This window comes from Actinomadura xylanilytica, from assembly GCF_030283145.1.
GTDB lineage: Bacteria > Actinomycetota > Actinomycetes > Streptosporangiales > Streptosporangiaceae > Spirillospora > Spirillospora xylanilytica.
The window spans coordinates 57,672-171,460 of the sequence record NZ_JASNWE010000007.1 but is presented as its reverse complement, the minus strand read 5'-3'; the positions used below and the strand labels follow the sequence as shown (position 1 = coordinate 171,460).

The following is a 113,789-nucleotide window of genomic DNA, read 5'->3' as shown; positions in this document are numbered from 1 at the left end:
CGGAGTCACCGGGCTGACCACCGCCCACCAGCTCGCCAGGCTGGCCCCGGGCGGTTCGGTCGTCGTCCTGGAGGGGGCGGAGCGGGTCGGCGGGATCGTCGGCTCGCGGCACGAGCAGGGCTTCACCGTCGACACGGGCCCGCACGGCTTCGTGGTGTACGGGCCGGGCGGCGTCGGCGACCTCGCCCGCGAGCTGGACCTCGGCGGGGAGCTCATGCTCGCCACTAGTGAGGCCGAGAGGCTCCTCCTGCTCCGGAACGACGAAGACCTGCTGCCGTTTCCGACGACGCCCACCGAGTTCCTGCGCAGCCCCCTGCTGTCGGCGCGCGGGAAGCTGCGGATCGCCCTAGAGCCGTTCATCTCCAAGGACCTGCGGGAGGAGCCCGTCTACGAGTTCACCGCGCGGCGCTTCGGCTGGGAGCTCGCCCGGACGCTGGCCGTCCCGGCGGTGCTGGGCGTCACCGGCGGCGACTCCCGGCGGCTGAGCATCGACGCCAAGTTCCCCTACGTCCGCTATCTGGAGGACAGGTACGGCAGCGTCCTGCTCGGCGCCCTCCGCGTGCAGTTGCGCGGCTCCCAGACGGGCCGCTTCTACGTTCCCCGGCTGCCGAGGTTCGGGGAGTTCGGGATGCGGCTGCACACCTTCCGGGGCCACGGGATGCAGCGCCTGATCGACGCGCTGGAGAAGGCGCTCGCCGGTCAGGTCCGGCTAGGCAGCCGGGCCGTGCGGCTGGAACGCGCGGGCCTCGCCCGGACCGGCGACGAGCAGGCGGGACGCAGGTGGCGCATCGTCTTGGCCGACGGCGCCACGCTGGCCGCCGACCAGGTCGTGCTGGCGCTGCCGGCCTACGCGGCGGCGGAGCTGCTGGCGCCGCACCTGCCCGACGCCGCGGCGGCGCTGGAGGCGATCCCCCATCCCGACGTGCGGGTCATCGCCCTCGCCTACCGGCGCGCGGACGTGAAGAGACCGCCCGAGGGCATCGGCTTCCTGACGATCCCGACCGACCGGACGCGGATCCTCGCCAGCATCCACACCTCGGCCATCTTCCCCGAGCAGGCGCCCGCGGACAGGATCCTCATCCGCACCCTCGCCGGGGGCATGCAGGACCCGGCGTTCTCCTCGCTCTCGCGCGAGGAGGCCGTCCGGAGCGTCCACCAGGACCTGGTGCACATCTTCGGGATCCGCGGCGAGCCGGTGTTCGCCTTCGACCACCTGTGGCGGCGGGCCATCCCGGAGTACCCGGTCGGGCACCGCGGCCGGATCGACGGCGTGCTCGCCCAGGTGGCGGGGCTCGGCGGCCTGCACCTGGCGGGCAACACCTACCACGGCGTGGGCGTCAACGACTGCGTCCGCGACGCCCGGAGGGCCGCCGCCGACGTGGCCTCGCGGCTGCGCGGTTGAGCGGGCGCGACCGGGCCCGCCGCCGGCTGTGCCTGGCCACGCTCAGCGTGGGCGTCTCGCTGATCATGGTGGACGGCACGATCGTCAACGTCGCGCTGCCCACGATCATCGGCGACCTCGGGATCACCGCCACCGACGCCGAGTGGGCCAACGCCGGGTACACCCTGGTCTTCGCCGCCCTGCTGCTCCCGGCCGGGCGGCTCGGCGACGTGCTGGGGCACCGCCGCCTCTTCGCGCTCGGCGTGGTGGCGTTCGTGGTCGCGAGCGCGCTCGCCGGGCAGGCCCGCGGCGGCCCGAGCCTGCTGCTCGGCCGCGCCCTCCAGGGCGCTGGGGCGGCGATGATCCTCCCGGCCACCCTGGCCGTCATCAACACCGCGTTCCGGGGCCGCGACCGCGCGATGGCGTTCGGCGTCTGGGGATCGGTGATCGGCGGGACGGTGGCGATCGGCCCCGTGCTCGGCGGGTGGCTCACCTCGGCGCAGTCCTGGCGGTGGATCTTCACGATCAACGTGCCGCTCGGGGCCGCGGTCCTGGCCGGCATCGCCCTGTGGGTGCCGGAGAGCCGCGATCCGCGGGCGGTGCTGCGCACCGGCGTCGTCGGCACGCTCGCGGCGAGCGCCGGCTTCGCCGCGCTGGTCTTCGCGCTGATCGAGGGCCAGCGGTACGGCTGGTGGACGCCGACCCGCCCGTTCCGCGCGGGGCCGTGGGACTGGCCGTCGTCCGCCGTGTCGCCGATCCCGGCCGCCCTCGGGCTCGGCGCGCTCTGCCTCGGCGTCTTCGCCGCGGCGACGGGGCGGCGGCGGCGACGCGGCAGGCCGGTGCTGCTGGACGTGACGCTGTTCGCCGTCCCGAGCTTCCGCATCGGGAGCATCGCGATCGCCATCGTCGGCCTCGCCGAGTTCGGCCTGGTGTTCGTCCTGCCGCTGTACCTCCAGGCCGCGCTGGGCGCGAGCGCGCTGCGGGCGGGGCTGGTCATCCTCGCGCTCGCGGTCGGCGCGCTGCTGGCGGGGCCGTCCGCCGGGCCCCTCGCCCAGCGGCACGGCGCCCGCACGGTCGTGCTGGCCGGGCTGCTGCTGGAGACGGCCGGGATCGCGGCGGCCGGGGCCGTGATGGCGCCCGCCTCCAGCCCGTGGCGGCTCGTCGGACCGCTGCTGGTCTACGGCGCCGGCGTCGGGCTGGCCAGCGCGCAGCTCTCGAACGTCGTGCTCGCCGACATCCCGGTGGAGCGCTCCGGGCAGGCGTCCGGGGCCCAGAGCACCACCCGGCTGCTGGGATCGGCGCTCGGCATCGCGGTGCTCGGGACCGTGCTGGTCACCACGCTCGGCGCGGGCCTCGACCGGCGCCTCGACACGCTGGACGACATGCCGCCGCGGACCCGGGACGCCGTCTCGGAGGCCGTGCGCGGCAGCCTCGGCGCGGGGATCCCGAGGCTCCTGGACCGGCCGGACACGGCCCCGGCCGCCGCCGAGGCCCGCGAGGCCCTGACCGAGGCGACCCGCAGGGTCGCCTTCCTGACCGCCGCGCTCATGCTCGCCGGCGTCGGCCTGGGGTGGCGGCTCCCCCGCGACGCGGGCGCCCGGCCCGGTGTCGGGCGCCCGCCCCGTCCCGAGGCGCCTGCGGAGAAGGGCCGACCGCTCTGACGGACCGGCGGCTCACGTCCCCCTGGGCCACCCCCGTTCCGGCGCCGCGCGGGAGGACGCCTACCCGGCGCCGCCGGGGGCGTGCCCCGCGTCCGGCGGCGTCCGGTACCACTCGTGCACGGCGGCGATGTCGGCGACCTCGCCCCTCATCACCTCGCCGGGACGCTCCTCCTCGCCCACCGCCAGGACGAACCGCGCGGGGACCGCACCGGAGATCTCCATGGTGTAGGTGCCCTGCTCGGCCGGCAGGCGGCCGACGGCGTAGCTGATGTAGGACGTGTCGGTGTACGGCTCGTCGAACGTCTCGCTCCGGTCGGCGGTGAACACCCGCCGTCCGCCCGACGGCGTCAGCAGCGTGAGGGACGGCAGCTCCGCCGGCGCGATCCCGGTCTCCGGCGGCAGCTTCGGGATCAGCATCTCGACGTACAGGATGTCGTCCTTCTCCAGCTCGGCCCGCACGGTGCGCGTCTCGCCCGGCCGGTCGATCACGCCGTAGAACGCGAACGACACCTTCCCGTCGGGCAGGGCCGGCGCGGTCAGCGCGTTGCTGTTGAGACGGGTGAGCACCACCGGGATGTGCGCCGCAAGCACCCCGGCGCGGAGGTCGCCCGCGGCGGCCAGCAGAGCGCCGAGCCCCGCGACGGCGGCCTGCGCGCGCCAGCCGAGCCTCCGGTGGACGGTCGTCGGATCGAATTTCATGGTCACCTCCAGGTCAGGCCGTGGCGTCCTGTCGCCCCGGCGTCGTGGCACGGCTGTAGCGGAAGACGCAGACCCGCTTGCCCTCGGCCCGGTGGGCGAGGGCGCGGACGTCGAGTTCCGGGAAGGCGCGCCGGGTCGCCTCCAGTTCCAGGCCGCACAGCAGCGGCTCGGCCCGTCCGGCGCCGGCGCCGGCGCCGAGGGCGTCCGCCGCGGTCAGGCAGGTGCAGGTGAAGGCGATCTCCAGCGCGGCGTCCTCGCCGGGGCGCGAGTCGTCCACGATCTCGTGGACGAGCCCGGCCGCCTCCAGCCAGGGCAGGGCGCGTGCCATCCCGCGCGCGAGGCGGTCCTCCTTGAGCGCCGGTCCGAGCCGCGCGGCCTGCTTCTCGGGAAGGCCCTCCAGCATCACCTCGCGGGCGCGTTCGGGCCCGAGCTCCTCGCGCAGGCCGCGGTAGCGGCGGAGCCGCTCCGCCAGGCCGCGCCGCAGGTCCTCGTCGGTGATCTCACGCATGGCGGGTTCCTCCGGGAGTCGGCAGGGCTCGATGATCCGTGCGGGTGCGGTGCGGGTACGTGCGCGGGTGCGGGTGTGGGGGCGAGGTCGTCAGGGAGGGGCGCCGCCGTCCGCCAGAGTGATGCCGGCGTGGGCGAGAAGGGCCAGCGTGATGTAGCGGTACCACGCCTTCCAGAGCCGGACCTCGTAGTGGTCGAGCCCCACTTCCCGGCGCGCCGAGGCGGCGCACCGGGGAGCGAGCTCGGCTTGCCGGGCGACCTCGGCCAGCTCGCGCAGCGGCGTGGACGGCGGCGCCGCGCACACGTACAGGCGCCTCTTCCTGGTGTCGCGGCGGATGAGCAGCCACTGCGCGAGGCCGCCGTCGTCCGCTCGCTTCAGAAGGATCCGGGCGGAATGGCAGGCGCCGTCGCGCCGGACCGGATCGTCGCGGTCGGCGGTGCGCAGCCAGTCGTGCGCCGGGATGGCCGCGATCGCCTCCTCCGGCACGCCCCACAGGACGCGGCCCCCGGTCGAGCGCAGGGGCCGCGGGTCCGTTCGGAGCCCGAGAACGTGCGGGATCCCGCGCTCGCGCAGACGCCGCCGCAGCTCGACGTCGTGCCCGAAGGGGGTCTCGGCGGCGACCCAGGCCGCGGGCGTGCGGGCCTCCACCGCGCGCCGGACCATCTCCCAGCCGAGCCGTCCCGGGCTGCGGAACCGCACGTCCGCGGGCACCCGTGCCCGGACCCGGCGGGCGGGGTCGTGCGCCCACTCCGGAGGGAGGTACAGCTCCCGGTCGATGATGGCCTGCGCGCGCGGCGCCGCGTAGGTGAGGAAGACGGCCACCTGGCAGTTCTCCGTGCCGCCCGCCGACGGGGAGAACTGGGGCTGGACCCCGACGGAGCGGTCGCCCTTCTTGGCGAAGCCCTCCCCGTTCAGCACCAGCACGGCGCGCGGGTCACCGAAATGCTCCACGATGACGTCGCGCAGGTCGTCCCTCAGCTCGTCGGCGTTCCACCGCGCCGTGGTCAGGAGCCGTTGCATCCCGTCGGGCCGGGCCTCGCCCGCGCCGTCGGCGAGCCGCCTGCCGTTCCGGCGCGCGGCCGACAGGGCCATGCCGCGCAGGAAGGCGAACGCACGGTCGCGCGGCTCGGCGCGGGCGAACCGGGGCCCAATCATCCGGTGCAGGCGCCTGAGCACCAGCTCGGTCCGTTCGGCGGAGAGCGGCGATCCCCCCGCGGAGCCGGCGGCGGAGAAGCCCCCCGCCTCTTCCCCGTAGATCTGCGTGCGCATCATTTCGGCCATTCATTGGTGCGGCTTTTCCAATTTCAGGACACCCCGATCAGTGTCACTGTAATCTGGCCGTCGGCCGCCTGTCTTCAACGGGATGTTGGTCTTTGGGAAGGGCGCACCGCAGCCCATGGAATGGATCTTGAACGTGGATGGGAGAAATAATCTCGATCTCATCAACAATGAACGGACACGGGCCGTCGATTCGTCCACCGATGTGCACGGAAAGACCCGCGACAGGCGTCCCTCTATCAGAATGCGACATGGTCGCTTTTGCGACCAGGTCGCAAAAGCAAATAATGTGCGAAGATTTCCCGGCCGATCAGGCCCCGCGCGCCGACTCCTCCACCATGAGGCCCTGCCGGTAGGCGAAGGCGACCACCTGCGTCCGGCCCGACATTCCCAGCTTGGCGGTGACGTGATGCATATGGGAGCGCACGGTCGCCGTCGAAACGTGGAGTTCGGCGGCCACCTCGGCGTCCGACAGGCCGCGGGACACCAGTTCCAGAACGCGCCGCTCGCGCCCGCTGAGCGCCGCCACGACCGAGGCGCGGACCCCGCTCGCGACCGGGACCCGCGCCGCCCAGTCGAGCAGGTGCCCGGTCATCGTGGCGGTCAGCACCGCCCCGCCGGCCGCCACGGCCCGGACGGTGCGGACCAGCTCCGACGGGGGGCTCTCCTTGCCGGCCACGCCCCTGACCCCGGCCCGGAGGGCGTCGAGCAGCGAGCCCTCGTACTTCGGCGCCGCCATCACCACCACGCCCGGGACGGGGGGCCGGCCCGCCTCCAGGACCCGCCTGACCAGTTCCAGCACGTCCAGGTCCGACAGCGGCAGGCCGATGAGGACGACGTCGGGGCCGTGCTCGCGCACCAGGGAGACCAGGTGCCGGGCGCTGCGGGTCTCCCCGGCGATCTCGATGTCGCGCTCGGGCTCGAAGACGGCCCGCACGCCGAGCAGGGTGAAGGTCTGCCGATCGTGGACGATCACCCGCACCGGCATGCGTCCCCCCGCCGGAAAAGCTGATCCGCATTCCCCCGAACCACCATGACACCCCCAGGAACATCCGCTGGAACGTGCTCCGCCCGAACGCCCCCGACTCGGCACGTCCGCCCATTCGACGGGCGACGGCATCTCCATCGGATATCACCGAACGTGACCGGCTGGGGGTCGTCCCAGGATAAGGCCATCGAGAACAAAAACGTTCAGCCGTACGGCCGCACCGTGCAGGCCAAGAACAATCTTCCATAATCGACCTAAGACTTCACCTGGCACCGTAATCACGGCCCTTGCCATCACGACGGCGCACTGCTGCGGGACGGTCCGGGCGATTATCGATGTACCGCGGTGAATTCACCGGGCCGGGCACGCCCTCACCGATCCCGGCGCCGTCAATGGCCGTGAAGGCGTCAATGGTATTACGGTTCCGGGCACCTGGACCTGCCATCGCGGGTCCGGCGCGGTCAGCCCATGCTCCCGGCGCCGTCCAGGGACTCGCGGATGATGCCGGCGTGGCCGGCGTGCTCCCTGTCCGAGCAGTGCGGCCGGATGCGGACTCGGCGGCATCGGCGACGGGACATCCCTTCAATGCCTTTAAGGTCACACATATGCGTTTTGGAGTCCTGGGACCCGTCACCACCTGGACCGATGCCGGTGAGGCCGTCACGGTCCCCGGGCTGAAGGTGCGCGTGCTGCTCGCCGACCTGCTCGCCCACGAGGGACGGGTGGTCTCCACCGACCGCCTCGTCGAGGACCTGTGGGGCGACCGGCCGCCCGCCAATCCGGTCGCCGCCCTCCAGGTCCGGGTGTCGCAGCTGCGCCGCACGTTGCAGGAGGCCGAGCCCGGCGGGAGGGACCTGGTCGTGTCGCGCGCGCCCGGGTACGCGCTGGCCGTCGACCCGGACGTGGTCGACTCCGTCCGCTTCGCGCGGCTGGCCGCGGAGGGCCGGTTCGCCGAAGGGCTGGAGCTGTGGCGGGGCGCCCCGTTCGCCGAGTTCGCCGACGCCGAGTTCCTCCAGCCGGTGATCGCCCGGCTGGAGGAGGCACGGCTGTCGGCTGTGGAGAGCCACGCGGAGGAACGGCTCGACGCGGGAGAGCGGGTCGAGGTGGCCGATCTGCTGGCCGAGCACCCGTTGCGCGAGCGGCTGCGCGCCGTCCACATGCGGTCCCTCTACCGCAAGGGGCTCCAGAGCGAGGCCCTCGCCAGCTACGCCGACCTGCGGGAACGGCTCGCCGACGAGCTCGGGCTCGACCCGTCACCCGAGCTGGCCGCGCTGTACGAGCGGATCCTGCGCCAGGACCCGGAGCTGAGCGGCAGGGGCGGGCGGCCCCGCACGAACGTGCCCGCCGCGGTCGGCGACCTGATCGGCCGCGAGGGCGCGGTCGCGGAGGTCGGCGCGCTGCTCGGGACGGCGCGGCTGGTCACGCTCACCGGTTCGGGCGGGGTGGGCAAGACGAGCCTGGCGCTGGAGGTCGGGCGGCGGCTGCTCGACGCGTACCCCGACGGCGCGTGGATCGTCGAGCTCGCCCCCTACGAGCGGGACGCGACGTCGCTCGCCGAGGCCGTCCTCGCCTCGCTGGACATCCGCGCCGACTCGGCGGGCCCGCTGGAGCGGCTGGTCGAGGCGCTGCGCGACCGGCGGCTGCTGGTGGTGCTCGACAACTGCGAGCACGTGGTCGACCAGGCCGCCGGGCTGGCCGAGCGCCTGCTGGGCCAGGTTCCCGGGCTGCGGATCCTGGCGACCAGCCGCGAACCGCTGAACGTCGCGGGCGAGGCGCTGTGGAGCGTTCCGGCGCTGGCGCTGCCGGACGGGTCCGAGCTGGCCGCGGTGGCCAGGGCCGACGCGGTGCGGCTGTTCCTGGCGCGGGCGACCGCGTCCACCCGCGGGTTCACACTCGACGCCGGCAACGCCGGATCGGTCGCGCAGCTCTGCCGCAGGCTCGATGGCATCCCGCTGGCGCTGGAACTGGCCGCGACCCGGGTCAGGTCGCTCGGCGTCCAGGAGATCGTGGCCCGGCTGGACGACCGGTTCCGGCTGCTGGCGGGCTTCCAGCGCGGCGCCCCGGCCCGGCAGCAGACCCTGACGGCGATGATCGACTGGAGCTGGACGCTGCTCACCGACGCCGAACGGGTCGTCCTGCGGCGCCTGTCGGTGCACACCGACGGCTGCACCCTGGACGCCGCCGAGGCGGTGTGCGGCGAGCCCGGCGTCGACGTGATGGACGTCCTCGTGCGGCTGGTCGACCGCTCCCTCGTGGTCGTCGTTGAGGGCTCATCGGGGACGCGCTACCGGCTGCTGGAGTCGGTGGCGGCCTACTGCCTGCGCCGGCTGGAGGACGCCGAGGACGTCGAGGTCGTCCGGGGGGCGCACACCACCTACTACACGGAATTCGCCATGCGGGCCGAGACGCATCTGCGCGGGGTGGAGCAGACGCACTGGATGCGGCGGCTGGACGCCGAGGCCGCGAACCTGCGGGCCGCCCTCGACGCCGCCCCGGCCGCCGGAGCCCTGCGCCTGGTGAACGCCCTGGCCTGGTACTGGTTCCTTCGCGGCCGGCTCAGCGAGGGGCGGCGCTCGCTGGCCGCCGCGCTGGACGCCGCGGGCGAGGCGCCCGCCGACGAACGGGCCCAGGCGACGGCCTGGCACGCCGGGTTCGCGATGCTGCTCGGCGAGACCGAGGTGATGCCGGCCGAGCCTCAGAAGGCCGCCCTCGGCATCGCCGATCCGGGCGCCCGGGCCAGGGCCCAGTGGTTCTTCGGGCTCTGCCTCGCCGACCTGGCCTTCGCCCGGGAACTGACCGACGCCGCGCTGGCGACGTTCCGCGAGATCGGCGACCGGTGGGGCGAAGCGGCCTCGCTGAGCAGGCACGCCCGCCACGCGTTCACCGTGCGCGACCTGGAGACGCTCGAGCGCGACGGTACCGAGAGCGAGCGGATCTTCCGGGAGCTGGGCGACCGCTGGGGACAGCTCCAGGCCACCGAGTGGCTCGGCGGTCTCGCCGAGACCAGGGGCGACGCCGGAGCGGCCGTCCGGCTGTTCACCGAGGGCCTGCGCTTGGCCGAGGAGATGGGGCTGTGGCCGGACGCGGTGCGCCACCGGTCCTGGCTGGGGTGGATGGCCATGTCCACCGCCGACTACGAGGGGGCCATGGAGCACTGCGGGGAGGCGCTGCGCCTGGCGAACGAGCAGGGCTACCAGGAGGGACGGGTCTTCGCCGCGATGGGCTACGGCTTCTCGGCCCGCCGGGCGGGGCTGCTGGAGATCGCGGAGGAGCACCTGAAGCGCCTGCTCGACGGCGTCGCGCGCGATGGGGACCCGCCCCTGTTCCTGCCCACGACCCTGGTCGAGCTGGGCTACGTCCGGGAGTTGCGCGGTGACGCCGCGAGCGCGCACGTGCTGTTCCTGGAGGCGCTCGCCGCGGCCAGGAAGATCGGCGACCCGCGCACGACGGCGTTCACCGTCGAGGCGCTGGCCGCCACCTCGCCGCCCGGGGACGGCGCCCGGCTGCTGGGCCTGGCCGCCGCGGCCCGCGACGCGCACCGCACCCCGTCCAGCCGGAGCGAAGCGGACGAGGTACGGCGGATCACCGCCGGGATCGTCGCCGCGCTCGGCCGGGACGCGTTCGACGCCGCCTACGCCCGAGGCCGCGAGCTGACCTTCGACGCGGTCCCTCTCGACGGCGCGGTGCCCTGCGACGGCGCGGTGCCCCTCGGGGAGGTGGTCTGAGCGGCCAGGTGCTCGGCGAGGCGGTCGAAGAACTCGATCCAGCCGGCCTTGGCCCCCTCGGCGTGCTCGGGGTCGGTGTCGACGCCGTGGTGGTGGAACCGCATCGTGGTGGTGCCGTCGTGCTCGTCCAGGGTCAGGGTGACCACGGCGGCGGGGCCGTCGACCGGATCGTCGGGGTCGCCGGTCGTGAACACCAGCCGGCCGGGCTCCTCCACCTCGCGGTAGGCGCCGCCCAGGGTGACCTCGAGGCCCTCGTCGCCGACCAGGACGGCCCGCCAGCGCCCACCCGGCCGGACGTCCAGGACGACGCGGTGGACGGGGGTCGTGAAGACGCGGGGGCCGAACCAGCGGGCGAGGCGCTCGGGACGGGTCCAGGCGGCGTACACCCGCCCGCGCGGCACGGCGAAGTCACGGACGATCTCGTACACGGTGGAGTGCGTCATCGTCGGCTGCCTCTCTCTCGAATGTCTCGGTCGCTTCCAGCGACGACGACGATGCCGGACGCCTCTTACGGTCCGTTTCAGGTTCCCTTACCGCGCCCGTCCAGGGGCCGTCCGGGCCGCGCGTCCGGCCGCGGACGCGGCGACGGGGACGGGGGCGCCCGTGCGGGCGGACGCGGAGTCGGAGGCGGGGACGGACGGCGGGCTCGGGATGATGGCGGGGCTGCGGTCGCCCGCGCTGCTCCGCCCGGCCTTCGTCTTCGCGATCAGCGCGACGGGCTGCGGAATCGTCGCCACGTTCCTGCCGGCCGCGGTCCCCGCCGGGAACGTGGCGGCGGCCGGGCTGCTGGTGCAGGCGACGACCGCACCACCGCCCCGGTGCGGACGGGTCATCCCGCGCGCAGCCGGGCTTCGATCCGGTCGACGTCGGCGCGCTCGGCCGGGGGCAGCGGGGCGCCCGCCGACGCGCGGGCCCCGGCCGCCGCCTTCAGCGATCCGGCGGCCTCCTCGTACCGTCCGGCCAGTGCCAGCGCACCCGCCGTCCCCTCCAGGGCGAGCGCGACCGCCCTGGGGTTGCCCGTGGCGCGGGCCGCGTCGAGGCCCTCGCCGTGGAGCCGCAGCGCCTCGGCCGCGTCGCCGCGCAGCTCCGCGATGAAGCCGAGTTCGGCCAGCAGCAGCGCCAGTCCGGGGGTCCCGCCGACCTCCCGCACCCACGGGATCCACCGGCGCAGCGACGACTCGGCGGCGTCGAGGTCGCCCCGCCTGCGGGCGCCGAGCGCCAACCCGACGTCGGCGAACTGCTCCAGGCGCCGGTGGGACTCGCGGACGGCCAGCCGCCGCGCCCGCCGGTGCAGCCGTTCGGAGCGCTCCCCGTCACCGGTCAGCAACGCGATCCTGCCGAGCCTGGACAGCTTGTAGGAGACCTCGGCCCACAACCCGAGCCCCTCCGCCACGCGCAGCCCGTCCCGGTGCAGCTCCTCGGCCCGCCGGTAGTCGCCGGCGACCTCGGCGAGGACGCCGAGGGTCTCGGTGACCTGCGCCCTCCCCCAGCCGTCGCCGATCTCTGCGAACAGGGCGAGACCGCGCCGGCCGTCCCGGTCCACCACGGCCATGTCACCGGCGGTCAGCGCCAGCGTGGCCCGGCCGGTGAGCGCCGCCGCCATGCCCCAGCGGTCGCCGAGTGCGGTGAACCCGGCCAGCGACCGTTCCAGCAGGACGCCGATCGCCCGCTGGTCGCCGAACCCGGCACGGACGAAGCCGAGGAACCACTCGGCCCAGGCCAGGCCCCGCGGATCGTCCGTGTACGCCGCCAGCGCCGCGCGGCTCCGCGCATCGCGCTCGGCTCCATCGCCCTCCAGCATCGTCAGGCCGACCCGCCACGTTCTCGCCCTGACCAGCAGGCGCCTATTGGAGATCCCCGATTCCTCGCCGCTCGCGCTCAAGGCCAGGGCCACGAATCTCCGCGCCTCGCCGTGCCGCCCCCAGAGGAACCAGCACCAGGCCATCGCGTTCGCGAGCCGGAGCGCCAGGTCGGCGTGGCCGTCCTGCACGGCACCTTCAAGGGCGCCGTGCAGGTTCGCGGACTCGGCGCGCATCCTGGCCAGCCAGTGACGCTGTTCCCGTCCGCGCAGCAGCCCGTCGGCGCGCTCGGCGAACGCCGCGTAGTAGCGGTGGTGCCTGCGGCGCACCGCCTCGTACTCCCCCGCCTCCTGAAGCCGCTCGACGCAGTACGCGGCGACCGATTCGAGCAGGCGGTAGCGCGGCCCCTCCGCGAGGACGACCAGTGAACGGTCCACCAGGCCGGCCAGCGTGGCGAGAACGTCCACGCCCTCGTCGGCGCACACCTCCTCGGCCGCCTCCAGGGTGCAGCCGTCGGCGTGCACGGCCAGGCGCCGCAGCACCGTCCGCTCCGTTTCCGACAGGGGCTCCCAGCTCCAGTCGATCATCGCGCGCAGGGTCCGCTGCCGTGCGGGGGCGTCGCGCTTCCCGGTGGCCAGCAGCCGGAACCTGTCGTCCAGCCGTTCGGCCAGCGTGTGCACGCCCATCGCGCGCACGCGCGTAGCGGCCAGCTCCAGGGCGAGCGGGATCCCGTCGAGCCGCCTACAGACCGCCGCGACGGCCTCGGCGTTGTCCGGGTGCAGCTCGAACCCGTGCACGGCGTCCGCCACCCGCTGCACGAACAGCTCCACCGCGCCATAGCGCCGAAGCTCTTCCGGGGCGGTTCCGGCGTCCCGTTCCGGCGAGTCCAGGGGCGGGACGCTCCACAGCCGTTCACCCGAGATCCCCAGCGATTCCTGCGAGGTCACCAGCGCGCTCAGCCCCGGGACGTCCCTCAGCAGCGCCGCGACCAGACGCGCGACCGGCTCGACCACGTGCTCGCAGTTGTCGAGGACCAGCAGCATCCGTTTCCCGCGCAGCACCCCGCCGAGCCGTCCTGCGGACGCCGCGCCTTCCCCTCGGGGCGCGCCCTTCCCGCTGAGCCCGCCCTTCCCGCTATCCGCGCCATCACCGGTGGACGCGGCGTCATCGCGGAGGCCCAGCACCGCGGCCACCAAATCGGCCACGTCCGCCGCAGTCGCTGTGACGCTCAGCGCCGCCAGCTCGACCAGCCAGACGCCGTCCGGATGGTGCTCCACGACGTTCCGGGCCGTTTCTACTGCCAACCGGGTCTTGCCCACACCGCCGGGCCCGTTCAGCGTCACCAGCCGGGAACTCCCCAGGAGGCCCGTCAGCTCGTCCAGGGCGGAGGCTCGTCCCACCAGGTCGGTGACGAAAACGGGCAGGTTCGTACGCGGACGCTCTTCGCCGGACACGTCCAGCGCAGGGTCCTGACGCAGGATCGCCTGCTGGAGCTCAACCAGGCGCGGCCCAGGATCGAGGCCCATCTCGTCCCGCAGGCGCAGGCGGAGGTCGTCGTAGCTCTGGAGGGCCTCACTCGTACGGCCCGCCCGGTAGAGCGCCCGCATGTGCACGTCACGGAGCCGTTCCCGTAGCGGATGGGCCGCCACCGCCCCGCCCAGCTCGGCCGCCAGCAGCGCGTGTTCACCGGCCTCGAGGCGCGCCTCGGCCCGTTCCTCCAACGCGGCGAGCCGCAACTCGCCGAGCCGTGCGCCTTCAGTGACCGCGGACCCGAACTCGGCGAATCCGAACTCGGCGAACGCCTCCCCACGCCACAGCGCCAGGGCGTCCCCCAGCAGGGCGGCCCTCGCCTCAGGCGCGGCCGTCCGCCGCGCCCTCGCCGCCAGAGCCTCGAACCGGCCCGCGTCGACCGCCTCGGCGGCGATCCGCAGCCGGTAGCCCGCCGGACGCGATTCCACCAGCGCCCGGCCGCCCGCCTCGGCGTCCTCCAGCGTCCGCCGCAGCTGCGACACCCTCGCCTGCAACGTCGCCTTCGGGTTGGCAGGAAGCGCGTCCCCCCACAGCCCGTCGATGAGCCGATCCGCCGGGACGATCCGTCCGGGCCGCGCCAGGAGGTGGGCCAGCAGCACGCGCACCTTGAGGTCGGTGACCGGGACCGGCGTGCCGTCCTCGGTCCACACCTCCATCGGCCCGAGCACCCCGAAGCGCATATGCCCACCGTATTGCAGCGAATCCACCCGAAGGATCCCCGAAGTCCCCCGCCGCATGCTGGTGCCGACCACCGACACCAAGGAGCACAGCATGTCCGAGAACCACCCCGCCCCCGTGACGGTCATCGGCCTGGGCCTGATGGGGGCCGCGCTCGCCGAGGCGTTCCTCCGCAACGGGCACCCGACCACCGTGTGGAACCGCTCGGCCGCCAAGGCCGCCCCCCTCGTCGCCAAGGGGGCGGCGAACGCGGCCACGGTCACCGAGGCCGTCACGGCGAACGCGCTCGTCGTCGTCTGCCTGTCGCTGTACGACAACGTGGACGAGGTGCTGGACACCGCGGGCGACGCCCTCGACGGCCGGACGATCGTCAACCTCACCAACGGCACGCCCCGCCAGGCCCGCGCCATGGCCGAGCGTGCGACCGCGCGCGGCGCGCGCTACCTCGACGGCGGCATCATGGCCGTCCCCCCGATGATCGGGCAGCCGGCGGCCTCGATCCTCTACAGCGGCCCCGAGGACGTGTACGAGCCGCACCGCGCGACGCTGGCGGCCCTCGGGACCCCCCGCCTCCTGGGCGCCGACCCCGGCTTGGCGGCCCTCTACGAGATGGCCCTGCTGAGCGCGATGTACGGCATGTTCGGCGGCTTCTACCAGGCGCTCGCGCTGGTCCGCACCGAGGACGTCCCGGCGGCCGAGTTCACCCCGATGGTGGTCACCTGGCTGACCGCGATGATGCACAGCCTCCCCCGGCAGGCACTGGCGATCGACACGGGCGAGTACGCCACCGAGGTCTCCAGCCTCGCCACCAACCAGGCGGCCTTCCCCAACCTGGTCGACGCGAGCCGCGACCAGGGCGTCGGCGTACGGCTGATGGAGCCGATCCACGCCCTCATCGAACGCGCCGTCGCCGAAGGCCACGGCGAGGACGGCCTGGCCCGCCTGGTCGAGTTCGCCGAACGCCCCTGACCCCCACTGCCCGCCCGGACGGCGCGCACCGCGGGCGGGAGGCGGTCAGCCGCGGGACCGTTCGGGGTGTTCGGGACGTTCGGGCGAGGTGGCGGGACGGTCCGACGCGGTGCGGTCCGACACGGTGCGGTCCGACACGGTGCGGTCCGACACGGTGCGGTCCGACACGGTGCGCTCCGGCAGGGGGGAGCGGCGCGGCTCGGCGGCTTCGGCGGACGGGCGGCCGTCGTCGGGCTCCGCCGCCGGGGCTGGGTCCGGGTCGGGCGACCCCAAGGGGGCGTCGGCGGCGTGCCCGCTGCCGGGCCCCTCCTTGAGCAGGCCGGAACTCTCCAGGTACTGGCGGCCTCGGGGGGTGATGTCCCAGGCGTTGACGCGCCACTCCCTGCGGCGCCAGACCACGCCGGCCGACAGCAGCTTGCGGCCCACCCGGCTGATCTCGGTCTCGTCCGTGCCGAGTTCGGCGGCCAGCTCGCGGTTGGACAGGCCCTGCCGCCGCGCCACCACGCTGAGGAACCGGGCGGCGTGGCTGTCGGGCTGGAGCGCGAGCTGGAGCCCGGAGGGCAGCCGCCGCAGCGCCCAGTGGACGACGTCGATGAGGCCGAGGATCCGGCCGCGCTGCTCGCGCTGCTCGCCGTCCAGGGCCTGGACGTCGAGATAGTGGCGGTGCAGCCATTGCAGCCCGTCCTGCACCTCGACGAGCGCGGGTTCGTCGGCCGTCAGCGAGGCGTCGGTGATGATCATGCCGAGCGCGCTGAAGTGCCCGTCGCTGATGACCTTGGCCTGTTCCATGGAATCGAGAAGCCGCCGGACCTCGGTCCGGCGGTCGCGGCCCTGCGAAAGGGTGCGCGGCATCAGCTCGGCTCTCACGTTCACGGCTCACCTCAGGATCGTCGAGTACGCCGGCCCACCCAGGGTGCATCGAGTGCCAAGTGAATGTCAAGCGACACGTTCCGCCACGTCCGCGGTGCGGAGATCGACGGCACCGCGGCCCGATCCGGCAGCACCACCGCTGAAGATCGCGCCATTTTCTGTAGCAGAAGACACTGATGGGGCGAAGTTCCGAGAGTTAGCATCGGGTGACCACGCGTTACGAGCCCTGTCAACCCCCCGGGGGCGTATATGACGGATCAGTTGGCGGCACCTGCCTACCCGGCCGAACCAGCTGATCTCTTCGTTGATCTCTACGACGCCCTGCCCGATCACCTCTTCCGGACCTGGGAGCCGACCGGGTGGTACGACGATCCCGCGGTGAATCGGCAGGCGAACGACATCACCGAGATCGTGCTGGACCGCGGCGAGCTGCCGCCCACGCTGACCGCGCATCTGATCGCCGAGCACGGCGACCTCGGCCGCTTCACGCTCCTGCTCGGCCTCGACGGCGCGCTCGCGCACGCCAACCCGTACGGCCCCTACCACGACACCGGCGCCCTGACCGAGGTGCTGACCAACTGGACGATCGACGGGCGGCTCAACGGTCCGGGCAGCCCCGGCGCGTTACTGCCGCGCTGCGCCTTTCCCGGACGGCCGCGCGGGCTCAGGTCCAAGGCCGAGTTCTTCGGCGTGCACCGGATCCCGCCGGCCGAGTGGGAGAAGATCGACCACATCCGGCTCCCGGCGGTCAACGACCCGCACTTCGCCCGCGAGCGACCCGTGACCGTCGGCTGCGCGCCCATGCTGGAGAGCTTCGACGACGTCGAGATCGAGTTCGAGCGGCGGCACGGGATGACGGTCTACCGGCTGCGTCCGGTTGACTCGGCGGCGCTGCGAGGCCGAATCAAGACGATCATCCGCAGGCTGGACGAGTCCGGCGCCCAGATCGCCGTGATGCCCGAGGTGGCGCTGTCGGAGGCGATGCTCGAGCAGTGGAAGGAGGAGGCGTTCGACACCGCCGGCCGCGACCGCGAGCGCCATCCCCTGCGCTTCCTGATGCTCGGCACCGGACCGCTGGGCGGCGGCGACCCGCCGCCCAACCGCGCCGTCCTGATCGACCGCTGGACCGGCGAGGAGCTGCTGGTCCAGGACAAGCTGTCCGGTTTCACCCTGGACGCCGCGCAGATGCGGCTGTGGCGGCTGCCCGGCGCGCCGCGCACGGGCACTGCCGAGGAGTACGCCGCGCCGGGCTCCACCATCCGGGTGCTCGACTCCAGCCTGGGCCGCCTCGCGGTGCTGATCTGCGAGGACATCAGCCGGACGGTCGGCTGGGAACGCGAGTTGCAGTCCTGCGGGGTGTCGCACCTGCTCGTGCCGATCTTCTCCAAGCCGATCATGGAGTACCGCTGGGAGCAGCAGGCCGCCGAGCGCCAGGTCGGCTCGCTCGGGACCTGGGTCACGGTCGCCAACAGCCTGGCGATCGGCAGGGCCATCCCCGAGTCGGAGCTGCCCGGCCCCCGGTACACCTGCCTGGTCGCCGGCCCGGAGAACCTGGCCCGCACCACCTACAGCATGGAGCTCCAGTTCGGCACCGCCGAGACGGGCGACGGCATCGGCCTGCTCAAGCCCGGTGAGGACCCGCCGACCCTCCCCAGGCTCTACCCCGGCGCGGCCTACGACCTCTGGCACGACCACTGGCGTCCGCCGCCCGCCTGACGCCCGGGACCGCCCCGGCCGCAGCGGCGCAGGCGGCGCGGCCGGCCCGGCTCCGGCGGCGCGCGGACGGTGCCGTGGTCACTGGACGGTGAAGTCCTCGGGGCTCGGGGCGTTGCCGGTGGGGGTGACGACGACGGGACGGCCGCTGGCGGCGCCGCTCGGGACCGTGGTGCGCACCTGGGTGTCGGTCACGTCCGTGGCCGGCGACTCGGCATCGCCGAAGCGCACTCTGGAGGCCGAGCCCAGGCCGGTGCCGCGGAGGGTGACGGTGGTGCCGGCCTCGCCGGAGACGGGGTCGATGCCGTCGACCCTCGGGGGCAACGCCTGGTCCCGGCCGGTCTGGGCCGGGGCGAGCAGGGTGCCGAAGACCGAGCGCAGCTTCTCGGCGGTCTCCTGGGAGAACAGGCCGACCAGTGCGGCGATGGCGGTGATCCCGTACGGGTTGATGTCGGAGGTGCCGCCGGCCGGCGAGGTGAGGCCGCCGCGCAGGACCAGGTAGACGATCAGGCCGAGCAGACCGCCGATGAACGGCAGGAAGAGGTACATCATCAGCCAGCTCCGGCGCAGCGAGCGGTTGCCGACGTACCAGTAGAGCGATCGGAGCGCGTGCACCGTCGCGCCCAGCATCCCGGCCGCGAGGACGATGACGAACAGGCCCGTCTCGCGGCTCAGCCGCGGGGACCAGCCGGGGAGCCGGGCGGTGGTGGCGCTGGGCGGCAGCTCGGGGCGGCCGTCGGGGGCGAGGGAGGGGGCGGGCGGCCAGACCTGGACCAGGATCACGATCAGCACCGCGGCGAGCGCGATGAGCAGGACGGCGACGGCGATGATGTCGCGGGTGCGGGCGTATTCGGTTCCGATGGGCGACTCGTTGGGCACGGGCGTTCACCCCTCTCGGGCACTCCCTGGGGTATCGCCGTCACCGGGCGTGGCGTTTCGGCCGGGGCCGCCGGGGCGGTTCGTCCTCCGGTGGAGGCCGGTCCGCGGGGCCCGCTGTGCCCGGGACGCCGCGCCCCGCCTTTTTGCCCGGCGGCGGGAAGACGACGTGGCGCGGGCGGGTTGGCACTGTTCATGAGCATTCCCTTCTCCGTCCTCGATGTGGCCCCCGTCGCCGGCGGTTCCACGTCCGCGCAGGCCCTGCGGAACACCCTGGAGCTGGCCCGGCACACCGAGGGCCTCGGCTTTCACCGGTACTGGCTGGCCGAGCACCACGCGATGCCCGGGATCGCCAGTTCTGCGACGGCGGTGCTGATCGGGCAGGTCGCGGCGGCCACGTCCCGGCTGCGGGTGGGGTCGGGCGGGATCATGCTGCCCAACCACGCGCCGATGGTGGTGGCCGAGCAGTTCGGGACCCTGGAGGCGCTGTACCCGGGACGGATCGACCTCGGGCTGGGGCGCGCTCCGGGAACCGACGCGGCCACCGCGCGGGCGCTGCGCCGCTCGCCGGACGCGCTGTCGGTGGACGACTTCCCCGAGCAGGTCGTGGAGCTGCGCGAGTACTTCGGCGCGGACAGCAAGGTGACCCCCGCGGCCGGCAACGGGCCGCCGATGTGGCTGCTCGGTTCGAGCGGGTTCAGCGCGCGGCTGGCCGGGCTGCTCGGCCTCCCGTTCGCGTTCGCGCACCACTTCAGCGCGGAGAACACGCTTCCGGCGCTGGCGCTCTACCGCGACTCGTTCCGTCCCTCCGCCGTCCTGGAGGCCCCGTACTCGATGATCGCCGTATCGGTGACGGCCGCGGACACCGACGCGCGGGCGCGCGAGCTGGCGGCCCCGCAGGCGCTGTCGCTCCTGCGGCTCCGCTCCGGGCGTCCCGGCCCGCTGCCGACCCCCGAGGAGACGGCGGCGTACCCGTACACGCCGGTCGACCGGCAGATCATCGACTCACGGCTGGCGGGGCAGGTCCTGGGCAGCCCCGACACGGTCCGGCAGCAGCTCGACGCGCTGCTGGAGCAGACCGCCGTGGACGAGGTGATGGTGACGACGTCGACGTTCGAGCAGGCCGACCGGCTGCGCTCGTACGACCTGGTGGCCGAGCTGTACGGCCTCGCCGACGCCCCGCGCCGGGAGCACCCCTCCCTGGCCCGCGGCTGACGCTTCTCCCGACGGTCCGTCCGGACAGTCTCTCCGGGCGGGCCGTCAGCTCAGTTCGGCCACTACATCGGCGGTATAGGCGCGCACCGCCCGTTTGGTCTCCGCGATCAGGGCCTCGTCGCCTTGGCGGTCCTCGCGGAACGCCAGGGCCAGCAGCGCGTCGGCAATGGCGACCGCCGCCCGCGCCGCGGAACGGGCGGCCGGGGTGTCGGGCAGGCCGTACCAGTGCCCCCACAGCCCGAGGAGGCGTTCGGCCAGGGCCTGGTTGCTCTGCCGGTCGAGTCTGCGCGCGGCGCCGCGCAGGCCCCCGCCGAACCACACGGTGCGGAAACCGTGGCGCTCGCGGAAGTAGGCCACGAAGGCGTCGATGACGCGGTCGGCGGCCTCGCCCGCCGTCGGCGCGGGGCCGTCCGCCGCCACGCCCGCGAGGATCGCCACGAACCCCTCGGTCCACTGCTCGGCCAGCGTCTCGATGATCGCTTCGACGTTGGGGAAGAACTGGTAGATCGAGGCGACGGAGATATCGGCGCGCTCGGCGACCGCGGAGGTGGTCAGCGCGTCATGGCCGCCCTCTTCGAGCAGCTCACCGGACGCTTCGAGGATCTGGCGGACCCGCTCCCTGCTGCGCCGCTGGGTCGGGGTGCGCCGCATCGCCGGATTCTCCTCGGCCGTCTTGCCACTCATGGGTCCGCAGCGTATCGTGACAAACCTGAATCTGAATCAGATTTAGGTTTACTCGATCTCCTCCGAGATCCCTCCTCCTCCAAGGAGTGCGCATGACGGCAGGCGCGCTCAGCAGAAACCTGAGCACCCCGAAGATCGTCTTTCTCGTGGTGGCCGCGGCGGCGCCGCTGGTCGCCATGGCCGGCACGGTGCCGCTGTCGATGGGCGCGGGCAACGGCGCGGGCGTGCCCGGCGCCTACCTCGTCGCCACCGTGACGCTGCTGTGCTTCTCGGTCGGGTACGCGACCATCGCCCGCACCGTGACCGGCGGAGGCGGCTTCTACGCCTACATCGCCCGCGGTCTCGGCCGGCCGGTCGCCGCGGCGGGCGCGGTCTTCGCGCTCATCGCCTACAACGCGCTGGTCGCCGCGCTCGCCGGCGGCATCGGCTACTTCCTCACCAGCGCCGCCGGCGTCCCTGGCCCCTGGTGGGCGTGGAGCGCGGCCGGCGTCGCGGTCATGTCGGCGCTCGGCTTCCGCAGCGCGAACCTGTCGGCCAAGGTGCTGGCGGTGCTGATGACGTGCGAGGTCGGCATCCTGTTCGTCTTCGACGTGGCGGTGATCGCGCAGAAGGGGATGGACGCCTTCGCCGCGGCCTCCTTCGAGCCGTCCACGATCCTGGCCGGGGCGCCCGGGGTGGCGTTCATGTTCGCCTTCGGGTCGTTCGCCGGGTACGAGTCGGCCGCGCTGTACGCCGAGGAGACCCCGAACCCGTCCCGCACGGTCCCCCGCGCCACCTACGCGGCCGTCATCGTGATCGGGCTGTTCTACACGCTGACGAGCTGGATGACGGTCGGCGCGATCGGCGCGGACCAGGCCCAGCGTGCGGCCGAGGAACAGGGCGGCGACCTGTTCCTCAACCTGGCCGGGGACCTGCTCGGCGACGGGATGAAGGCCGTCTTCGGGCTGCTGGTGATCACCAGCGTGTTCGCCTCCCTGCTGTCGGCGCACAACGCGGCCGGGCGGTACGTCTTCACGCTGGCCAGGGACGGGCTGGCGCCGGCGCGGCTCGGCCGGGTGCACCCCCGGCACGGCTCGCCGTACACCGCGAGCCTCGCCCAGGCCGGTTTCACGCTGATCGTGGTCGCCGCGTTCGCGGTCGCCGGGCTGGACCCGTACCGCAACCTCGTCACGATCATGAGCGGGCTGTCCACGCTGGGCATCGTGCTGCTCCAGGCGTTCGCCGCGGTCGCGATCGTCGCGCACTTCCGCCGCAAGGGCGACCGCCGGTACCTGCGGACCCTGGCCGCGCCGCTGATCGGCTGCCTGGGGCTGCTCACCGCCACGGTCCTGCTGCTGATCAACTTCGACACGCTCGCCGACTCCGACGCGCTGTTCATCAACTCCCTCCCGTACGCGGTCATCGTGCTCGCCATCGCCGCCTCCCTGTACGCGCTGCGGCTGCGCGGCACCGATCCCGTGCGGTACGCCCGGATCGGCCACTCCGGCACCGACAGCGACCAGAGCGGCGAGGGTGACGGGCCCGGAGGCCGCACCGCAGGCGCCGCGGGGGCCTCGCCCGCCGGGGCGTCGCCGGCCGCATCGAACATCACCGAAGACGAAGGACAGCGATGACCTACACACTCGCCCAGCTCCCCTCGCTCGCCGGCACGGAGCTGTTCTGCTCCGACTGGCTCACGCTGGACCTCTCCGACGAGCAGGCGTTCGGCAAGGCCACCTTCCTGCGCGAGGACTTCCTGGGACGTCCGCCGTCCAACGGCGACCCCTACGGCGAGCGGCTCGTCTCGGGCTTCCTGCTGCTGTCGATGATCGTGGCGTTCCACAAGCGCGACCTGAAGCTTGAGAACAGCGGAGCGTACGGGCTCAATTACGGCGTGGACAAGGTGCGGTTCCTGCGGCCGGTCCTCACCGGCGAGCGGGTACGGCTGCGCGCCGAGCTGCTCGAAGCCCACGAGAAGGCCCCCGGCCGTACGCGCGTCCTCACGCGTAACGTTCTCGAGGTGGAGGGCGCCGACAGTCCCGCGATGGTCGCTGACTGGATCACGTTCTTCGTGGACGAGTCCGTGGAGGCCGCCGATGCCTGACCTGCCCGCCGCAGCGCCGCTGCCCGGTGAGGGCGTCGTCCCGGCCGCAGACAGGGTGGTGGACTTCCTCGACCACTGGGCGGCCCAGCAGCCCGGTGCGCTGCTCGAAGATTTCGGTGGAGCACGCCGTACCTACGGCGAGGCCGCCGCGGACGTGGCTCGCTGTGCCGCGGCCCTGCGGGCGTCCGGTGTCGGGCCGGGCGACCGGGTCGCGGTGCTGACGACGCCCCGTCCCGAGTTCCTGACGCTCTTCCTCGCCATGTCGCGGATCGGCGCGGTCTGGATCGGCCTCAACCCGCGCTACACGCGGGACGAGCTCCTGCACGTCGTCACCGACAGCGGCCCTGTGCTGCTGGCCTCCCTCGCCGAGCACGCGGGACGGTCCTATGCCGACGACGTCGCGGCACTGCGCACGGCCGCCCCGTCCATCCGGGAAGTGGTCGCGCTCACCGGGGAGCTGCCCGGCGCCGTCCCCTTGAACGACTTCCTCTCCCGCGCGGAGAATTCCGCGGGAGACGGCACTGGAGCCGTGTCCCCGGACGATCCGGCGCTCATCATCTACACCTCCGGGACCACGGGACGGCCGAAGGGCGCCGTCATCAGCCATCGCGCCTTCGCCGAGGGCTGCCGGCTCCAGGGCACCAGGCAGTACCACTCCCTCGCCGTGGCCCTGGCGAACCTCCCGGTCAACCATGTCGGCGGCGTCATGGACGTGGTGTCGGTGCCGCTGGCGATGGGCGGTGCCGTCTGCTTCATGGAGGACTTCGATCCCGCGGGCGTCCTGGCCGCCATCGAACGGGCCGGGATCACGCTCTGGGGGCAGATCCCGACGATGTTCCAGCTCGTCGCGGCGCGGCCCGAGTTCGCCACGGCGGACCTGTCCTCGCTCACCCACATCGGGTGGGGCGGCGCGCCGATGCCGCGCGACATGGTCGCGCGGCTGCGCGCCACGGGCGCGCGGCTCAGCACGGTGTACGGGCTCACCGAGAGCTGCGTTTCGGTCGCCTACAACGATCCGGACGCCGACGACGAGACCCTCGCGTCGACGATCGGCCGGCCCGATCCGCGGCTGGAGCTGCGCCTGGTCGATCCCGCCGGGACGCCCGTCCCGGCGGGCACGCCGGGTGAGATCCAGTTGCGCAACCCGTGCGTGATGAGCGGCTACCTGGGACTGCCGGAGGCGACCGCCGAGGCGTTCACCGAGGACGGCTTCCTGCGGACGGGCGACCTCGCGGTGGTCCGTCCCGACGGCAACATCACCCTGGTCGGACGGCTCAAGGAGATGTTCAAGTCGGGGGGCTACAACGTGTACCCGCGCGAGATCGAGGTCGCGCTGGAGGAGCACCCGGACGTCGCGGCGGTCGCGGTGGTCCCGATGCCCCACCCCGTCTACCACGAGGTGGGCGCCGCGTTCGTCGTGGCGCGTCCCGGCAGCGCGCTCACCCCGGAGGCGCTCACCGAGCACGCCCGCGCGCACCTGGCCAACTACAAGGTGCCCAAGCGGATCGAGATCATCGCCGAGCTCCCTTTGCTGCCCGCCGGGAAGGTCGACAAGTCCGCCCTGCGCGCCCGCGTGCGTTGACACGGGCGCGCAGGGTCTCCACCCCGCCGGCCGTGGCGGGCCGCCGTCCAGCAGCCGGTCGGCCGCCGGCCGTCGGGGGGTGGCGTCAGCAGGGACCGTGGGCCCGGCCGGCCATGGCGTGAACATAGGGCGCCCACCGTCTAGCCTGAAACAGACGGAACGGCGAAAAACATCCGCTGGACCGGACGAAGTGCACAATGCGCCGCCGAGCCCTGGGGAGCCTGATGCCGCCCACCCTCGCGACCGTGGCCGCACTCCCCCAACTGGGACTGCGGCTACTCACAGCGACGCGTCCGGACGCTCCGGTCAGGTGGGTCGCGGTGAGCGAGCTCGAGGACCCCACTCCCTTCCTGGAGGGCGGGGAGCTGGTCCTCACCACCGGTATGCGCCTCACCTCCGAGAACGCCGCGTCCTACGTCACGCGGCTCGTCACTCGGGGTGTGGCGGGCCTGGGCTTCGCAGTCGGGGTCATTCACGCCGCCCCGCCCCCCGAACTGGTCGACGCGGCCCGCCAACAGGGGCTCCCCCTCCTGGAGGTGCCGCGCCCCACCCCGTTCATCGCCATCGGCAAGGCGGTCTCGCGGCTGCTCGCCGCCGAGTGGTACGAGGACGTCACCCGGGCGTTCCAGGCCCAGCGGGAGCTGACCCGTGCCGCTCTCCGAGGCCCCGGCACCCTGGTGGCGCGCCTCGCGCGCGAGCTCGGCGGCTGGGCGCTGCTCCTCGACCCGTCCGGCGCCGTGCGGCACGCGGAGCCCGCCCGTGCCCGCCAGCGCGCCGCCGACCTGGCCTCTGAGATCGCCCGCCTGCAAGGCGCGCGGCCCTCCACCACCGGGCCGTCCAGCATCGCCCTGTCCGGACGGGACGGGTACGTCGTCCTCCAGCGGATCGGCCTCGGCGGAAGGCCGCGCGGGTATCTCGCAGTAGGGACGGACGACCCGCTGCCCCATGTCGCCCACACGATCGTCGGCTCCGCCGTGGCGTTGCTGACCCTGCAATCGGAGACACCCCGTACCGGCCGGGAGCTTCGGGCGACACTCGCGGCACTGCTGCTCGGCCTGCCGCCGCACAGCCCCGCGCTACCACCATCGCCCGTCCGCGTGCTGGCCTGTGCCGGCGGGGCCGCCATTCTGGACGCGCTGGAGGCCGATCCCGCAGGCGAGCGCGCCCTGGCCGTGCCCATGCCCGGCCACTGCGCGGTCATCGTCCCGGAAGGGCAGGCCGACCACGTCATCGCGCTCGCCCAGGCGCAGGGGCCCGTGGGAGCGAGCGACCCCACCGACATCGAACCGTTCGGCGACGCCCTGAACGATGCGCTCCGGCAGGCCGAGCAGGCGCTGACGGCCGCGCGCCGCCTCCGCACGTCCGCCGACCGTCCGCACGGTGTGATGCGTCACTCGGACCTGCCCGGACAGGGAATTCTGGGCCTTCTCGACCGCGATCTCGCCCAGGGGTTCGCGGCGGCCCTGCTGGCTCCGCTGCACGCCGAGGACCCCGCTCTGATCACTTCGCTGCGCGCCTACGTGGCGGCGAACGGGCAGGGTGAGGCGGCTGCGCGCGCGCTGGGCGTGCACCGCCACACCCTGCGGACACGGATGCGCAAGACCGCCGAACTGCTGGGGCGCGACCTGGACGATCCGGCGATCCGGGCGGAGCTCTGGATCGCGCTCGCCATCACGGCCAACCCGTAGGCTCGGATTGGACATCCTGGAGGCTCCCATCCGGGCCCGCCGGAGATAGCGTGAACGCATGAACGTGACCCCATTCTGGCTGGCCGGTCGTCCCGCGACCGGTGACGGTGAGCTGACCGTTACCCACCCGTACGACGGCCGCGTGGTCGGCGCCGCCTCCGTTCCGACCCCGGAGCAGGTGGAGGAGGCGCTCGCGGCCGCGCACGCAATGCGCAAGGAGGCCGCCGCGCTGCCGCTGCACGTCCGCGCCGAGGCGCTCGCGCACGTGTCCAGGCGGCTGGAGGAGCGGTCGGAGGAGGTCGCCCGCCTCATCACCGGCGAGAATGGCAAGCCGCTGCTGTGGGCGCGCGGAGAGGTGACCCGGGCGATCTCCACGTTCCGGTTCGCCGCCGAGGAGACCCGCCGCTGGAGCGCCACCACGCAGCGCCTCGACACCGACCCGGGCGCCACCGGGCGGATGGCCTACATCACCCGCGCCGTGCGGGGGCCGGTGCTCGGCATCTCGCCGTTCAACTTCCCCCTCAACCTGACCGCGCACAAGATCGCTCCGGCCATCGCGGTGGGCGCGCCCATCGTGGTCAAGCCCGCCCCCGCCACCCCCCTGTCGGCGCTGCTCCTCGGCGAGCTGCTGGCCGAGACCGACCTGCCCGAGGGCATGTTCTCCATCCTCCCGGTGCCGAACGACCGGGCCGGCGCGCTCGTCGACGACCCGCGGCTGCCGATCGTCTCGTTCACCGGCTCGGTCCCGGTCGGCTGGGCGATCAATGACAAGGTGCCGCGCAAGCACGTCACCCTCGAGCTCGGCGGCAACGGCGCGGCGGTCGTGCTGGCCGACTCCGACCTCGACTGGGCGGCGGCCCGCATCGGGCTGTTCTCCAACTACCAGGCCGGGCAGAGCTGCATCGCGGTCCAGCGCGTCTTCGTCGACCGCAGCGTGTACGACGACTTCGTGCCCAAGCTGGTCGACGCGGTCGAGAGCCTCGTGACCGGCGACCCGTGGGACGACAAGACCCAGGTCGGCCCGCTGGTCAGCCAGGACGCCGCCGAGCGCGTCGAGTCCTGGGTGAACGAGGCCGTCGCCGCGGGCGCGCGCGTCCTGGCGGGCGGCACCCGCGAGGGCGCCGCGTTCGCCCCGACCGTCCTCGCCGACGTGCCGGCCGACGCCAAGATCTCCCGCGAGGAGGTCTTCGGCCCGGTCCTGCTGGTCCAGGCGGTGGACGGGGTCGACGAGGCGTTCGACCTGGTCAACGCGTCGAAGTTCGGCCTCCAGGCGGGCGTGTTCACCCGCAACCTCGACATCGCGTTCCGGGCGCACCAGGAGCTGGAGGTCGGCGGCGTCGTGATCGGCGACGTCCCGTCCTACCGGGCCGACCAGATGCCCTACGGCGGGGTGAAGGACTCGGGCGTCGGGCGCGAGGGCCTGCGCTCGGCGATGGCCGACTACACCGAGGAGAAGGTCATGATCCTCACCGGCCTGCCCCTCTGACAGCACGCGATCACGGGACCGGTCTCCTCCTGGGGGCCGGTCCCTTCGCCGTTTCCGGCCGGCCCGGCCCCGCCACGTCGGCCGGCGCGTCGCCGAGACGGCCCCAGCGGCGCTCTCAGGGATTCAGGGACGCGTGGCGTCGAGGAAGTCCACAGCGCGCCCCAGGAGGGCGATCAGCGCCTCCCGTTCCTCGGCGCTGAACTCGGCGGCGAGCCCGCGCTCGACCCGGACGGCGCAGGCGTCGGCGTCGGCCATGGTCCGCGCCCCCGCCTCGGTGAGCCGCGTCTCCAAGACGTTGCGGTGCCACTCGTGCGGGGTGCGCGCGATCAGCCCGCGCTCCTGAAGGTTCTTCAGCACGGTGTTGATGGTCGGCGGGGTGACGCCGCAGGCCCTGGCCAGCGCGGCGGCCGACATGCCGGGGTTCTCCGACAGGTGCAGCAGCGCCGCGTACTGCGGGACGGTCAGCCCCGCCGGCTTCAGCACCGCGTGCTTGGTCGCGTTGAGTGCTTGCTCGGCACGCTTGAGGTGGGACCCCAGCCGCTCGGAGACGGGCATCGACGTCATCTGCGCATGGTAACGGGCGTCATTCTTCGGACCTTGACGAGCATTAGAGTTCTAACTAATATTCGTACTCGTCTCAAAGAGACGACTCTAATCTTCCCCTGAAGTGAGGCATCGATGTCCCGCCTTCTCACGCACCCCTCGATCGCCGCGGCGGTCACGGCGCTGGCCACCGTCCTGCCCCTCGCCTCGGCCGCGCAGGCCGCCGGAGCACCCGCGACCGCTCACCACGCCACCGCCCACCGCGCGCCCACCCGGCACGCGCCCGCCGACCGGGCGGCGGGCGTCCGGTCGGCGGTCCGAGTGGCTCCGGCTTATGAACTGCCCGGCGAGCGGGTCTATCCCGAGGGCATCGCCGCCGACCCACGGACCGGGGACCTCTACGCCGCGTCCTACGCCGACGGCACCGTCTTCAAGACGACGCCGGGCCACCGGGTCGCCGAGGTGTTCCTTCCTGCGGGCGCGGACGGGCGCCGCACCGCCAACGGCCTGAAGGTCGACCGCGCCGGCCGGCTCTGGGTGATCGATTCCACCGCCGGGGTGTCGGTCTACGACGCGAGCAGCCGACGGCTGCTCGCCCAGTTCACCGTCACCGGTAGCGGCGAGACCTTCGTCAACGACGTCGCCATCGCCCCGGACGGCGCGGCCTACCTGACCGACAGCACCCGCGCCGTGGTCTACCGCGTCACTCCACGCGACCTGGCAAAGGCCGAGGCCGACGGCGGGAGGGCCGGGCTCACGCCCCGCTTCGACCTGGACGACGCCCCCGAGCCGCCCGCCCCCGGCGCCAGCGGCCTCAACGGGATCGTCGCGGACCCGTCCGGCCGCTACCTGCTCACAGCGGACATGACCGGCGGCGTCCTCTACCGCCTGGACATTCACACGGGCGCGATCCGCAAGGTCGCCTCGAAGGGCGGTGACATGCTGAACGCCGACGGCCTCGAACTCCAGCACGGCAGGCTCTGGGTCGTGCACAACGTGGCGAACCAGATCAGCCGGTGGAAGGTCACCGCGAACGGCCTCGTGGCGCGCGAAGAGCAGAGGGTGACCGACAAGGCGCTGAAGCTCCCGACGACCCTGGTGCGCCGGAACGGGACCCTCTACGTGGTCCGTTCGCAGTTCGACAAGGGCGGGCCGATGGGACCCGGCACTCCGGAGACGCCGTTCACCATCGCCTCGGTCGACGGCATCTGACCGCCCCCGTCCTCAACGGCGATAACAAAGGAATACAGGGGAGATAGGCGCCCTGAATACCTTCACCACGGCTGGGAGGCCCTGGCCGGCCCGGCGGTCCCCGCCCGCCGTTCGGACCCGCGGGCCGCCCATCGCGGCGGCCCCAGTGCGGCGAGGTGGAGGAGCGCAGTGAGCGTCGACAACGTGGCGGACGTCCGGTTCCGCGTCAACGTCATGGTGAGCGGCCTGGCCGCCCAGGTCCTGCTGTTCGTCGGGTCGCTGATGCCCTGGGCCACCTTCCCGGGCGCGCAGGGCAGCGGGTTCCGTCCCTGGGGCGGGCTGCCCGGCATCGTCCCGACCGGCGGCCTCACCTTGGCACTGGGGCTGACTCTCGCGGCGGCGGTGTCCACGATGCTCCGGCCGGCCTGGCTGCCCGCGGCCGTCGCCTCCAGCGCGTCCGTGCTCACGCTGGTCCTTCAGGTTCGGCTGTGGGCGGCCCTCGGAGAGCACAACGACCTGGAACCCGCCGCCGGACTGTACCTGTCGGTCGCGGCCTGCGCGGTGGTGGCGGCGTCGTTCGCCCCTATCGCCTGGCACGGGCTCGCGCGCGGGCGCGGGCCTCTGGCCGATCTGACCACCTGACGCCGAGCCCGACGCCGTCGGCGGCGAACGGGACTGTCAACGGACGGTGGGCGGCGTGGCCTCCGCCGAGGCGACGCGGCTCAGGTAGGCGTCGATCAGGGCGTGGGTGCGGCGGACGGAGGCCGGCTCGCCGCGGCGGACCTCCGCGCGGACGGCCTCGGGGTCGCGGCCCGCGCCGCGCAGCGGGGCCTCGCCGCCGTGGGCGAGCCAGAGGTCGAGTTCGGCGAGGGTGATCTCGGGGTGGAACTGCACGCCCATCGAGCGGCCGGACACGAACGCCTGGGAGCACGCCTCGTTGCGGGCGATCTCGCGGACGCCGGGCGGCAGGATCCAGCGGTCGAAGTGGAACTGGAACCACGGGCCCGGCCCGACCAGGGACGGCTCGTCGGTCTCGACCCGGGTCCAGCCGAGCTCGGGCCGCGGGGCGCGCTCGACACCGCCGCCGAGGGCGGTGGCCAGGGCCTGCCCGCCGAAGCAGATGCCGAGGACGGGCACCCCGGCGGCATGCGCGCCGGCGAGGAAGGCCAGCTCGGGGGTGATCCACGGGCCGATCAGCGCCACGTCGTCCACCGACCAGGGGGCGCCCATCGCGACGATGAGGTCCGCGGCGCCGGGGTCCGGGAACACGCCTTCGACCGACGGGTCCCGCTGCCGCTCCGGCGGGACGACGAGCAGTTCCGACAGTGTGTAGCCGTGATGGACGAGCCGTTCGCCGACCGGGCCGGTCGGCGACTGGGCGTCGTGCTGGATCAGCAGGGCGCGCACGGGGACCTCCCGGGTCAAAGGCCGGAGCGACCGAAACGATCACGGCGGGCCGGGTCGGGGGCGGGCAGGGCGGAGAGGGCCGCCTCCACGGCGGCGGCGGCCCGCAGGCAGAACGCCTCGGGCTCGTCGGCCGCGTCGGGCCGCTCGTCGACGAGGGCGTCGGCGATTCCGTCGCGGAGGAGGTCCTCCGACCGTACCCCTTGGGAGCCGGCCATCTCCGCGGCGCGGTCCGGAGTGCGGTGCACGATGACCGAGGCGCCCTCGGGAGGCAGCGGCGACAGCCAGGCGTGCCGCGCGGCGAGGACGCGGTCGGCGGGCAGCAGGGCGAGCGCGGCGCCGCCGGTGCCCTCGCCGAGGAGCAGGCACAGGGTGGGCGCGGCCAGCGTCATCAGGTCGGCCAGGCAGCGGGCGATCTCCCCTGCCAGCCCGCCCTCCTCCGCTTCGGCCGACAGCACCGCGCCAGGGGTGTCGACGACGGTGACGAGCGGGAGGTGCAGTTCGGCGGCCAGCCGCATGCCGCGCCTGGCGACCCGCAGCCCGGCCGGGCCGAGGGGATGGCCCGTCCGCTGGCTCCGCCTGTCCTGGCCGACCAGCACGCACGGCATGGAGCCGAAGCGGGCCAGGGCGAGCAGGAGGCCGGGCTCCGCCTCCCCCTGGCCGGTCCCGGACAGAGGCGTCACGCTGGTCGCGCCATAGCGGAGCAGTTCCCGGACGCCGGGCCGGTCCGGACGGCGCGAACGCTGGATGGAGTCCCATGCGGACGCCCCCGCGATGGCGACCGCAGGAGGCGGGGAAGTCGGAACGGCTGACGGGGCTGCTTGGGCGGGCCCGGTCGGCGTACGGGCGCAGAGCACGTCCAGGGTGTCGGCGGCGATATCGGTCAGGTCGTCTATGCCGACTACCGCGTCCACCAGGCCCTTGGCCGCGAGGTTCTCCGCCACCTGCACACCGGAAGGGAATGGCTCCCCGCAGAGGCCCTCGTAGACGCGGGGCCCTAGGAACCCGATCAGTGCACCAGGCTCAGCGGCCGTGACGTGACCGAGCGACCCCCAAGAGGCGAAGACCCCGCCAGTGGTGGGATGCCTCAGATACACGAGGTAGGGCAGGCCCGCGGCGCGGTGCGCCATCACGGCGGCGGTGATCCGCGCCATCTGCACGAACGCCGCCGTGCCCTCCTGCATACGCGTCCCGCCGGACGACGGGGCGGCGAGCAGCGGGAGGCGTTCGGCGGTGGCGCGTTCGATCGCGGCGACGACGCGTTCGGCGGTGGCCAGGCCGATCGATCCGGCGAGGAAGCCGAACTCCGACACCACGAACGCCACCCGGCGACCGCGCAGGAGCCCTTCGCCGGTGATGACGGCCTCGTCGCAGCCACTGCGCCGCCGGGCGGTCGCCAGCTCCGCCGCGTACGCCGAGCCTGGGGCGGCGACCTCGATGGGAGCGGTGTCCCAGGACGTCCATGCGTCCGCGTCCAGCACGTGGCGCAGTAGCCCGCGCGCCCCGACCCGTTCCGACACGCGGCTCCCTCCAGGCGAAGCTGACCGGAATCGTCATCCTCGCAGGGCCCGCACCTCTCCGACATGAGCGGCCCCAGCACGGGGCCGCCCAGGACGGCTCGGTGTCGAGACGGGCGCCCTGAGGCCGGGCCCGGCCCCAGGGCGCATGCCGGTCAGGTTCTGGCGCGGCTCCACATCTCCAGGTACGCCTCGGCGCCCCGCGCCATGTCGTCGGTGATCTCGCGACCGGCGATGTTGCGCATGTCGGCGATCCAGTCGGGGACCAGCCCGTAGTTCGCCACACCGTCGGTGTTGAGGTCCCAGGTCCGCTGGCCGGTGCGCTGCCGGTCCAGGGTGACCCCCGGGTCGATCGGCGAGGTGTAGGGGTAGGCCAGCTTGTTGCCGGCGTTGCCCTTGCGCGGCGCGGGCAGCGGGCCCATCCCGTTCGCGTCGAGCCCGTAGCCGTACCCGAAGACGAAGCGGTCGTCGCGGAGCTTCTTGGTCTCACGCCATTCCGCGACGAACGAGTCCGCGGCGCTGCCGTACGCGTTGACCATGCCGCCGAGGCCGTAGATGCGGCGCATGTAGTTCTGGTCGGTCCAGCTGTGCGAGGACATGACGCCCGAGTACTTCGCCTTCTCCAGCAGGCCGAGGGACTGGTCAACGGCCTTGACGCTCATATGGTCCAGCTCGACGATCATCTTCCGCTTGACCATGCCCTGGAGCGCGTACGCGCCGAGGTCGGTGAGCCCGTTGACGTTGCAGTGCGGCGCGCTCGGATAGATCGGCAGCGTGATCCCGGCCAGGCGCAGGTCGCGCAGCGGCCCCGCGAGCAGGTCGCCGAGCGCGCCGGCCGGCTGGATCGGGTTGTCGTGCGCGGCCCCGGTGCACGTCTCGGCCTGCCAGAACCGGCCGGACCCGACGAAGTTGCCGAGGTTCATGATGACGCCGGTCGTGCCCTGGTCGTACCGCACGCCGCACAGCGCGTTGTCGAACTTGTGGCACAGGAACATCGAGCTGACGCCGAGCTTCTTGACCTCGTCGAGCCCCTTGTCGATCTGCTCCTTGCCGCACTGCGGCGCGCCGAGGACCTGCCGGCAGCCGAACGGCTCGGAGGTCTCGATCCCGAGGACGACGGCGAGCTTGCCGGCCTCGATCACCTTGCGGGCCTCGTCCGGGCCGCCGACGATCCGGAACCAGCCCTTGCCGGGTCCGCCGTTCTGGCGGTCGACGTAGTCCTGGAGCTCGCGGGTCCGCTGCGCCTGCAACCGGATGGTGTCCATCTCGTCGCAGGAGTTCTTCTTCAGCGGGTAGATCTCACACAGGGTGCGGTTGGCCACGAGCTGGTTGACCAGGACCCGCTGCCCGGCGCGCCAGGACCGCTCGACCCACTTGTAGTACGTCTGCTGGTGGGTGAACGAGTCGTTGGCGGGCCAGTCCTTGAAGGTCGGCCAGCCCTTGGTGTCATGGGTGCCGACCGGGACGCCCTTCCGGGTGAAGTTCTCGAACCAGGCGGGCAGGCCGTACGGCTCGTGGTCGGGGCAGTCGGTCAGAGCGGCCGCGACGCCGCCCTCGTCGAACGGTTTGCCGCACATGAGCGAACCGCCGAACCCCTCGTACGACATCAGGTGGCTGTGCGCGTCGACATATCCGCGGACCTGGCCGTTCGCGGTGGTGCCGGTGAAGGGCTTCCCGGACGCGCCGGTGTCGGGCTCGGGCACGGCGGAGGCGGCCCGGGAGGCGGGCGCGGGAGCGGAGGCGGAGGCGGAGGCGGTCGCGGACTCGGACGGGGCCAGCAGCGCGGCGCCGAGCACGCCGAGTGCCAGCGCGGCCAGCACGGGGCGGAGAAGGGGGCGTGGAGGGGACATGCGTACCTCTGGGGACGGGGGGACGGGGGTCCGGACACTCGTGATCAGATCACGACGCGCAGTAAAAGTGAATACTTCTCATCTTCAATCCGGGCGGCGGGTTTTGTCCGCGCCGGACAAGGGGAGCCGCAACACGAGCCGCGCACCCCCTGCGCCCGCACCACCTGCGCCCGCACCACCACCGCCAGGCTCGCCCCCGCCGGGCTCGGCGGGCTCGGCGGGCTCGGCGGGCTCGGCGGGCTCGGCGGGCTCGGCGGCGACGAGGGCGCCCCCGTGCTCGATCGCGATGTCACGGGAGATGGGCAGGCCGAGCCCGCTCCCGGCACGGTCCCGCTCGCGGCCCTCCGACAACCGCTGGAAGCGCTGGAAGATCCGCTCCCGGTCCTCCGGCGCAATGCCCGAACCGTCGTCGGTCACCTCCAGCACCGCCTCCCGCCCCTCGGCCGTGACGGTCACCCGCACCTCGGAACGCGCGTGCCGTGCGGCGTTGTCGAGCAGGTTGGTGAGCACCCTGACCAGGTGGGGACGGGTGCCGAGCACCACCACCCCGTCGTCCGCCCGGGTCGTGACCGGCACCCGCCGTCCCCCGCGGGCGGCCTCCTCGCGGGCGAGCGCGCCGAGGTCCACCCGCTCGCGGTCGGCCGGCACGTGCGCGTCCAGCCTGGCCAGCAGCAGCAGGTCCGAGACGATCCGCTGCAACCGGTCGGCGTCGCCCAGCGCCGCCCGCGCCACATCCGGCCAGTCCTCATCGGCGGGGTGCTCGAGGGCCGCCTCCAGTTGGGTGCGCAGCCCGGTGAGCGGGCTGCGCAGCTCGTGCGAGGCGTCGGCGACGAACGCGAGATGCCGCTCCACGAGCGCCTCCAGCCGGTGCAGCGTCAGGTTCACCGACTCGGCCAGCCCGTTGATCTCGTCATGGGAGTCCGGGACGGTCACCCGGCGGTCCGGCCGGCCTCCGGTGATCTCGGCGAGCTCGGCGCTCATCACCCCGACGGGGCGCAGCGCCCGCCGCACCGCCCGCCAGACGATCCAGGCCATCGCGCCCGTGGCCAGCACGACCACGAGCGCGAGGTAGCCGATGAACGCGCCCCTGCTCTCGGTCAGCGCGTTGAGCGGCGCGCCGGCGTGCACGATCCGCGGTCCCGCGCGGGTCTGCACCCGGAGCGTCACCACGTAGGCGGAGCGGGCCACTCCGGGGATGTCGGCGTCCGAGGTCACGGGCCGTCCGGGAACGCCGGGGACGCGGACGCGCAGCGCCTCCTGCCCGGTCAGCGCGCTGCTCGAGGCGAGCACCCGGCCCGAGCCGTCGACGATCTGGAGCAGGGGGAAGTCGACGTCCCGGACCGGCAGCGTGCCGATCACCTCGGACTCGCGCGCGATCTCGGCCAGGTCGGCGGCCACCAGGTCGCCCCGCTCGCGCAGGCCGTCGTACACCGTCTTGCGGATCACCAGGTAGAAGGCGACGACCCCGACCGCCAGCAGGAGCCCCACGATCAGCGTCGCGGTGGCCGTCACCCGGGTGCGCAGGGTCCGGCGCGAGAAGGGCCGGCGCAGCGCGTGGACCCGCATCCGCGGCGCCCCTCCCCCCCCTGCCATCGCGCACGGCGGCCCGCGCCGCGCTGCGTCCAGCGCCTGGAGGGTGGGCGCAGAAGTGGATGTAACCGAGCCGCCGTCCGGCGAAACCCCGGCGGCGGCGCGCGGCCCGATCAGCCGCGGCGCCGGTGCGCGGCGAACCGGCCGAACCGGCCGCGGTGGTAGAGCAGCGGGGCGGTTCCGGCCGCGCCGAGCTCCACCGCGACGACCCGGCCGACGACCAGCAGATGGTCACCGATCTCCTGGACCGAGTGCCAGCCGCAGCGCAGCCGGACCGCGGCGCCGTCGAGCAGCGGCTCGCCCGCGGGGCCGCGCCGCCAGCGGGTGGGCGCGGCGAACCGGTCCACGTCGCGTGCGGCGAACCGGCCGGCGACCTCGGCCTGGTCGTGGCCGAGCACGTTCACCGCGAACGCCGGTGCCGCGCGCAGCCGCGGGAAGGTGGACGAGGAGACCGCCACGTAGAACGACACCAGCGGCGGGGCGAGGCTGACCGAGGTGAACGAGGTGGCGGTGAGCCCGGCGGGGCCGCCGGACGCGGGCTGCGAGGTGACCACCACGACGCCGGCCGCGTGCCGGGCCAGCGCGTCGCGGAAGGAGTCGCCGGTGACCGGGACGGGCCGTGCCTGCATCGTCCCGGTCACCGGCCGGTCCCCGCCGTAAGAGCGCCCCGAACGGCGGGGACGACGAGGCCGGCCCACTCCGCGGCGACGGAGTCGAGCCGGTCGAGTTCGGACTCGAGCAGCGCCAGCCCCGGCGTCGGGACGGTGGCGCCGAGCTCGACGAGCAGCGGCCGGAGGTGGACCTCCACGGCCAGCGCGTGCCGCGGCGACCCGAGGAGCAGCAGCGGCAGCGCGGCCTTGCCGGTCAGCGAACCGGCGGCGAAGCGGTCGAGGAAGACCTTGAGCAGCCCGGTGTAGGTGCCCTTGTAGGTGGGGCTGGCGACCAGGAGCACGTCGGCCTCGGCGACCTTGGCGTGGGCCGCGCGCACGGCGGGCCCGGGATCGGCGCACAGCAGGTCGGGCGCGAGGTCGGACAGTTCGACGGGGTCGGGCGTGCCGGGGATCCCGGCCGCCCTCGCGACGGCGCCCGCCGCCGCGAGGGCGGCGCGGGCGGTGCGGGAGGCGGGGCGGGGGTTGCCGATGATGACCACGAAGCTCACGGGCCCATCCTGCCCCCAGATTTCCCACTAAGTCAATAGGTTATATCGGGAAGCCGGCGCCGATGCCCGCACGGACGACGCCTCCCACCCCTGGGGTGCCGTCCGCGCGGGCATCGCCTTCGATGCCGCCAGCCGCCGGGGCTCCGCGCGCCGAGGAGGATCCGTCGGAGCCCGCCGCCTGCCGAACTGGTGCCCAGTCTGCCCGGCGTCCGTGCACGCGGTGAAACATCCGCGTGACGATCGCGTTTCGCGTTCCCGGAAGCGATTTCACACGACCGCGAACCTTACTTTGCCCACAAACGGGGATGCAGGGACAGAAGCACAGAAAGGGGTCGAGAGGTACATATGCGTACGCATCAGTCCCGCTCCCCGTCCGACGACGTACGGCCGCTCGAGTCCCGCGATCCGCGGACGGTCGGGGGCTACCCCCTGCTCGGCCGGATCGGCGCGGGCGGGATGGGCACCGTCTACCTGGGCCGGGACCCGGGGTCCGGCGAGCGCGTCGCAGTGAAGACGCTGCACCCCCATCTCACCGGCGACCCGGCCTACCTGGAGCGGTTCCGCGACGAGGCCGTGCTCGCCGCCCGCGTCGCCTCGTTCTGCACCGCCCGCGTGCTGGCGCGCGGGGAGGACGACGGCCGCCCGTACATCATCAGCGACTACGTGGGCGGCATGTCGCTGCTCCACCGGGTCGTCCGCGGCGGGCCGATGCCCGCCGCCGACCTGCACGGCGTGGCGGTCGGCGTGGCCTCCGCGCTCGCCGCGATCCACTCCGCCGGGCTCGTCCACCGCGACCTCAAGCCCGCCAACGTGATGCTCACCCTCTCGGGCTGCCGGGTGATCGACTTCGGCATCGCGCGGCCCCGGGACGCCCCGGGCTCGTACGCCTCCTCGGGCCCGGTGCTCGGCACACCCGGCTGGATGTCGCCGGAGGTGATCCGGGGCGGCGCCGCGTCCCCCGCCGCGGACGTCTTCGCGTGGGGCTGCATGGTCGCCTACGCGGGCACCGGGCGGCTCCCCTTCGGAGAAGGCGACGCCTCGGCCGTCGCGCTCCGCATGCTCTACGAGGAACCAGACCTCACCGGGCTGCCACGCGAACTCGTCCCCGCCGTCCGGTCGGCCCTCGCCAAGCCACCCCGCGAGCGGCCCGAGGCCGCCGACCTGCTGCTCACCCTCATCGAACGGACCGAGCCCGCCGCCGTCCCCGAACTCGGCGCCGCACCCGACCCGCACCCGCGCGCGACGGAGAGGGCCGCCGAGTCCACCGCCGCCTGGTCGCCGGCAGAGTCGTTCGCCTCCACGGACGCCGAGATGTCTCGGCGTCCGTGCGCGATCCGGCACCGCACCATGCCCCAGCGGGCCCTCAGGCCGCGCCTGCTGGCCGGGGCCGGCGCCGTCCTGCTGGCGAGCAGCCTCGTCCTCGGCATGGGCGGGAGGGACGGCGACGAGCCCGCCGCGCCCGACACGCCCAAGCCCGCGGCGTCCGTCCCGCCCATCAAACAGGCGGGCGTCCTCCGGCCGCGGAAGAGCAAGCCCCAGATCGAACACAAAGAACGCCACCACCGCCGCTGACCGGACCCGCAGCCGGGCCGTGCGGCGGTACGGCCCGTCGGCTGCGCCGCGCGCGCCGGTGCGCCGCGCGCACCGATGCACCGGGAGGGTCAGGTGCGCCAGATGAGGACGAGGGCGCAGTCGTCGTCGCGGGCCGCGGCCATCCGCTCGACCAGTTCCCTGGCCCCCTTGCGGAACCCCACCGGGACGAGCCGCTCGGCCTCGCCGAGGAGGCCGTCGATGCCGGCGTCCAGGTCGCGGCCCGGGGACTCGACCAGCCCGTCGGTGTAGAGCAGCAGCGCGTCGCCCGGCCGCAGCAGCCCTCGCTCGGGAAGGCACTGCAGGTCGGGGACGACTCCCAGCACCACGCCCTTGGCCGGGCTGACCTTCCAGTTCCCGCTGCCCGCGTCGAACTGCACCGCGGGCGGGTGCCCGGCCGACTCGACGGTGTACTCGCCCGTCTTGAGGTCGACCACGACGTGCACCGCCGTGACGAACCCCTCGTCCCACCGCTGCCGTTGCAGATAGTCGTTGCAGGCGGGCAGGAACCGCTCGGGCTGGATCGATCCAAGCAGGCCGCCGAACGCGCCCGACAGCATGAGCGCGCGGGTGCCCGCGTCGGTGCCCTTGCCCGAGACGTCGACGAGCGCCACCTCCAGCGTGTCGCCGTCGCTCGCCGACACCACGAAGTCGCCGCCGAACGAGGACCCGCCCGCCTGGAGCAGCACCACCTGGGTGTCCCAGCCGTCCGGCAGCTCGGGCATCTCGCCCTGCCTGCGCAGCCGGTCGCGCAGCTCCAGCAGCATCGAGTCGCCGCGCAGCCCCTGCACGCCGAGCTGCTGCCGGGTGCGGGCCAGGGTGACCGCGAGCACCGCCGTGATCACCAGCGTGGCGATCATGCCGGGGCCGACCGCGTCGCTGTCGTACCAGGCGTCGTAGGCGACCATCACCACGACAACGCCGAGCAGCGCCGCCAGGCTGCGCACCTTGAGCAGCAGGCCGCCGCCGAGGACGGTGAGCACCAGCGCGCCCGACGGCGCCCAGCCGCGCGGGTCGGTCGCCGCCGCGAGGCCGATCACGACCGCCAGGATCGCCAGCGCCGCGAAGACGTGCCGGTCGCGGGTCAACTTCCCGCGCAGCAGCCACCGGTAGACGCGCACCAGGATCGGGATCCTGCGCAGGAAGACGCGCACTCTCGGCGGGAGCAGTTGCACCAGACGTTGAAGCATGACTCCGGCACTGTATCGAGCATCCGTCCCGACCGGCGGGCATCCGCGCCACCGGTGACCCCCCGCGACGATCCTGCGACGATCCGGCGCGGATGGCGACCGAGAGTGAGCGGAGCGCCACTCCGGACGCGCGCCGAAGGCCCCCGCGCGGTGCCGGACGACGCGGGACGTCGCCTCAGGGCCTTGCCCCGGACCCGGTCCCCGGGTGTCCAATGGCCCGAGGACGCAGGCGACGACGAGGAGGCGGAACCGTGACACAGACGGGCATGCGCATCACCGTGGACGCGGCCATGCGGGCGCGGGACGTGTCCCGTCCCCGGCCCGAGGGCGAGGCGCCCCCGCCGCCCAAGGCCGCCGAGCCCGCCAAGCGGACCAAGGCGGCCAAGAACGAGCGCCGCCGGCTCGGCAAGCGCGGCGCCCGTCCCCGCTAAGCGGCGCCCGTCCCCGCTGAGCGGCGCCCGTCCCCGCTGAGCGGCTCAGCCCTCTCTGGGGAGCGGCGGCAGCTCGCCGGTGTGCTCGAACGCGCTGAGCATCTTGATCCGGCGGGTGTGCCGCTGCTCCTTGGAGTAGGCGGTGTCCAGGAACAGCTGGACGAACCCGGTCGCGGTGGCCGCGTCGTGCTGCCGCGACCCGAGGCTGATGACGTTGGCGTCATTGTGCTCGCGGGCGAGGACGGCGGTGTCGTCGTTCCAGACCAGCGCGGCCCGGACCCCCTTGACCTTGTTCGCGGCGATCGCCTCGCCGTTGCCCGAGCCGCCGATCACGATGCCGAGGCTGCCGGGCTCGGCGGCGGTGCGCTCGGCCGCCCGCAGCACGAACGGCGGGTAGTCGTCGACGGCGTCGTACTCGAACGCCCCGCAGTCGACCGGCTCGTACCCGTTCGCCGTCAGCCAGGCGACCAGGTGCTCCTTCAGCTCGAAACCGGCATGGTCGCATCCAAGAAACACGCGCATGCGCCGATTCTCGCAGGTCTGCGCGCGTGCCCTAGCCCCCGGGTCACTGTGGCGGCGCCAGAGGCGGTTCGCCCCCTGCCCGGGCGGGGTCGACCATGGTCTCGTCCGCCGGACCGCCCTTCCCTGCGGCCTCCCCGCCTTCCGGTGCGTCGTCCTGTGGGGCGTCATGTGGGGCGTCATGTGGGGCGTCCTGCGGCGGGTCGGCGGCGGCGGCCGGTCCCTCGGGCTCCGCGCCCCCAGCGGACAGGGGCTGGGCCGGTTCGACGACCGCGACGGCGTCGTCCTCAGCCGACGGCACGGGGCCCGCGGCCGGATCCGGCGTGGACGGTGCGGACGACCCGGGCGACCCGGGCACGGCGGACGGTGCCGGTGGAGAAGGCGGTACAGGCGGCGCAGGCGCGGCGGGCGCAGCGGACGGCGCGGCCGGAGGCAGTGCCTGGGGCGGGACGGCGCCGGGCCGCTGTTGCACGGGAACATTCCCCCAGCCGGGCTGCGCGTACCCGCCCTGCGGATAGCCCTGCTGGGGTGGTCCCGCCTGCGGGTACCCGCTCTGGGGTGGTCCCGGCGGGGGGTATTCGCCCTGGGCCGGGCCCGCCGCCCCCGGCGGCATGTAGGGCATGGCCGCCGGGTGCTGCGCGGGGAACGGCTGCTGCTGCATCGGCATGCCGCCGTGCCGGACCGCCGCGGGCCCGGGCGCCCGGATGATGAGGAAGGCCACCAGGACGCCGACGCCGGCGAGCCATCCGTAGAAGAACCCGAACCCGAGGCCGTGCTCCACTCCCTGCCAGATCATCTGCATCCTCGCCCGGCCGGACGGGAAGTCCAGCACCGGGCCCATGAGGAACCCGCGCAGCAGCCCGGCCAGGCCGCCGGCGACGAGGGTGGCCCACCAGCCGAGCACCAGCGCGCCGAACAGGCCGCCGCGCGGTTCGAGCGGGCGGACGCCGGCCAGCACCAGAGCCGCCACCAGCACCAGGAACAGCATCGTGGTGAAATCGACGGTGGCGACGAGGCCGAACGTGTTGATGTGCCCGCCGACGCCCGTCAGCCGCCACTCCGGGAACCGCAGCCAGTCGAGCAGCGGACCGAGACCGGTGCGCATCTCGACGTCGTTCCTGACGACCGCCTCGCTGACCCACTGATTGCCGACCAGCAGCGCGAGCAGGGCCAGCGGCCCGGTCGCGCCGATCACCATCGCGAACACCCTGCGCGCCGTCATGGCGGGCCACAGTAGTGCGGATCATCGACCGCCGGTAGGGGGAGCGGCACCGCCGGGAAGGGCCTCACACGGGGTAGCGGAAGCCGGGATCGACCTGTTCCTCCAGCTCGGCGCGCAGCGCCGGGTCGGTCCGGCTCCGCGCGTTCCGGAGGTGGAATTCCACTCCCTGCGCGCGGAACCTCTCCCAGTCCTTCCGGCGGGCGTCGACGGCGTCGCGCATCAGGTCGAGCGCGGCCCGCTCGGCGTCCTCCAGGACGACGTCGTCGCGGCCCTGCTCCAGGGCCCGCACGGCGGCGGACTGGCCGAGCCAGGTCAGCAGGTCGTCGCCGACGTGCGCGCGCAGGTAGGCGAGGTCGTCGTCGTCCTGCACCTTGTTGCCGACCACCGCGATGGCCACGCCGTAGTCGCGGGCGTACTCGGTGTATTGCCGGTACACGCCGACGCCCTTGCGGGTGGGCTCGGCCACCAGGAACATCAGGTCGAACCGGGTGAACAGCCCGGAGGCGAACGAGTCGGCGCCGGCCGTCATGTCCGCGACGACGTACTCGCCCGGCCCGTCCACCAGGTGGTTGAGGTAGAGCTCCACCGCCCCCGTCTTGGCGTGGTAGCAGGACACCCCGAGGTCGTCGTCGCTGAACGGCCCGGTGGCCAGCAGCGTCACGCCGTCGACCTCCTGGCCGAGCGCGTGGAACGGGTCGTCGCCGCCGAGTCCGAGCAGCCGGGAGCCGTCTCCCGGCGGGGTCGTCTTGACCATGGCCGAGGCCGAGGCGATCCGCGGGTTGGCGCCGCGCAGCCAGTCCTTGAGCTCGGGCAGCCGCTCCCCCAGCGCCGGGATCTTCGCGGCGCGCTCCTCGTCCAGCCCGAGGGCGACGGCGAGGTGCTGGTTGATGTCGGCGTCGATGGCGGCCACCGGCAGTCCCCGCGCGGCGAGGTGCCGGACGAACAGCGACGCCAGGGTGGTCTTGCCGCTGCCGCCCTTGCCGACGAACGCAACCTTCACGAAAGCCCCCGTTTCGGATATGAAAACCATTGCCACTTGCCGGAGCTGCCGAGTCTTGCGGACCCCGGACGGCGAAGCAAGCCCATCCCCGGGCCGGAGGGCTCGCATCAGCGGCGGACGAAGGATCCGCGTCGGCGAGGACCAGGGTGAGGGCGAGGGGGCTGTGTCAGCGGCGGGCGGCTGCGGGGTCGAAGCCGAAGGGGAGCTCCAGGCGGTGGGCGCGCAGGAGGTCCTCGTCGGTGAGCAGGTCGGCCGTCGGGGCGTCGGCGGCGATCACCCCGCCGGACAGGATCAGTGAGCGCGGGCACAGCTGGGCCGCGTACGGCATGTCGTGCGTGACCATCAGCACCGTCACGTCCAGCCCGAGCAGGATCTCGGCGAGCTCGCGGCGGCTGGCGGGATCGAGGTTGGAGGACGGCTCGTCCAGCACGAGGATCTCGGGCTCCATGGCGAGCACCGTGGCGACGGCGACGCGGCGGCGCTGGCCGAAGCTGAGGTGCTGGGGCGGGCGACCCGCGACCTCCAGCATCCCGACGCGGGCGAGCGCGGACTCCACCCTGCCGTCCAGCTCGGCGCCGCGCATGCCGAGGTTGGCCGGGCCGAACGCGACGTCCTCGCGCACCGTGGGCATGAAGAGCTGGTCGTCGGGGTCCTGGAAGACGATGCCGACGCGGCGGCGGATCTCGCGCAGCGACTTCTTGTCCTTGGGGTCCACCGCGAGCCCGCCGACCCGCACCTCGCCGAGGCCGCCGTGCAGGATGCCGTTCAGGTGCAGGACGAGGGTGGTCTTGCCGGCGCCGTTCGGCCCGAGCAGCGCGACGCGCTCGCCGCGCCCGATCGTGACGTCGACGCCGTAGAGGGCCTGGGTGCCGTCGGGATAGGCGTAGGCCAGCCCGCGGACCTCGAGGGATGGGGTCATGCCGCCATCCAAGCAGCCAGCGTGACCGCGGCCGCGGCCAGTGGCAGCGCGGCGGCCAGGGACCACTGCGCGGCCGAGGCGCCGACGTCGTGCAGCACGGGCATGCGGCCGTCGTAGCCGCGGCTGACCATGGCGAGGTGGACGCGCTCGCCGCGTTCGTAGGAGCGCAGGAACAGCGCGCCGACCGACTTGGCGAGCACGCCGGCGTCGCGCAGGTCGCGGGGCTCGAACCCGCGGGAGGCGCGTGCCACCCGCATCCGGGCGAACTCCGCGGTGACCACGTCGCCGTACCGCAGCATGAACGTGGCGATCTGCGTGATGAGCTGCGGCATCCGGAGCCGTTCGATGCCGAGGAGCAGCACCCGCGGCTCGGTGGTGGCGGCGAGCAGGATGGAGGCGATCACGCCGAGGGTGCCCTTGGCGAGGATGTTCCAGGCGCCCCAGAGCCCGCTCTCGCTGAGCCGCAGCCCGAGCACGGCGACCTTGTCGCCGTTCGCGACGAACGGCATCAGGAACGCGAACGCCACGAACGGCACCTCGATGACGATCCGGCGCAGCACCAGCCCGAGCGGGACGCGGGCGCCGACGGCGACCGCGCCGAGCAGCAGCGCGTACGCCCCGAAGGCCCAGATCCGCTCGCGCGGCGTCGCGACGACCAGGAGCACGAACGCCAGAACGGCGACCAGCTTGCACTGCGGCGCCAGGCGGTGCACCGGCGAGTCGCCGGCCACGTAGAGCCGGTGCGCGTGCCCGGCGCCCACTCAGGAATCCCGGGAGTGGTCGCGGCGGCGCACGACCCAGAAGAGGCCGCCGCCGACGACGAGCACGGCGCCGACGCCGATCACGCCCGCGAGGCCGCCGGAGAGCCGGGAGTCGCCGACCCCCTTGATGCCGTAGTCGCTGAGCGGGGAGTGCTGGAGGGTGTGGTCCCTCTCCTTGGCGTCGATGCCCTTGTCCGCGGCGACCTTCTCCAGGCCGTCGGGGCTGCCGCTGGCGTAGTAGCTGACGATCCCCGCGAGGACGAGGGACACCAGCAGGAATCCGACGAAGAAGCGCTTGGTGGTCATGGTCGTCACCCTCCTCAGGCGCTCGCGCCGGACGGCCTGGCCGGGCCCTCGGCGGGACGGTCCGCGGGCCCGCCGCCCGGGGCTCCGGTGCGCAGCTCCAGCGGTTTGATCAGCTTGCGCGCCCCGTACACCAGGTCGGGGCGGACGGCGAGCACGCTGGACACGGTGACGGCGGTGATCAGCGCCTCGCCGAGGCCGATCAGCACGTGCACGCCGATCATCGCGGCGGCGACCTTGCCGACCGACACGTCGGTGGTGCCGCCGATCGCGTAGATCAGGGTGAACACGGCGGCCGAGCAGGGCACCGAGACGACCGCGGCGACGAACGACGCCCCGCCGACGGAGGCCCGTGTCTTCGGCAGCACCCGCAGCAGCAGCCGGAAGAGCCCGTACCCGACGAGCACGGTCGCCAGGGCCATGGTGATGACGTTGACGCCGAGCGCGGTGAGGCCGCCGTCGGCGAACAGCAGCGCTTGCATCAGGAGCACCACCGAGACGCACAGCACCCCGGTGTAGGGCCCGACGAGGATCGCGGCGAGCGTCCCGCCGAGAAGGTGGCCGCTGGTGCCCGACGCGACCGGGAAGTTCAGCATCTGCGCGGCGAACACGAACGCCGCGGTCAGCCCGGCCAGCGGGGCGGTGCGGTCGTCGAGCTCGCGGCGGGCGCCGCGCAGCGCCACCGCCACCCCGGCGACGGCCACCGCGCCCGCGGCGATCGACACCGGGGCGTCGATGAATCCGTCCGGTACGTGCATGTCCCTCACCGCCCCTACCTGTTCGTTCGGTAGGTCCAGTTTGGGGGCACAAGTGTGGCAGTTGCAAGAGATTCGCAACTGCTACGTTCCGGCGTGTTCCGCGCCTCCGGGCCGCCGGCCCGGAGGCGGCGCCCCGGCGAAGCGGCCGGCGGGGCCGCTCAGTCGAAGATCGGGTCCGCCGTCCGGGTCCGCTTGAGCTCGAAGAAGCCGGGTGTGGACGCCACGGCCACCACGCCGTCGAACAGCGCGGCGGCGGCCTCGCCGCGCGGGATCGGCGACATGACCGGGCCGAAGAACGCGCTGCCGGCGACCTCGATCACCGGGGTGCCGACGTCCTGGCCGACGCGGTCGATGCCGTCCCGGTGCGAGGCGCGGACGGCCTCGTCGAACTCCCCCGACTCGGCGGCGGCGGCGAGCGCCGGGTCCAGACCCGCCGCGGTCAGCGCGGCCTCGAGCGTCCCGCGGTCCAGCGGCAGCTTCTCCTGGTACCGGCGGGTGCCGATCTCGGTGTAGAGGCGGCCGAGGACCTCGGGGCCGTACGCGCGCTCCGCGGCGGCGCAGACCCGGACCGGGCCCCACGCGTCGGCGAGCATCCGCCGGTAGTCGTCCGAGATGTCCTTGTCCTCGTTCAGCACCGCCAGGCTCATCACGTGCCAGCGGACCTCGATGGGCCGCAGCCGCTCCACCTCCAGGATCCAGCGCGAGGTGATCCAGGCCCAGGGGCACTTGGGGTCGAACCAGAAGTCCACGGGCGTGCGGGCGTCCTTCGACAACGTTGCCTCCTTGGCTGATCTGCGTCCGTTCCAGACAACTCGGACGGCGCCCCGCCCATTCCCGGCGCCCGGCACTCGCGGGGCCCTTTCCACGGCGCCCATTTCCACAGGTCCCGCACACCGTCGCGACGGCGCGGCCACGGGTTGACGCGCCGCACGGTCGCGGACCGGCTGTGGTTGGTAGACATGGGGTATCCAGATACGGGAACCCAGGTACAAGATCTCAAGGAGTACACGTGGCAGGCAACCTCACGCGCGACGAGGCGCGGGAACGGGCCCGGCTGCTCACCGTCGAGTCGTACGCGGTCGAGCTGGACCTCACGACGGGTGGGGAACGGTTCGGCTCCACCACCGTGGTGCGCTTCGGTTGCGCCGAGGCGGGCGCGTCGACCTTCGTCGACCTGGCCGGCGCCGAGGTGCGGGAGGTGTCGCTCAACGGGACGGCGCTCGACCCGGCCGCCTACGACGCCGCCAAGGGCCGCGTCCCGCTGCCGGACCTGGCCACCGACAACGAGCTGCGCGTCGTCGCCGACTGCGCGTACTCCCGGTCGGGCGAGGGCCTGCACCGTTTCGTCGATCCGGTCGACCAGAGCGTGTACCTGTACTCGCAGTTCGAGACGGCCGACGCGCACCGCATGTTCACCTGCTTCGACCAGCCCGACCTGAAGGCCGCGTTCGAGCTGACGGTCGTCGCGCCGGACGGCTGGGAGGTCGTCACCAACGAGGCCCCCGACGCGATCGAGGGGAACCGCCTGCACTTCCCGGCGACCCCGCCGATCTCGACCTACATCACCGCGCTGGTCGCCGGCCCGTACCACGTGGTGCGGGACGAGTACCGGCGCGAGGACGGCAGCGTGATCCCGCTCGGCGTGTTCTGCCGGGCCTCGCTCGCCGAGCACCTGGACGCGGGCGCGATCCTGGACGTGACACGGCAGGGGTTCGCCTACTTCGAGCGGGTCTTCGACCGCCCGTACCCGTTCAACAAGTACGACCAGCTGTTCGTGCCGGAGTTCAACGCGGGCGCGATGGAGAACGCGGGCTGCGTGACGTTCCTGGAGGACTACGTCTTCCGGTCGCGGGTCACCGACGCGGCCTACGAGCGGCGCGCCGAGACGATCCTGCACGAGATGGCGCACATGTGGTTCGGCGACCTGGTCACCATGCGCTGGTGGGACGACCTGTGGCTGAACGAGTCGTTCGCGACGTACATGAGCGTGCTGTGCCAGTCCGAGGCGACCAAGTGGACCAGCTCGTGGACCAGCTTCGCCAACCTGATGAAGGCGTGGGCGTACCGGCAGGACCAGCTCCCGTCCACGCACCCGATCGCCGCCGACATCCCCGACATCCGCGCGGTCGAGGTCAACTTCGACGGCATCACCTACGCCAAGGGCGCCAGCGTCCTCAAGCAGCTCGTGGCCTACGTCGGGCGCGACAACTTCCTGGAGGGCGTGCGGCGCTACTTCCGGCGGCACGCGTGGGGCAACACGGTCCTGGCCGATCTCCTCGACGCGCTCGAGGAGACCTCGGGCCGCGACCTGGCGTCCTGGTCGAAGGAGTGGCTGGAGACCGCCGAGGTCAACACGCTGCGCCCGGTGTACGAGGTCGACGGCGACGGGAACTTCACCTCGTTCGCCGTCGCGCAGGAGGCCAAGGAGGACTACCCGACGCTGCGGTCGCACCGCGTCGCGATCGGCCTGTACGACCGCACCCCTGAGGGCATCGTCCGGCGGCGGCGGGTCGAGCTCGACGTGGTGGGCGCGCGCACCGAGGTGCCCGCGCTGGTCGGCGACAAGCGCCCCGACCTGGTGCTGGTCAACGACGACGACCTCACCTACGCCAAGATCCGGCTCGACCCGCACTCACTGGACACGCTCGTCGAGGGCATCGGCGACATCAAGGAGGGGCTGCCCCGCGCCCTGTGCTGGTCGGCGGCGTGGGACATGACCCGCGACGCCGAGATGGCCACCCGCGACTACGTCAAGCTGGTCGTCCGGGGCATCCGCGGCGTCGGCGACATCTCCGTCACCCAGACCCTGCTCCGCCAGGCCCGGACCGCCGTGCAGCAGTACGCCGACCCGGAATGGCGGCCCGAGGGCTTCGCGCTGATGGCGGACGCGCTGCACGAGCTGGCGCTGGACTCCGCCCCCGGTTCCGACCTCCAGCTCGCCTACACGCAGGCGTTCACGGGCGTCGCGACCTCCGCGGAGCACCTGGCGCTCGTCCGCGCCCTGCTGGACGGCTCCACGGTCCTGGACGGCCTCACGGTCGACACCGACCTGCGCTGGTCGCTGCTGCGCCGGCTGGTCGTGACCGGCGAGGCGGGCGAGTCCGAGATCGACGCCGAGCTGAAGCGCGACCCGACCGCCGCGGGCGAGCGGGCAGCCGCGTCCTGCCGGGCCGCGATCCCGGACGCGGGGGCCAAGGCCGCCGCCTGGGAGCGGATCATCGGCGGGACGCTGCCGAACGCGGTCTACCGGGCGACGCTCGGCGGGTTCGTCGAGCCCGAGCAGGCCGACCTGCTGGTGCCGTACGCCGACCGGTACTTCGCCGAGGTCGGCCGGATCTGGACGGAATGGAGCAGCGACATGGCGCAGACGTTCGCCGAGGCCGCCTACCCGTTCCTGGTCGTCGAGCAGTCCACAGTCGACCGCACCGAGTCCTACATCGCCGAGCAGAAGCCGCCTGCCGCGCTGGTCCGGCTCCTGTCGGAGGGCCGCGACGGCGTCGCCCGCGCCTTGCGCGCCCGCGCGAGGGACCGGTCCGCCTGACCCTGACCCGGCCGGACCCGGACCGGGTCCGGCCGGGCCGACCCGCCGTGATCATGTGATCGTTTCCGCCTCGATCGCCTGATCACGGCGGGCCGGGTGGGAGGGTTGAGGCCGTGGAGACCGCGCGGGACGTTCTGACGGCACTGGCGAGACGGCACGCCTTCGGCGATCTGGAGGCCCTGGTCACCGGCGACGGGCTGGCCCCGGCCGCGGCGCCGGTCGCGGCGCTGTGCGCGTTCGGGCAGCGCCTGCTCGATCTGGACGCCGAGGACTTCGGCATGCCCGAGGCCGTCGGCGAGGTCCCCAAGGACCTGCTCGACCGGGCCCGCGCCAGCCGGATGCCGCAGGCCCCCAAGGAGCGCCCGCGCGGCGCGCTGGCCAGCCTGCGCCCTGCCTACTCCCTCCTGCTGGAGGTGATCGCCATCCGCTGGTACCGCCGCGAGATGGCGGCGCTGGTCGCCGCGGTCCACATCGCCAGCGAGTACCTGGCGCTGCTGGCCTGGGAGCCGGTGCTCGGCCACGCGGGCGACCCCGCGCTGCTGGGTGCGTCGGTGGACGGCCCCGGAAGCCGCTTCGGCGCCGCCCTCGAGCCGGGCGCCGAGCGCACCTGCGACCACACCCGTCCAGAGCGTTCGGCCTGCGAGCGCGCCCTCCGCGTCGCCAAGGAGCCCCCTCCGGGCTGGCGCGCCTACCTCGACCGGCAGCACAGCCAGGTCGCCCAGGCGCTCGGCGACTGCGCGTCCCGGTGCCGCACCCCCTGCACGGTGATGGGCCGCATCGACGGCCCGGCCCGCGCCGGGCTCGTCGAGCGCTGCAAGCTGGCGGCCGAGTTCACCGACGGCGCCCTGGTCAGGCTGAGGCACGCGGCCCCCGTCGGACACGGCTTCGGGGTCCCCTCCCCCGAGGAGGTGCAGACGGCCTGGGCCCGCGCCCGCGCGTCCCTGCGGCGCCGGCCCCTCGGCAAGGCCGCCCTGCACGGCACCGACGACGACCCGTACCCGCTGCCGGGGCTGCCCGCGCTGTTCTCGGCCATCGGCGACGCCGAACTCGTCCCCGACAACCTCCTCGACGACGTCAGCAACCGGATCCGCGCCGCCCTCGCCTAACCGGCGTCGGCGGCCCGAGCGGCCCGAGCGGCCCGGCGGCGCGGGCCTGCGGTCACTCGTCCCAGATGGGCGGTTTGCGGTCGATCCAGGGGCGGGCCTCCTCAAGCTGCGCGGCCAGGGAGATGAGCGTGCCCTCGCCGCCGAGCCTCCCCGCGAGCATCACGCCGATGGGCAGGCCGTCGGCGTTCCAGTGCAGCGGGACGTTGACGGCGGGCTGGCCGGAGATGTTGTACGCGGCGCAGAACGGGGTGAACCGCATCTGGCGCTCAAAGTTCTCCTCAGGCTCCTGGTCGTGGAAGTACCCGATGGGCGCGGGCGGCTGCGCGAGGGTCGGGTGCAGGATCGCGTCGAACCCGTTCATCACCGGAAACGCCGTCCGCAGGGCCGCCTGCAACGCGGCGTGCGCTTGGAACAGCTGCGGCGCCGTCACCGCGTGGCCGCGTTCGCGCAGCCAGCGGGTCAGCGGCTGGAGCAGATGCTCGCTCTCCGCAGGGACGGGCGTGAGCGTCGCCATGACGCCCCACAGCAGCACGAAGTGCGGGACCAGCTCGGGGCCCAGCAGGGAGGGCAGCTCGACGACCTCGTGGCCGAGCTCCTCCAGCAGGAGGCCGGCCTCCTCGTACGCCGCGACGCAGTCGGGATGGACCTCTGCCCCTGCCACGGCCGGTTCCCTGCTGCGCGCGATCCGGAGCCGGCCCGGTGGACGGTCGGCGTGCCCGAGGAAGGTCTCCCCCGCCGCGAGCGGTGGCGCGAGGTAGAGGTCGCCCGGCATGGGGCGGGCCATCACGTCCAGCAGCGCGGCGGCGTCGCGCACCGTGCGGGCGATCGGCCCGTTGGCCGACAGGCCGAACAGGTCCGGGACGATCGGCCCCTGGGAGACGCGGCCCCGGGTGGGCTTGATCCCGAACAGGCCGCAGACGCTGCTGGGGATCCGGATCGAGCCGCCCCCGTCGCTGCCCTGGGCCACCGGCGCCAGGCCCGCCGCCACGGCCGCCGCCGCGCCGCCGCTGGAGCCGCCCGCCGACCGGGAGAGGTCCCAGGGGGTGCGGGCGGGCGGCCCGAGCGCGTTCTCGGTGTAACAGGGCAGACCGAATTCGGGGGTGGCGGTCTTACCGAGAAGGACAGAACCTGCTTCCCTCAGGAGCAGTACGACGTTGTCGTCCGCGAACCCGGAGAGTTCGTCAAAAACCTTCGATCCGAACGTCATCCGGACCCCGCGCACCATATTGAGGTCCTTCACCGGGATCGGCACGCCGTGCAGCGGCGGCAGATCGCGCGGATCGGCGGCCTCCCGCACCTGCTTCTCGGCGAGGCGGGCCCGTTCCACCGCCAGTTCGGCGGTCACCGTCGTGTAGGCGCCCACCTGTGGGTTCAGTCGTTCGATACGGTCCAGATAGTGGGCGGCGACCTCGACCGGGGAGAGCTCCCCGGCGCGGATCGCGGCGGCCATGCGGACGGCGCTCAACTCGTGGGTAAGGGTCACAGGGCGGAACGCTAGACGCCGGAGGCGAGACCATCAAAGATGGCATCGAAGGCAACTAACGTACCCAACCAATCCAGCAGATATTCACCCAAATACGGCGACAAAAGTATGAACCCGACACGGCTGGTCGCCGCACCACGGAGTGATTACTCTGCGCACGGAGGATCATGCTCCCCAGCCGAGAGGAATACGGAGCGTCACTCATGGCTATCACGGAGCGGGACGAGACCCAGGAGGAGCGCGGCCAGCCTCAGCAGACCCCCGTCGAACGGCCGACCGAACAGCAGACGTACGGGGACATGCTCAGCGACCCGCAGATCCGCCGCTGGCTCTGGCGGGCCGGCGCGGCGATCGTGATCGGCCTCGTCCTCACGGTCGTCTTCGACATCCGCATCGGGATCACCGGGGCGGTCCTGGCGATCATCGTCGACGTGGTCCGCCGGGCTCGCAAGAGCTCCAGCGTGCCCGCCTGGCAGAAGTCCTCGGCCGCCGAGCGGCGCACCGAGAAGCAGCTCCGGTCCCTGGAACGGAACGGATACCGCGTTCTGCACGCGCGCGCGGTACCCCGTGACGACGAGGGCGTCAGCGACGGCCGGATCGATCACCTGGTGATCGGCCCGAGCGGCGTCTACGCCATCGACTCCGAGAAGTGGGACAAGCGGCTTCCGGTGCGGACCATGTCCCACCGCAAGCTCTTCCACGGCCCCTTCAACAAGAAGGACCGCCTGGACGAGGCCCGGTGGGAGGCCGAGCAGGCCAGCGAGATCATCGGCGGCCAGGTCGGCTTCGAGGTGCCGGTCCAGCCGTCGGTGGCCATCTACGGCCCGTCCATCCCGTGGAAGGTGATGCGGGTCCGGGACGTGGACGTCTACGCGGGCAACCGGGCCCGGTCCTACCTGCGCCGGCGCCCGAAGATCCTGACCGAGACCGACGTCCAGCGCATCTTCCAGGCGGCCGAGGAGGCCCTGCCGCCCAAGTACCCCGAGGAGTGACCGGGCGGGCCCCGCCCGCCCCCGCGCCGGGCTCGCCCCATGGGCCCGGCGTTCCCGATCGTCGGCGACCCGTCCCGCGCGCCCTGCGGGGGCATCGCGGGCCGTTGGTACCATCGAAAGCAGACTCGCCGGCCCCACATGACCTCTGCTGAGCCGGCGGCAGCGCCGCGATCCGCCGCTGCGCAGGTCCGTCCGGGCCCGGTCGCCACGCCCGCCGCATCGGCGCGGACACGGTCGTACGATCGGCAGCACAGCACGTCACAGGTTTGGAGAGGTCTCAGATGCCCCCGCTCAGGTCGCGTACGGTCACCCACGGCAGGAACATGGCGGGCGCCCGCGCGCTCATGCGCGCCAGCGGCGTGGCCCGCGAGGACTTCGGCAAGCCGATCGTCGCGGTGGCCAACAGCTACACCCAGTTCGTCCCCGGCCACGTCCACCTGCGCGAGGTCGGCGACGTCGTGGCCGGCGCGGTGAAGGAGGCCGGCGGCGTCCCCCGCGAGTTCAACACGATCGCGGTCGACGACGGCATCGCCATGGGCCACGGCGGGATGCTCTACTCGCTGCCCTCCCGCGAGCTGATCGCCGACGCGATCGAGTACATGGTGAACGCGCACTGCGCCGACGCGCTGATCTGCGTCTCCAACTGCGACAAGATCACGCCGGGGATGCTGCTGGCCGCGCTGCGGCTCAACATCCCGACGGTCTTCGTCTCCGGCGGCCCGATGGAGGCCGGCAAGCCGGTCGAGGGCGTGCTGGGCGGCAACAAGCTCGACCTGATCGACCCGATCATCGCCTCCGCCGACGCCTCGGTCGCCGCCGACAAGCTGACCGAGCTGGAGGAGAGCGCCTGCCCGACCTGCGGCTCCTGCTCGGGCATGTTCACCGCCAACTCGATGAACTGCCTGACCGAGGCGATCGGGCTCGCGCTGCCCGGCAACGGCACCGTGCTGGCCACCCACACCGCCCGCAGGCGCCTGTACGAGGACGCCGGCCGCGCGGTCGTCGACGTCGCCCGCCGCTACTACGAGCAGGACGACGCGTCCGTCCTGCCGCTGAACATCGCCACCCGGGACGCGTTCGAGAACGCCATGGTGCTCGACATCGCCATGGGCGGCTCGACCAACACGATCCTGCACCTGCTGGCCGCCGCCTACGAGGGCGGCGTCGACTTCGGCCTCAAGGAGATCGACGAGCTGTCCCGGCGGGTGCCGTGCATCTGCAAGCTCGCCCCGGCCACCCCCGAATACCACGTCGAGGACTGCCACCGCGCGGGCGGCATCCCCGCGATGCTGGGCGAGCTCGACCGCGCCGGGCTGCTGCACCGCTCGGTGACCTCGGTCCACTCCGCCTCGCTGACCGAGCACCTCGCCAAGTGGGACGTGCGGTCGCCCGACGTCCTCCCGGAGGCCGTGGAGATGTTCCACGCCGCGCCGGGCGGGGTCCGCACCACCTCGGCGTTCAGCCAGAGCGCGCGCTGGGAGGAGCTCGACCTCGACCGCGAGAACGGCTGCATCCGCGAGGCGGAGCACGCCTACACTACCGACGGCGGCCTGGCGGTGCTGCGCGGCAACATCGCGCCCGAGGGCGCCATCGTCAAGACCGCGGGCGTCGACGAGGAGCTGCTCACCTTCACCGGCCCGGCGGTGGTCTTCGAGTGCGAGGACGACGCGGTCGAGGGCATCCTCGGCGACAAGGTCAAGGCCGGCGACGTGGTGGTCATCCGCTACGAGGGCCCCAAGGGCGGACCCGGCATGCAGGAGATGCTCTACCCGACCAGCTTCCTCAAGGGCCGCGGGCTCGGGAAGTCCTGCGCGCTGGTCACCGACGGCCGGTTCTCCGGCGGCACCAGCGGCCTGTCGATCGGGCACGCCTCCCCCGAGGCCGCGGGCGGCGGCATCATCGCCCTGGTCCAGGACGGCGACCGGATCGTGATCGACATCCCGAACCGCTCGCTGGAGCTGGACGTCCCGCAGGACGAGCTGGCGGCCCGCCGCGAGCGGCTCCTCGCCGAGCTGGGCGGCTACCGTCCGCGCGACCGCCAGCGCACGGTGAGCGCCGCCCTACAGGCGTACGCGGCGATGGCGACCTCGGCCTCCACCGGCGCGGCCCGCGACGTGGGCCAGCTCTCCCGCGGCTGACCGCCGTCCCGGCGCGCAACCGGAACCCGCGCACACCGGAACCCGCGCAGGCCGTCATCGGACGGTCGGCGCGGGTTCCTCCGTCAGCGCTCCCGGGCACCCGGGGGGCCGCCGGTCCTCCGGCCGGTGGGGTCAGCCGCAGCAGCCCCCGCCGCAGCAACCGCCTCCGCCGCCGCTCGGCGGCGCCGGGGCCGGGGCTCGGCCCGTCCCCGTGACGGCCACCGTGGACAGCAGCTTGACGGTGTCGTCGTGGCCGTCGGGGCAGGGCGCCGGGTCGGACGCCTCGATCATCGGGCGGGACACCTCGAACGTGGACCCGCAGGCGCGGCATCGATAGTCATAGCGTGGCACCCGTCCAGGATACGGGCGCCCGCCCCGCCTGCGACAGCCCGCGGGGACGGGCGGGAGCGATCAGGCGGCGGGCTGGGTGACGTAGGGGGCCCACTGAGGGTCGCCGTCGTTGATGACGCCGATGAGCCGCCAGTGCGCGCCGCGCGGCACGCCCGGCGTGACGGTGAGCGTCCAGCCGAGCTCGTCGAGGAGCCGGTCGGCCTTGCTGTGGTTGCACGGCATGCAGGAGGCGACGCAGTTCTCCCAGACGTGCATGCCGCCGCGGCTGCGCGGCTGGACGTGATCGATGGTCTCGGCGCGCCGGCCGCAGTAGACGCACCGGAAGTTGTCGCGCCGCATCAGCGCCGCCCGGGTGAGCGGGACCCGCGTCCGGAACGGGATCCGCACGTAGCGGCGGAGCCTGATCACCGAGGGGACCTCGATCGACACCGCGGCCGAGTGCAGGACGGCGCCGGAGGTGTCGTGATGGACGACCTCCGCCTTCTCCCTGAGCACGAGGCACACCGCCCGCCGGAGCGGGAGCGTCGTGAGTGGTTCGTACGTCGCGTTCAGGAGAAGGACCTGTCGCATCAGAGGCCCTCCACCGGGCTGTGGGCTCCGATAGCCTCGGCGGGCGCGGCTGAGCGCGCCTCGTACCGAGGCCGGAGTATCGTCTCCGGCACCTGCGCACCCGCCATGAGGACCTCCCCAGGGGCGAATCGACCCGAATTCAGTGTGGCGTCTGGAGGAGGCCGTCCGCTACCCCATTTCCTCCCCACAAGCCCGCCCGATCGAACGCGGAACGGCCCCCGGCGTCACGGGATGTGGCCCCAGGAGCCGTCCAAATCGCCTTATTCCACAGGCTTCTGGACTACCTGCCCTGCGGCGCCGCCCCCGGCCGGGCGCCCTGCCACCAGGTCAATCGTCCGCTGATCCGCACGCCGTCCTTGGCGTCCGCCGGAATCCGGGCGGTCAGCGAACCGCGCCTCGACCGCCCCGCCCGGAGCACGCCGTAGTCGCACCTGACCGACGCGCGCAGCGTCCGGCAGGGTGCGGCGACCGCGACGATCTTGAGCCGCGGCCTCAGCCGGTGGACGAGCACGACCCTCTCGACCCCGCGCTTGCCGGTGTTGCGCACCGTCCACGTCCAGGTGACCCGGTCGCCGGCGCCGGAGACCTTCGGCGCGGAGTAGCCGAGCTTCACCTTCGCGGCCTGCGTGGCAGCGGCCTGTACGGGTGCGGCCTGTACGGGTGCGGCCTGTACGGCGGCGACCCGCGTGGCTGTGGCCTGCCTGGCGGCGGCCTGTGCGGGCTGGCCCGGCGTGAGCAGCGCCGCCCCCAGCGCCGCGACGCCGACGGCGGCGGCCCGACCCGGCGCGCGCCCGCCGGCGATGATGCTCTTCATGATCAACCCCCGTTGGAAAAGAGCCCACTGATCATCGCCACTTCTACCGAAGAAGCCCCCCGCGTTCACCTCGCCACACACACCGCCGCGCGACGGTCCGCGCCCCCCGCCGGCCGGGCGGGTCGTTCCTCCTGGTAAAGGCTGGTACCTGCGGCCCGCCCGGCGGCGGGCGCGGGCGGGTCCGCGGGGCCAATACAGTGCTGGTCATGAGCCGACCGCCGTACCCGCCCGCGCCACGCCAGGACACCTCCGACGTACTCCACGGTCACCGCGTGACCGACCCGTACCGGTGGCTCGAGGACCGGCAGGCCGACGACACCGAGAAGTGGCTGGCCGCCCAGGACCGTCTCTTCCACGAGACCGTGGACGCCCTCCCGGGCCGCGACCGGCTGCGCGCCCGGCTCGGCGAGCTGCTCGGCGCCGGAAGCGTCGGCTCACCCGTCTGGCGCGGCGACCGGCGGTTCTTCACCCGCCGCACCGCCGAGCAGGAGCACCCCGTGCTGTACACCGTCGACCCGGACGGCGACGGGACGGAACGGGCGCTGGTCGACCCGATGGCGATCGACCCCGACGGCACCACCACGCTCGACGGCTGGCAGCCCGACAGGGAAGGCCGCCGGCTCGCCTACAAGGTCTCGCACGGCGGCGACGAGGAGTCGCTCCTCTACGTGATCGACGTCGCGACCGGCAAGCGCGTCGACGGCCCGATCGACCGGGTCCGCGAATCGTCGGTCGCGTGGCTGCCCGGCGGCGAGGCGTTCTTCTACGTGCGCCGGCTGCCGGTGAGCGCCGTCCCCGAGGGCGAGGAGCAGCACCACCGCCGCGTCTACCTGCACCAGGTCGGCGCCGCGCCCGACTCCGAGGACGTCCTGATCTTCGGCGCCGGCCGGGACAAGACCAACTACTACGGCGTCGGGGTCAGCCGCGACGGCCGCTGGCTCACGATCTCCTCCTCCCAGGGCACCGCCCCCCGCAACGACCTGTGGATCGCCGACCTGTCCGCCTCGTCCCCCGAGCGGCCCGAGTTGCGCGCCGTCCAGGAGGGCGTCGACGCCGAGACGGGCCTGCACGTCGGACGCGACGGGCGCGCGTACGTCTTCACCGACCGCGACGCCCCGCGGTCCCGGCTCTGCGTCACCGACCCCGCGGACCCCGGATACGAGACCTGGCGCGACCTGATCCCGGAGGACCCCGAGGCGGTGCTCACCGACTTCGCGCTCCTGGACGACGTGCTGCTCGCCGGCTGGACCCGGCACGCGATCAGCGAGATCACCGTCCACGACCCGGCCACCGGCGAACGCCTCGGCACGGTGCCGACCCCCGGGCTCGGCACGATCGGCGGCATCATCGAACGCCCCGAGGGCGGCCACGAGGCGTGGTTCGGCTACACCGACCACACCACCCCGTCCGCGGTGCTGCGCTACGACTCCCGCACCGGCGAGACGACCCCGTGGGCTGCCGCGCCCGGCACCGTCGAGGTCCCCCGGATCGACACCCGCCAGGTCGTCTACACCTCCGCCGACGGCACCGAGGTCCGGATGCTGGTGGCCTCCCGTCCGGGCGACTCGGGCCCGCGCCCCGCCATCCTGTACGGCTACGGCGGCTTCAACATCCCGCTCACCCCCGCGTACTCGGCGAGCATCCTGACCTGGGTGGAGGCGGGCGGCGTGTACGCGATCGCCAACCTGCGCGGCGGCTCCGAGGAGGGCGAGGAGTGGCACCGCGCCGGCATGCGCGAGCGCAAGCAGAACGTCTTCGACGACTTCCACGCCGCGGCCGAGAAGCTGATCGCCGACGGCCTCACCGCCGCGGACCGGCTCACGATCTCCGGCGGCTCCAACGGCGGGCTGCTGGTCGGGGCCGCGCTCACCCAGCGCCCGGGCCTCTACCGCGCGGTGATCTGCTCGGCGCCGCTGCTCGACATGGTGCGGTACGAGCGGTTCGGGCTCGGCCAGACCTGGAACGACGAGTACGGCACCGCGGGCGACCCCGCCGAGTTCGAGTGGCTGCTGTCGTACTCGCCCTACCATCACGTCCGCGAGGGGATCGCCTACCCCGCCACCCTGTTCACCCTCTTCGACAGCGACACCCGCGTGGACCCCCTGCACGCCCGCAAGATGTGCGCCGCGCTCCAGCACGCGACCGCCTCGGACCGGCCGATCCTGCTGCGCAACGAGGCCGAGGTGGGGCACGCCGCCCGGTCGGTGAGCCGGTCGGTCGACCTGATGGTCGACACGCTCTCGTTCTCCGCGGCGCAGACCGGGCTGGACCTGAGGTCCGCGTCACATCCGACGGCAGCACCGTTCGACACGTGATCCAATAGCGGGGTGAGCCCCTCCCTGGCGCAGAGCCCGCCCGTGCTGGACCGGATCGCCTTGCTCCTGGACGGCCCGCCCGCCGATCCGGACCGGTCGGCGGGCTACCTCGACCTGCTCGGCCCCGCCGCCGGGCCCGCCCCGACGCCGGCCCAGTCGGTCATGCAGTCGAGGTTCCTGCCGCGCGTGTACGAGCGGATCTGGCGCCCGGTCGGGTTCAACCTCGCCAAGGGGTGGCCGCTCGGCCCGGACACCGCCGCCGAGCACGCCCTGGCCCGCGACTGGCTCGGCCTCGGCCGTCCCGGCTCGGCCGGCCGCCCGGACGCGACCGTCCTGGACGTGGCCTGCGGCCCGGGCAACGTCACCCGGGCGCTGGCCGCGGGAGTGTCCGCCGGGGGCCTGGTCGTCGGCCTGGACGCCGCCGCCACCATGCTCGCCCGCGCCGCGTCCGAGGCCACCGCGTCCGTGTCCGCCACCGTCGAGACCACCGCCGAGGCCACGGTCCGGCCGGGTTCCGGGAGGGGCGCCGATCCGCGGGGTGCCGAGATCGGGTACGTCCGCGGCGACGCCGTCCACCTGCCGTTCCTGGACGCGACGTTCGACGCCGTCTGCTGCTTCGGCGCGCTCTACCTGTTCGACGATCCCTGGGCGGCGATCGACAGCATGACCCGGGTGCTCAAGCCCGGCGGCCGGCTGGTCGTCCTCACCACCCGGCGGCCGGCGCTCCCGGTCTCCCGCCTGGGCACTGAGCTGATCGGCCGGGCCGCGGGCGTCACCATGTTCGGCGACCGCGAGGTCGTCCGGGCCCTCACCGAGCGGGGCTTCAGCGACGTCCGGCGGCGCCGCTACCCGCTGATGCAGCTCGCCGGCGCCCGCCGCCCCTGACCGCGGCCCGGCCCGCAGCCCCGAAACCCCGCTCGCATCGCCCCCGAGACGATGCGAGCGGGGGCCGTCATCGGCTCGTCAGCGGAGCGGCTTCTCGATGTGGATGTTGGTGATGCCGCCGATCATCTCGCGCCTGGTCTCCTTCCAGCCGAACTTGCGGTAGAGCGCGAGCGCCGGGCCCTGGAGCTCGGTGGTGTCGGCCCGCAGGACCCGGTAGCCGTACTCGCCGGCACGTTCCTCCAGGGCGCGGACCATGGCCGCGCCATAGCCGCGCCGCTGGGCGGCGGGACGGACGCGCAGCCGCACCATCTCGACCACGTCGAGCACGGGACTGCCGGGCGCGTAGCCGCCGTACGCCCGCGCGCTGCCGCCGGGGATCAGGTCGGCCCGGCGCAGGCCGCCCATGGCGACGATGCGTCCGGCCACCTCGCCGACGATGAACTCCCCGTCGTTGCGGAGGTAGATGTCCTCCATCCGGAAGAAGTCGTGGTCGTAGTAGACGCCGTCGCCGGGACGCAGGCCCACCTGGGCCAGTCCCTCTCGGTGCAGGTCGAGGACGGTGGCGTGGTCGGCGGCGTGGTAGCGCCGCAGGCGCAGGTCGGCGAAGGCCCATGCGGGCGGCTCCGCCTGGAGCCGGACCAGGGTCCGCGCCCCCTTGGCGGGATCGCTCCGCCACGGGGCGCCGTCGGGCGTTCCCATGACCGGGTCAGACCTGCTCGGAGGGCGGGACGGCGGGGGCCTGCTGGGTCGGGCTCTTGCTCCATGGGCCGGCCAGCGCCTCGTAGAAGTCCTTGAGCGCCGGGATCTCGCCGTGCTTGGCGTTCACCGCGGCGCCGATTTGGCGGGCCCGGTGGACCAGGATGTCGGAGCGGTGCTCGGGCGGCAGTTCCAGGATGGCCTCCTGGCCCGCGGTCAGCGCCGCCTCCGGATGTCCGGCGTGCAGCTTGCAGGAGGCGCGGTCGAGCCGCACCAGCGTCAGGTCGACCCGGTCGGACGGGGCGTACAGCGTGAGCGCGTGGCTCAGCACCTCGTCGCCGTGCCGGTGGTCGCCGAGGCTGGTGAAGGTGTCGCCCTCGTAGAAGGCCATCTGCCGGTCGGTGAAGCCGAACACCAGGTCGTTGGTGTCGGCCTTGGAGAGCTGATCGAAGACCGCCCTGCCGCGCACCAGCGCGCGGCGGGCGCCCGGCGCGGCGTCGCCGCGTCCGCGCATGGCCAGCATGCCGAGCGCGCGGGCCTCGACGGCCGGCGCCATCGCCGCCGCGACCCCGGGCGTGCGTCCGGCCAGGTCCTGGGCCTTGCGGGCCAGGTGCAGCGCCTCGCGCGGATCGCCGTAGTACATCGGCACCAGGGACTCGCGGACGGTGACCCAGGCGCGCAGCCCGCGGTCGTTGGTCTCGTCGGCGGCGGACCGGGCGGTACGGAAGAACGACCGGGCCAGCCGGTGGTCGCCCAGGTTGATCATGATCAGCCCGGACAGCCCGGACAGCTGGGCGGCGATCCGGCACAGCCGTTCCTGGAGCTCGACCGGCTGCCGCTTGTCGCACATGCGGCGCACCTCGCTGAAGTCCAGCAGCACGTCGCACAGCAGCCGCAGCGAGGGGGTCGCCTGGTACTGCTGGCCGTAGCCGAAGGTGGTCTCCTCCCACTGGTCGAGCATCGTCGGCGACACCGTCGCGCTGACCAGGGTGTCGTCCATCTTGCGACGAAGGTTGTCGACCGCCCCGAGGAACTGGCCGTCGAGCGCCACGCCCGCTCCGGCCAGGAGTTGCAGAAGTGTCCTGCGAAGCACGATGTCCTCCTCTCCCACATCGATGGAGATGGGACCCGCGGCGCGGTCGAGTCCCCGAACTTCGTTGACTGGCATCCAGTTGCGGTCGTCGGGCCTGGTGACGACCGCCCCGATCAGCGGTTCGGGCTCCCGCTCCGGCCGCCGCTCCGATCCCCGCCGGGGGGAGGCGGGAGCGGCGCCCGGCCGGACCGCGTGGCCGCGGCCGCAGATGCAGGGGCCCTGGTAGCCGAGGTCGTCGGGTTCGACCCGGTAGACGGCGCAGAGGTAGTGCAGGTACGCGGGCCCGGGCCGCTTGTAGGCGCTCTCGTACGCCGACAGCAGCGTCTCCCCGAGCCGGGGCGGCGGTTTGCCGTCGATCTCGTACAGCGCTCTGACCTGGGCCACGATGTCGGACAGCGAGACACCGTGCGAAAGGCGGTGCGCCTTGACCTTGCTGGTTCCGAAAAGGGGACCGCATTGGTCGTGGATATCGCGGGCGATGTCCACGGCACAGCGCCCCCGTGCCAGACCGCTAGCACGGATCGTTCGCGCTATCTCCGTCTCTTTGCGAGGGGGGTCCGACATCGATTCCGGCCTCCTCACCGCTGAGCCCGGTCGCCGGCCCCGGCCACGGGACCCGCTGCCGGCCACGGCGACCGGGTTGCTGGATGGCCACGAGAGATAATCTCTCGCGCACGCAGCGTAACCCTACGGAGGGGGCTGGCCAAGCCATTCCCGGGAAAGGGAAGGGCCTCGGGTGCACCCTCAGATCCTTGGGTAGAGATTCTTCCTCCCAAGGAGGACGAACCTCCTCCCGAAGTGGGGTAATCCCCCGCTTCGGCGGACAGCCGTGCCCTTGACCGAGCACCGTGAGAGTTGCAACTCTCGCCGGGAGTGACCGGACGCATCCGGAGCGTCCGATCAAGGAGCGCCCCTCGGCCGCGGCCCGGCGGGGACGGCGACGATCGCACGGGAACGCCGGAGCAGTCCTCGCAGCACGACGATGGAGGGGGTGCGCAGGTGGTCAGCGACATACGCGTCGGCTTCCTCGAGAAGCTGGAGCACGAGCTCGACACGCGCGGGCTCGTGGCCCGCGTGGTCCGGACCAGATCGGGACCGGCCTTCCTTCGGGTGGTCAACCCGGACGCGGCGAGCCTGGCCGAGGATGTGACGTGCGCGCCGGCTCCGGAGACGCACGATCACTACTACTGGTGGTCCTGGGGCGAGCGCATGCACCGGGTGGACGACCCGGGGGGCGCCGCGCTGAAGCTGGCCCGCGTCCTCGAGCCGCTGCGGCGCGAGAGATGCGAACGCCGCGAAGCACGGGACCCGCGGGACGCCTGGGGCTCGCGCGAGACCCGGGACGTCCGGGGCGCGCGGGACGGCCGGGACGCGCACAGGTTCGAGGCCCGGGGGCTGGAGCCGCATGGCGCGGCCCCGACGAGAGAGTGGCCGCCGGGCCACCCCTAGAGCCGGACGTGCCCCGCGGGCCGTGGCCGGAACGGCGCGGCAGCCGCGGACCCCGCGGGGCACGTTCGTTCCCCGGCGCGCCCGCGGCCGGACGAACCGCGCACCGGCGCGGGACGGCCGCGATGAACCCGCCGCGGGCCCGGTGCGGTCCCCCCTCACCAGGCCCGCGGCATCCGGGCAGGCCCGCCCCGGCCGGGTCGCTGCACATCGCCCCGCGGCGTACGAACCGCTCGTCACCGTCCTCTACGATCGGGCTCGTACCGCCGCGGACGCACGGCGATGTGCAGCGACACCCACAACCGGCCGGGGAGGGTCTGCCCCATGTCACTCGCTCTCGACGCCGCGATGCCCTGGATGCAGGACGGAACGCCCGAGAAGGCGTGCGTCACCAAGCACCCCAGCATCGGTTGCCGGATGGCCTGGAACATGTCGCACAACGAGGGGTTCACCCGCTTCTTCAACACCTGGCTCGACAAGCCGCTCGGCACGCTGTTCCTGATCGTGCTGACCTTCATGATCGCGCTGCTGCTGCGCCGGCTCACGCACCGGATGATCACTCAGATCACGCTCCGGATGGCCGAGGGCACGATGGCCGAGAAGGTGCGCGAGCGCAACCGCACCGCCTTCGACGGCAGCCCCGCCCTGCTCAACCAGCGGCGGGCGCAGCGCGCCAAGACCCTCGGCTCGGTGCTGCGGTCGATCGCCTCGGTGGTGATCCTCGGCACCGCGATGTTCAGCATCCTGGGCTCGCTCGGCCTCAATCTGGCGCCCATCCTGGCCAGCGCCAGCGTGATCGGCGTCGCGGTCGGCTTCGGCGCGCAGAACATCGTCAAGGACCTGCTGGCCGGGCTGTTCATGCTGCTGGAGGACCAGTACGGGGTCGGCGACGTGATCGACGTCGGCGGCGCCAAGGGGACGGTCGAGGCCGTCACCCTGCGGGTCACCCGGATGCGCGACGTCAACGGCGTCGTCTGGTACGTCCCGAACGGCGAGATCAAAAAGGTCGGCAACGAGTCCCAGAACTGGGGCCGGGCCGTCCTGGACATCCCGGTGGACATCCAGGAGGACACCGAGAAGGTCAAGCGGATCCTCCAGACCGTCGCCGACGAGATGGCCGCCACCCCCAAGTGGCAGAGCGTCATCCTGGAGGAGCCGTCGGTCTGGGGCGTGCAGTCGCTGGGCGGCGACGCGCTGGTCATCCGGATCGTCCTCAAGACCGCCCCGGGCCGGCAGGGCGACGTGGCCCGGCAGCTGCGCGAGCGCGTCAAGCGCGCGTTCGACGACGCCGGCGTCTCGGTCGCCACCCCCTCCGCCGCGTCCTGAGCCCGGTCCCGAGCCGGGCCCGGAGCCCGCGTCCGGACGATCTTCGGCGGCGAGGCTCCGGAGCGTCCCGCCGGGCCGTCCGGGTTCGCCGATCAAGGTGACCGATCCCGCATCGGGAGGGCGCCCGTCTCACATAGAGTGGGGACCGTTATGGCTCATGAAGTGACGTTCTACGAAGCGGTCGGCGGTGAGGAGACCTTCCGGCGGCTGGTCCACCGCTTCTACCAGGGGGTCGCCGGCGACCCCCTGCTGCGCCCCCTGTACCCGGAGGAGGATCTCGGCCCCGCCGAGGACCGGCTCCGGCTCTTCCTGATCCAGTACTGGGGCGGCCCCAACACCTACAGCCGGGAGCGCGGGCATCCCCGGCTGCGGATGCGGCACGTGCCGTTCGTGATCGGCGAGCCCGAGCGCGCGGCCTGGATGCGGCACATGCGCGCGGCGGTGGACGAGCTGAAGCTCCCCGAGGAGCTCGACGAGAAGCTCTGGAACTACTTCACGATGGCCGCGCGGAGCATGGTGAACGCCCCGTCATAACCGGGTAGATCGGCATGTATGACGCTGACCCCCTGGTGGCGCAATGCCGTCGTGTACGAGGTGTACGTCCGCAGTTTCGCCGACGCGGACGGTGACGGTGAGGGTGATCTGCGCGGGGTGCGGTCCCGGCTGGGCCACCTCCGCCACCTGGGTGTGGACGCCCTCTGGCTCACCCCGTTCTACCGCTCCCCCCTGGCCGACGGCGGCTACGACGTCGCCGACTACCGCGCGGTCGATCCGCGGTTCGGGTCGCTCGGCGACTTCGACGACCTGGTCGCCGCCGCGCACGGGCACGGACTCCGCCTGATCGTCGACATCGTCCCCAACCACACCTCCGACCGGCACCGCTGGTTCCAGGAGGCGCTGGCCTCGCCGCCCGGCTCGCCGGCCCGCGACCGCTACCTCTTCCGCCCGGGCGGACCGGCGGGCCCGGCTGGCGCGGCGGGCCCAGCCGGCGCGGCCGAGGGGCCGCCCAACGACTGGCCCTCGGCGTTCGGCGGGCCGGCCTGGACGCGGCTGCCAGACGGCGAGTGGTACCTGCACCTCTACACCCCCGAGCAGCCGGACCTCAACTGGCGCAACCCCGAGGTGCGGCGGGAGTTCGAGGACATCCTGCGGTTCTGGCTCGACCGCGGGGTGGACGGCTTCCGCATCGACGTCGCCGCCGGCCTGTTCAAGGACGGGACGTACGGCGATCTCGGCGGCCGGGACCGGCGCGCGCTGCACGGCCCGGTCTACGCCCGGTCGGAGATCCACCCGGTGTACCGGGCCTGGCGGCGCATCCTGGACGAGTACGACGGCGACCGGATGGCAATCGGCGAGGTCTGGACCGAGGGTCCCGAGGACCTCGCGCTCTACCTGCGTCCGGACGAGCTCCACCAGGTGTTCCAGTTCGACCTCCAGCTCGCGCCGTGGTCGGCGCCGGCGTTCCGGAACGTGGTCGCCTCGGCGCTGGCGGCCGTCGCGGGGGCCGGCGCGGCACCGACCTGGGTGCTGTCGAGCCACGACTCCGTCCGGCACGTGACCCGGTACGGGCGGCCGGGGAGCGCGCCCGGCCTCGGTCCGGCGCGGGCGCGGGCGGCGCTGCCGTTCATGCTGGCGCTCCCCGGCTCGGCCTACCTCTACCAGGGCGAGGAGCTCGGCCTGCCCGAAGTGACCGATCTGCCGGACGCCGCCCGCCAGGATCCGATCTGGACGCAGAGCGCGGGCGGGGAGCCGGGCCGCGACGGCTGCCGCGTCCCGCTGCCGTGGTCGGGGAAGACCGAGCCGTACGGTTTCTCGGCCGACGGCGTCCGGCCCTGGCTGCCGATGCCCGCCGGCTGGGCGGCGCTGACCGCCGAGGCACAGGCCCCGGACCCGGCGTCCACGCTGTCGTTCTACCGCGAGGCCCTGGCGCGGCGCCGGCTGCTGACGGCCGACCTGCCGGACGGCGTGGAGTGGCTGGACTCCCCCGAGACCGCACTGATCTTCCGGCGCGGACCGTTCGCCTGCGCCCTCAACTGCGGCGAGGACCCGGTGCGAATGCCGTCCGGCAGCGTCCTGCTGACCAGCGCGCCGCTGCACGGCGACCTGCTGGCGGGCAACTCCTCGGCCTGGCTCGTCCCGTCCGGCTGAGAGCCGGTCGAGACCACGGCGCGAACCCCGGCGGCGTGCCGCCTCCCGGAAGGGAACGGCACGCCGCGGGCCTGCGTGGCGCGGTTACAGCGGCGGGCGCTGCAACTGGAGCGGGTCGACGGCGTCGGACGGGACGTTGCTGAACGCCTGCGCGTCCGGCTTCACGTCCGCCCACCGCAGCAGGTCGGAGACCGCCTTGGTGCGCTGCGCGTCCGGCAGCTTCTCGATCAGCTTGCCGCTGTGGTTCATGCCCGGCGCGGTGTAGACGGCCGAGTCGCGGCTGCCCTCGCCCAGCCGGAACGGCTCGGCGCCCCACGGGTCGTTCGCCCCGTACAGGAACAGCATCCGGCTCCCGTGGCCGCGCACCCAGGCGTCGATGTCGCGCATCGCCGTGCCGCCGTCGAAGCGCATCGGGATGCTCTTCGGGACGTAGGTGCGGGCCTTGTAGCTGTCCTCGTGACGCAGCAGCGGGCGCAGGCTCGTGAACTGCGGCTTCGGCCAGCCGAGCTGCGTCCCCGCCTGGTAGTAGTACGGAACGTAGGGGGCCAGGCCCTGGTCGGTGTAGTACGACAGTCCGGAGATCGTGTCGAGCGTCTTGTAGATCTCGTCATCGGAGGCGTTCACCGCGGGCAGGGTCGCGCAGTCCGCTTGCAGGCTGTACTGCCAGAAGCCCCATTCGTAGTCCATGACGGAGTTCTCGAAGGCGCGGTCGGGCGTGCGCAGCGTGGAGAAGGTCCAGCCGTTCTCGGCGGCGTCGGCCTTGAAACGCTGGAGCATCGCGGGGCGCCGCTTGAGGAACTCGCGGGCCAGCGACTTCACGTGGACGCGGCATTCCGGGTCGCTGCCGACCTTGGCGAAGAACCGGTCGTAGGCGCTGTCCTCGTCGTTCTTCACGTCGTTCGGCGCCACGTAGACCACGCTGCCGTCGACGTCGCGGGGGTAGAAGCGCTTGTGGTAGACGGCGGTCATGCCGCCCTTGCTCGCGCCGGTGGAGATCCACCGGGTCCGGTAGATCCGCTTCAGCGCCCCGATGATCCGGTGCTCGTCGGTGGCCGCCTGCCAGATCGTGTCCTTCTTCCAGTCGGCCGGCTCGGGCCTGGACGGGGTGAAGTAGCGGTACTCGACCGAGATCTGGTTGCCGTCGACCAGCGCCGCCGGCTCGCTCTTGAACATCGTCTCGGGGGTGTCGTAGCCGCTGGTGTACAGCACCATCGGCCGATCGTCCGCCTTGTGCTGCAACATGATCCGCTGCTCGAACCACGGTCCCTTGGGCTTGCGGTGGTCGACCGGCTGCCGGTACTGGAGCCAGAACCACCGGTAGCCGGGCAGCGTGGAGGTCTTCTCCGTCACCGTCATGCCGGGAATCGCCTTGAGCCGGGCCGCGATGTCGTCCGGGGCACCGGGAACGGCCGCCCGGGCCGTGGTGCCGGCACCGGTGACTCCCGCGGCGAGCAGCAGGGCCATCGCTCCTCGTGTGAAGCGCCGCATCTTCCCCCTTCCACGTGGGATCTCCACAATTCGCGTCGTGACCTTAAAGGGAGAAAGGCACCCAGAACGAATCCCTGTCGGGCTTGTTACTGATCCGTGACGAGTCGCGCCCGCCGGACGTCCTGGGTACTACCCCAGGTCGGGGCGGGGGAAGAGGGACACTCCGTCGTCCCATGGGGCCAGCCGCTCGAAGACGCGCTCGTCGTGCCAGCGGCCCTCAGCGTAGAAATGCCGCCGGGCGGTGCCGACCAGCCTGAAACCGTTGTGGTCGAGCACCCGCTGCGAGGCGAGGTTGTCGACCCGGGTGCAGGCCTCCACCCGGTGCAGCCGCAGATGCCGGAAGGCCAGGTCGAGCACCTGCCGCACCGCCTCGGTCGCGACCCCGCGGCCGGTGTGCGCGCGCGCCACCCAGTACCCGACGAGGCAGCTCTGCATGGGGCCGCGCAGGATGTTGTCGAGCGTGACCCTCCCGGCGACCGCCCCGTCCACCAGCACGACGCCCGGCCACAGCTTCCGCGCGGCCTGCGCCTCAAGGAGGCCGCGAAGGTCGTCGGTCTGCCCCTTGGGGGTGAAGAAGGAGTCGTCCCGCTCCGGTACCCAGCGGCGCAGATGGTCGCGGTCGGCCTGGTAGAGCCGGACGAGGGGCGCGGCGTCGTCCAGCCGCGCGCCGCGGATCCCGACCGTCGCGGGCATGTCGCCCTCCTGCCCGTGACCTCCGACGCCACCCGGACCGGGGACGGTCCACGGTCAGGATACCGATCGGGATGCAGCGGGGACCGTCAGGCCGCGGGTGCCATGTAGCGGCCGATGAACGCGCGCTCCTGCGGGGTGAAGCGGCGCAGCCGGCCGGCCTCCACGTCGAACGCGACCAGGGTCGAGGTGGCGGTCACGTACACGTTCTCGTCGTCGCGCACCTCGTAGGCGAGCTTGAACGAGGCGGCGCGGGCCTCGGTGACCCACGTCTCCACCCGGACCGGGTGGACGGTCGGCAGCAGCGGCAGCCTGTAGTCGACCTCGTGCCGCGAGATCACCATGCCGCGGACCGGCTGCTCCCCCTTGCGCACCGGGTCGCCGTGGAGCATCTCCAGCCGCGCGTCCTCCAGGTAGCCGACGAACTTGACGTTGTTGACATGTCCCTGGGAGTCGATGTCGCCGAACCGGAGGTGGAACTCGTAGACGTGCCTGTACTCGGCCGCGGGCAGGTCGGTGTGCTGCATGTCCTCGCCTGGGGGTCGGTGACGTGGGGGAACGGTCGCGCCGATGCTACCCGCCGCCCCGCCCGCGGGAGGCCACCGGCCGGACGCCCCGCGCGCAGGGGAAACCGGCGACCGCGCGGACCCGGTGACCACCCATACGAAAGCCGGCCGCCGTGCGGATCACTCCGCACGGCCGCCGGCCCCGGTGCCTCAGCGGGTCAGCTTGCGGTGCGTGACCCGGTGCGGACGGGCGGCGTCGGCGCCCAGCCGGTCGATCTTGTTCTTCTCGTAGTCGGCGTAGTTGCCCTCGAACCAGAACCACTGGGAGCCCTCTTCCCACGCCAGGATGTGCGTGGCGATGCGGTCGAGGAACCAGCGGTCGTGCGAGGTGATGACGGCGCAGCCGGGGAACTCCAGCAGCGCGTTCTCCAGGCTGGAGAGCGTCTCGGTGTCGAGGTCGTTGGTGGGCTCGTCCAGCAGCAGCACGTTGCCGCCCTGCTTGAGGGTCAGCGCCAGGTTGAGCCGGTTGCGCTCACCGCCCGACAGCACGCCCGCGGGCTTCTGCTGGTCGGGGCCCTTGAACCCGAACGCCGCCACGTAGGCCCGCGAGGGCATCTCGACCTGGCCGACGTTGATGTGGTCGAGCCCGTCGGAGACGACCTGCCACACGTTCTTCTTCGGGTCGATGCCGCCGCGGCCCTGGTCGACGTAGGACACCTTGACCGTCTCGCCGACCCGCAGCACGCCCGAGTCGGGCCGCTCCTCACCGACGACCATCCGGAACAGGGTGGTCTTGCCGACGCCGTTCGGGCCGATGACGCCGACGATGCCGTTCGGCGGCAGGGTGAACGACAGGCCCTCCATCAGGGCCCGGTCATCGAAGCCCTTGGTGAGGTTCTCGGCGACGATCACCGTGTTGCCGAGGCGGGGGCCCGGCGGGATCTGGATCTCCTCGAAGTCGAGCTTGCGGGTCTTGGCCGCCTCGGAGGCCATCTCCTCGTACCGCGCCAGCCGGGCCTTGCTCTTGGTCTGCCGCGCCTTGGGGTTGGAGCGGACCCACTCCAGCTCGTCCTCCAGGCGCTTCTTGCGCTTGACGTCCTTGTTGCCCTCGACCTTGAGCCGCTCGGCCTTCTTCTCCAGGTAGGTGGAGTAGTTGCCCTCGTAGGGGTGGCAGCGGCCCCGGTCGAGCTCCAGGATCCAGGTGGCGACGTTGTCGAGGAAGTACCGGTCGTGCGTGACGGCCAGGACGGTGCCCTCGTACTTGGCCAGGAACTGCTCCAGCCACTGGACGCTCTCGGCGTCGAGGTGGTTGGTGGGCTCGTCCAGCAGCAGCAGGTCGGGCGACTCCAGCAGCAGCTTGCACAGCGCGACGCGGCGCCGCTCACCACCCGACAGGGTGGTGACGTCGGCGTCGGGCGCCGGGCAGCGCAGCGCGTCCATCGCCTGCTCAAGCTGGCTGTCGAGGTCCCACGCGTTGCGGTGGTCGAGCTTGTCCTGGAGCTTGCCCATCTCGGCCATGAGCTCGTCGGAGTAGTCGGTCGCCATCTTCTCGGCGATCTCGTTGAACCGGTCGAGCATCGCCTTGGTCTCGGCGACGCCCTCCTCGACGTTGCCGAGCACCGTCTTGGCCTCGTTGAGCGGCGGCTCCTGCTGGAGCATGCCGACCGTGAAGCCCGGCATCAGGCGGGCGTCGCCGTTGGACGGCTGGTCCAGACCGGCCATCATCCGCAGCAGCGTCGACTTACCGGTGCCGTTCGGGCCCAGGACACCGATCTTGGCGCCGGGCAGAAAGTGCAGGGTGACGTCGTCGAGGACGACCTTGTCGCCATGTGCCTTGCGCACACGCTGCATCGTGTAGATGTACTCGGCCATATCGTCAAGCCTAGGGGGTTCCCGGACCGGTCGATGCAGGGCCCGGACGGCGCGCCCGCCCGGCTCAGCCCCCCGGGGCCTTGGGCCCGTCGACCGCGGGCAGGCAGACCCGGTCCCGGCCGGACTCCTTGGCCCGGTAGAGCGCGAGGTCGGCGGCGGCCAGCAGCTCGATCAGGTCCTCCCCGTGCATCCGGAACAGCGAGACGCCCACCGAGATCGTCACCGCCACGGTGCCCTCCTCGGCCGGCACCGCCAGCCTGCGCACCCGGCCGCGCAGCCGCTCGGCGACGCGGCACGCCTCCACCGTGTCGGCGCCGGGCAGCAGCACCACGAACTCCTCGCCGCCGAACCGGCCCACCACGTCGTAGTCGCGGAGCTGGCCGCACAGCGTGCTGGCCACCCCGACCAGCACCTGGTCGCCGATCAGGTGCCCGTGGGTGTCGTTGACCCGCTTGAAGTAGTCGATGTCGATCAGCAGCAGGGCCAGCGGGTCATGGGTGCGCTGGGACCGGGACAGCTCGGTGTCGGCCTCCCGCTGCCAGGCGGCGGCGTTCAGCAGCCCGGTCTTGGCGTCGGTCCGGGCCGCCGCCTGCAACTGCTGGTGCATCAGGCTGCGCTGGAGCAGCACGACCGGGGGGAGCGCCAGCAGCAGCAGCCCCAGCGACAGCGTGCTGGTGATCGCCACCAGCATCCCCACGCACAACTCCACCACGTCGAGCAGCAGGCTCTCCCGGTTCCACAGCACGTCGCGCCAGCGGCTCTCGGGGTTGGCCGCGTGCGCGGCGATCGCCACCAGCGCCGAGATGACCACGGTGAACAGGGCCGCGCAGCCGACCGCGACCGGGATGCCGGGGGTCACGTCGACGATCCACTGCGGTGTGCCCGCCAGCGGCTCGGGCACCACCAGGTGGAAGACCAGCGACGCGCACGCCCCCGCGATGCCGTGCGCCGACATCACCAGGAGCCTGCGGTACACCAGGGTCCTGCGGACCCTGAACTGGAGGAGCGCCTGCAACGGGATGGGGATCAGCAGCGCGTAGACCGGCGGCAGCAGCAGCGCCACCGGCAGCCACCAGGCCGAAAGCAGGTCGCGGGCGACCCCCGCGGGCATGCCCAGCCGGCGCGAAGCCTCGATGCAGACCGCCCCGCAGGCAAGCAGAGCGGAAAATGTCAGGAGATCGTTGATTCGGAGCGGAGTGCTCACCAGGCCCGCGACGGTGAGCGCGAGGTGGACCGCGACGACCGCGGGCACGTAGACGGCCAGCAGGGACGAACCCCGCAAAACCCCCCTGCGCTGGGGCTTCTGGGCCAAGTCCCCACCATGGTCCTCGGCGGACGACTGCACTGCCGTCATCCTTCCCCCCTATGCATCACGTTGTGTAACACGATAGTTGCAACGTGTGCGGAGCGGGCCGGAAACCGGTACCTTCGAAAGGGCACATGTGGGTGACCGCTCTGGTCACCTGCCGCAGGACCTGCGAACACGCGGTCCTCAGCACATCCTGAGGGGGAGAACATCATGCGCGGCGTTTCCTGGATCTAAAAGGCGGCCCGCACCCCGACGGCGGGGGCGGCGGCCGGCGGCACGCCGGATGACGCCCCCGCGACCGAGGGAGAAGTGACCAAAGGCGATCGCCCGACCGTTCCCCCGGCGGCATCCCCTTAAGCCTCCGGAGCGCACCCCGCCCCGGCGGGGCGCCCAGGCCCGTACGCCCTCCCGACAAGGACCGCGCACGGGCCTGCTATCCGGTGTCCGGGCGTCCCCGATCAGCCTTCCCCCGTCTCCCGCCCTTCACTCGCACCACACCCCTCTCTCCTGCCGCACCCGCTTCCTGTGGTCCGTCGGTTCGCCGAAGCGGGCGCGGAGGGAGTCGGCGTCGATCGCGGTGAGTGCCCCCGGCCGGGGCGGTCAGGCGGCCTTGGGCTGCTCCTCCTCGGCGTCGAGCGGGCCGCTGAGGGCCCACTGGTCGGTGGCGTCGCGGGCCTCCCGGCGGTCGTCGTCGGTGAGCGCGCCGCCGCGCTGGACGGGGCGGAAGTCGGCGGTGCCGCGGCTCAGGTCGTGCCCGAGGGTGGTGGCCTCGACCTCGGCGGAGAACCGCCACTGGCCGTCGCGCTCGTACTGGCGGACGCGCAGCCGGCCGGTGACCACTACGGGATGGCCCCGCTTGAACTCGGACGCGTTGACGTTGTCGGCGAGGCCGCGCCAGCAGTTGACCACCAGGAACATCGTGTCGAGGTCCTGCCACTGGCCGGACTGGCGGTCGTAGCGGCGGGGCGTGCAGCCGACCCGGAGGGACAGGAACGGGGTGCCGTTGCCGGTGACGGCGTAGTAGGGGTCGGCAGCGATCCAGCCGGTGAGGGTGATGTGGGCTTCGTTCATGGCTCCACGGTGACGGCCCGTCACCGTGGAGCGGAAGGGGCGTGCGGAACTGTGGATAACTCAGCCGAGCGCGACGTCGACGTCCTCGCGGAAGCGGGCGTAGACGCGCAGCTCCTCGGCCACGGGCTCGAGCACCTTCTCGTCGGCGACGCGTTCGATGCTCTCGCGCATGTGCTCCTCCATGCGGTCGCCGTGCTTGGCGGAGGAGAGCGCGACCATGTTGCGGCAGGCCGAGGACGTGAGCCAGCCCATGCCGCAGGTGCAGACGGCCAGGACCGCGACGTAGGGGATCAGGCCGGCCTCGCCGAGCAGGGCCCCGGGGTCGTCGCCGCCCGCCTCGAAGACGCCGTAGGCGACCAGCAGGCAGATCCAGACCACGCTCAGCACCGCGACCAGGACCAGGAAGTACTGCCAGGTCTTGACCAGCCACCACCAGCGGGGCACCTGGTTGAACGTGGGCAGCGCCTCCTTGAGGGAGACGCCGAGGGACTCGGGGAGCTCGGCGGCGTGGGAGCGCCCGGCGGCGCGGACCGAGCGGGCCCAGGCGTCCGGCAGGTCGCCGGTGACGCCGTCGGTGACGCCCTGCACGGCGTTGTCGACGTCGCCCTGCTGGGCGCCGATCGGGCCGGTGAACGCGCCGCGCAGCTCCTCGCGCAGCTCGGTGAGGCGCATCCGGCGGAGCGGGTCCGAGCGCAGCCGGGTGACGAGCGCGGCGACGGGCCAGCCGACGAAGTCGGCGGCGCGCAGCTCGTAGGCGCTCTCCATCGCCTCGGCGACGGCGGGCGCGCCGGCGGCGTCGGTCAGGGCCTGGACGAGTTCCCCGCGGCGTTCGCCGTCGACGCCGGCCGCGGGCTCGGTGTCGCCGCGGTGCGGGACGAACCGCCGGGCGGTCCGGTCGACGTCGGCGGTGAGCCGCTCGCTGCGGGCACGGCGGGCGGCGACGGCGTCGACGAGGATCTCGCGGAACCCGGCGACGCCCTTCTCGCTGATCGCGGAGGTGGTCACGATGCGCGGGTCGGCGAGGCCCTCGGCCTCCAGCAGGCGGCGCAGGTCGGCGACGCAGTCGTCGATCTCGGCGGGCTGGAGCCGGTCGACCTGGTTGAGCACGATGAGGGTGACGCCGGCATACCGGGCGAACGGGACGATGTAGTTGCGGTGCAGCGCCGCGTCGGCGTACTTCTGCGGGTCGACGACCCAGACGAGCAGGTCGGCGATGGTGACGAAGCGGTCGACCTCGGCGCGGTGCAGCGCCTGGATGGAGTCATGGTCGGGCAGGTCGAGCAGGACCAGGCCCTGGAGGGAGCTGTCGGCGCGTTCCAGGTCGAGCGCGCTCGCGCGGGCGTAGCGGTGCCGCTTGTCGACGTCGAGCCAGTCGAGCAGCGGCCCGGCGCCGTCCAGGCCCCAGACGCAGGCGTGCGCCTTGGAGGTCATCGGGCGGCGCACGCCGGTGGGCGACAGCTCCAGTCCGCAGATGGCGTTGAAGAGCGAGGACTTGCCGCTGCCGGTGCCGCCGGCGAGGGTGATCACGGTGTGCTCGCCGGAGAGCCGGAGCCGCTGCCCGGCCCGGCCCAGCAGGGCGCCCGCGTCGTCCAGGAGCGGCTGGTCGAGCCGGCCGGCGCCGGCTTGGACGACCCGGTCGAGGCCGTCCAGCCGCTCGGTGAGCGTCGGTGCCGCGGGCGCGTCCGGCGCGGGCCCCGCGGTGGCGGCTCCGGCGACGGGAACGCCGGTGTCCGCCTGGGAGCCGGCGGGCATGGCCGAGGTGGTCATCGGGCGACCTCGAGGTTGTAGGTGGCCTGGTAGAGCTGGACGGGGACGGTCTCGTCGGGGATGCCGGCGGCGTCGAGCGCCTGGCCGAAGCGGATCGCCTCCTCGTCGAACAGCATGCCGATGCGGCTGCGCAGGTCGGCGCGGGCCTTGGCGCCCATGCCGCGCAGCGACTCGGCGCCGAACAGCGCCTTGAGCAGCCGCTGCGGGACGGCGCTGTTGCCGCCCTCGACGTTGACGTCGGAGGCGCCGAAGCCGAGCAGGCCGATCGTCAGGACCAGCGAGACGGCCTCGGTGTCGAACGAGACCAGCTTGGCGACCGAGCGCTTGGTGACGCCCTCGGTGCGGATGAGCTCCTGGACGTGGTCCTGCCAGGCGCTGACCGCGCGGGTGACGCGGCGGGACAGCTCCGGCGAGACGTGCCCGAGCCCGGCGGCCGGGCCGGACGCCACCGGCCCGCCGGCGGGGTGCTCGCGCCAGCGCGCGAGGACCTGCTCGGCGGCGTGCTCGGCGGACGCCATGATCAGCGATTCGAGCCCGCTGCGCAGGGACGCCTTGAGCGCGCGGACCCGGGCGGGGCTGCGGTGCCGCCGGCTGGCGCCCCGTCCGCGGCGGGCGCGCTGGGCGTGCAGGGCGCGCAGCAGGTCGCCCGTCCCGGCGAAGTCCTGCCAGCGGGCGAGGACCTCGCCGCGCAGCAGCGACCCGTTGCGGGTGGCCTCGTCGAGCTCGGCGAGCGCGGTGCTGTAGGACGACTCGACCAGCCGCGCCAGCTCGGTGCGCTGCTCGACCTGGACCTCGACCTGGCGGGCCAGCTCGGGGACGCGGGTGCGGAAGCTGTCGAGGACGCCGGCGAGGGTGTCACCGACGATCACCTCGCGGTCGCCGGTGTTCTCGGCGACGCCGACGAGCCAGGAGCGGATGTCCTCGACGGCCTCCTCGGGGAGGCGGCTCTCCTCGATGCGGGTCTCGGGGACGGTGAAGCGGCGGGTGTCGCCGACCTCGTTCTCGCCGAGCATCTCGCCGAAGTGCTCGACGACCTCGCCGCCGGCGCCCTGCGGGACGCGGGACAGCACGACCCCGATGGTGGCGCCGTTCTCCTTGGCGCGCTGGAGCATCTGCCAGACCTGCGCGTCGGCGTAGCGGGCGGCGGTGGTGACGCACAGCCACAGGTCGGCGGCGGCCATCAGCTTGGTCGCGAACTCGTAGTGGTCCTCGAAGACCGAGTCGAAGTCGGGGCTGTCGAGCAGCGCCAGGCCGGGCGGCAGCGCCTCGCTGGCGATGATGACGAGCTGGTCGCCGGCGATCGCGTCCGGCGCGGGACCGCGGACCCGGCCCATGCCGGGCAGCATCGGGCCCTTCAGGAACCAGTCGGCGTGGTCGGGGTGGCAGACCAGGATCGGGCTGCTGGTGGTGGGGCGGAGCACGCCGGTGGCGCTCACCCGGGCGCCCACCAGGGTGTTGACCAGGGTCGACTTGCCGGCGCCGGTGGATCCGCCGAGGACCACCAGCATCGGCTTGCCGGCCGCCTGGATCCGCGGCAGGACGTAGTCGTCGAGCTGGTTGCGCAGCTCGGTGCGCGCCTCGCGGGCCTCGGCGACCCCGTCGACGTCGAGCACGAAGTCGAACGCGCCGAGCTGGTCGCGCAGCCCGGTCAGGGCGCGGGTGAGGTCGCCCTGCCGGTACGTCGTGCCGGACGTCCCGGGGGCCCGGGCGGCGCCGGGCGCGCCGGGCTCCCGGGCGCGGGCGCGGGGGTCGGCGGGGGTGCTGTCACGGCTCGTTCCGGCTTCGCCCGTGGCCTTCTCCGAACGGTCGGCGCCGCGCTGCCCGGCGGTCGTGTCGTCTGTGGCGGTGTCGTGTGTGGTGGTGCCGTCTGTGGTGGTGCCGTCTGTGGTGGCGTCGCTGTCGGACACCGTGTCGTCCTCGATCCCGTGTCCCGGGCCGGTGCCCGCCTCCTCGTCGTGAATGGCGCTCTGTTCTGCCGGGGGTGTCACGGATCCCGTCCCATGTCCGTTCGAATCACGTCGATCTCTCGTGCCACGTTGACGACGTCGCCCACGACCACGATCGCCGGGGGCCTGACTCCGGCCGCGGCCATCTCGTCGGCCACCGTGCCGAGCGTGGCCGTCAGCGCCCGCTGGCCGGGGAGGGTGCCGTCCTGCACCACGGCGACCGGCGTATCGGACGACCGACCATAGCGCATCAGGGCGGTGGTGATCAGTGCCATCCGCTCGACCGCCATGAGCAGCACCAGGGTGCCGCCGGCGTGTCCCATCGCCTCCCAGTCGACGGTCGAGTCGGGGTGGTCCGGGGGGACGTGCGCGGAGATCACGTGGAACTCCTGCGCGACGCCCCGGTGCGTCACCGGGATGCCCGCCGCGGACGGCACGGCGACCGCGCTGGTGATGCCGGGGACGACGGTGACCGGGACGCCGTGCCGGGCGCAGTGCAGGGCCTCTTCGCCGCCGCGGCCGAACACGAACGGGTCGCCGCCCTTGAGCCGGACGACGAACTTGCCCTGCCGGGCGTGCTCGACCAGATGGTCGTTGATGCGGTCCTGGGCGAGCGTCCGGCCGTAGGGGATCTTGGCCGCGTCGATCACCTCGACGTCGGCGGCGAGCTCGTCGAGCAGCTCGCGGGGGGCGAGCCGGTCGGTGACCACGACGTCGGCCATGGCCAAGAGCTGCCGGCCGCGGACGGTGATCAGCCCGGCGTCGCCGGGGCCGCCGCCGACCAGGGCGACGCCGACGGGCTTCTGCCGGGAGTGCCGGGATTGGAGGGTGGCGTCGCGGAGCCCGTCGACGATCGCGTCGCGCAGGCCCGCGGCCCGCCTCGGGTCGCCGCCGGACAGCACCCCGACGGTCGTCTCGCCGACCTGGCCGCCGGCCGGCGTCCAGGCCGGGGAGGACTCGGCGTCATCGGCGCGCACCGACCAGATCCGGGCCGCCTCGGCCTCGGCGATCACGGCGCCGTTGACCTTGGCGTCGTCGGTGACGGCCTGCACCAGCCAGGCGCCGGCGCAGTCGCCGCGCCGGTAGGGGCGGCGGTGCCAGGTGACCCGCCCGTCGCCGATCAGGTCTTCGAGCGAGGGGGTGACCTCCGGGGAGACCAGCACCACCTCGGCTCCGGCGGCGACCAGGGTCGGCACCCGGCGCTGGGCGACCCTGCCGCCGCCGACGACGAGGACGCGGCGACCGCCGAGGCGCAGTCCTAGCAGGTACGGGGGCACGTCGTCATTCTCTCGATCAGGGCTCTTGGGTCGTTCGCGGACGCGGGTGACGGACATGTGGCTTTGCGGACCAAAGGTACTCGGGTTACCGGTCTCATGGAGAGGGCTCCCGCCCAGTCGATAGCCGAGCGTGACTCATTCGGTGATCACCTGGGGACGGCCGGCGTCCTTGCCGCTCACTCCGGCCGAGTCGAAGGTCGCGACCTCGTGCAGCACCCGGACGGCGCTCTGGACCAGTGGCAACGCCAGCAGCGCGCCGGTCCCCTCGCCGAGCCGCAGCTCCAGGTCGACCAGCGGGCGCAGGCCCAGGTGGCGGACGGCGGCGGCGTGGCCCGGCTCCGCCGAGCGGTGCCCGGCGACGCAGGCGGCGAGGGCGTCGGGGCACAGCGCCCGCGCGGCGAGCGCGGCGGCTCCGGCGATCACCCCGTCCAGCACGACCGGGACCTTGAGGGCGGCGGCGCCGAGGACGAACCCGGCGAGCGCGGCGTGCTCGAGCCCGCCGACGGCGGCGAGGACCTCCAGCGGGGCGCCGGCCTCGACGGCGGCGCGGTGCCGGCCGAGCGCGGCCCGCACGACGCCGATCTTGTGCGCGTGGGTGGCGTCGTCGATGCCGGTGCCGCGGCCGGTGACCTCCTCGGGCGGCAGGCCGGTGAACGCGGCGATCAGGGCGGCCGAGGCGGTGGTGTTGGCGATGCCCATGTCGCCGGTGATCAGGCAGCGGGCGCCGGCCGAGACCAGGTCGCGGGCGACCTCGATGCCGGTCTCGACGGCCCGCCGGGCCTGCTCGGGCGTCATGGCGGGGCCCCGGGTCATGTCGGCGGTGCCGAGGGCGATCTTGCGCGGCAGCAGGCCGGGCGCGGCGTCCAGCTCGGCGGCGACGCCCACGTCCACGACGCTGACCTCGGCGCCGGCCTGCGCGGCGAAGGCGTTGACGACCGCGCCGCCGGCCAGGAAGTTGGCCACCATCTGCGCGGTCACCTCCTGCGGCCAGGGGGTGACGCCCTGGGCGTGGACGCCGTGGTCGGCGGCGAAGACGGCGACGGCGGCCGGTTCCGGCAGCGGCGGCGGGCTCTGCCCGGCCAGCCCGGCGAGGCGGACCGACACCTCCTCCAGGACGCCGAGCGAGCCCGGCGGCTTGGTGAGCCGGGCCTGGTGGTCGCGGGCGTCCCGCATGGCGGCCTCGTCCGGCGGGACGATGGCGGCGATCGTCTCCTCGATCAGGTTCACGGTGTCCTCCCCGGGCGGCCTCCGCCGCCCGTACTGCTCGTCGTGCCTGGCGGAGGGGTCAGATGCCGAGGTCACTCAGCACCTCCAGCAGGGCGTCGTTGGCGGACCGGCCCCGCACGGCGAGCCGCAGCCAGTCGGGGCCGAGCCCGGGGAAGGTGTCGCCGCGCCGCACGGCGTAGCCGCGCTGCCTCAGCAGGGCCCGAATGCCCAGCCCGTCCGGTACCCGCAGGCACAGGAACGACGCCCGCGGCTCGGGCACCACGTACAGCCCGCGCGCGGTCAGCTCGCCCGCCAGGCGGTCGCGCTCGGCGGACAGCTCGACCGCCCACGCCCCGGCCTCGACCACGGCCGCCGGGGACGAGCACGCCTCGACGGCCACCAGGGCGGGTGTGGACACCGCCCACAGCGGCTGGGCCTCGGCCAGGCGGGCGATCAGGTGCGGGTCGGCCAGCACGTATCCGGCGCGGAGCCCGGCCAGCCCCCACGTCTTGGTGAGGCTGCGGATCACGACCACGCCGGACGGGAGCCGCGCGGCGAGGCTCTCCGGCTCGCCCGGCACGCAGTCCATGAACGCCTCGTCGACCACGACCGTCCGGCCCGGACGGGCCAGCGCGGCGATGGCGCCGGACGGGTGCAGGACCGACGTCGGGTTGGTCGGATTTCCGATCATGACCAGGTCGGCGCCGTCCGGCACGGCGGCCGGGTCGAGGGTGAAGTCCTTGCCGAGGACGGCTCGCCCGACCTCGTGCCCGGCCGCCCGCAGGGCCGCCTCGGGCTCGGTGAACTGAGGGTGCACCACGACGGCGCGGCGCGGTTCCAGCACCCGTGCGAGCAGCACGAACGCCTCGGCGGCGCCCGCGGTCAGCAGCACCTCGTCCACCGCCCGGCCGTGCCGCCTCGCCACCGCCTGCCGGGCGGGCCCCGGGTCGGGGTAGGCGGCCAGGTCGGCGACGGTCTCGCGGAGCCGCTCGGCCAGCCAGGCCGGCGGCATTCCGGCGCGCACGTTCACGGCGAAGTCGGCGAGCCCGCCGCCGACCTCGGCGTCGCCGTGGTGGCGCAGATCGACCTCGTCCGGCTCCTGCCGCTCACCGGCCGGCCCCGGCCACGGCCCGGCCGGCTCCTGCCACGTACCCGTCACGGTGCGCCCTCCGGCCCCGGTCACGCGATCCCCCCGGTCGCTCGTCCCGCCCGCCGCCGTGCGGCGCGGTCCCTGCTGGTCGCTCAACGTGGTTCCGTCCGCTGGTAGAGGAGTGCGTTGACGGCGGCGGCGGCGACCGCCGAGCCGCCCTTCTCCGACACGTTGCTGAGCTGCGGGAGCCCACTGGCCCGCAGCGCGTCCTTGGCCTCGGCGGCGTCCACGAAGCCGACCGGCAGGCCGATCACCAGGGCCGGCCCGACCCGCCTGGCGATGATCTCGAAGAGCGCCTCGGGGGCGGAGCCGACGACCCACACCGCGCCCGGGCCGACCTCGGAGTAGGCCAGCCGGACCGCGGCGGCGGCGTGGCCGACGCCGGCGGCGCGGGCCAGCCGGGCGGCGGCCGGGTCCGCGGCGTGGCAGACCGCCTCGCGCGCGCTGATCCCGGCCGCGACCATCCCCTCGTCGGTCACGATCGGCGCCCCCGCCTGCAGCGCGGCCCAGCCCTGCCGGAGGGACTCCTCCGTGGTCACCAGGTCCACCGCGTACTCCAGGTCGGCGCTGGCGTGGATCACCCGCTCGGTGACCGCCCGCCACAGCGGCGGCATCGGGGACAGGTCGACGCGGGACCGCAGGATCTCGTACGACCGGACCTCGATCGGGTGGGGCTGGCGTACGGTCACTGCGCCTCCTCGATGCTCACGGTCGCGGACGCGTCCCGATGGGGACCGCCGGGCGTTGCACGGGAAGGGGGCGCCGGTGACCCGGCCGCGTCCGGACCCGCCCCCGGCGCGAACCGCGCCACGGCGACCGTCGCGCGGGCCGATCGGCGCTTCTCCACGATCAGCTCCGCGTGCCGTCCGAGCGTGCGGGCCGCGTGCAGGGCGCCCGCTTCGGCGACGCTGGGGACGCCCGTCCGCGCCCGCACGGCGGCGGACGGATTGGGCACCTTCACCTGCGCCAACACGCCCACAGGGTAGGCGATGACGTCCCAGCCGCGGTCCATCGCGACCGCGCGGATGCCCGCGTGCCCGCTCCTGCCCTCCACCGTCGCCAGGCAGCGCACCGACGCGGGCGCGAGCGCGGCCCCCGCGAGCGTCTCGTCGATCAGCCCGCCCACCTCGGCGGCGCTCGCGGCGATGGCGGCGCCCACCCCGATCGTCAGTGACGAGGACCGGTCGTCTTCCGGCCCGGCCGTCATCCGATCGGCCCTTCGGGCAGCTCGGCGATCGTCTCCGCCCTGCGCGGCGCGGGCACCTGGGGCCGCCCTGCCTGTCGTCCTTCGGTGCGTTCCCCCCAGACGAGGCACACCGGGTCGGACGGACGCTCCTCAAAGGGCGCGAGGCGGGTCGCCTGGAGACGGACGGCCTCAGCGGAGAACCCCTCAGCGGTGAGTGCCGCACAGGCCGGACGGACGTGTGCGGCCTCGGATACCGCGATCACGGCGGTGCGCAGAGCGCGGGCGGCGCAGGCCCGCACGGCCCCCTGACCGCCTCCGCTGACGAACACCGCATCCGGGACGGGCAGGTGGTCGAGCACCCCCGGGACTTCGCCGCGCGCGACGGCGACCCTCACCTCGTGCGCGCGCACGTTGTCACGGACCCGCTCGCAGGATGCGTCGTCCCGCTCGACCGCCACGGCAGCCGCGCCCAGACGCGCACACTCGATCGCGATTGAACCGCCAGCCGCGCCGCCACCCGTGGCGCCACCCGTGGCGCCACCTGTGGCGATGTCCCACACCATGTCGCCGATCCTGGGGCCCAGCTTGGCCAGCGCGAACGCCAGGACGTCCGGCCGCAGAGCATCGTCTTGGGCGAACGCGCCGGCGGGCAGCGCCCATCCGGGCGGGCCGGGCGCGGCACCCGCCAGCCAGCGGGACGCGCCGACCGCGTGCCGGGAATCGAGTACCAGGACCACCTCTGGATTCCGCCACGGCCGGGTGGTCGCCTCGGCAGGACGGACGTTCACCACCCGTTCGTCCGGGCCGCCGAGGCTCTCGCACACGATGAACGAACGAGGCGTCTGCGGGAAAAGCTCCCGGCCGAGCTCGGCGGGCCCCGCGCCAGGGGCGGTCAGCACGGCGACCTTGGGGTGGGCGCGGCACACGTTGACCGCACGCCGCAGCGACTCCGCGTCGCTCACCGAGACCACCAGCGCGTCGTCCCAGGGGAGCCCTGCCCGCGCGAAAGCCCGCGCGACCGGCGACAACGCCGGAAGTACGCGCGGCGTGTGCCCGCGTGCGCGCAGCGCCCGGACGAGCCCGAAGAACCCCGGATCCCCTTCGGCGACGACCACGACCGCCTGGCCGCGGCCCTGTGCGATGTCGATCTCCTCAAGGGCGGCGTCCGGATCGCCGATCTCGACCGTCCGGGCTGAGGGCGGCGCCCCCAGGGCGTGCAGGAGACGGGGCTCGCCGACCACGAGCGCGGCGCTCTCCAGAGCCTCACGCACCTCACTCGCAGCGGCTCCCGGAGAAACCGTCCCGTCCATACCGATGACCGTCAGCACGCCGCCCCCAAGATCACCGGGCCATCCGCCCGAACATGCCGACCATCCGCTCACCCGTGAAGTCCACCAGGACGACCTGGGCGGCGACCGGGCTCGCCGCGGCGCCCACCGTCCGGGCCGCGGTCCGCTCGAGCGCGCCGGCCGTGCGGCGGCACAGCTCGCGCCCGCAGGGGCCGAGCATCCCGGCGGCCTCCCACAGCTCGTACGCGCGGCGGGCGGTGCCCGCCGCGGCCACCTCGGCGGCCAGCGCGGGACCGCCGTCCATGTCGATGGTGATCGCGGCGAGGGTCTCGGCCGCCGCGCCCGCGGTGGCGGTAGCGGTCGCGGTCGCGGTCGCGGTCGCCGCGAGTTCGTCCGCCGTGCCGACGAGGATCACCTGGGCGAGGCCGTGCTCGGCGGCGGCCCGCAGCGACGCGCCCTCACCGTCCGCCTCGACGAAGCACTCGGCGGGCAGTTTCGGCAGCATCCCGCGCGCCGCGCCCGCGACGGCGGACCCGTACAGGACGAGGGTCCGCTCACCCTGCGCGGCCAGCCTCGCGACCGCCTCCGCCGCGTTCGCGGGGCCAGAAGGGCTCACGGAGCCCGCGGAATCCGCAGAGTCCGCGCGCCCGTGGGGATCAGTCGTGGTCATGCTCGTATCTTCCCTGGTCATGGGCGACGAGCCTCCCGGAGGCGCCGCCCGGCCGCGGGTCCGGCGCGCCGGGAACCGGTGAAGTGAGATCCGGCGCGATCAGGCTGAAGGCCTCCGGGTCGTCGAGCCCGAACGGGCGCAGGACGACGCGCTCACCCCGCAGGCGCACGTCCTCCCTGAAGGTACTCACACACGCTCTCCTCGGTGCGTCCGGCATGCCTCCACCATCCTGGTGGCGAATTGTGGCGTACCGGCCCAATGGAGATGAAGGTACGACGCGACACAGTCTCCCCGGACGAACCCCTCAGGGCCGGACGTCGACCACTGCCAGGCAGGAGTCGTGCCGTGTCCCGGTTCCGTAACGGTGCGGTGGAATTCATGGCCGTGCACCCGCTCCCCCACGCGCGCGACAACGGAATCGGACACCGCGACCGCCGCCCTGTAGCCGAGCGTCAGCCGAGGGGCCATCGTGGCGGTGACGCCTGGAAGGACGCCGCACATCGGTTCGCCGTCCAGCTCTTCCGCCAGGTAGAGCAGTCCTGCGCACTCGGCGTACACGGGTCCGGCGCGTCCGGCCGTGTCCGGCGCGCCTGCGAACGCGGCGAGAGCTCTGCGCAGCGGTTCGTTCGCGGACAGGTCGGCGGCGTACATCTCAGGGAAACCGCCGCCGATGACGACCCCGCCGGTACCGTCCGGAAGGTTCTCGTCATGCAGGGGGTCGAACCGGACGACCTCTGCCCCGGCCGCTTCGAGCAACTCCTCGTTCTCCGCATAGCCGAAGGTAAAGGCAGGCCCTCCGGCGACCGCGATCCGAGGACGTCCGCCCCTGGAACCGATGACCCCATCCGCATCGGCGGGTAGGTGCGCGTCCGGCTCCCAGGGGGCGACGGCCAGCGGCGGGGCGCTACCGGCGAGGGCCAGGACGGCGTCCAGATCGCAGGACGAGGCCACCAGCTCCCCGAGCCGCGCGACCGTCGCGACGGCGTCGGCGCGACGCTCGGCGGCGGGCACCAGGCCGAGGTGGCGGGACGGGGTCGCGGCGGCCTCATGGCGGCGCAGCGCGCCCAGCACCGGGAGGCCGAGCTCCTCCACGGCCTCCCGGCACATCAGCTCATGGCCGTCGGAGCCGAGCCGGTTGAGCACGACCCCGCCGACCCGCACGTCGCCGAACGAGCGGAACCCGTGCACGAGCGCCGCGACCGACCGGCCCGCGGCGGCGGACGCGTCGACGACGAGCACGACCGGCGCGTCCAGCAGCGAAGCGACGTGCGCGGTAGAGGCGAAGTCGCCGCCGCCCCGCGGCCGGGCCGGCCCCTGGGCCCCGTCGTACAGCCCCATCACACCTTCGACGACCGCCAGGTCGGCGCCGGCCGCGGCGTGCCGGAACAGCGGGACGACCAGGTCCTCCGACGTCAGCCAGGGGTCCAGGTTGCGGCCCGGCCGCCCGGTCGCGAGCGCGTGGTAGCCCGGGTCGATGTAGTCGGGCCCCACCTTGTGCGGGGACACCGCCAGCCCGCGCGCCGCGAACGCGGCCATCAGGCCGGTCGCGACGGTCGTCTTCCCGCTCCCGGACGAGGGGGCGGCGACGACGATCCGGGGCACGCTCACCGGAGCGTCACCGCAGCACCGCCCGCACCGACGCGGCCGTTTCGCGGCGCCGTCGCCCGGGCGGTCACCACTCGATGCCCTTCTGGCCCTTCTGGCCGCGGTCCATCGGGTGCTTGACCTTGCCCATCTCGGTCACCAGGTCGGCGAACTCCAGCAGCCGCGGGTCGGCGTCGCGGCCGGTGATCACCACGTGCTGGTTGCCGGGGCGGTCGCGGAGCGCGGCGACGACGTCGCCCGCGTCGACCCAGCCCCACTTCATCGGGTAGGTGAACTCGTCCAGCACGTACAGGCGGTGCGTCTCTGCGGCGAGGTCCCGCTTGATCTGCTCCCAGCCCTCGCGGGCGTCGGCCTCGTGGTCGGCCTCGGTGCCGGGGCGCTGGATCCACGACCAGCCCTCGCCCATCTTGTTCCAGAACACCGGGCCGCCCTCGCCCGTCTGCTCGTGCAGGCGCCCGAGCGCGAGCAGCGCGTTCTCCTCGCCGATCCGCCACTTGGCGGACTTGACGAACTGGAACACTCCGATCGGCCAGCCCTGGTTCCAGGCGCGCAGGGCCAGGCCGAACGCGGCGGTCGACTTCCCCTTGCCCGGACCGGTGTGCACCATCACCAGCGGCTGGTTGCGCCGCGCCCTGGTGGTCAGGCCGTCGTCGGGAACGTACTCGGGCTTACCCTGCGGCATGGCCGTCCTCCTGTGATCGTCGCTCGATGGTGGTGCCGCGGGCCGTGCCGCGGGTCACGCCGCGCTCCTGGAGCCGCGGACCACCCCGGCCAGGGCGTCGGCGGCGAGCTCGTCCAGCCGGACGACCTCGGCGCCGAGCCGGGTGCCGAGGGCGCCGGCCAGGCCGAGCCGCACCGGGCCCGACTCGCAGTCGACGACGACGGCCGCCACGCCCGCCAGCAGCCCGGCGGCGCGGGCCGGGTCGCCGCCGTGGGTGGCGCGGCCGTCGGTGACCACGACCAGCAGCGGACGCCGCGCCGGATCGCGCAGCCGCTCGACCCGCAGTACCTCGGCGGCGCGCAGCAGCCCGGCCGCCAGCGGGGTGCGGCCCCCGGTCGGCAGCCGCTCCAGCCGGCGCGCGCCGGCCTCGACCGACGAGGTCGGCGGGAGGGCCAGCTCGGCGTCCCGGCCGCGGAAGGTGATCAGCCCGACCTTGTCGCGGCGCTGGTAGGCGTCCAGCAGCAGGCTGAGCACCGCGCCCTTGACCGTGCGCATCCGCTGCCGCGCGGCCATGGACCCGCTGGCGTCGACGACGAACAGCACCAGGTTGCCCTCGCGGCCGTCCCGCACCGACTCGCGCAGGTCCTCCGGCGCGACGATCAGCCCAGAGCCGCCGCGGCCCCGCGCACGCTGATGCGGCGCCGCCGCCCGCAGCGTCGCGGTCAGGTGCAGCCCATGCGCGCCGGGCCTGGCTCCAGACACGCGGCCGTGAGGACTGCGCGCCTTGGAACGGCGTCCCGGCGCCCCAGCCCCCATACCGGGGACGGTAAAGAGGCGCGGCTTGTACGCGGCGTCGGCCGGGGCAGGCTCCTTCTCTTTAGAGCGATCGCCTCCCTGCGGCGCGTCCTGCGCGTTCTGCCCTGCGGGATCGCTCGGCTGTTCGGCGCCGGGCCCGTCCTGGGGGGCGTCCTGCGGGACGTCGGCACCACTACCGCCGCCACCACCGCCGTCCGGATCGTCGGGGCCGCCGTCGTCGGGGGGCCCGGGGGATTCCGGAGGCTCGGGGGGCTCGGGGGCGCCGTGCTCGTCGAGGACCTCGTCGAGCTTCTCCCCGTCCAGGCCGGGCGCGTCGAACGGGTCGCGGCGCCGCCGGTGCGGCAGGGCGAGCCGCGCGGCGGTCCGCACGTCGTCCTCGGTCACCGAGTCCCGGTCGTGCCAGGCCGCCAGGGCGATCGCGGCGCGCGCGGCCACCAGGTCGGCGCGCAGGCCGTCCACCTCGAACGCGGCGCACACGGCGGTGATCTGCCGCAGCGCGGCGTCGGGCAGCTCGACGGCGGGCAGCCGGGCCCGCGCGGCGGCGATCCGGCCGGCCAGCCCGGCCTCGGCGCCCGTCCAGCCCGCAGCGAACCCGGCCGGGTCGGCCTCGAAGCGCAGCCGCCGCCGGACGACCTCGGCGCGCTCCACCGGGTCGCGGGTCGCGGCCACCTCGACGGTCAGCCCGAACCGGTCCAGGAGCTGCGGCCGGAGCTCGCCCTCTTCCGGGTTCATCGTGCCCACCAGCAGGAAACGGGCGGCGTGCCGCACCGAGACGCCCTCGCGCTCGACGTGCGACTCGCCCATCGCCGCCGCGTCCAGCAGCAGGTCGACCAGGTGGTCGTGCAGCAGGTTGACCTCGTCGACGTAGAGCACCCCGCGGTGCGCGGCGGCGAGCAGGCCCGGCTCGAACGCCCGCACGCCCTCGGTCAGCGCGCGCTCGATGTCGAGGGAGCCGGTCAGCCGGTCCTCGGAGGCGCCCACGGGCAGCTCCACCAGCCGCGCGGCCCGCTCCTCCGCCCGCGCCGCCTCCCCGGACCCGGGCCCAGGCCCGGCGTGCGGGGCGTCCGGGCAGCCGGGGTCGGGATCACGGGGGTCGCAGGCGAAACGGCAGCCCGGCACGGCCGTGACCGGGGGCAGCAGGTCCGCCAGCGCCCGGACGATCGTCGACTTGGCGGTGCCCTTCTCCCCGCGCACCAGCACCCCGCCCACGCCGGGCGAGACCGCGTTGATCAGCAGGGCCAGCTTGAGGTCGTCCATCCCGACGACCGCCGAGAACGGATAGCGCGCGGCGCCGGTGCGCCCGCGGTTCATCGGCCCATCAGACAGGGCATGCGTCATGTCCTTCCCTCGGGTGTCCACGCCCGTGGCGAGCAGGTCCGACGGCCGGAGTCTCCTGGCTTCCAGATCATCGCTCCCCCTCGGCCTTCCAGCGTTGCCGCCGTGGCGCGAGCGAGGGGGCGCTCCCCTGGTCACAGTTGCGGGACAGCCCCGGATTCGCACCGGGTTCCTCCGCGTCCGTCGCCTGCCCAGGATGACATACCACCTGGAAGGGCCCAAGTCATGACACGTGGGACGGCGTCAGGAGGCGTCCCACGCGGCAGCGGCGGGAACGGGGGCGGGAACAAGGGCGCGGGCCGGGACCGGGATCGCGAACCACACGGCCTTGCCCCGCACCTCCGGCCCGAGCCGCGACAGGGTGCGCAGCATGCCCCAGCGACCCGCGGACAGCTCGTGGACGATGCCGATGCCCCGCCCGCAGTCGCCCGAGGTCCACGAGTAGCCGGGCAGCCGGGCGTCGGCGAAGGCGTCGAAGACCGCGCAGCGGATCTCCCCCGCCTCCCCTGCGCCGCCCGCCTTCGCCGGCCTGCCGGGCTCGCCGGGCGGGTGGTCGTCCGGCTCGTCCCGGTAGAGCCACAGCTCGTGCGGGACATGCCCGCCGGCGTGCTGGTGGGCGTTGGTGGCCAGCTCGCTGACCATCAGCGCGGCGTCGCCGATCGTGTCGCGGGCGACGCCGAGCTCGGCCAGCGCGTCCGCGAGCACGCGGCGGGCGTGGCCGGCGCAGCCGGGACCGGCGGGCAGCGCCCACACCCGGTCCGGCCCGGCGGTCGCGGGCGGCGCGGGCCCGGCCGCGGCACCGGCCACGGCGAGCACCGGCCCGGCCGCCGGCCGGCCGGGCGGCGCCCCGCCGGCCGCGGGCGGGGCGCCGGATGGTGCCGCCGGGCCCGGCGGCACCGGATGTGCGGTCTCGTCGATGAGCTCAGGCGAGGTGTTCACGAATCCTCCCGCGGATCAGGGTGTCTGGCGCGCGGTTCCGTCGCGGATCGTCACTTTCGGTCCCCGAGTGGTCACGTTTCACAGCGTGTCGTGAGAATCTCAGTACCGCAACAGACTTGGACAGATTGCTCTGCCTGACCGACCGGGTTCGTCATTCGCGTTGTACCTTGCGGCGCAAGTGTGGAGACTCGCCTCTCATGACCTACCGGCCCACCGTTCGTGGCCGCCGGCTGGCACGGGAACTTCGCAAGTTGCGGGAGGAGCAGGGCCTGACCCTGCAAGAGGTGGCCGACCGGCTCGACTGGTCGCGGGCCACCATCTCCCGGTTGGAGACGAGCCAGACCCGGCCACGACCAGGCGACATCGCAGACATACTCGACCTATACGGCGTCAACAGCCCGGAGCGCGACGCCCTCATCACCCTGGCCCGGCAGGCGGGGCAGCGCGGCTGGTGGACGGCGTACGCCGACGTCTTCACCGGCAGCTACGTGGCCCTCGAGGACGAGGCGTCCCAGATCCGCACCTGGGACCCCCAGCTCGTCCACGGCCTGCTCCAGATCGAGGCGTACTCGCGCGCCGTGATCACGGCGGGGCGACTGCTCCCCGGCCCCGAGGACATCGAGCGGCGGATCGCCGCGCGCAAGATCCGCCAGGCGCTGCTGGACCGTCCGAACGCGCCCCGGCTGCACGTGGTGTTCGACGAGGCGGTCCTCCACCGGTACATCGGCGGGCGCGCGGTGATGGGCGCCCAGCTCGACGCGCTCGCCCGGGCCACGGAGCGGCCGAGCGTGACGGTACAGGTGCTGCCGTACACCGCTGAGGCGCATGCGGGACTTGACGGACGTTTCACGATTTTGTCGTATCCGAACCCCGCAGACCCTGAAATCGCCTACGTAGAGGGCACCATGGGTGACGTTTATCTCGAAAGCGCCGAGGCAATAGCCAAGCACGGGGACCGCTTCCAGAGGATCGAGGAGGCGGCCCTGTCCCCTGAGGAGTCCGCGCACCTCATCGCCGAGGCAGCAAGGAGCAGCCCGTGACCAACCTCCAGCGCGCACTCACCGGAGCCACCTGGCGCACGTCCTCCCACAGCGGGAGCGGCGACCAGTGCGTCGAAGTGGCGGCACTCTCCGATGGCGTGCACGCCGTTCGCGACTCCAAGGATCCGCACGGCCCGGCGCTGGTGCTCGCACCGGCCGCCTGGCGGCGGCTCCTCGACACCGCGCGGGAGGTCTGACCCCCAGAGCCTGACCGGCCGACACCGCCAGGGGGCCGCGGAGGGACTCCGCGGCCCCCTTCCACCTAAGTAGAACGTGTTCTAGTATCGCCCCCATGACCGCGGATCTCAAGCTCGGCGTCAACGTCGGCTACTGGCAGCGCGACCCCGACGACCAGACCGACACGGTGCTGGCCGCCGAACGGCTCGGATACGACTCGGTGTTCACCGCGGAGGCGTACGGATCGGACGCCTTCACCCCGCTGACCTGGTACGCCGCCCGCACCACCACGATCAAGCTCGGCACCGCGGTGGTCCAGCTCTCGGCCCGCACCCCCGCCGCGACCGCGATGCACGCCCTGACCCTGGACGCGTTGTCGGGCGGCCGGATGATCCTCGGGCTGGGCGCGTCCGGCCCGCAGGTGGTGGAGGGCTGGTACGGGGCGCCGTTCCCCAAGCCCCTCGCGCGCACCCGCGAGTACCTCGACATCGTCCGCCAGGTGTGGCGCCGCGAGGAGCCGGTGACGAGCGCCGGCCCGCACTACCCGCTGCCCCTGCCCGGCGGCGCGGGGCTCGGCAAGCCGCTGAAGTCGATCGTCCACCCGCTGCGCCCGCGGATCCCGGTCTACCTCGGCGCGGAGGGGCCCAGGAACATCGCACTCGCGGCCGAGCTGGCCCAGGGCTGGCTGCCGCTGTTCGTCGACCCGGCGCAGATCGAGCCGCTGTTCGGGGAGCCGCTGGCGGGACGTCCGGACGGCTTCGAGATCGCCGCCACCGTCACCACCATCGTCACCGGCGACCTGGCCGCGGCACTGGAGTTCGCCAAGATCCCGCTGGCGTTCTACATCGGCGGGATGGGGGCCAGGGATCGCAACTTCCATCTCGACCTGATCGGCCGGCTCGGCTACGCCGAGCAGGCCGCGCGGGTGCAGGAGCTGTTCCTGGCCGGCCGCCGCGACGAGGCGATCAAGGCGGTGCCGGACGAGCTTGCCGACTCCATCTCGCTGCTCGGGCCGATCGGCCGGATCAAGGAGCGGCTGGAGCTGTGGCGGGACAGCCCCATCACCACGCTGCTGATCGCGGGCGTGCGGGACGAGCCGACGCTGCGCGAGATCCGCGACCTGGTGCTCGGGTAGCCCCTCCTCCCTGTCCCTCCTCTCCTGCGCGTGCCCGACGCCACAGCGTGCTAGGGAATGGGGTGTGCCCGGGGGGCGCTGCACCGGATGTCCGGAGAACGCCCCCGAAGCACACCGCACATCGCACATCGCACATCGGAAGAGGGACACACGATGTCCACGCAGGTAGACGCCGCCCGGCTGCTCGTCCGGACCCTGGAAGCGGAGGGCGTCGAGTACGTCTTCGGCATCCCGGGCGAGGAGAACATCCACTTCGTCAACGCACTCGCCGACTCCCCCATCCGCTACGTCCTGGTCCGGCACGAGCAGGGCGCGGCGTTCATGGCGGAGATCTACGGGCGGCTGACCGGCAAGGCCGGCGTGGCGTCGGCGACGCTCGGCCCGGGGGCGATCAACCTCCAGCTCGGCGTCGCGGACGCCACCACCAACAGCACCCCGGTGGTGGCGATCTCCGCGCAGGTCGGCCTGGACCGCATCTACAAGGAGACGCACCAGGTCATCGACCTGGTGTCGCTGTTCCGCCCGATCACCAAGTGGGCCGAGCTGGCGCCCACCGCCGAGGCGCTGCCCGAGATGGTGCGCAAGGCGTTCAAGACCGCGCAGACCGAGCGTCCGGGCGCGGTGTACCTGGCGATCCCCGAGGACGTCGAGGCCGCCGAGGTGTCAGCCGCTCTCGGGCCGCTGCCGCGCAACGTCGTCCGGCCGCAGGAGCCGTCCCCCGCGCAGATCGCCCGCGCCGCCGACGTGATCGCGCTGGCCCGGCAGCCGATCGTGCTGGCCGGGCACGGCGCGACCCGGGACCGGGCGAGCCAGGCGCTGGTCCACTTCTCCGAGCACCTCGGGCTGCCGGTCGCCACCACGTTCAACGGCAAGGGCGTCTTCCCCGACGACCACCGCAACGCGCTCGGCGCGGTCGGGTTCATGCGGCACGACTACGTGAACTTCGGGTTCGACGAGGCGGACGTGCTGATCGCGGTCGGGTACGAGCTCCAGGAGTTCGACCCGGTCAAGATCAACCCGCACGGCGACAAGAAGATCATCCATATCCACCGGTTCCCGGCCGAGGTGGACGACCACTATCCGGTCGAGGTCGGCATCCAGGGCGACATCTCCCGCTCGCTGCACGCCCTCGCCGACGCGGTGCACCGCCGGTTCGACGTCAACGGGACCGGCCGCCGGATCCGGGAGATGCTGAGCGCCGAGCTCGCGGACGGCGCCGCCGACGACGGCTTCCCGCTCTCGCCCCGCCGCGTCGTCGCCGACGTCCGGGCGGCGATGGGCCGCGAGGACATCGTGCTCGCCGACACCGGCGCGGTGAAGATGTGGATGGCGCGGATGTACCCGACCTTCGAACCCAACACGCTGCTGGTCTCCAACGGCCTGTCCTCGATGGGCTTCTCGGTGCCGGGCGCGATCGCCGCCAAGCTGGTCCACCCGGGCCGCAGGGTGCTGGCGGCGACCGGCGACGGCGCGTTCCTGATGAACTCGCAGGAGCTGGAGACCGCCGTCCGGGAGAACATCCCGATCACGGTGCTGATCTGGGAGGACGGCGGGTACGGGCTGATCGGCTGGAAGATGGAGCTGGAGCTCGGGCGCAGCTCCGACGTCGCGTTCGGCAACCCCGACTTCGTGAAGTACGCCGAGAGCTTCGGCGCGACGGGCTACCGGGTGTCGTCGGCGGACGAGCTGCTGCCCGTCCTGCGGAAGGCGCTCGCCGAGGACGGCGTCTCGGTCGTCACGGTGCCGGTCGACTACTCCCACAACCTGGAGCTGACCGACAAGCTGGGCGAGCTGACCGACCCGTTCTGATCCCCTCGGGGGCCGTCCGCGGGCCGGTCGTCCGCGGGCCGGTCGTCCGCGGGTCAGTCGGCGCGGTGGGCCGCGTCCTGGAGGAACGGGAGCACCGCGTCCAGGAAGCGGGCGGGCGCCTCGGCGAAGGGCGCATGGCCGGTCGGCAGCGGGCACCAGATGCCCTGGGGCAGGGCCCGCCTGACCCTGCGGACGTCCATGCCGACCATCGGATCGCGGGTTCCCCACACCAGCAGGGTGGGCGCGGTGATGGCGCCCGCCCGGACGCGCAGGTCGTGGTCGGGCGAGGCGAAGCTCCGCCAGAGGGCCGCCTCCACCGCGATCGTCCGGGGGTCGTGCCGGCGCGCCGCGTCCCTGCTGATCATCTCTCGCACGGTGCCGGTGCGGCGGCGCAGGTAGAACCGGGGCATCCGGCCGGAGGCGGCCCGCACGGCGGGCTCGGTCCCCATCAGGCGGATGACCCCGCGGGTCAGGGGGCCGCCGAGCCGGCTGAACCCGCCGCTGTTGACCAGCACGAGCGCGGTCACGGCGGCGGGGCGGGCGAGCGCGAGGCCGGCCGCGGCGTAGCCGCCGACGCTGTTGCCGATCACCGCGGCGCGGCGCAGCCCGAGCCCGTCCAGGATCTCCGGCACGATCGCGGCGAAGCCCATCGCCGAGACCTCGCGGCCCGTCGCGGGCGGGGCGGCGGAGCCGGGCCCCGCGGTCGCTCCGACCGAGCCGGTCCGCACGGCGAGCCGCGCGGTGGCGGGCGGGGAGTCGCCGTAGCCGGGCCAGTCGACGGCGTAGGTGGTGTGGCGGCGGGCGAGCGCGGGGAGCACCGCGTCGTAGTCGCGGTGGTCGCCGGGGTTGGCGTGCAGCAGCACCAGCGCCGGTCCGGCGCCCCGTACGGCCACGGCCACCGGGCCGAGCGAGGTCTCGATCTGCATGGTCATCTGCCCGGACGGCCCGGGATCCCCTCTGCCGCACACGGCCGCCTCAGGCGCGGCACCGCTCCGCCGGGGAGCCGGCGCGCCGACGCTAACCGCCATCGACCGGACGGTCAACAAGCGGTTGCGGCCTCTGTGGAACCGCGCGGTTCGCCGCTCCCCGGAGGTTTCGACGGGTGGACGCGGGGCGCGCGGCGTCCCTCCAGGTCGCCGGGCCGCCGCCGGACTCGCCCGCCCGTCCGGGCACGGTCCCGGCCGTCCGGCCGCGGCCGGACGGGCCGTTGGCCGCTCGCGGCCAACGGGCGGGGTCCGGCTGAGCCGCCGATGATTTTCGCGTGCTCGCCGGGTCAGTCCTGGTACCCGACCCAGTGGTGCCCGAACCGGATCACGAAGGAGCCACCGATGACCCCGAGGCCCGATCTCACCCCGACGGCGCGGCGGATGGCCGATCTGCTCGCCGCGGTCGACGACGGTCAGCTCGCGCTGCCCACCCCCTGCCCGGAGTTCACCCTCGGCGACCTGATCGACCATGTCGGCGGGCTGTCGGCGGCGTTCGTCCGGACGGCCAGGAAGCAGTCCAAGGGGCCCGATGGCGCGCCGTCCGCCGACGAGGCGCGGCTGGAGGACGGCTGGCGCGACCGGATCACCCGGCAGCTCGCCGAGCTCGCGGACGCCTGGCGCGAGCCGGGCTCCTGGGAGGGGATGACCCGGGCCGGCGGGTTCGACCTGCCCGCGGAGGTGGCCGGCGCGGTCGCGCTGAACGAGCTCCTCGTCCACGGCTGGGACGTCGCGCGGGCCAGCGGGCAGCCGTTCACGGCCGACCCGGAGGCGCTCGGCTCGTCGCTGCGGCTCCTGGAGCCGAAGGACGGCGCGGGCTCCGAGGGGCTGTTCGGGCCGATCGTGCAGGTCCCGGCGGACGCCCCGGACCTCGACCGGGTGATCGGACTGTCCGGCCGCGACCCCGGATGGACGCCGCGGTAGACCTCGGGGTCGCCCCGGCCCCAGCTCAGGGACGTGACCGCCGGGAAGGCCGCCGGGGAGGTCCCCGGCGGCCTCCCGGCCTTCCCGCTGAGGGGCGGTGGTGCGTGCGGGTCAGGACTCCGGTGCGGTGAAGTCGGCGGTGAAGTCGGCGGCGTGGTCGGCGGCCCACTCGGCGAAGCTGCGCGGCGGCCGTCCGGTGATCTCCTGGACGGTCCCGGTCGTCTCGGCGGGCCGGCCCACCGCCTCCTCGGCGGTCCGGATCAGGGCCTCGGCGACGTCCGGCGGGCCCCACTGGGCCAGCTCCGCGCGGTGATCGTCCAGGCTCTGCCGGACGATCCGGACCGGGCGGCCGATCGCCGCGCCGATCTGCTCGGCCTGCTCCCGCCGGGTCAGCGACCCCGGCCCGGTGAGCACGTGGACGGCGCCCAGGTGCTCGGTCCCGGGGTCGGTCAGGACGCGGGCGGCGACCGCCGCGATGTCGGCCTCGTGGACGGGTGCCGCGTGGGACTCCGGGAACGGGTCGCACACGGTCCCCTCCGCGCGGACCGAACCCGCCCATTGCAGCGCGTTGGTCGCGAACCCGCCGGGGCGCAGGAACGTCCACGGGATCCCCGAACCGGCCACCGCCTGCTCCGCGTCACCGTGAATCCGCGGGATGCGGTCGGCCGAGCCGGGCTCGGCGCCGAGGGCGGACAGCAGCACGATGTGCTCCACCCCGGCGGCGCGGGCCTCGGCGACGAACCCGTCCAGGCCGGTGGGTTCGGCGTACACGAACACCTTGGTCGCACCGGCGAGCGCGGCGCCCAGCGTCTCCGGCCTCGCCAGGTCGGCCTCCATCACGTCCACACCGGCGGGGAGGCGGGCGGCGGCGGGCTCGCGCCCGGCCGCGCGGACCTTATGCCCTGCGGTGAGGAGTTGCTCTATAAGGCTGCGCGCGATCGCGCCGCGCGCTCCGGTCACCAGAATCGTCATGCCTCAATGCTGCTCCGGCCGGGGCCGGGCCGGGTAGGCACGCTCGGGCCTGGGAGTCGCGGTACCAGGCCCGCTCGGCCATGATGGCCGGAATGAACAAGGAGGAGCTGGGCGGATTCCTGCGCAGCCGGCGCGCCCGTGTCCAGCCGGCCGAGATGGGGCTGGCCGCCGGCGCCCGCCGCCAGACGCCGGGACTGCGCCGCGAGGAGGTCGCCCTCCTGGCCGGGATCTCCGTCGACTACTACATCCGGCTGGAGCAGGGGCGCGGGCCGCACCCGTCCGAGCAGGTGCTCGGGGCGCTCGGCCGCGTCCTGCGGCTGACCGCCGACGAGCACGACCATCTGCTGCGGCTGGCGGGCCATCCGCCGGTCCGCGCCGTCCCCACCCGCGAGGTGCCCGGCAACGTGCTGCGGCTGCTGGAGCGGCTCGACGGCGTGCCGGCCATGGTGATCAACGTCCGGTACGACGTGCTCGCCTGGAACCCGCTGCTGGTGGCGCTGATCGGCGACCCGGCGGAGCGGCCGGCGGGCGAGCGCAACACGCTGCGCTGGCTGTTCGGCGGCGACCGGCCCCCGTCCGGCAGCATGCTCCAGCTCGGCCGCCAGTGCGTCGCCGACCTGCGCGCCAGCGGCCGGTACCCCGGCGACCCCGACGTGCGGCGGCTGGTGGACGAGCTTTCGGCGTCCAGCCCGCAGTTCGCCGCGCTGTGGGCGGCGCGCGAGATCGCGGTGCAGCGGACGCTGAGGAAGCGGACCGTCCACCCGGTCGTCGGCGAGCTGGAACTCGACTGCGAGATCCTCCCCGTCCCCGGACGCGATCAGCGCCTCGTCCTCTACACCGCCGCGCCCGGGACCGCCTCCGGCCACGCCCTGCGGCGCCTGCGCGACACCTTGCCCGGCTGAGGAGCCCGCTGTGCCTCAGGCGCGGCAGAGGATCTCGCCGTGGACGACGGCGAACCAGCCGTCGTCGGCGGCGGCCCACGTTTTCCAGCCCGCATGGATCCGCTGGAGGTCCGCGCGGGTCGCGTGCCCGCCGGACACGGCGCTCTCGGCGATCGAGGAGTGGATCATCCGGCCGCCCCACGACTCGCTCCACCACTCGCGCTCCTCCGGGGTGGAGTAGCACCAGTTCGACACGGAGGCGGTCACGTCGGCGAAGCCGGCCCGCCGCGCCCAGGACACCAGCCGCCGTCCCGCGTCGGGCTCGCCGCCGTTACCGCGCGCCACCTTGTAGTAGACGGGCAGCCAGGTGTCCATGCCGGGCGGGCTCGGGTACCAGAGCATGCCGCCGAAGTCGGCCTCCCTGACCGCGACGATCCCGCCCGGCCGGCACACGCGGCGCATCTCGCGCAGCGCCTGGACGGGGTCGGCGAGGTGCTGGAGGACCTGGTGCGCGTGGACGACGTCGAACGAGTCGTCGGGGAAGTCGAGGGCGTGCACGTCGGCGACCGCGAACTCCACGTTGCCGAGCCCCTGCCCGGCGGCCGTCCGCTCGGCCTCGGCCAGCACCGCCGCGGCGGAGTCGACCGCGGTGACCCGGCCGGGCGCGACCCGCCCGGCCAGGCCGGCGGTGATGGTGCCGGGGCCGCATCCCACGTCCAGCAGCGCCGTGCCGGGACGCAGGTGCGGCAGCAGGTGGGCCGCCGAGTTCTCGGCGGTGCGCCACTGGTGCGAGCTCAGCACCGTCGCGTGGTGCCCGTGGGTGTACCTGGTCATCGGATCCACCTCTCTCCGCCCGCCCGGCGGAGCTCCGGTGTGCCGCCGGCCGGTGACCGCAGCCTAGAACGCTTCTCACAATTTGAGAAGTGCGTCTCGTATTTTGAGATGACGGGACGGTCAGGCGGCCAGCGCGACCCGGGACGGCCTCTCCGGGGGGACGGTCGCCGCGGACAGCGCCTCCACCACGGCGAGCGCGCGGGCCGGCGGCGGCGCGGTCTCGGCGTAGGCGTTCAGCGCCAGGTTGGACATTTCGGTGAGCCACGGCTGGACCAGGGTCCGCTCGGCGGGCCCTTGCAGTCGCGGCTGGGCGAGATGGAACGTGCCGGTCGCTTCGCTCACTGCCACTACCCCTTCCAGATGCCGGCGGGACGGACGCTTGCGCGCCCCACCCCCACCGGCCGGGACGTACCCCTGGGTACGCATCGAACAAGCTCTTCGGTCCGCTCGGCATTCCGTGACGTCTCCCACGTCACAAGGCCACCGTACGCGCCACCACTGACATTTTTCGAATGCATGTTCGACTATTGCCCGCCGTTCCGCGCCGCGTCCGGCACGGGCGCGCGACAGCGGGGCGGGCGCGGCGCGGACGGCGCGGACGGCGGGTGCGCGATCGGCCGAAAGGCGGATTCCGCACTCCGCCCCGGGCCCTAGCCTGCGTAGTCATGGACGACACGGGCGCGCGGGTGGACCGAATCCATTTCGCGGGCGGCTGCCTGGCGCGCGTCGCCTACCTCGGGTGCGCCGGGCTGTACCTGCTGCTGTGCCTGGCGGCGGCGTTCAACCACGCGTTCGACTTCTGGCTGATCGGCGTGGCCGTCGTCGTCACCGGCGCGGCGGTCTCGGTGCGGCACCGGTTCCCCTGGGCGGTCGGCGCGCTGGGCGCGTCGGCGCTGACCACCCTGTTCATCGTGCTCGCCGACCCGCCGTTCCGGGGACCGAGCACGGCGGTGGAGGTCGGCGGCCTGCTGGTGCTGATCGTCCGGGTGCTGTGGCGGGAGGGCCGGGAGCGGCTGATCCCGGTCGCGGTGGCGCTGTCGGTCACGATCGTGGTGCTGCCGCTGCGCGCCTCGGCGATCCAGGCGGTGCTGTTCGTCGCGCCGCTCGGTGTACTGGTCGCGGTCGCCATCGGGATCGGCCTCTACCTGCGGGCGATCGACACCCGGCGGGCCCGGGCGCTGGTCTCCGCGCGCCGGGACGAGCGGCTGGAGCTGGCCCGCGACCTGCACGACTTCGTCGCCCACCACGTGACCGGGATCGTGGTGCAGGCGCAGGCGGCGCGGTTCGCCGCCGGGTCGGGCACGGCGCCGGACCCGGAGCAGCTCGACACGATGTTCGCCGGGATCGAGCAGGCGGGCACCGAGGCGCTGACCTCGATGCGCCGCATGGTCGGGCTGCTGCGCGACGCCCAGAACGCGACCGCGTCCGACGGCGACGCCGGGCGCGGTGAGGGGGACGGCGGGGGCGCGGGTAGGGGTTCCGGCGGGGGCGCCGGGCACGCGGAGAACGGCGGGGACCGTCCGCCGACCAGCCCGGTCGGCGACCTGGCCCAGGTCGAGAGCCTCGTCGCCGCATTCGGCGACCCGCCCGCCTCGCTGTGGCTGGCGCCGGACCTCGGCGGGCTGCCGCCCGAGGTGGCGACCTCGGTGCACCGCGTCGTCCAGGAGGCGCTGACCAACATCCGCAAGCACGCCGCCGACGCCACCGCCGTGCAGGTGACGGTGGCCCGGCGGGACGGCGAGACGGTCGAGGTCGCCGTCCGCGACGACGGGCAGGGACGAGGGCGCAGGCTGCCGTCCAGCGGGTTCGGGCTCTCCGGCCTGGGCGAACGGGTCGAGGCGCTCGGCGGCCGGCTGGCCGCGGGCCCCCGGTCCGGGGGCGGCTGGGAGGTCACCGCCGTACTGCCCGCCCGCCGGACCCTGCGAGAATCGGACGGGTGACCACCCGTGTACTGATCGCCGACGACCAGGAGATGGTCCGGACCGGATTCCGGATGATCGTCGACTCGCAGCCCGACATGGAGGTGGTCGGCGAGGCCCGGGACGGCGCCGAGGCCGTCGCGCTGGCGCGGCGGCTCCGCCCGGAGGTGTGCCTGTTCGACATCCGGATGCCCCGGATGGACGGGCTGGAGGCGACCCGGCTGCTGGCCGGCCCGGACGTGGCCGAGCCGCTCCGGGTGGTGATCGTCACCACCTTCGACATGGACGAGTACGTCTACGGCGCGCTGCGCGGCGGCGCGGTCGGGTTCCTGCTCAAGGACAGCGGTCCCGCGCTGCTGGTGGAGGCCGTCCGGGCCGCCGCCAACGGCGAGGCGCTGGTCTCCCCCTCGATCACCGTCCGGCTGCTGGAGCACCTGGCCACCGCGTCCGCCGCGCCCGCGCCGCTGCGCGGCTCGCTCACCGGACGCGAGCTGGACGTGGTGCGGCTCGTCGCGCGCGGGCGCACCAACGACGAGATCGCCGGCGAGCTGTTCGTGTCGCTGTCCACGGTCAAGACCCACCTGAGCAGCATCCAGCGCAGGCTGGACGCGCGGAACCGGGTCGAGATCGCGGCGTGGGCATGGGAGTCGGGCCTCATGCGCTGACCGGACCGGGCGGCGGACGGCACGCGGCGCGCGGACGGTGGCCACGGACCGCGGACCGCGGGGCGGCGGCGGGAAACTGGGGACATGGCACTGGGACCGGAGTCGCTGGGCGGCATACCCGTCGCGCTCCTCATCATCTGGGCCCTGGGCGCCGCCGGGTGGGGCGCCGTCCTCGCCGGGCTGCGCCACGGCCTGCGCGGGCGGGCCCGCGGGTCGGCGCTGTTCGCGCACGTCCTGACCCTCGCGGGCGCGGTGTTCGGCTGCACGGTGCTCGGGTTCGGATTCCTGTACGTGTCGATCGCGCTCACCGCCGAATGGTGGGCGCTGGCCCTCGTCACCGGGTTCCGCCCGGAGCGGCTGCTCGACTCCGGCGGCCTCGGCCGGCTGGCGGTCTGGGCGGTCCTCACCGCGGCCGGGATCCTCGCCGCCGGGGCCCTGGTGCTGTGACCCCGGGGTGAGGGCGGACTGGCGGAGAGATGTTCGAACCAGCGCGAACCTCCATTGGGCGCCGATAGTCAAACCTCCGTAGTATCCACGGCAAGGCACCACAAACCCCTCGGAGGTGGATCATGCCGTGTGCGCTGTGCGGCGACATCATCCCGACCGAGGTCGCCCGCTGCCCGGCCTGCGGGGCGTGGGCGCGGCGCCGCGACTTCCGCGCGGTGGGCGTGGCCGTCTTCATGCTGCTCGGGTTCAACGCCTTCGTCGCGCTCGGCTCGGGGATCAGCCTGCTGCGGCTGGAGGCGCCGCTGCGCGGCAGCACCCACGACACCTATGACCCGGGGGGCACCGAGCACGCGCTGGCGCCGTACTCGGACGTGTTCCTCATCGGCGGCGTCATGGCGGGCGTCACCGGGCTGCTCTACCTCGCCTGGCTGTGGCGCGCGTACGGGCAGTCGCCCGGCCCGCACCGGCACCGCCGGGCGTGGGTGGTGTTCGGCTGGCTCTGCCCGGTGGTCAACCTGTGGCTGCCGCCCCGTCTGGTCTACGACGTCTGGGTCAACAGCGGCCGGTACCGCGTCGCCGAGCGGCACGCGGCGGCCCTGGTGGTGGCGGGCTGGTGGGCCTGCGTGCTGACCGGGATCGGGCTGGCCCGGATGTTCTCGGGCGGGCACGGCGTCCAGACGCTGGCCGACGCCCGGTTCTCGGTGCACGTCGGCGTCGCCGCGGCGGCCTTCCAGGCCCTCGCCGCCGCGCTCTGCATGGCCACGGTGTTCCAGATCACCCGCCTCCAGATCGCCCGCGACTCCTGACCCTCGCCCCTCCTTTCCCTCCCCTGCCCGCCGCGCCGCGCCGCGTCAGCGGGGTTCGGTGGGGCCCGAGCTGCCGCCGCTGGCGTGCCAGAGCCGAGCCGGAGGACGCCTGGCGGTGTCGCCCGCGTGGCCGATGTCGGCGTACGGCGAGGTCGCGAAGCCGGTCGCGTGGACGACGCGCCGCCCGGTCCCGCCTCCCTCCCCGCCCGGACCCGGCCGCGCCATCAGCCGCCGGACGGCCTCGATGCCGCCCCGCCGCCGTTCCTCCTCCAGGGCGGGCAGGTCCCAGCAGGCGGTGGCGGTGATCGAGACCGCCCGCGCGCCGGCCCGGCGGACCCGGCCGCGCGCCACCAGCAGCCAGGAGCCGAACACGATCGCCGCGCACCGCTCCTGCACCGACTCGAAGAACGCCAGGTCGACCGGGCCGGTCGCGTCGTCGAGCGTGGCGAAGATGACGCGCTGGCCCGACCGCACGGCCGGGGTCTGGGTGGCGACCTTGACGCCGGCGACCAGGACCTCGCCCCCGCCGGGCCGGTCCGCGAGATCGCGGGCGCGGACCGCGCCGAGCCCGCGCAGCAGCCCGCCGTAGAAGGTCAGCACGTGCCGGCTGACGTCCAGGCCGAGGACCTCCAGCTCCGCCTCCACCATCTCCGACGGCGTCATCGGCGGCAGCTCGCCCGGCCGGATCTCCTCCACGATCCCGGCGCCGAGGACGTCCCCGGTCTCGTCGCCGAGGGGGAGCTGGCCCTCGCCCACGCCGCGTCCCGGACGGGCGGTGGCGCGGTCGAGCGCCCCGACCCGGCAGAGCAGATCGCGGCGCGGCGCGGGCCCGCCGCCCCCGGGACCGGGCTGGTACAGGGCGTCGAACCCTCCGGCCAGCACGAGCCGTTCGGCGATCGGCCGGGACACCCGGGCGCGCCGCCAGAAGTCGGACAGCGACCGGTACGGCCGCTCGGCGACGATGCGGCCGGCCTCCGCGTCGGTGATCCCCTTGACCTCGTTCAACGCCACCCGAATCCCGTACGCGGACGCACCCCACGCACCGGACGCGGCGTCCTGGTCAGGCGGTACGGGCGGCAGGACGGGCGGAGCGGGCATCGGCTCGGGCATCGGCTCGGGCTCGGGAATCGGCGGCGCGGCCGAGACCGGGCCTCCCGCGGACACGGGCTCGACATGCCAGTCCACCGCCGACCGGTTGACGTCCAGCGGCAGGATCGGGACGCCGAAGTGCCGGGCGTCGTCCAGGATCACCCGCTTGGGGTACATGCCGGGGTCGTGGGTGAGCACCCCGGCGAAGAACGCGGCGGTGTGGTGCCGTTTCAGCCAAGCCGACTGGTACGTGGGCAGGGCGAACGACGCGGCGTGCGCCTTGCAGAACCCGAACGCACCGAACGCGGCGAGCGTCCGCCAGACCCGTTCGACCACCGCGGCGCCGTAGCCGCGTGCCAGCGCCCGCGTGCGGAACCAGGCGCCGACGACCGCCTGGCCCTTCGCGCCCGCCAGGCTCCGCCGCGCGGCCTCGGCCTGCGACAGCCCGCAGCCGGTCATGATGGCGACGACGCGCAGGACCTGCTCGTGGAAGACCACGATGCCGAGGCTCTCGCGCAGCGCCCCGGCCAGGTCCGGATGCGGGTAGTCGGGCTCCCGGCGCCCGGCCCGCGACTCCAGGTAGGGGGTGACCATGTCCGAGCCGACCGGGCCCGGGCGGAACAGCGAGATGTCGATGACCAGGTCGTCCAGGTCGCGCGGCTGGAGCCTGCCGATCAGCTCGCGCTGGCCCGGCGACTCGATCTGGAAGCAGCCGAGCGTGCGGGAGGTGCGGATCAGCTCGAAGGTGGCGGCGTCGTCGCGCGGGACGTCCTCCAGCGCGATCCGCTCCCCCTCCACCCGGGCGACCTCGGCCACCGTGTGCGCCATCGCCGACTGCATCCGCACCCCGATGACGTCGAGCTTGAGCAGCCCCATCGCCTCGACGTCGTCCTTGTCGAACTGGCTCATCGGGAAGCCCGCCGCGCTCGGCTCCAGCGGCGTGCGGTCGGGCAGCGTCGGGTTCGACAGCAGCACGCCGCAGGGGTGCAGCGCGATGTGCCGGGGCAGCCCGTCCAGGCGCTCGGCGATCCGGAACAGCACCTCCAGCCGCTCCTGCGCCAGGTTGCTCTGCCGCAGCTCGGGCAGGTCGTGCAGGGCGGCGCGGATCTGCTCCGCCCGGACGTGCGGGAACGCCTTGGCGATCACGTCGATCTCGCTCGGCGGCAGCCCGACCGCGTTGCCGACGTCGCGGATGGCGCTGCGCGCCCGGTAGGTCTCCATCATCGACACGCACGCGGTGCTCTCCGCGCCGAACCGGTCGAACAGCAGCCGGTAGGCCTCCAAGCGCCGGGCCGACTCGACGTCGAGGTCGATGTCGGGCAGGCCGGGGCGGCTGTCGGCCAGGAACCGCTCCATCAGCAGGCCGTGCCGCAGCGGGTCCAGGTCGCTGATCCCGATCAGATGGTTGACCAGGCTGCCGGCGCCCGAGCCGCGGACCGCGCAGCGGATGCCGCGGGACCGGACCAGTTCGGCGGCGTCCGCGACGGTGAGGAAGTAGGCGGCCAGGCCCTTGCGCGCGATGACGGCCAGCTCGTCCGCGAGCCGGTCCGCCGCCGCGCCGGACCGGTCGAGGCCGCGTCGGGCCAGGCCGCCGGCGCACCGGGCGGCGAGGCGCGCGTGCGGGTCGTCGCCGGCGTCCGGCAGGTGGACGCGGTCCATGCCGAGGTCGCGGACCGGGTCCAGGGCGCAGCGTTCGGCCAGCCGCCGGGTCGCGGCGACCAGCGCGTCCGCCTCGGCGGCACCGCAGCCCAGCTCGGCGACCCGGCGCATCTCGGCCTCGGACTTGAGGTAGGCGTGCCCGGTCCGGTCATCCAGGTGCCGCCGGTCGAGCGGGACGAGGCGCCGCGTCACGTCGAGCACCTGCGCCACCGGATGGTCGGCGGCCTCCAGGTAGCGGACGGCGTTGCCGAGCACGGCCGGGACCCCGGTCTCGCGGGCGAGGGCCAGCATCCGGGCGGCGCGGTGCCCGTCGCCCCGGTCCTGGTGGTCGACGATCTCCAGCACCGGCTCGGCCGTCTCCCGCCAGGCCGCCAGCCGCCGGGCGGCCAGGTCGGGACGGCGGGCGGCGACGGCGCGGCCCACGTCGGAGGCCGGCCCGAGCAGCACCACGAGACCGGCCGAGTGCGTCCCGACCAGCTCGCGGCGCACGGCCGGCCGCCGTCCCCGCTCGCCCGTCGCCCCCGGCCCGACGTCCGTCCGGCGGGCGGCGTGGGCGGCGGTGACCAGGCGGCACAGCGACGTCCAGCCGGTCCGGCCGGTGGCGAGGACGACCACCCGGCCCTCCTCGGGCGTCCCGGCCGGATCCCCGTCGTAGTCCAGGGCGAGGTCGGCGCCGAGGACGGGCCGGATGCCCGCGTCCCGGCAGGCCCGGACGTGCCGGACCGCCCCGTAGAGACCGTCGCGGTCGGTCAGGGCCAGGGTCTCCATGCCGAGCCCGGCCGCCCGTTCGGCGAGCGCCCGCGGCTGCGCCACGCCGTACCGCAGCGAGTAGGCGGAGGCGACGTGCAGGTGCACGGCCGCCTCAGTCCCACAGCCGGGAGAGCAGCCACGAGCCGGTCGCCGCGTCGCGGCGCAGCTCGTACACCCCGGTCTCGCGCTCCGGGGTGGCCTCGACCCGCCAGAACTCCCGCTCGCCGGGGACGTCGGCGGCGGGCGGCGGCTCGCGCCACCAGTCGCGGGTGGCGACCCAGTGCTCCAGCACCCGCCGCACGGTGTAGAGCCGCCCCCGCCAGACAAACCGGACCGGACGTCCGTCGCTGGTCCAGACCTCGACGGGATCGCCGAAAACGCGCGTCATCCACCCTCCCCCGCCCTCGTGCCTCGCGTTCACCGCACGGGGGAAGGCATGCGGCCTCTTCGAACATACGTTCGCAGGCGAGTCTAGGGTCGGCCGCGACCGGGAGGCAAGGCGGGGGCACCGCAGGAGCACGTCAGGGGCGCGGCGGGGGCACGGCGGGCGGACCGCCGGCCGGGCAGGACGAGGCGCGGGCGGGGTCAGGTGAGGAGGGTCACGAAGCGTTCGGCGACCTTGGCCACGTCGGAGACGTCGGCGATGCCGCCGCCGGTCCACAGGTAGGACCAGCCGGGCCCGACCGGCGTCGCGACGACCATGATCTGGCGCCGGACGCCGGTGCCCATGACGGTCAGCACCGACTCCTCGGGACCGGCCAGCCGCCAGCGCAGCCCGCGCGCCTCGACCTCGTACGCGAGCGCGGCGAGATGGTGCCGCCGCACTTCGGCGATCTCCCGCGCACCGACAACAGACACCACGATCAGCCGCCTCATCAGGGGGTACGAATCGCCGCCCGATGACCCGGAGCGCCCGAACGGCGACATTTGGTGACCAGCCCCAAGGATGACCCGCGCGCCCATCCGGCGCCGGTGAATCCCGGAGACTCGGTCCCCCTAATTCCTGTCCCTACCGAGAGTACCCATCCCGTAACAGAGAGTTACTAGATACTTACGTACGGCGGCCCGGCCCGTGACCGTCCCATGACCGGCGGACCGCGCCGACGCCGGGCCGGGAGCCCGGCTTCCGTGATACACCCCTTGATTGGACGGGCGTCCGGGAACATCCGCGCCCCGGACCCGAAGGAGCCCGACGATGACCGCCGAGCGACCGTGCCACGGGCTGCGCGAGCGCAAGAAGCAGCGGACACGGCTGGCGCTCACCGACGCGGCGCTCGACCTGTTCCTCGACCAGGGGTACGAGCGGACGACGATCGACGAGATCGTGGCCGCGGTCGAGGTGTCGCAGCGCACCTTCTTCCGCTACTTCGCCACCAAGGAGGACGTCCTCACCGGCTTCCTCGCCGGGTACGACCGGCTCATGGCCGCTGCACTGGCCGCCCGCCCGCCCGCCGAGCGGCCCTTCACCGCGCTGTTCGAGGCGCTGCGCACCGTGCTGAGCGCGATCGCCGAGGGCGCCCCGGACGACGCCGCCAGGTTCCGCCGCGTCCGGCAGGTGTTCGAGGCCACGCCGGCGCTGCTCCCCGCGCAGATGGCGCGGTTCTCGGCGTCGGAGAAGGCGCTCGCCGCCGAGATCGCCCGCCGCGAGGGGGTGAACCCCGAGCGGGACCTCCGCCCGCAGATCATGGTCGCCTTCCACTCGGCCGCGACCCGGGTCGCCTTCGAGGAGTGCGCCCGGAACGAGGTCTGGGACGCGGCCACGGTCGCCGCCCGGATCGAGGACGTCGTCGTCCTCGCCGGCCGCACCATGGGCGACTGGATCTGACCGCCCGCGGTCCCGCACGGCCCGATCCGACCGCCCGCGGTCACTCCGTGGAGTGATCCCCGCTTCACTCTCACGTCCCATCCGCGGCGGGTCCGGCTCCCCTAGGCTGGGCCCGGAAAAACGATCTTCCTAGGAGCCCGCCCCCCATGACGACCCCCGCCGCCGGCCCCCTCCACCAGGACGAGCCCCGCGTCCTCGGCCCGTACCGCCTCCTCGGCCGGCTCGGCCGCGGCGGCATGGGGACGGTGTACCTGGCCGCGGAGCCGACCGGCCGCCGGGTCGCGGTGAAGGTGGTCAACCGGGAGCTGGCCGGCGAGACCGCGTTCCTGGACCGGTTCCGGCGGGAGGTGACCGCGGCCCGCCAGGTGCACCGGTTCTGCACCGCGCCGCTGATCGACGCCGATCTGGACGCCGACCCGCCCTACATCGTCACCGAGTACATCGACGGCCCCAGCCTGGAGCAGACGGTCGCCGAGCGCGGCCCGCTGCCCGGCTCCGACCTGGAGGGCCTCGCCGTGGGGGTGGCGACCGCACTGGCCGCGATCCACGGCGCCGGGATCGTGCACCGCGACCTCAAGCCCGCCAACGTGCTGCTGTCCCCGACCGGCCCGCGCGTCATCGACTTCGGCATCGCCCGCGCGCTCGACGCCGCCGACGGGCCGACCCGCACCGGCCAGTTCATCGGCACCCCCGCCTACATCGCCCCCGAGATCCTGCACGGCGAACCGGTGTGCCAGGCGTCCGACGTGTTCTCCTGGGGATGCGTGGTCGCCTACGCCGGCACCGGACGGCCGCCCTTCCAGGGCGGGACGGTGGCCGAGGTCTTCAAGCGCATCAGCGGCGACCCGCCCGTGCTCGACGGGCTCGACCCGGGGCTGCGCGCGCTCGTCGCCCTCACTCTCGGCAAGGACCCGCGCAACCGGCCGACCGCGCAGGGGCTCCTGGCGCGGCTGCTCGGCCAGGAGAAGGCCGACCCCGAACGGGCCGCGGCGAGGGTCACGGCGACCTGGCACCGCCCCGGCACGGTCCCGGCGGACCAAGGAACGGGCACGGGCACCGGCACGGGGACGGGCGGGGCCGCGTCCGCCGCCGTCCCGCCGACCGGGCCCGCCTCCACGGCCCCCGGCGCCGAGGCCCCCGGCGGTGGTCCCGTCCCGGCCACGGCGCCGCCGGGATCGGTGCCGGCGGTACCCGAGCGGCAGACCGTCCAGGTGAACCTGCCCTACCCCGAGGCGTGGCGCGGGCCCAAGCGGTGGTTCACCCTGGTCCGGGGGCTGATGGCGCTCCCGCATCTGGTGGTCATGCTCGTCCTGAGCGTGCTGCTGGTGGTGGTGATGGTGCTGAGCTGGCCGATCATCCCGTTCACCGGGCACTACCCCCGATCGCTGTTCCGCTTCGTCGTCGGCTTCCAGCGCTGGTCAGGACGGGTGGTGGCGTACGCCTTCATGCTCACCGACGAAAAGATCCCGCCGTTCCGCACCCTGCCCCGGGCGCTGCGCTCACGCTGACGTCCGGAGTACTAGGGTTCTCGACAAAGGCCCCCAACCACCAGGAACACGATGACCACGCACGCAGGAGAGAACACGCTCCGGCCCGAGGACCCCCGTGAGCTCGGGCCCTACCGGCTGATCGCCCGGCTCGGCCGGGGCGGGATGGGCACGGTCTTCCTGGGCGAGGACGGCTCGGGCCGCCGGGTCGCCGTCAAGGTGATCAACCGGGAGCTGGCCGGCGAGACCGCGTTCCTGGACCGGTTCCGGCAGGAGGTGACCGCGGCCCGCCAGGTCCGCCGGTTCTGCACCGCGCCGGTGATCGACGCCGAGCTGGACCGGCAGCCGCCGTACGTGGTCACCGAGTACATCGAGGGCCCGAGCCTGGAGCACGCGGTCGCCGAGCGCGGCCCGCTGCCCGGCTCCGACCTGGAGGGCCTCGCCGTCGGGGTGGCGACCGCGCTGGCCGCGATCCACGCCGCCGGGATCGTGCACCGCGACCTCAAGCCCGCCAACGTGCTGCTGTCCGCCACCGGCCCGCGCGTCATCGACTTCGGCATCGCCCGCGCCCTGGACGCCGCCGACGGGCCGACCCGCACCGGCCAGTTCATCGGCACCCCCGCCTACATCGCCCCCGAGATCCTCCGCGGCGAACCGGTCACCGCGGCGTCCGACGTGTTCTCCTGGGGATGCGTGGTCGCCTACGCCGGCACCGGCAGCGCCCCGTTCACCGGCGTCACGGTGCCCGAGATCTTCTACCGGGTCGCGCACGGCGACCCGGTGCTGGACGGTCTCGACGCGGGGCTGCGCGACATCGTCGCCGCGGCGCTCGACAAGGACCCGCGCAACCGCCCGTCCAACCAGGAGCTGCTCAGCCGGCTGGTCGGCCACGCGCGGCCCGACCCGGCGCAGCTCGCCGAGACCGTCCAGGCGGGCTGGCACGGCGCCATGCCCCCGCCGCCGCAGGCCCCGCAGGCCCCGCAGATCCCGCAGGCCCCGATGCCCCCGCCGCCGCCGACCGGCGGGTACCCGCAGTCCGGCCCCACGGCGATGCTCGGCCACGACGCCACCCGCGGCGATCCGCGCCCGGCCCGCGCCGAGGGCCCCGGCACCTCGCGCAGGCCGCTGCTGATCGGCGCCGCCGCCCTCGCCGCGGTGGTCCTGGTGGGCGCGGGCGCGTACGCGCTGTTCGGGTCGGACGGCCCGCCCGGCGACACCGCCAGCTTCTACGAGACCGACTTCGCCTCCGGGCAGAGCGGCTGGTACGGCGACAACTACACCGAGAGCAGCGGCCAGGGTGTGCAGAACGGCCACTACCGGATCGATCTCAAGAGCAACAACAGCGCGGGCTTCACCCTCGCCGCGAGTCCCGTCGACGACACCAAGCAGCTTCCCAAGCAGCAGCTCGTCACCGCCCAGGTGACCCCGGCGTCGGGGCCCAACTACGGGCAGTTCGGCCTGTTCTGCCGCGGCTCGAAGGAGATCGGCGAGGAGGGCGGCTACCAGTTCCTGATCCGCCGGGACGGGAAGGGCTCGCTGATCCGCAAGGTGTCGCCCGTGGTCGGCGCCAAGGAGCTCGCCACGGGCGACGACGCCGGCGGCTACGAGGCGCCCGAGGCCGGCAAGCCGGGCCGCCCCAGCAAGGTCCAGATCGCCTGCGAGGAGCAGGACGGGGGCAAGAAGGTCAGGCTGCGGCTCTGGGTGAACGGCGACCTCGCCGCCTCCGCCACCGACTCCGACCAGGTGCTCCCGAACCGGAACTCCGGGCTGATCGTCACCCGGATCAGCGAGACCCAGGAGACCCTGGCGGTCGACTACGACGACTTCGAGATCGCCGAGATCAAGGGCTAGCCGGCAGGTAGGCGCCCATCCAGCGGGCGAGCTCGGCGAAGACCCGCTCCCGCACCGGCCCGGCCGACAGCACCAGGTCGTGCAGGCCGCCCTCGACCCGCACCAGCGTGACGTGCGGGCCGAGCCGCGGCGCCCAGCGCGCCATGTGCGCCACGTCCAGGACCGCGTCGGCGCCGGTCACGTCGGTGGCCCGGCGGCCGGGCCGGACGCTGCGGTCCGAGCTCATCACCAGCACCGGCACGTCGATGCCGAGCCCGGCGTGCAGGCGGAGCTGCCCCCGCCGCACCGCCGCCAGCCACCCGGCCCGCACCGTGAACCCGAGGAGCGGCTTCCACTCCAGGTCGAAGTCCCATTCGCCCTCGTGGTCGCGGTGCAGGCTGCGCGGGTAGGCACCGGACACCCCGGCGGGCATCGCGGCCATCGGGAACCGCGCGCGCAGCGTCCGCGCCAGCCCGGCGCCGAGCTTGCGCACCGGGAGCGGCTCGGCGATGTCGAGGAACGGGCTGTTGAGGAAGAGCCCGTCGACCAGGCCCCGGCCGCGCACCCGGTCGGCCCACAGCGCCGCGAGCAGCCCGCCGGTGGAGTGCCCGTTCAGCAGCAGCGAGTCGTGCCCGTCCACGTCCCGGACGATCCGCACCGCCTCGTCGATCTCGGGGAAGTACTCGGTGAGGCTGCCCACGTAGTTGGGCGTCTGGTGCGGGCGCAGCGACCGCCCGTACTTGCGCAGGTCGAGCGCGTAGAAGTCGACGCCCCGCCCCACGAAGAAGTCGGCGAGGTTCCGCTGGAAGAAGTAGTCGACGAACCCGTGCAGGTAGAGCACCGCGCGCCGCGACGGCTCGGCGCACCGCCGCCGGACGAGCGTGGCCACCACCTCGCCCTCGGCGTCCCGTCCCATCGGCAGCTCGATCGCCTCGTACCCCGGCCCGAGCACGTCCGCCGTCACGTCCATGACACCCTCCCTCACCGGCTCCGGCCCCACCCTACGGCCCCGCCCCATCCGCCCGGCGGCGGGGATTTGACCGGTGGCGGGAGATCCGTACGATCTCGGGGATCACCGACGAATGCGGAGCCCCGTCCGATGACCGAGTCCCCCCAGCTCGAACAGAGCCGGACCAGCAACGCGCTGGAATGCGCGCTGTCCTTCATCCAGACCTGGAACGGAAATCCGCAGGCCGCGGGCACGATCGCCTACCACCCGCAGGATCCGCTCGGGATGCTGTGCGGCGAGGTGGGCGGCCGGGACCGGGCCGAGCAGGTGCTGGGCGCGGCGTTCCGCTACATCGGGCCGGACGCGTCCGCGCTGGACGCGATCGGCGAGCGGCTGCGCGTCCTCGGCCACGGGCACTGCGCGCTCATCGTGAACGGCTGGCGGCCCGAGGAGGGCACCGGCACCCACGCCTGGAACGCCTGCAACCACGAGGGCCGGATCACCTGGATGGACGCCAACCGGGGCGAGCGCTCCACCACGCCGCTGTACCCGCAGGTGTACGGGGTGTGGGCCATCATCGTCGACTCCAACGGACGGGGCATGCCGTGATCACGCGCGAGTTCGTACTGGAACGCTCCCGGGCGATGTTCGCCGCCTCGCCCTCCGCCGGCGGGCGCCCCGTCGAGGTCGGGGTGTACGAGTTCGACCTCGGCTTCGTGGTGTGGCCGGTCGAGCCGCCGCCCGCCGACTGGTCCCGTCCGCCCGGAACCGTCGGCGGCAGCGTGCTGGTGCTGGACCGGCAGACCGGCTCGGCCGGCGTCTTCCCCCGGCTCGCCGCCCCGGTCGTCGCGGAGATGTACCGCAAGCAGCAGGCCGGGGGCTGACCGCGCCGGTCAGCGCCGCGCGCGGAGCAGGTAGCCGCCCAGCGCCGCCGCGCCGCACAGCGCCTGCGCGGCCAGGTGGGCGCCGGACGGCTCGCCGGTCAGGGCCAGCAGCGTGGGCGCGCAGCCGAGCAGTGCGAGGTCGGCGCCGGTCGCGGCCCAGAGGAGCGGGCCGGTGGGCATGGCTCCGACGGGGGTGTCGAGGACCGGCATCGCGTGGTCGGCCGGACGCCGCCGCGCCATCCGCAGCGCCCCGGCGGCCAGCGCGGGCGCCGCCGCCGGGCCGAGCAGCCACCACGGGCCCGGGGGCAGGCCGTGCGCCAGGCCGAGCCCGGCCAGCGCGAGGGTGAGCCAGGCGCCGCCCAGCAGCGCCGGGAGCACCGCGCGCGCCGCGAGCACCGGGCGGAGGCCGATGCCGAACAGCCGGGCGAGGCTCGGGTCGTCGCCGTCGCGGCGGGCGCCCGTGGTGCACGCGACCGCGGCGGCCAGCGCCCCCGCGGCCAGCACGGCCGTCGAGGCCGCGCCCACCGCCTGCGCGGTGAGGGCGGGCAGTGCCGCGGACGCGAGCACCGCCGACAGCCGGCCGGGACGGCGCCCAAGCCTGCGCCAGTCGGGCCAGGCCAGCGCGAGCGCCGGGGACGCGGCCGTCCCGGACGCCGCGCGCCGCGTCAGCGGCGCGGGCCAGGGACGGGAGCGCAGGGCCCGGCCGCGCCAGTGGGCGTCCTCGGCGATCCAGGTCAGGATGCCCGGGTCGAGCGCGGCCGACGCACCGGCCACGTGCCCGGCCCGGGTGGACGAGGCCAGCAGGGCACGGGCGGGGATGCGCTCGAGCGCCCCCCAGGCCGACCTGAGCAGGAGTGCGGCGGTGGCCGCGCAGGACGCGGCGAGGGCCGCGCCGAGCGACACCGGCGCGCCCGCGACGGAGGCCAGCATGTGCCGTCCGGGACCGCTTCCGAGCACGGCGGCGAGCACGGCCGCCGCCAGGACGCCGGCGATCGCCCCCTGGAGCCAGGCGTCCCAGGCCTGCGACGACTGGGCCAGCACGGCGGTCGCCATCCCGCCGGCCGCGGCCGAGACCCCCAGCACCACCGCGGTGATCAGCCGCACCGCGGGATCGTCCGGCAGGCCGAGGGCGGCGAGCAGCGCCACGCCGAGGGCCGCGCCGCCGGGCAGCGCGACCAGCAGCAGGACCGCGGCCGGCCGGCCGAGCACGCCCCGGCGCGGGAGCGGCGACAGCACCAGCCAGGCCGCGTCGGCGGCGGACGTCGCGACCGGCCCGAACGCGCGGGCGAGTGCGAGGAAGCCCGCGTAGCCGAGCCCGGCCAAGGCCAGCCCGGCCCCGATCCGGGACGGCTCCGCCTGGCGCGCGATGGACGTGACGGAGACGAGGGCGAGCCGTCCGAGCGACAGCACCGCCAGCGCGAGCCCGGCGATCAGCGCGTACCGGTCGGTCCAGGTCGGCGCCCGCCGACCCCGGGTCCGGGTCCGGATGAACGCCCGGACGAGGTGGACCTGCGTCACGCGGCGCCCCCCAGGGTGACCCGGCGGGCGTGCGCGGCGCCGGCGAGGTCGAGGTCGTGGGTGGCCATCACCACGGTGCCGCCGCCCGCCGCGTACCCGGCCAGGATCGTCGCCAGCCGCGCCCGGAACGCCGGGTCGAGGCCGCGCTCGGGCTCGTCC

The 113,789-nt window shown here is 73.9% G+C and carries 102 protein-coding genes and 1 riboswitch (2 of these 103 cut by a window edge); of the genes, 40 read left to right on the top strand and 62 right to left on the bottom strand.

What is annotated here, in order from left to right; genetic code table 11:
• Both hemG and QP090_RS35885 read left to right on the top strand, forming a co-directional pair.
• On the top strand, positions 1-1,402 hold the 3' portion of the coding sequence (gene hemG, locus QP090_RS35890) for a protoporphyrinogen oxidase (protein ID WP_285944210.1). It extends 65 nt beyond the left edge of the window; the window shows 1,402 of its 1,467 coding nt (coding positions 66-1,467); the start codon falls outside the window, past its left edge; it ends in the stop codon at positions 1,400-1,402.
• Complete coding sequence (locus QP090_RS35885; RefSeq protein WP_285944209.1) at positions 1,399-3,042, top strand: MFS transporter; 1,644 nt, start codon at positions 1,399-1,401, stop codon at positions 3,040-3,042. The genes hemG and QP090_RS35885 overlap by 4 nt, the downstream gene beginning before the upstream one ends.
• A gap of 60 nt (positions 3,043-3,102) precedes the next feature.
• Here the strand turns inward: QP090_RS35885 and QP090_RS35880 are convergent, their stop codons facing one another.
• The 4 genes from QP090_RS35880 to QP090_RS35865 form a co-directional block, all read right to left on the bottom strand.
• The gene (locus tag QP090_RS35880; protein WP_285944208.1) at positions 3,103-3,741 is read right to left on the bottom strand and encodes a hypothetical protein; all 639 of its coding nucleotides are present in this window, start codon (positions 3,739-3,741) and stop codon (positions 3,103-3,105) included.
• A gap of 13 nt (positions 3,742-3,754) precedes the next feature.
• Entirely contained in the window at positions 3,755-4,249 is a 495-nt protein-coding gene (locus QP090_RS35875; RefSeq protein WP_285944207.1) for a hypothetical protein, read from the bottom strand.
• 90 nt (positions 4,250-4,339) lie between these two features.
• The gene (locus QP090_RS35870; protein ID WP_285944206.1) at positions 4,340-5,521 is read right to left on the bottom strand and encodes an IS701 family transposase; all 1,182 of its coding nucleotides are present in this window, start codon (positions 5,519-5,521) and stop codon (positions 4,340-4,342) included.
• Between the two features lie 316 nt (positions 5,522-5,837).
• Entirely contained in the window at positions 5,838-6,515 is a 678-nt protein-coding gene (locus tag QP090_RS35865) for a LuxR C-terminal-related transcriptional regulator (RefSeq protein ID WP_285944205.1), read from the bottom strand.
• A 605-nt stretch (positions 6,516-7,120) separates the two neighbouring features.
• On the opposite strand from QP090_RS35865, the gene QP090_RS35860 reads away from it, so the two are divergent.
• On the top strand, positions 7,121-10,240 hold the full coding sequence (locus QP090_RS35860) for an AfsR/SARP family transcriptional regulator (RefSeq protein ID WP_285944204.1): 3,120 nt from the start codon (positions 7,121-7,123) through the stop codon (positions 10,238-10,240).
• Here QP090_RS35860 and QP090_RS35855 read toward each other — a convergent pair.
• From QP090_RS35855 to QP090_RS35845, 3 genes are all read right to left on the bottom strand, one after another.
• On the bottom strand, positions 10,147-10,683 hold the full coding sequence (locus tag QP090_RS35855; protein ID WP_285944203.1) for an SRPBCC family protein: 537 nt from the start codon (positions 10,681-10,683) through the stop codon (positions 10,147-10,149). The genes QP090_RS35860 and QP090_RS35855 overlap by 94 nt on opposite strands.
• An 87-nt stretch (positions 10,684-10,770) precedes the next feature.
• A complete protein-coding gene (locus QP090_RS35850; RefSeq protein WP_285944202.1) occupies positions 10,771-11,073 on the bottom strand; it encodes a hypothetical protein in 303 nt (100 codons plus the stop codon).
• On the bottom strand, positions 11,070-14,249 hold the full coding sequence (locus QP090_RS35845) for an AfsR/SARP family transcriptional regulator (protein WP_285944201.1): 3,180 nt from the start codon (positions 14,247-14,249) through the stop codon (positions 11,070-11,072). Before QP090_RS35845 ends, QP090_RS35850 begins: the two co-directional genes overlap by 4 nt.
• Positions 14,250-14,340: 91 nt before the next feature.
• On the opposite strand from QP090_RS35845, the gene QP090_RS35840 reads away from it, so the two are divergent.
• Positions 14,341-15,216, top strand: a complete 876-nt coding sequence (locus tag QP090_RS35840; protein WP_285944200.1) for an NAD(P)-dependent oxidoreductase — start codon at positions 14,341-14,343, stop codon at positions 15,214-15,216.
• Positions 15,217-15,261: 45 nt separating this feature from the next.
• Here QP090_RS35840 and QP090_RS35835 read toward each other — a convergent pair whose 3' ends face one another.
• Positions 15,262-16,089 (bottom strand): hypothetical protein, encoded by an 828-nt coding sequence (locus QP090_RS35835; RefSeq protein ID WP_285944199.1) that lies wholly within the window; start codon positions 16,087-16,089, stop codon positions 15,262-15,264.
• Between the two features lie 246 nt (positions 16,090-16,335).
• On the opposite strand from QP090_RS35835, the gene QP090_RS35830 reads away from it, so the two are divergent.
• Positions 16,336-17,802: a carbon-nitrogen hydrolase family protein gene (locus QP090_RS35830; protein WP_285944198.1), complete on the top strand. Its 1,467-nt coding sequence runs from the start codon at positions 16,336-16,338 to the stop codon at positions 17,800-17,802.
• Between the two features lie 78 nt (positions 17,803-17,880).
• On the opposite strand, the gene QP090_RS35825 is transcribed toward QP090_RS35830, so the two are convergent.
• Positions 17,881-18,678 (bottom strand): IPT/TIG domain-containing protein, encoded by a 798-nt coding sequence (locus tag QP090_RS35825; protein ID WP_285944197.1) that lies wholly within the window; start codon positions 18,676-18,678, stop codon positions 17,881-17,883.
• A gap of 192 nt (positions 18,679-18,870) precedes the next feature.
• Between QP090_RS35825 and QP090_RS35820 the strand changes: the two genes are divergently transcribed.
• Entirely contained in the window at positions 18,871-19,890 is a 1,020-nt protein-coding gene (locus tag QP090_RS35820) for an LLM class flavin-dependent oxidoreductase (RefSeq protein WP_285944196.1), read from the top strand.
• A 45-nt stretch (positions 19,891-19,935) separates the two neighbouring features.
• Here the strand turns inward: QP090_RS35820 and QP090_RS35815 are convergent, their stop codons facing one another.
• On the bottom strand, positions 19,936-20,574 hold the full coding sequence (locus QP090_RS35815) for a TetR/AcrR family transcriptional regulator (RefSeq protein WP_285944195.1): 639 nt from the start codon (positions 20,572-20,574) through the stop codon (positions 19,936-19,938).
• A gap of 92 nt (positions 20,575-20,666) precedes the next feature.
• Between QP090_RS35815 and QP090_RS35810 the strand changes: the two genes are divergently transcribed.
• The 5 genes from QP090_RS35810 to QP090_RS35790 all read left to right on the top strand — a co-directional run bounded on the left by QP090_RS35810 (position 20,667) and on the right by QP090_RS35790 (position 27,413).
• The gene (locus QP090_RS35810) at positions 20,667-22,187 is read left to right on the top strand and encodes an APC family permease (RefSeq protein WP_285944194.1); all 1,521 of its coding nucleotides are present in this window, start codon (positions 20,667-20,669) and stop codon (positions 22,185-22,187) included.
• Positions 22,184-22,657: a hotdog family protein gene (locus tag QP090_RS35805; RefSeq protein ID WP_285944193.1), complete on the top strand. Its 474-nt coding sequence runs from the start codon at positions 22,184-22,186 to the stop codon at positions 22,655-22,657. The genes QP090_RS35810 and QP090_RS35805 overlap by 4 nt, the downstream gene beginning before the upstream one ends.
• A complete protein-coding gene (locus QP090_RS35800; protein WP_285944192.1) occupies positions 22,650-24,239 on the top strand; it encodes a class I adenylate-forming enzyme family protein in 1,590 nt (529 codons plus the stop codon). The genes QP090_RS35805 and QP090_RS35800 overlap by 8 nt, the downstream gene beginning before the upstream one ends.
• A gap of 197 nt (positions 24,240-24,436) precedes the next feature.
• Entirely contained in the window at positions 24,437-25,927 is a 1,491-nt protein-coding gene (locus tag QP090_RS35795; RefSeq protein ID WP_349666535.1) for a PucR family transcriptional regulator ligand-binding domain-containing protein, read from the top strand.
• A 58-nt stretch (positions 25,928-25,985) separates the two neighbouring features.
• Positions 25,986-27,413, top strand: a complete 1,428-nt coding sequence (locus tag QP090_RS35790) for an aldehyde dehydrogenase family protein (protein ID WP_285944190.1) — start codon at positions 25,986-25,988, stop codon at positions 27,411-27,413.
• Between the two features lie 123 nt (positions 27,414-27,536).
• On the opposite strand, the gene QP090_RS35785 is transcribed toward QP090_RS35790, so the two are convergent.
• Positions 27,537-27,977: a MarR family winged helix-turn-helix transcriptional regulator gene (locus QP090_RS35785; RefSeq protein ID WP_285944189.1), complete on the bottom strand. Its 441-nt coding sequence runs from the start codon at positions 27,975-27,977 to the stop codon at positions 27,537-27,539.
• Between the two features lie 114 nt (positions 27,978-28,091).
• On the opposite strand from QP090_RS35785, the gene QP090_RS35780 reads away from it, so the two are divergent.
• The gene (locus tag QP090_RS35780; RefSeq protein WP_285944188.1) at positions 28,092-29,168 is read left to right on the top strand and encodes an SMP-30/gluconolactonase/LRE family protein; all 1,077 of its coding nucleotides are present in this window, start codon (positions 28,092-28,094) and stop codon (positions 29,166-29,168) included.
• A gap of 168 nt (positions 29,169-29,336) precedes the next feature.
• Positions 29,337-29,789 (top strand): hypothetical protein, encoded by a 453-nt coding sequence (locus tag QP090_RS35775; RefSeq protein WP_285944187.1) that lies wholly within the window; start codon positions 29,337-29,339, stop codon positions 29,787-29,789.
• 36 nt (positions 29,790-29,825) lie between these two features.
• Here QP090_RS35775 and QP090_RS35770 read toward each other — a convergent pair whose 3' ends face one another.
• From QP090_RS35770 to QP090_RS35745, 6 genes are all read right to left on the bottom strand, one after another.
• Positions 29,826-30,554 carry a type 1 glutamine amidotransferase gene (locus QP090_RS35770; RefSeq protein ID WP_285944186.1) on the bottom strand — a complete coding sequence of 243 codons (729 nt, stop codon included), beginning with the start codon at positions 30,552-30,554 and terminating at the stop codon, positions 29,826-29,828.
• Between the two features lie 14 nt (positions 30,555-30,568).
• Positions 30,569-32,071, bottom strand: coding sequence for a carboxyl transferase domain-containing protein (locus QP090_RS35765; protein ID WP_285944185.1), 1,503 nt, complete (start codon positions 32,069-32,071; stop codon positions 30,569-30,571).
• Positions 32,072-32,223: 152 nt separating this feature from the next.
• On the bottom strand, positions 32,224-33,918 hold the full coding sequence (locus QP090_RS35760; RefSeq protein WP_285944184.1) for an amidohydrolase family protein: 1,695 nt from the start codon (positions 33,916-33,918) through the stop codon (positions 32,224-32,226).
• 84 nt (positions 33,919-34,002) lie between these two features.
• Entirely contained in the window at positions 34,003-35,484 is a 1,482-nt protein-coding gene (locus tag QP090_RS35755; RefSeq protein WP_285944183.1) for a sensor histidine kinase, read from the bottom strand.
• A 137-nt stretch (positions 35,485-35,621) separates the two neighbouring features.
• Positions 35,622-36,149, bottom strand: coding sequence for a flavin reductase family protein (locus tag QP090_RS35750; RefSeq protein WP_285944182.1), 528 nt, complete (start codon positions 36,147-36,149; stop codon positions 35,622-35,624).
• Positions 36,146-36,667, bottom strand: a complete 522-nt coding sequence (locus QP090_RS35745; RefSeq protein ID WP_285944181.1) for an NADPH-dependent FMN reductase — start codon at positions 36,665-36,667, stop codon at positions 36,146-36,148. The genes QP090_RS35750 and QP090_RS35745 overlap by 4 nt, the downstream gene beginning before the upstream one ends.
• Positions 36,668-37,012: 345 nt before the next feature.
• Here QP090_RS35745 and QP090_RS35740 point away from each other — a divergent pair, with 345 nt between their 5' ends.
• Positions 37,013-38,239, top strand: a complete 1,227-nt coding sequence (locus QP090_RS35740; protein WP_285944180.1) for a serine/threonine-protein kinase — start codon at positions 37,013-37,015, stop codon at positions 38,237-38,239.
• Positions 38,240-38,328: 89 nt separating this feature from the next.
• On the opposite strand, the gene QP090_RS35735 is transcribed toward QP090_RS35740, so the two are convergent.
• Positions 38,329-39,447 carry a PP2C family protein-serine/threonine phosphatase gene (locus QP090_RS35735; protein WP_285944179.1) on the bottom strand — a complete coding sequence of 373 codons (1,119 nt, stop codon included), beginning with the start codon at positions 39,445-39,447 and terminating at the stop codon, positions 38,329-38,331.
• A 251-nt stretch (positions 39,448-39,698) separates the two neighbouring features.
• Here QP090_RS35735 and QP090_RS35730 point away from each other — a divergent pair, with 251 nt between their 5' ends.
• On the top strand, positions 39,699-39,878 hold the full coding sequence (locus QP090_RS35730) for a hypothetical protein (RefSeq protein WP_285944178.1): 180 nt from the start codon (positions 39,699-39,701) through the stop codon (positions 39,876-39,878).
• A 45-nt stretch (positions 39,879-39,923) separates the two neighbouring features.
• Here the strand turns inward: QP090_RS35730 and QP090_RS35725 are convergent, their stop codons facing one another.
• The 8 genes from QP090_RS35725 to QP090_RS35690 form a co-directional block, all read right to left on the bottom strand.
• On the bottom strand, positions 39,924-40,400 hold the full coding sequence (locus QP090_RS35725) for a ribose-5-phosphate isomerase (protein ID WP_285944177.1): 477 nt from the start codon (positions 40,398-40,400) through the stop codon (positions 39,924-39,926).
• A 43-nt stretch (positions 40,401-40,443) separates the two neighbouring features.
• The gene (locus QP090_RS35720; RefSeq protein ID WP_285944176.1) at positions 40,444-41,619 is read right to left on the bottom strand and encodes a hypothetical protein; all 1,176 of its coding nucleotides are present in this window, start codon (positions 41,617-41,619) and stop codon (positions 40,444-40,446) included.
• 64 nt (positions 41,620-41,683) lie between these two features.
• A complete protein-coding gene (locus QP090_RS35715) occupies positions 41,684-42,619 on the bottom strand; it encodes an ATP-binding protein (RefSeq protein WP_285944175.1) in 936 nt (311 codons plus the stop codon).
• A gap of 166 nt (positions 42,620-42,785) precedes the next feature.
• Positions 42,786-43,538 carry an energy-coupling factor ABC transporter ATP-binding protein gene (locus tag QP090_RS35710; RefSeq protein ID WP_285944174.1) on the bottom strand — a complete coding sequence of 251 codons (753 nt, stop codon included), beginning with the start codon at positions 43,536-43,538 and terminating at the stop codon, positions 42,786-42,788.
• The gene (cbiQ, locus tag QP090_RS35705; RefSeq protein WP_285944173.1) at positions 43,535-44,299 is read right to left on the bottom strand and encodes a cobalt ECF transporter T component CbiQ; all 765 of its coding nucleotides are present in this window, start codon (positions 44,297-44,299) and stop codon (positions 43,535-43,537) included. The genes QP090_RS35710 and cbiQ overlap by 4 nt, the downstream gene beginning before the upstream one ends.
• The gene (locus tag QP090_RS35700; RefSeq protein ID WP_285944172.1) at positions 44,300-44,605 is read right to left on the bottom strand and encodes a PDGLE domain-containing protein; all 306 of its coding nucleotides are present in this window, start codon (positions 44,603-44,605) and stop codon (positions 44,300-44,302) included.
• 14 nt (positions 44,606-44,619) lie between these two features.
• The gene (locus QP090_RS35695) at positions 44,620-45,360 is read right to left on the bottom strand and encodes an energy-coupling factor ABC transporter permease (protein ID WP_285944171.1); all 741 of its coding nucleotides are present in this window, start codon (positions 45,358-45,360) and stop codon (positions 44,620-44,622) included.
• Positions 45,361-45,518: 158 nt separating this feature from the next.
• Positions 45,519-46,133 carry a mycothiol-dependent nitroreductase Rv2466c family protein gene (locus QP090_RS35690; RefSeq protein WP_285944170.1) on the bottom strand — a complete coding sequence of 205 codons (615 nt, stop codon included), beginning with the start codon at positions 46,131-46,133 and terminating at the stop codon, positions 45,519-45,521.
• Between the two features lie 236 nt (positions 46,134-46,369).
• On the opposite strand from QP090_RS35690, the gene pepN reads away from it, so the two are divergent.
• Both pepN and QP090_RS35680 read left to right on the top strand, forming a co-directional pair.
• Positions 46,370-48,901 carry an aminopeptidase N gene (gene pepN, locus QP090_RS35685; protein ID WP_285944169.1) on the top strand — a complete coding sequence of 844 codons (2,532 nt, stop codon included), beginning with the start codon at positions 46,370-46,372 and terminating at the stop codon, positions 48,899-48,901.
• 113 nt (positions 48,902-49,014) lie between these two features.
• Positions 49,015-50,007, top strand: a complete 993-nt coding sequence (locus QP090_RS35680; protein WP_285944168.1) for a hypothetical protein — start codon at positions 49,015-49,017, stop codon at positions 50,005-50,007.
• Positions 50,008-50,059: 52 nt separating this feature from the next.
• On the opposite strand, the gene QP090_RS35675 is transcribed toward QP090_RS35680, so the two are convergent.
• Entirely contained in the window at positions 50,060-51,490 is a 1,431-nt protein-coding gene (locus QP090_RS35675; protein ID WP_285944167.1) for an amidase, read from the bottom strand.
• A gap of 203 nt (positions 51,491-51,693) precedes the next feature.
• Between QP090_RS35675 and QP090_RS35670 the strand changes: the two genes are divergently transcribed.
• Positions 51,694-52,482: a nuclease-related domain-containing protein gene (locus QP090_RS35670; protein WP_285944166.1), complete on the top strand. Its 789-nt coding sequence runs from the start codon at positions 51,694-51,696 to the stop codon at positions 52,480-52,482.
• A 281-nt stretch (positions 52,483-52,763) separates the two neighbouring features.
• Positions 52,764-54,620 carry a dihydroxy-acid dehydratase gene (ilvD, locus tag QP090_RS35665; RefSeq protein ID WP_285944165.1) on the top strand — a complete coding sequence of 619 codons (1,857 nt, stop codon included), beginning with the start codon at positions 52,764-52,766 and terminating at the stop codon, positions 54,618-54,620.
• Positions 54,621-54,752: 132 nt separating this feature from the next.
• Here the strand turns inward: ilvD and QP090_RS35660 are convergent, their stop codons facing one another.
• The 3 genes from QP090_RS35660 to QP090_RS35650 all read right to left on the bottom strand — a co-directional run bounded on the left by QP090_RS35660 (position 54,753) and on the right by QP090_RS35650 (position 56,355).
• Positions 54,753-54,971, bottom strand: a complete 219-nt coding sequence (locus QP090_RS35660; protein WP_285944164.1) for an FmdB family zinc ribbon protein — start codon at positions 54,969-54,971, stop codon at positions 54,753-54,755.
• Between the two features lie 60 nt (positions 54,972-55,031).
• Positions 55,032-55,541, bottom strand: a complete 510-nt coding sequence (locus QP090_RS35655; RefSeq protein ID WP_285944163.1) for an HNH endonuclease — start codon at positions 55,539-55,541, stop codon at positions 55,032-55,034.
• 280 nt (positions 55,542-55,821) lie between these two features.
• Positions 55,822-56,355 (bottom strand): hypothetical protein, encoded by a 534-nt coding sequence (locus QP090_RS35650; RefSeq protein WP_285944162.1) that lies wholly within the window; start codon positions 56,353-56,355, stop codon positions 55,822-55,824.
• 206 nt (positions 56,356-56,561) lie between these two features.
• Here QP090_RS35650 and QP090_RS35645 point away from each other — a divergent pair, with 206 nt between their 5' ends.
• Positions 56,562-58,670 carry a prolyl oligopeptidase family serine peptidase gene (locus tag QP090_RS35645; protein WP_285944161.1) on the top strand — a complete coding sequence of 703 codons (2,109 nt, stop codon included), beginning with the start codon at positions 56,562-56,564 and terminating at the stop codon, positions 58,668-58,670.
• A gap of 12 nt (positions 58,671-58,682) precedes the next feature.
• On the top strand, positions 58,683-59,555 hold the full coding sequence (locus tag QP090_RS35640; protein ID WP_285944160.1) for a methyltransferase domain-containing protein: 873 nt from the start codon (positions 58,683-58,685) through the stop codon (positions 59,553-59,555).
• 78 nt (positions 59,556-59,633) lie between these two features.
• Here the strand turns inward: QP090_RS35640 and QP090_RS35635 are convergent, their stop codons facing one another.
• The gene (locus QP090_RS35635; RefSeq protein ID WP_285944159.1) at positions 59,634-60,254 is read right to left on the bottom strand and encodes a GNAT family N-acetyltransferase; all 621 of its coding nucleotides are present in this window, start codon (positions 60,252-60,254) and stop codon (positions 59,634-59,636) included.
• A gap of 7 nt (positions 60,255-60,261) precedes the next feature.
• Positions 60,262-61,728 carry an NsdA family TPR-like regulatory protein gene (locus QP090_RS35630; RefSeq protein WP_285944158.1) on the bottom strand — a complete coding sequence of 489 codons (1,467 nt, stop codon included), beginning with the start codon at positions 61,726-61,728 and terminating at the stop codon, positions 60,262-60,264.
• A 615-nt stretch (positions 61,729-62,343) separates the two neighbouring features.
• On the opposite strand from QP090_RS35630, the gene QP090_RS35625 reads away from it, so the two are divergent.
• The 4 genes from QP090_RS35625 to QP090_RS35610 all read left to right on the top strand — a co-directional run bounded on the left by QP090_RS35625 (position 62,344) and on the right by QP090_RS35610 (position 66,264).
• Complete coding sequence (locus QP090_RS35625) at positions 62,344-62,793, top strand: hypothetical protein (RefSeq protein WP_285944157.1); 450 nt, start codon at positions 62,344-62,346, stop codon at positions 62,791-62,793.
• A gap of 321 nt (positions 62,794-63,114) precedes the next feature.
• Positions 63,115-64,116, top strand: coding sequence for a mechanosensitive ion channel family protein (locus QP090_RS35620; RefSeq protein ID WP_285944156.1), 1,002 nt, complete (start codon positions 63,115-63,117; stop codon positions 64,114-64,116).
• 150 nt (positions 64,117-64,266) lie between these two features.
• A complete protein-coding gene (locus tag QP090_RS35615; protein WP_285944155.1) occupies positions 64,267-64,650 on the top strand; it encodes a globin in 384 nt (127 codons plus the stop codon).
• 18 nt (positions 64,651-64,668) lie between these two features.
• A complete protein-coding gene (locus tag QP090_RS35610; RefSeq protein WP_285944154.1) occupies positions 64,669-66,264 on the top strand; it encodes a glycoside hydrolase family 13 protein in 1,596 nt (531 codons plus the stop codon).
• An 84-nt stretch (positions 66,265-66,348) separates the two neighbouring features.
• Here the strand turns inward: QP090_RS35610 and QP090_RS35605 are convergent, their stop codons facing one another.
• The 20 genes from QP090_RS35605 to QP090_RS35510 all read right to left on the bottom strand — a co-directional run bounded on the left by QP090_RS35605 (position 66,349) and on the right by QP090_RS35510 (position 89,047).
• Positions 66,349-67,728 carry a S28 family serine protease gene (locus QP090_RS35605; RefSeq protein ID WP_285944153.1) on the bottom strand — a complete coding sequence of 460 codons (1,380 nt, stop codon included), beginning with the start codon at positions 67,726-67,728 and terminating at the stop codon, positions 66,349-66,351.
• Between the two features lie 153 nt (positions 67,729-67,881).
• The gene (locus QP090_RS35600; RefSeq protein WP_285944152.1) at positions 67,882-68,445 is read right to left on the bottom strand and encodes a GNAT family N-acetyltransferase; all 564 of its coding nucleotides are present in this window, start codon (positions 68,443-68,445) and stop codon (positions 67,882-67,884) included.
• 86 nt (positions 68,446-68,531) lie between these two features.
• Complete coding sequence (locus tag QP090_RS35595; RefSeq protein ID WP_285944151.1) at positions 68,532-68,969, bottom strand: acyl-CoA thioesterase; 438 nt, start codon at positions 68,967-68,969, stop codon at positions 68,532-68,534.
• A gap of 189 nt (positions 68,970-69,158) precedes the next feature.
• Complete coding sequence (gene ettA / locus QP090_RS35590) at positions 69,159-70,820, bottom strand: energy-dependent translational throttle protein EttA (protein WP_285944150.1); 1,662 nt, start codon at positions 70,818-70,820, stop codon at positions 69,159-69,161.
• A gap of 64 nt (positions 70,821-70,884) precedes the next feature.
• The gene (locus QP090_RS35585) at positions 70,885-72,174 is read right to left on the bottom strand and encodes a sensor domain-containing diguanylate cyclase (protein WP_329521771.1); all 1,290 of its coding nucleotides are present in this window, start codon (positions 72,172-72,174) and stop codon (positions 70,885-70,887) included.
• A 555-nt stretch (positions 72,175-72,729) separates the two neighbouring features.
• The gene (locus tag QP090_RS35580) at positions 72,730-73,200 is read right to left on the bottom strand and encodes a single-stranded DNA-binding protein (protein ID WP_285944148.1); all 471 of its coding nucleotides are present in this window, start codon (positions 73,198-73,200) and stop codon (positions 72,730-72,732) included.
• Positions 73,201-73,260: 60 nt separating this feature from the next.
• On the bottom strand, positions 73,261-74,967 hold the full coding sequence (locus tag QP090_RS35575; RefSeq protein ID WP_285944147.1) for a GTPase family protein: 1,707 nt from the start codon (positions 74,965-74,967) through the stop codon (positions 73,261-73,263).
• On the bottom strand, positions 74,964-76,955 hold the full coding sequence (locus QP090_RS35570; protein WP_285944146.1) for a GTPase family protein: 1,992 nt from the start codon (positions 76,953-76,955) through the stop codon (positions 74,964-74,966). The genes QP090_RS35575 and QP090_RS35570 overlap by 4 nt, the downstream gene beginning before the upstream one ends.
• Positions 76,952-78,190: a uroporphyrinogen-III C-methyltransferase gene (gene cobA, locus QP090_RS35565; RefSeq protein ID WP_285944145.1), complete on the bottom strand. Its 1,239-nt coding sequence runs from the start codon at positions 78,188-78,190 to the stop codon at positions 76,952-76,954. Before cobA ends, QP090_RS35570 begins: the two co-directional genes overlap by 4 nt.
• 135 nt (positions 78,191-78,325) lie before the next feature.
• On the bottom strand, positions 78,326-79,492 hold the full coding sequence (gene cobT / locus QP090_RS35560) for a nicotinate-nucleotide--dimethylbenzimidazole phosphoribosyltransferase (protein WP_285944144.1): 1,167 nt from the start codon (positions 79,490-79,492) through the stop codon (positions 78,326-78,328).
• Positions 79,476-80,477: an Rv2231c family histidinol phosphate aminotransferase CobC gene (gene cobC / locus QP090_RS35555; protein ID WP_285944226.1), complete on the bottom strand. Its 1,002-nt coding sequence runs from the start codon at positions 80,475-80,477 to the stop codon at positions 79,476-79,478. The genes cobT and cobC overlap by 17 nt, the downstream gene beginning before the upstream one ends.
• 161 nt (positions 80,478-80,638) lie before the next feature.
• Positions 80,639-81,235, bottom strand: a complete 597-nt coding sequence (locus QP090_RS35550) for a precorrin-8X methylmutase (protein WP_285944143.1) — start codon at positions 81,233-81,235, stop codon at positions 80,639-80,641.
• Positions 81,232-81,753 (bottom strand): cobalamin biosynthesis protein, encoded by a 522-nt coding sequence (locus QP090_RS35545; RefSeq protein WP_285944142.1) that lies wholly within the window; start codon positions 81,751-81,753, stop codon positions 81,232-81,234. The genes QP090_RS35550 and QP090_RS35545 overlap by 4 nt, the downstream gene beginning before the upstream one ends.
• The gene (gene cbiE / locus QP090_RS35540) at positions 81,750-83,042 is read right to left on the bottom strand and encodes a precorrin-6y C5,15-methyltransferase (decarboxylating) subunit CbiE (RefSeq protein WP_285944225.1); all 1,293 of its coding nucleotides are present in this window, start codon (positions 83,040-83,042) and stop codon (positions 81,750-81,752) included. Before cbiE ends, QP090_RS35545 begins: the two co-directional genes overlap by 4 nt.
• 31 nt (positions 83,043-83,073) lie before the next feature.
• A complete protein-coding gene (locus QP090_RS35535) occupies positions 83,074-83,637 on the bottom strand; it encodes a hypothetical protein (RefSeq protein ID WP_285944141.1) in 564 nt (187 codons plus the stop codon).
• 40 nt (positions 83,638-83,677) lie between these two features.
• The gene (locus QP090_RS35530) at positions 83,678-83,881 is read right to left on the bottom strand and encodes a hypothetical protein (RefSeq protein ID WP_285944140.1); all 204 of its coding nucleotides are present in this window, start codon (positions 83,879-83,881) and stop codon (positions 83,678-83,680) included.
• A complete protein-coding gene (locus tag QP090_RS35525) occupies positions 83,878-85,299 on the bottom strand; it encodes a cobyrinic acid a,c-diamide synthase CobB (protein ID WP_432763112.1) in 1,422 nt (473 codons plus the stop codon). The genes QP090_RS35530 and QP090_RS35525 overlap by 4 nt, the downstream gene beginning before the upstream one ends.
• A gap of 64 nt (positions 85,300-85,363) precedes the next feature.
• On the bottom strand, positions 85,364-85,978 hold the full coding sequence (cobO, locus tag QP090_RS35520) for a cob(I)yrinic acid a,c-diamide adenosyltransferase (protein ID WP_285944139.1): 615 nt from the start codon (positions 85,976-85,978) through the stop codon (positions 85,364-85,366).
• 54 nt (positions 85,979-86,032) lie between these two features.
• On the bottom strand, positions 86,033-88,084 hold the full coding sequence (locus QP090_RS35515) for a putative cobaltochelatase (RefSeq protein WP_285944138.1): 2,052 nt from the start codon (positions 88,082-88,084) through the stop codon (positions 86,033-86,035).
• 75 nt (positions 88,085-88,159) lie between these two features.
• Positions 88,160-88,283, bottom strand: a riboswitch (cobalamin riboswitch).
• A gap of 68 nt (positions 88,284-88,351) precedes the next feature.
• Complete coding sequence (locus QP090_RS35510) at positions 88,352-89,047, bottom strand: ATP-binding protein (RefSeq protein ID WP_285944137.1); 696 nt, start codon at positions 89,045-89,047, stop codon at positions 88,352-88,354.
• A 197-nt stretch (positions 89,048-89,244) separates the two neighbouring features.
• On the opposite strand from QP090_RS35510, the gene QP090_RS35505 reads away from it, so the two are divergent.
• The 4 genes from QP090_RS35505 (at position 89,245) to QP090_RS35490 (ending at position 93,208) form a co-directional block, all read left to right on the top strand.
• Positions 89,245-90,087: a helix-turn-helix domain-containing protein gene (locus tag QP090_RS35505; RefSeq protein WP_285944136.1), complete on the top strand. Its 843-nt coding sequence runs from the start codon at positions 89,245-89,247 to the stop codon at positions 90,085-90,087.
• Complete coding sequence (locus tag QP090_RS35500; protein WP_285944135.1) at positions 90,084-90,284, top strand: DUF397 domain-containing protein; 201 nt, start codon at positions 90,084-90,086, stop codon at positions 90,282-90,284. Before QP090_RS35505 ends, QP090_RS35500 begins: the two co-directional genes overlap by 4 nt.
• A gap of 95 nt (positions 90,285-90,379) precedes the next feature.
• Positions 90,380-91,399, top strand: a complete 1,020-nt coding sequence (locus QP090_RS35495) for an LLM class F420-dependent oxidoreductase (protein WP_285944134.1) — start codon at positions 90,380-90,382, stop codon at positions 91,397-91,399.
• A gap of 153 nt (positions 91,400-91,552) precedes the next feature.
• A complete protein-coding gene (locus tag QP090_RS35490; RefSeq protein WP_285944133.1) occupies positions 91,553-93,208 on the top strand; it encodes an acetolactate synthase large subunit in 1,656 nt (551 codons plus the stop codon).
• A gap of 53 nt (positions 93,209-93,261) precedes the next feature.
• Here QP090_RS35490 and QP090_RS35485 read toward each other — a convergent pair whose 3' ends face one another.
• A complete protein-coding gene (locus QP090_RS35485; protein ID WP_285944132.1) occupies positions 93,262-94,140 on the bottom strand; it encodes an alpha/beta fold hydrolase in 879 nt (292 codons plus the stop codon).
• 396 nt (positions 94,141-94,536) lie between these two features.
• On the opposite strand from QP090_RS35485, the gene QP090_RS35480 reads away from it, so the two are divergent.
• Positions 94,537-95,115, top strand: coding sequence for a TIGR03086 family metal-binding protein (locus QP090_RS35480; RefSeq protein ID WP_285944131.1), 579 nt, complete (start codon positions 94,537-94,539; stop codon positions 95,113-95,115).
• A 111-nt stretch (positions 95,116-95,226) separates the two neighbouring features.
• On the opposite strand, the gene QP090_RS35475 is transcribed toward QP090_RS35480, so the two are convergent.
• A complete protein-coding gene (locus QP090_RS35475; RefSeq protein ID WP_285944130.1) occupies positions 95,227-96,087 on the bottom strand; it encodes an NAD(P)H-binding protein in 861 nt (286 codons plus the stop codon).
• 92 nt (positions 96,088-96,179) lie between these two features.
• On the opposite strand from QP090_RS35475, the gene QP090_RS35470 reads away from it, so the two are divergent.
• Positions 96,180-96,989 carry a helix-turn-helix transcriptional regulator gene (locus QP090_RS35470; RefSeq protein ID WP_285944129.1) on the top strand — a complete coding sequence of 270 codons (810 nt, stop codon included), beginning with the start codon at positions 96,180-96,182 and terminating at the stop codon, positions 96,987-96,989.
• Positions 96,990-97,004: 15 nt separating this feature from the next.
• Here QP090_RS35470 and QP090_RS35465 read toward each other — a convergent pair whose 3' ends face one another.
• Positions 97,005-97,802, bottom strand: coding sequence for a methyltransferase domain-containing protein (locus QP090_RS35465; protein WP_285944128.1), 798 nt, complete (start codon positions 97,800-97,802; stop codon positions 97,005-97,007).
• 120 nt (positions 97,803-97,922) lie between these two features.
• Positions 97,923-98,144: a hypothetical protein gene (locus tag QP090_RS35460; RefSeq protein WP_285944127.1), complete on the bottom strand. Its 222-nt coding sequence runs from the start codon at positions 98,142-98,144 to the stop codon at positions 97,923-97,925.
• Positions 98,145-98,467: 323 nt separating this feature from the next.
• Here QP090_RS35460 and QP090_RS35455 point away from each other — a divergent pair, with 323 nt between their 5' ends.
• From QP090_RS35455 to QP090_RS35440, 4 genes are all read left to right on the top strand, one after another.
• Positions 98,468-99,742 (top strand): sensor histidine kinase, encoded by a 1,275-nt coding sequence (locus QP090_RS35455; RefSeq protein WP_285944126.1) that lies wholly within the window; start codon positions 98,468-98,470, stop codon positions 99,740-99,742.
• Positions 99,739-100,386 carry a response regulator gene (locus QP090_RS35450; RefSeq protein ID WP_285944125.1) on the top strand — a complete coding sequence of 216 codons (648 nt, stop codon included), beginning with the start codon at positions 99,739-99,741 and terminating at the stop codon, positions 100,384-100,386. Before QP090_RS35455 ends, QP090_RS35450 begins: the two co-directional genes overlap by 4 nt.
• A gap of 84 nt (positions 100,387-100,470) precedes the next feature.
• Positions 100,471-100,833, top strand: coding sequence for a hypothetical protein (locus tag QP090_RS35445; RefSeq protein ID WP_285944124.1), 363 nt, complete (start codon positions 100,471-100,473; stop codon positions 100,831-100,833).
• A gap of 122 nt (positions 100,834-100,955) precedes the next feature.
• Entirely contained in the window at positions 100,956-101,639 is a 684-nt protein-coding gene (locus tag QP090_RS35440) for a DUF4328 domain-containing protein (protein ID WP_285944123.1), read from the top strand.
• 45 nt (positions 101,640-101,684) lie between these two features.
• Here QP090_RS35440 and QP090_RS35435 read toward each other — a convergent pair whose 3' ends face one another.
• The 3 genes from QP090_RS35435 to QP090_RS35425 all read right to left on the bottom strand — a co-directional run bounded on the left by QP090_RS35435 (position 101,685) and on the right by QP090_RS35425 (position 105,998).
• On the bottom strand, positions 101,685-105,242 hold the full coding sequence (locus tag QP090_RS35435; protein ID WP_285944122.1) for a DNA polymerase III subunit alpha: 3,558 nt from the start codon (positions 105,240-105,242) through the stop codon (positions 101,685-101,687).
• A gap of 7 nt (positions 105,243-105,249) precedes the next feature.
• Entirely contained in the window at positions 105,250-105,525 is a 276-nt protein-coding gene (locus tag QP090_RS35430; RefSeq protein WP_285944121.1) for a DUF6504 family protein, read from the bottom strand.
• 197 nt (positions 105,526-105,722) lie between these two features.
• Positions 105,723-105,998 (bottom strand): hypothetical protein, encoded by a 276-nt coding sequence (locus QP090_RS35425; protein WP_285944120.1) that lies wholly within the window; start codon positions 105,996-105,998, stop codon positions 105,723-105,725.
• 334 nt (positions 105,999-106,332) lie between these two features.
• Here QP090_RS35425 and QP090_RS35420 point away from each other — a divergent pair, with 334 nt between their 5' ends.
• From QP090_RS35420 to QP090_RS35410, 3 genes are all read left to right on the top strand, one after another.
• Complete coding sequence (locus tag QP090_RS35420) at positions 106,333-106,962, top strand: TetR family transcriptional regulator (protein WP_285944119.1); 630 nt, start codon at positions 106,333-106,335, stop codon at positions 106,960-106,962.
• 146 nt (positions 106,963-107,108) lie between these two features.
• Positions 107,109-108,470 (top strand): DUF4389 domain-containing protein, encoded by a 1,362-nt coding sequence (locus QP090_RS35415; RefSeq protein ID WP_285944118.1) that lies wholly within the window; start codon positions 107,109-107,111, stop codon positions 108,468-108,470.
• A 51-nt stretch (positions 108,471-108,521) separates the two neighbouring features.
• The gene (locus QP090_RS35410; protein ID WP_285944117.1) at positions 108,522-110,300 is read left to right on the top strand and encodes a serine/threonine-protein kinase; all 1,779 of its coding nucleotides are present in this window, start codon (positions 108,522-108,524) and stop codon (positions 110,298-110,300) included.
• Here QP090_RS35410 and QP090_RS35405 read toward each other — a convergent pair.
• Positions 110,290-111,249, bottom strand: a complete 960-nt coding sequence (locus QP090_RS35405) for an alpha/beta hydrolase (protein ID WP_285944116.1) — start codon at positions 111,247-111,249, stop codon at positions 110,290-110,292. The genes QP090_RS35410 and QP090_RS35405 overlap by 11 nt on opposite strands.
• Before the next feature lie 129 nt (positions 111,250-111,378).
• Between QP090_RS35405 and QP090_RS35400 the strand changes: the two genes are divergently transcribed.
• Complete coding sequence (locus QP090_RS35400; protein WP_285944115.1) at positions 111,379-111,837, top strand: toxin glutamine deamidase domain-containing protein; 459 nt, start codon at positions 111,379-111,381, stop codon at positions 111,835-111,837.
• Positions 111,834-112,112 (top strand): SUKH-4 family immunity protein, encoded by a 279-nt coding sequence (locus tag QP090_RS35395; RefSeq protein ID WP_285944114.1) that lies wholly within the window; start codon positions 111,834-111,836, stop codon positions 112,110-112,112. The genes QP090_RS35400 and QP090_RS35395 overlap by 4 nt, the downstream gene beginning before the upstream one ends.
• A gap of 9 nt (positions 112,113-112,121) precedes the next feature.
• On the opposite strand, the gene QP090_RS35390 is transcribed toward QP090_RS35395, so the two are convergent.
• Complete coding sequence (locus QP090_RS35390) at positions 112,122-113,630, bottom strand: DUF6297 family protein (RefSeq protein WP_285944113.1); 1,509 nt, start codon at positions 113,628-113,630, stop codon at positions 112,122-112,124.
• Positions 113,627-113,789: the 3' end of an ABC transporter ATP-binding protein gene (locus QP090_RS35385; RefSeq protein WP_285944112.1), read on the bottom strand. Its footprint extends 464 nt past the window's final position; the window shows 163 of its 627 coding nt (coding positions 465-627); its start codon lies beyond the right edge, outside the window — the gene reads right to left on this strand; its stop codon occupies positions 113,627-113,629. The genes QP090_RS35390 and QP090_RS35385 overlap by 4 nt, the downstream gene beginning before the upstream one ends.

What these genes read in the sequence shown, in the direction of transcription:
- QP090_RS35880 (WP_285944208.1), bottom strand. Translation starts at nt 3,741, where the DNA reads ATGAAATTCGATCCGACGACCGTCCACCGGAGGCTCGGCTGGCGCGCG.
- QP090_RS35875 (WP_285944207.1), bottom strand. Translation starts at nt 4,249, where the DNA reads ATGCGTGAGATCACCGACGAGGACCTGCGGCGCGGCCTGGCGGAGCGG.
- QP090_RS35870 (WP_285944206.1), bottom strand. Translation starts at nt 5,521, where the DNA reads ATGATGCGCACGCAGATCTACGGGGAAGAGGCGGGGGGCTTCTCCGCC.
- QP090_RS35865 (WP_285944205.1), bottom strand. Translation starts at nt 6,515, where the DNA reads ATGCCGGTGCGGGTGATCGTCCACGATCGGCAGACCTTCACCCTGCTC.
- QP090_RS35860 (WP_285944204.1), top strand. Translation starts at nt 7,121, where the DNA reads ATGCGTTTTGGAGTCCTGGGACCCGTCACCACCTGGACCGATGCCGGT.
- QP090_RS35855 (WP_285944203.1), bottom strand. Translation starts at nt 10,683, where the DNA reads ATGACGCACTCCACCGTGTACGAGATCGTCCGTGACTTCGCCGTGCCG.
- QP090_RS35850 (WP_285944202.1), bottom strand. Translation starts at nt 11,073, where the DNA reads ATGACCCGTCCGCACCGGGGCGGTGGTGCGGTCGTCGCCTGCACCAGC.
- QP090_RS35845 (WP_285944201.1), bottom strand. Translation starts at nt 14,249, where the DNA reads ATGCGCTTCGGGGTGCTCGGGCCGATGGAGGTGTGGACCGAGGACGGC.
- QP090_RS35840 (WP_285944200.1), top strand. Translation starts at nt 14,341, where the DNA reads ATGTCCGAGAACCACCCCGCCCCCGTGACGGTCATCGGCCTGGGCCTG.
- QP090_RS35830 (WP_285944198.1), top strand. Translation starts at nt 16,336, where the DNA reads ATGACGGATCAGTTGGCGGCACCTGCCTACCCGGCCGAACCAGCTGAT.
- QP090_RS35820 (WP_285944196.1), top strand. Translation starts at nt 18,871, where the DNA reads ATGAGCATTCCCTTCTCCGTCCTCGATGTGGCCCCCGTCGCCGGCGGT.
- QP090_RS35815 (WP_285944195.1), bottom strand. Translation starts at nt 20,574, where the DNA reads ATGAGTGGCAAGACGGCCGAGGAGAATCCGGCGATGCGGCGCACCCCG.
- QP090_RS35810 (WP_285944194.1), top strand. Translation starts at nt 20,667, where the DNA reads ATGACGGCAGGCGCGCTCAGCAGAAACCTGAGCACCCCGAAGATCGTC.
- QP090_RS35805 (WP_285944193.1), top strand. Translation starts at nt 22,184, where the DNA reads ATGACCTACACACTCGCCCAGCTCCCCTCGCTCGCCGGCACGGAGCTG.
- QP090_RS35800 (WP_285944192.1), top strand. Translation starts at nt 22,650, where the DNA reads ATGCCTGACCTGCCCGCCGCAGCGCCGCTGCCCGGTGAGGGCGTCGTC.
- QP090_RS35795 (WP_349666535.1), top strand. Translation starts at nt 24,437, where the DNA reads ATGCGCCGCCGAGCCCTGGGGAGCCTGATGCCGCCCACCCTCGCGACC.
- QP090_RS35790 (WP_285944190.1), top strand. Translation starts at nt 25,986, where the DNA reads ATGAACGTGACCCCATTCTGGCTGGCCGGTCGTCCCGCGACCGGTGAC.
- QP090_RS35785 (WP_285944189.1), bottom strand. Translation starts at nt 27,977, where the DNA reads ATGACGTCGATGCCCGTCTCCGAGCGGCTGGGGTCCCACCTCAAGCGT.
- QP090_RS35780 (WP_285944188.1), top strand. Translation starts at nt 28,092, where the DNA reads ATGTCCCGCCTTCTCACGCACCCCTCGATCGCCGCGGCGGTCACGGCG.
- QP090_RS35760 (WP_285944184.1), bottom strand. Translation starts at nt 33,918, where the DNA reads ATGTCCCCTCCACGCCCCCTTCTCCGCCCCGTGCTGGCCGCGCTGGCA.
- QP090_RS35755 (WP_285944183.1), bottom strand. Translation starts at nt 35,484, where the DNA reads ATGCGGGTCCACGCGCTGCGCCGGCCCTTCTCGCGCCGGACCCTGCGC.
- QP090_RS35740 (WP_285944180.1), top strand. Translation starts at nt 37,013, where the DNA reads ATGCGTACGCATCAGTCCCGCTCCCCGTCCGACGACGTACGGCCGCTC.
- QP090_RS35735 (WP_285944179.1), bottom strand. Translation starts at nt 39,447, where the DNA reads ATGCTTCAACGTCTGGTGCAACTGCTCCCGCCGAGAGTGCGCGTCTTC.
- QP090_RS35725 (WP_285944177.1), bottom strand. Translation starts at nt 40,400, where the DNA reads ATGCGCGTGTTTCTTGGATGCGACCATGCCGGTTTCGAGCTGAAGGAG.
- QP090_RS35720 (WP_285944176.1), bottom strand. Translation starts at nt 41,619, where the DNA reads ATGACGGCGCGCAGGGTGTTCGCGATGGTGATCGGCGCGACCGGGCCG.
- QP090_RS35710 (WP_285944174.1), bottom strand. Translation starts at nt 43,538, where the DNA reads ATGACCCCATCCCTCGAGGTCCGCGGGCTGGCCTACGCCTATCCCGAC.
- QP090_RS35700 (WP_285944172.1), bottom strand. Translation starts at nt 44,605, where the DNA reads ATGACCACCAAGCGCTTCTTCGTCGGATTCCTGCTGGTGTCCCTCGTC.
- QP090_RS35695 (WP_285944171.1), bottom strand. Translation starts at nt 45,360, where the DNA reads ATGCACGTACCGGACGGATTCATCGACGCCCCGGTGTCGATCGCCGCG.
- QP090_RS35670 (WP_285944166.1), top strand. Translation starts at nt 51,694, where the DNA reads ATGGCTATCACGGAGCGGGACGAGACCCAGGAGGAGCGCGGCCAGCCT.
- ilvD (WP_285944165.1), top strand. Translation starts at nt 52,764, where the DNA reads ATGCCCCCGCTCAGGTCGCGTACGGTCACCCACGGCAGGAACATGGCG.
- QP090_RS35655 (WP_285944163.1), bottom strand. Translation starts at nt 55,541, where the DNA reads ATGCGACAGGTCCTTCTCCTGAACGCGACGTACGAACCACTCACGACG.
- QP090_RS35650 (WP_285944162.1), bottom strand. Translation starts at nt 56,355, where the DNA reads ATGAAGAGCATCATCGCCGGCGGGCGCGCGCCGGGTCGGGCCGCCGCC.
- QP090_RS35645 (WP_285944161.1), top strand. Translation starts at nt 56,562, where the DNA reads ATGAGCCGACCGCCGTACCCGCCCGCGCCACGCCAGGACACCTCCGAC.
- QP090_RS35635 (WP_285944159.1), bottom strand. Translation starts at nt 60,254, where the DNA reads ATGGGAACGCCCGACGGCGCCCCGTGGCGGAGCGATCCCGCCAAGGGG.
- QP090_RS35620 (WP_285944156.1), top strand. Translation starts at nt 63,115, where the DNA reads ATGTCACTCGCTCTCGACGCCGCGATGCCCTGGATGCAGGACGGAACG.
- QP090_RS35615 (WP_285944155.1), top strand. Translation starts at nt 64,267, where the DNA reads ATGGCTCATGAAGTGACGTTCTACGAAGCGGTCGGCGGTGAGGAGACC.
- QP090_RS35610 (WP_285944154.1), top strand. Translation starts at nt 64,669, where the DNA reads ATGACGCTGACCCCCTGGTGGCGCAATGCCGTCGTGTACGAGGTGTAC.
- QP090_RS35605 (WP_285944153.1), bottom strand. Translation starts at nt 67,728, where the DNA reads ATGGCCCTGCTGCTCGCCGCGGGAGTCACCGGTGCCGGCACCACGGCC.
- QP090_RS35600 (WP_285944152.1), bottom strand. Translation starts at nt 68,445, where the DNA reads ATGCCCGCGACGGTCGGGATCCGCGGCGCGCGGCTGGACGACGCCGCG.
- QP090_RS35595 (WP_285944151.1), bottom strand. Translation starts at nt 68,969, where the DNA reads ATGCAGCACACCGACCTGCCCGCGGCCGAGTACAGGCACGTCTACGAG.
- ettA (WP_285944150.1), bottom strand. Translation starts at nt 70,820, where the DNA reads ATGGCCGAGTACATCTACACGATGCAGCGTGTGCGCAAGGCACATGGC.
- QP090_RS35585 (WP_329521771.1), bottom strand. Translation starts at nt 72,174, where the DNA reads ATGACGGCAGTGCAGTCGTCCGCCGAGGACCATGGTGGGGACTTGGCC.
- QP090_RS35580 (WP_285944148.1), bottom strand. Translation starts at nt 73,200, where the DNA reads ATGAACGAAGCCCACATCACCCTCACCGGCTGGATCGCTGCCGACCCC.
- QP090_RS35575 (WP_285944147.1), bottom strand. Translation starts at nt 74,967, where the DNA reads ATGACCACCTCGGCCATGCCCGCCGGCTCCCAGGCGGACACCGGCGTT.
- QP090_RS35545 (WP_285944142.1), bottom strand. Translation starts at nt 81,753, where the DNA reads ATGACGGCCGGGCCGGAAGACGACCGGTCCTCGTCACTGACGATCGGG.
- cbiE (WP_285944225.1), bottom strand. Translation starts at nt 83,042, where the DNA reads ATGGACGGGACGGTTTCTCCGGGAGCCGCTGCGAGTGAGGTGCGTGAG.
- cobO (WP_285944139.1), bottom strand. Translation starts at nt 85,978, where the DNA reads ATGCCGCAGGGTAAGCCCGAGTACGTTCCCGACGACGGCCTGACCACC.
- QP090_RS35515 (WP_285944138.1), bottom strand. Translation starts at nt 88,084, where the DNA reads ATGAACCGCGGGCGCACCGGCGCCGCGCGCTATCCGTTCTCGGCGGTC.
- QP090_RS35505 (WP_285944136.1), top strand. Translation starts at nt 89,245, where the DNA reads ATGACCTACCGGCCCACCGTTCGTGGCCGCCGGCTGGCACGGGAACTT.
- QP090_RS35495 (WP_285944134.1), top strand. Translation starts at nt 90,380, where the DNA reads ATGACCGCGGATCTCAAGCTCGGCGTCAACGTCGGCTACTGGCAGCGC.
- QP090_RS35490 (WP_285944133.1), top strand. Translation starts at nt 91,553, where the DNA reads ATGTCCACGCAGGTAGACGCCGCCCGGCTGCTCGTCCGGACCCTGGAA.
- QP090_RS35485 (WP_285944132.1), bottom strand. Translation starts at nt 94,140, where the DNA reads ATGACCATGCAGATCGAGACCTCGCTCGGCCCGGTGGCCGTGGCCGTA.
- QP090_RS35480 (WP_285944131.1), top strand. Translation starts at nt 94,537, where the DNA reads ATGACCCCGAGGCCCGATCTCACCCCGACGGCGCGGCGGATGGCCGAT.
- QP090_RS35475 (WP_285944130.1), bottom strand. Translation starts at nt 96,087, where the DNA reads ATGACGATTCTGGTGACCGGAGCGCGCGGCGCGATCGCGCGCAGCCTT.
- QP090_RS35470 (WP_285944129.1), top strand. Translation starts at nt 96,180, where the DNA reads ATGAACAAGGAGGAGCTGGGCGGATTCCTGCGCAGCCGGCGCGCCCGT.
- QP090_RS35465 (WP_285944128.1), bottom strand. Translation starts at nt 97,802, where the DNA reads ATGACCAGGTACACCCACGGGCACCACGCGACGGTGCTGAGCTCGCAC.
- QP090_RS35455 (WP_285944126.1), top strand. Translation starts at nt 98,468, where the DNA reads ATGGACGACACGGGCGCGCGGGTGGACCGAATCCATTTCGCGGGCGGC.
- QP090_RS35445 (WP_285944124.1), top strand. Translation starts at nt 100,471, where the DNA reads ATGGCACTGGGACCGGAGTCGCTGGGCGGCATACCCGTCGCGCTCCTC.
- QP090_RS35440 (WP_285944123.1), top strand. Translation starts at nt 100,956, where the DNA reads ATGCCGTGTGCGCTGTGCGGCGACATCATCCCGACCGAGGTCGCCCGC.
- QP090_RS35430 (WP_285944121.1), bottom strand. Translation starts at nt 105,525, where the DNA reads ATGACGCGCGTTTTCGGCGATCCCGTCGAGGTCTGGACCAGCGACGGA.
- QP090_RS35420 (WP_285944119.1), top strand. Translation starts at nt 106,333, where the DNA reads ATGACCGCCGAGCGACCGTGCCACGGGCTGCGCGAGCGCAAGAAGCAG.
- QP090_RS35415 (WP_285944118.1), top strand. Translation starts at nt 107,109, where the DNA reads ATGACGACCCCCGCCGCCGGCCCCCTCCACCAGGACGAGCCCCGCGTC.
- QP090_RS35410 (WP_285944117.1), top strand. Translation starts at nt 108,522, where the DNA reads ATGACCACGCACGCAGGAGAGAACACGCTCCGGCCCGAGGACCCCCGT.
- QP090_RS35405 (WP_285944116.1), bottom strand. Translation starts at nt 111,249, where the DNA reads ATGGACGTGACGGCGGACGTGCTCGGGCCGGGGTACGAGGCGATCGAG.
- QP090_RS35400 (WP_285944115.1), top strand. Translation starts at nt 111,379, where the DNA reads ATGACCGAGTCCCCCCAGCTCGAACAGAGCCGGACCAGCAACGCGCTG.